96 protein-coding genes and 3 tRNA genes (1 of these 99 running past the window's edge) are annotated in these 115,343 nt (G+C 61.5%); 40 read left to right on the top strand and 59 right to left on the bottom strand.

Going from position 1 to position 115,343, the window contains the following annotated elements; all coding sequences use genetic code 11:
* The 6 genes from JMV54_RS02800 to JMV54_RS02775 all read left to right on the top strand — a co-directional run.
* Nucleotides 1–358: the 3' portion of an MBL fold metallo-hydrolase gene (locus JMV54_RS02800; protein WP_201517385.1), read on the top strand. It extends 311 nt beyond the left edge of the window; only the last 358 of its 669 coding nucleotides appear in the window; its start codon lies off the left edge, out of view; the stop codon is at nt 356–358.
* Between the two features lie 113 nt (nt 359–471).
* Nucleotides 472–2,136 carry a hypothetical protein gene (locus JMV54_RS02795; RefSeq protein WP_201517384.1) on the top strand — a complete coding sequence of 555 codons (1,665 nt, stop codon included), beginning with the start codon at nt 472–474 and terminating at the stop codon, nt 2,134–2,136.
* Between the two features lie 109 nt (nt 2,137–2,245).
* Nucleotides 2,246–3,466: a hypothetical protein gene (locus JMV54_RS02790; RefSeq protein WP_201517383.1), complete on the top strand. Its 1,221-nt coding sequence runs from the start codon at nt 2,246–2,248 to the stop codon at nt 3,464–3,466.
* A gap of 147 nt (nt 3,467–3,613) precedes the next feature.
* The gene (locus JMV54_RS02785; RefSeq protein WP_201517382.1) at nt 3,614–3,925 is read left to right on the top strand and encodes a thiamine-binding protein; all 312 of its coding nucleotides are present in this window, start codon (nt 3,614–3,616) and stop codon (nt 3,923–3,925) included.
* A 473-nt stretch (nt 3,926–4,398) separates the two neighbouring features.
* Nucleotides 4,399–5,235: a DUF4261 domain-containing protein gene (locus JMV54_RS02780; RefSeq protein ID WP_201517381.1), complete on the top strand. Its 837-nt coding sequence runs from the start codon at nt 4,399–4,401 to the stop codon at nt 5,233–5,235.
* A gap of 10 nt (nt 5,236–5,245) precedes the next feature.
* Nucleotides 5,246–5,821, top strand: a complete 576-nt coding sequence (locus JMV54_RS02775; protein WP_201517380.1) for a hypothetical protein — start codon at nt 5,246–5,248, stop codon at nt 5,819–5,821.
* Between the two features lie 84 nt (nt 5,822–5,905).
* Here JMV54_RS02775 and JMV54_RS02770 read toward each other — a convergent pair whose 3' ends face one another.
* The 4 genes from JMV54_RS02770 to gltX form a co-directional block, all read right to left on the bottom strand.
* The gene (locus tag JMV54_RS02770; RefSeq protein WP_201517379.1) at nt 5,906–6,904 is read right to left on the bottom strand and encodes a DUF4272 domain-containing protein; all 999 of its coding nucleotides are present in this window, start codon (nt 6,902–6,904) and stop codon (nt 5,906–5,908) included.
* Nucleotides 6,905–7,117: 213 nt separating this feature from the next.
* Nucleotides 7,118–7,189: transfer RNA gene (locus tag JMV54_RS02765), tRNA-Gln, on the bottom strand.
* Nucleotides 7,190–7,358: 169 nt separating this feature from the next.
* Entirely contained in the window at nt 7,359–8,303 is a 945-nt protein-coding gene (locus JMV54_RS02760; protein ID WP_201517378.1) for an NAD(P)/FAD-dependent oxidoreductase, read from the bottom strand.
* 50 nt (nt 8,304–8,353) lie between these two features.
* Nucleotides 8,354–9,865, bottom strand: coding sequence for a glutamate--tRNA ligase (gene gltX / locus JMV54_RS02755; protein ID WP_201517377.1), 1,512 nt, complete (start codon nt 9,863–9,865; stop codon nt 8,354–8,356).
* A 163-nt stretch (nt 9,866–10,028) separates the two neighbouring features.
* Here gltX and JMV54_RS02750 point away from each other — a divergent pair, with 163 nt between their 5' ends.
* Entirely contained in the window at nt 10,029–10,979 is a 951-nt protein-coding gene (locus JMV54_RS02750; protein WP_230972782.1) for an ion transporter, read from the top strand.
* Here the strand turns inward: JMV54_RS02750 and JMV54_RS02745 are convergent.
* Together JMV54_RS02745 and JMV54_RS02740 are read right to left on the bottom strand one after the other, a co-directional pair.
* Nucleotides 10,976–11,752: a fumarylacetoacetate hydrolase family protein gene (locus tag JMV54_RS02745; RefSeq protein WP_201517376.1), complete on the bottom strand. Its 777-nt coding sequence runs from the start codon at nt 11,750–11,752 to the stop codon at nt 10,976–10,978. The genes JMV54_RS02750 and JMV54_RS02745 overlap by 4 nt on opposite strands.
* A gap of 137 nt (nt 11,753–11,889) precedes the next feature.
* Nucleotides 11,890–13,452: an APC family permease gene (locus JMV54_RS02740; RefSeq protein ID WP_201517375.1), complete on the bottom strand. Its 1,563-nt coding sequence runs from the start codon at nt 13,450–13,452 to the stop codon at nt 11,890–11,892.
* A gap of 210 nt (nt 13,453–13,662) precedes the next feature.
* Here JMV54_RS02740 and JMV54_RS02735 point away from each other — a divergent pair, with 210 nt between their 5' ends.
* A complete protein-coding gene (locus JMV54_RS02735; protein ID WP_201517374.1) occupies nt 13,663–14,319 on the top strand; it encodes a TetR/AcrR family transcriptional regulator in 657 nt (218 codons plus the stop codon).
* A 92-nt stretch (nt 14,320–14,411) separates the two neighbouring features.
* On the opposite strand, the gene gabT is transcribed toward JMV54_RS02735, so the two are convergent.
* A complete protein-coding gene (gene gabT / locus JMV54_RS02730; protein WP_201517373.1) occupies nt 14,412–15,737 on the bottom strand; it encodes a 4-aminobutyrate--2-oxoglutarate transaminase in 1,326 nt (441 codons plus the stop codon).
* Between the two features lie 330 nt (nt 15,738–16,067).
* Here gabT and JMV54_RS02725 point away from each other — a divergent pair, with 330 nt between their 5' ends.
* From JMV54_RS02725 to JMV54_RS02705, 5 genes are all read left to right on the top strand, one after another.
* Entirely contained in the window at nt 16,068–16,370 is a 303-nt protein-coding gene (locus JMV54_RS02725; RefSeq protein WP_201517372.1) for a hypothetical protein, read from the top strand.
* Nucleotides 16,367–18,025, top strand: coding sequence for a hypothetical protein (locus tag JMV54_RS02720; protein WP_201517371.1), 1,659 nt, complete (start codon nt 16,367–16,369; stop codon nt 18,023–18,025). Before JMV54_RS02725 ends, JMV54_RS02720 begins: the two co-directional genes overlap by 4 nt.
* Before the next feature lie 59 nt (nt 18,026–18,084).
* A complete protein-coding gene (locus JMV54_RS02715) occupies nt 18,085–18,627 on the top strand; it encodes a hypothetical protein (protein ID WP_201517370.1) in 543 nt (180 codons plus the stop codon).
* 375 nt (nt 18,628–19,002) lie between these two features.
* The gene (locus JMV54_RS02710) at nt 19,003–19,545 is read left to right on the top strand and encodes a hypothetical protein (protein ID WP_201517369.1); all 543 of its coding nucleotides are present in this window, start codon (nt 19,003–19,005) and stop codon (nt 19,543–19,545) included.
* Between the two features lie 79 nt (nt 19,546–19,624).
* The gene (locus JMV54_RS02705; RefSeq protein WP_201517368.1) at nt 19,625–21,064 is read left to right on the top strand and encodes a PucR family transcriptional regulator; all 1,440 of its coding nucleotides are present in this window, start codon (nt 19,625–19,627) and stop codon (nt 21,062–21,064) included.
* Between the two features lie 7 nt (nt 21,065–21,071).
* On the opposite strand, the gene JMV54_RS02700 is transcribed toward JMV54_RS02705, so the two are convergent.
* From JMV54_RS02700 to JMV54_RS02685, 4 genes are all read right to left on the bottom strand, one after another.
* Nucleotides 21,072–21,491, bottom strand: a complete 420-nt coding sequence (locus JMV54_RS02700) for a hypothetical protein (protein ID WP_201517367.1) — start codon at nt 21,489–21,491, stop codon at nt 21,072–21,074.
* Between the two features lie 27 nt (nt 21,492–21,518).
* Nucleotides 21,519–22,607 (bottom strand): branched-chain amino acid aminotransferase, encoded by a 1,089-nt coding sequence (locus tag JMV54_RS02695; RefSeq protein ID WP_201517366.1) that lies wholly within the window; start codon nt 22,605–22,607, stop codon nt 21,519–21,521.
* A gap of 45 nt (nt 22,608–22,652) precedes the next feature.
* The gene (locus JMV54_RS02690) at nt 22,653–23,708 is read right to left on the bottom strand and encodes a 3-isopropylmalate dehydrogenase (RefSeq protein WP_201517365.1); all 1,056 of its coding nucleotides are present in this window, start codon (nt 23,706–23,708) and stop codon (nt 22,653–22,655) included.
* 93 nt (nt 23,709–23,801) lie between these two features.
* Nucleotides 23,802–25,610 carry an ABC transporter ATP-binding protein gene (locus JMV54_RS02685; protein WP_201517364.1) on the bottom strand — a complete coding sequence of 603 codons (1,809 nt, stop codon included), beginning with the start codon at nt 25,608–25,610 and terminating at the stop codon, nt 23,802–23,804.
* Between the two features lie 156 nt (nt 25,611–25,766).
* Here JMV54_RS02685 and JMV54_RS02680 point away from each other — a divergent pair, with 156 nt between their 5' ends.
* Nucleotides 25,767–27,476 carry an amidase gene (locus JMV54_RS02680; RefSeq protein WP_201517471.1) on the top strand — a complete coding sequence of 570 codons (1,710 nt, stop codon included), beginning with the start codon at nt 25,767–25,769 and terminating at the stop codon, nt 27,474–27,476.
* 383 nt (nt 27,477–27,859) lie between these two features.
* On the opposite strand, the gene ilvC is transcribed toward JMV54_RS02680, so the two are convergent.
* From ilvC to JMV54_RS02630, 10 genes are all read right to left on the bottom strand, one after another.
* Nucleotides 27,860–28,885, bottom strand: a complete 1,026-nt coding sequence (ilvC, locus tag JMV54_RS02675; protein ID WP_201517363.1) for a ketol-acid reductoisomerase — start codon at nt 28,883–28,885, stop codon at nt 27,860–27,862.
* Between the two features lie 51 nt (nt 28,886–28,936).
* Complete coding sequence (ilvN, locus tag JMV54_RS02670) at nt 28,937–29,446, bottom strand: acetolactate synthase small subunit (protein WP_201517362.1); 510 nt, start codon at nt 29,444–29,446, stop codon at nt 28,937–28,939.
* 5 nt (nt 29,447–29,451) lie between these two features.
* Entirely contained in the window at nt 29,452–31,227 is a 1,776-nt protein-coding gene (locus tag JMV54_RS02665) for an acetolactate synthase large subunit (RefSeq protein WP_201517361.1), read from the bottom strand.
* A 93-nt stretch (nt 31,228–31,320) separates the two neighbouring features.
* The gene (ilvD, locus tag JMV54_RS02660) at nt 31,321–33,024 is read right to left on the bottom strand and encodes a dihydroxy-acid dehydratase (RefSeq protein WP_201517360.1); all 1,704 of its coding nucleotides are present in this window, start codon (nt 33,022–33,024) and stop codon (nt 31,321–31,323) included.
* A 35-nt stretch (nt 33,025–33,059) separates the two neighbouring features.
* On the bottom strand, nt 33,060–33,488 hold the full coding sequence (gene mnhG / locus JMV54_RS02655) for a monovalent cation/H(+) antiporter subunit G (RefSeq protein ID WP_201517359.1): 429 nt from the start codon (nt 33,486–33,488) through the stop codon (nt 33,060–33,062).
* Entirely contained in the window at nt 33,485–33,769 is a 285-nt protein-coding gene (locus tag JMV54_RS02650; protein WP_201517358.1) for an MrpF/PhaF family protein, read from the bottom strand. The genes mnhG and JMV54_RS02650 overlap by 4 nt, the downstream gene beginning before the upstream one ends.
* Nucleotides 33,766–34,431, bottom strand: coding sequence for a Na+/H+ antiporter subunit E (locus JMV54_RS02645; RefSeq protein WP_201517357.1), 666 nt, complete (start codon nt 34,429–34,431; stop codon nt 33,766–33,768). The genes JMV54_RS02650 and JMV54_RS02645 overlap by 4 nt, the downstream gene beginning before the upstream one ends.
* Nucleotides 34,428–36,026 carry a Na+/H+ antiporter subunit D gene (locus JMV54_RS02640; RefSeq protein ID WP_201517356.1) on the bottom strand — a complete coding sequence of 533 codons (1,599 nt, stop codon included), beginning with the start codon at nt 36,024–36,026 and terminating at the stop codon, nt 34,428–34,430. Before JMV54_RS02640 ends, JMV54_RS02645 begins: the two co-directional genes overlap by 4 nt.
* Nucleotides 36,023–36,517, bottom strand: coding sequence for a Na(+)/H(+) antiporter subunit C (locus tag JMV54_RS02635; protein ID WP_201517355.1), 495 nt, complete (start codon nt 36,515–36,517; stop codon nt 36,023–36,025). Before JMV54_RS02635 ends, JMV54_RS02640 begins: the two co-directional genes overlap by 4 nt.
* Nucleotides 36,514–39,513, bottom strand: coding sequence for a Na+/H+ antiporter subunit A (locus tag JMV54_RS02630; protein WP_201517354.1), 3,000 nt, complete (start codon nt 39,511–39,513; stop codon nt 36,514–36,516). Before JMV54_RS02630 ends, JMV54_RS02635 begins: the two co-directional genes overlap by 4 nt.
* Before the next feature lie 124 nt (nt 39,514–39,637).
* On the opposite strand from JMV54_RS02630, the gene JMV54_RS02625 reads away from it, so the two are divergent.
* On the top strand, nt 39,638–40,603 hold the full coding sequence (locus JMV54_RS02625; protein ID WP_201517353.1) for a magnesium transporter CorA family protein: 966 nt from the start codon (nt 39,638–39,640) through the stop codon (nt 40,601–40,603).
* A gap of 81 nt (nt 40,604–40,684) precedes the next feature.
* Nucleotides 40,685–41,479, top strand: a complete 795-nt coding sequence (locus JMV54_RS02620) for a sugar phosphate isomerase/epimerase family protein (RefSeq protein WP_201517352.1) — start codon at nt 40,685–40,687, stop codon at nt 41,477–41,479.
* On the opposite strand, the gene JMV54_RS02615 is transcribed toward JMV54_RS02620, so the two are convergent.
* The 4 genes from JMV54_RS02615 to JMV54_RS02600 form a co-directional block, all read right to left on the bottom strand.
* Nucleotides 41,476–42,711: an MFS transporter gene (locus JMV54_RS02615; protein ID WP_201517351.1), complete on the bottom strand. Its 1,236-nt coding sequence runs from the start codon at nt 42,709–42,711 to the stop codon at nt 41,476–41,478. The genes JMV54_RS02620 and JMV54_RS02615 overlap by 4 nt on opposite strands.
* A gap of 430 nt (nt 42,712–43,141) precedes the next feature.
* Complete coding sequence (locus JMV54_RS02610; RefSeq protein WP_201517350.1) at nt 43,142–45,436, bottom strand: YhgE/Pip domain-containing protein; 2,295 nt, start codon at nt 45,434–45,436, stop codon at nt 43,142–43,144.
* A complete protein-coding gene (locus JMV54_RS02605) occupies nt 45,436–48,345 on the bottom strand; it encodes an MMPL family transporter (protein WP_201517349.1) in 2,910 nt (969 codons plus the stop codon). Before JMV54_RS02605 ends, JMV54_RS02610 begins: the two co-directional genes overlap by 1 nt.
* Nucleotides 48,345–48,935, bottom strand: coding sequence for a TetR/AcrR family transcriptional regulator (locus JMV54_RS02600; protein WP_201517348.1), 591 nt, complete (start codon nt 48,933–48,935; stop codon nt 48,345–48,347). Before JMV54_RS02600 ends, JMV54_RS02605 begins: the two co-directional genes overlap by 1 nt.
* Nucleotides 48,936–49,164: 229 nt before the next feature.
* Here JMV54_RS02600 and JMV54_RS02595 point away from each other — a divergent pair, with 229 nt between their 5' ends.
* Complete coding sequence (locus JMV54_RS02595; protein WP_201517347.1) at nt 49,165–49,374, top strand: hypothetical protein; 210 nt, start codon at nt 49,165–49,167, stop codon at nt 49,372–49,374.
* 109 nt (nt 49,375–49,483) lie between these two features.
* A complete protein-coding gene (locus JMV54_RS02590) occupies nt 49,484–50,233 on the top strand; it encodes a hypothetical protein (protein ID WP_201517346.1) in 750 nt (249 codons plus the stop codon).
* Nucleotides 50,234–50,301: 68 nt separating this feature from the next.
* Here the strand turns inward: JMV54_RS02590 and JMV54_RS02585 are convergent, their stop codons facing one another.
* Genes JMV54_RS02585 through JMV54_RS02575 form a run of 3 tightly spaced genes read right to left on the bottom strand, consistent with a single transcriptional unit; the run spans nt 50,302 to nt 53,183 of the window.
* Complete coding sequence (locus JMV54_RS02585) at nt 50,302–50,937, bottom strand: vitamin K epoxide reductase family protein (protein WP_201517345.1); 636 nt, start codon at nt 50,935–50,937, stop codon at nt 50,302–50,304.
* Nucleotides 50,934–51,839: a DsbA family protein gene (locus tag JMV54_RS02580; RefSeq protein WP_201517344.1), complete on the bottom strand. Its 906-nt coding sequence runs from the start codon at nt 51,837–51,839 to the stop codon at nt 50,934–50,936. Before JMV54_RS02580 ends, JMV54_RS02585 begins: the two co-directional genes overlap by 4 nt.
* 42 nt (nt 51,840–51,881) lie before the next feature.
* Nucleotides 51,882–53,183: an FAD-binding protein gene (locus JMV54_RS02575; protein WP_201517343.1), complete on the bottom strand. Its 1,302-nt coding sequence runs from the start codon at nt 53,181–53,183 to the stop codon at nt 51,882–51,884.
* Nucleotides 53,184–53,308: 125 nt separating this feature from the next.
* Here JMV54_RS02575 and JMV54_RS02570 point away from each other — a divergent pair.
* Nucleotides 53,309–53,381, top strand: a tRNA-Lys gene (locus JMV54_RS02570).
* Between the two features lie 136 nt (nt 53,382–53,517).
* Nucleotides 53,518–53,991 (top strand): thioredoxin-dependent thiol peroxidase, encoded by a 474-nt coding sequence (bcp, locus tag JMV54_RS02565; protein WP_201517342.1) that lies wholly within the window; start codon nt 53,518–53,520, stop codon nt 53,989–53,991.
* Nucleotides 53,992–54,005: 14 nt separating this feature from the next.
* Here the strand turns inward: bcp and JMV54_RS02560 are convergent, their stop codons facing one another.
* Nucleotides 54,006–54,440: a hypothetical protein gene (locus tag JMV54_RS02560; protein ID WP_201517341.1), complete on the bottom strand. Its 435-nt coding sequence runs from the start codon at nt 54,438–54,440 to the stop codon at nt 54,006–54,008.
* Between the two features lie 185 nt (nt 54,441–54,625).
* On the opposite strand from JMV54_RS02560, the gene JMV54_RS02555 reads away from it, so the two are divergent.
* Nucleotides 54,626–54,874, top strand: coding sequence for a WhiB family transcriptional regulator (locus tag JMV54_RS02555; protein WP_201517340.1), 249 nt, complete (start codon nt 54,626–54,628; stop codon nt 54,872–54,874).
* A gap of 120 nt (nt 54,875–54,994) precedes the next feature.
* Here JMV54_RS02555 and JMV54_RS02550 read toward each other — a convergent pair whose 3' ends face one another.
* The 3 genes from JMV54_RS02550 to JMV54_RS02540 are packed head-to-tail and all read right to left on the bottom strand — an operon-like array spanning nt 54,995 to nt 58,633.
* On the bottom strand, nt 54,995–56,560 hold the full coding sequence (locus JMV54_RS02550; protein ID WP_201517339.1) for a sensor histidine kinase: 1,566 nt from the start codon (nt 56,558–56,560) through the stop codon (nt 54,995–54,997).
* 10 nt (nt 56,561–56,570) lie between these two features.
* The gene (locus JMV54_RS02545) at nt 56,571–57,986 is read right to left on the bottom strand and encodes a CpaE/TadZ family protein (RefSeq protein ID WP_201517338.1); all 1,416 of its coding nucleotides are present in this window, start codon (nt 57,984–57,986) and stop codon (nt 56,571–56,573) included.
* A 2-nt stretch (nt 57,987–57,988) separates the two neighbouring features.
* Complete coding sequence (locus tag JMV54_RS02540) at nt 57,989–58,633, bottom strand: hypothetical protein (RefSeq protein ID WP_201517337.1); 645 nt, start codon at nt 58,631–58,633, stop codon at nt 57,989–57,991.
* 142 nt (nt 58,634–58,775) lie between these two features.
* Between JMV54_RS02540 and JMV54_RS02535 the strand changes: the two genes are divergently transcribed.
* Nucleotides 58,776–59,048: a helix-turn-helix domain-containing protein gene (locus tag JMV54_RS02535; RefSeq protein ID WP_201517336.1), complete on the top strand. Its 273-nt coding sequence runs from the start codon at nt 58,776–58,778 to the stop codon at nt 59,046–59,048.
* Between the two features lie 5 nt (nt 59,049–59,053).
* On the opposite strand, the gene JMV54_RS02530 is transcribed toward JMV54_RS02535, so the two are convergent.
* The gene (locus tag JMV54_RS02530; protein WP_201517335.1) at nt 59,054–59,650 is read right to left on the bottom strand and encodes a hypothetical protein; all 597 of its coding nucleotides are present in this window, start codon (nt 59,648–59,650) and stop codon (nt 59,054–59,056) included.
* A 143-nt stretch (nt 59,651–59,793) separates the two neighbouring features.
* Between JMV54_RS02530 and JMV54_RS02525 the strand changes: the two genes are divergently transcribed.
* Nucleotides 59,794–60,291 carry an Rv3235 family protein gene (locus tag JMV54_RS02525; RefSeq protein WP_201517334.1) on the top strand — a complete coding sequence of 166 codons (498 nt, stop codon included), beginning with the start codon at nt 59,794–59,796 and terminating at the stop codon, nt 60,289–60,291.
* Nucleotides 60,292–60,346: 55 nt separating this feature from the next.
* Here JMV54_RS02525 and JMV54_RS02520 read toward each other — a convergent pair whose 3' ends face one another.
* From JMV54_RS02520 to mtrA, 7 genes are all read right to left on the bottom strand, one after another.
* Nucleotides 60,347–61,036, bottom strand: coding sequence for a tyrosine-protein phosphatase (locus tag JMV54_RS02520; RefSeq protein WP_201517333.1), 690 nt, complete (start codon nt 61,034–61,036; stop codon nt 60,347–60,349).
* Nucleotides 61,037–61,038: 2 nt separating this feature from the next.
* A complete protein-coding gene (gene secA, locus JMV54_RS02515) occupies nt 61,039–63,993 on the bottom strand; it encodes a preprotein translocase subunit SecA (RefSeq protein WP_201517332.1) in 2,955 nt (984 codons plus the stop codon).
* A gap of 170 nt (nt 63,994–64,163) precedes the next feature.
* Nucleotides 64,164–64,877, bottom strand: a complete 714-nt coding sequence (gene hpf / locus JMV54_RS02510) for a ribosome hibernation-promoting factor, HPF/YfiA family (protein WP_338085372.1) — start codon at nt 64,875–64,877, stop codon at nt 64,164–64,166.
* Nucleotides 64,878–64,977: 100 nt separating this feature from the next.
* On the bottom strand, nt 64,978–65,649 hold the full coding sequence (locus JMV54_RS02505) for a ComF family protein (RefSeq protein ID WP_201517331.1): 672 nt from the start codon (nt 65,647–65,649) through the stop codon (nt 64,978–64,980).
* A 4-nt stretch (nt 65,650–65,653) separates the two neighbouring features.
* Nucleotides 65,654–67,342 carry an LpqB family beta-propeller domain-containing protein gene (locus JMV54_RS02500; protein ID WP_201517330.1) on the bottom strand — a complete coding sequence of 563 codons (1,689 nt, stop codon included), beginning with the start codon at nt 67,340–67,342 and terminating at the stop codon, nt 65,654–65,656.
* Entirely contained in the window at nt 67,339–69,033 is a 1,695-nt protein-coding gene (gene mtrB / locus JMV54_RS02495; RefSeq protein ID WP_201517469.1) for an MtrAB system histidine kinase MtrB, read from the bottom strand. Before mtrB ends, JMV54_RS02500 begins: the two co-directional genes overlap by 4 nt.
* A gap of 128 nt (nt 69,034–69,161) precedes the next feature.
* Nucleotides 69,162–69,845: an MtrAB system response regulator MtrA gene (mtrA, locus tag JMV54_RS02490; RefSeq protein ID WP_201517329.1), complete on the bottom strand. Its 684-nt coding sequence runs from the start codon at nt 69,843–69,845 to the stop codon at nt 69,162–69,164.
* A gap of 128 nt (nt 69,846–69,973) precedes the next feature.
* Here mtrA and JMV54_RS02485 point away from each other — a divergent pair, with 128 nt between their 5' ends.
* Genes JMV54_RS02485 through JMV54_RS02465 form a run of 5 tightly spaced genes read left to right on the top strand, consistent with a single transcriptional unit; the run spans nt 69,974 to nt 75,812 of the window.
* A complete protein-coding gene (locus JMV54_RS02485) occupies nt 69,974–71,557 on the top strand; it encodes a DUF7847 domain-containing protein (protein WP_201517328.1) in 1,584 nt (527 codons plus the stop codon).
* Between the two features lie 26 nt (nt 71,558–71,583).
* A complete protein-coding gene (locus JMV54_RS02480) occupies nt 71,584–72,231 on the top strand; it encodes a DUF4129 domain-containing protein (RefSeq protein ID WP_201517327.1) in 648 nt (215 codons plus the stop codon).
* A complete protein-coding gene (locus JMV54_RS02475; RefSeq protein ID WP_201517326.1) occupies nt 72,228–73,574 on the top strand; it encodes a DUF4350 domain-containing protein in 1,347 nt (448 codons plus the stop codon). The genes JMV54_RS02480 and JMV54_RS02475 overlap by 4 nt, the downstream gene beginning before the upstream one ends.
* A complete protein-coding gene (locus tag JMV54_RS02470) occupies nt 73,555–74,508 on the top strand; it encodes an AAA family ATPase (protein WP_201517325.1) in 954 nt (317 codons plus the stop codon). Before JMV54_RS02475 ends, JMV54_RS02470 begins: the two co-directional genes overlap by 20 nt.
* Nucleotides 74,508–75,812: a DUF58 domain-containing protein gene (locus tag JMV54_RS02465; protein ID WP_201517324.1), complete on the top strand. Its 1,305-nt coding sequence runs from the start codon at nt 74,508–74,510 to the stop codon at nt 75,810–75,812. Before JMV54_RS02470 ends, JMV54_RS02465 begins: the two co-directional genes overlap by 1 nt.
* A gap of 210 nt (nt 75,813–76,022) precedes the next feature.
* Here the strand turns inward: JMV54_RS02465 and JMV54_RS02460 are convergent, their stop codons facing one another.
* The gene (locus JMV54_RS02460; protein ID WP_201517323.1) at nt 76,023–76,889 is read right to left on the bottom strand and encodes an RDD family protein; all 867 of its coding nucleotides are present in this window, start codon (nt 76,887–76,889) and stop codon (nt 76,023–76,025) included.
* Between the two features lie 16 nt (nt 76,890–76,905).
* Here JMV54_RS02460 and JMV54_RS02455 point away from each other — a divergent pair, with 16 nt between their 5' ends.
* On the top strand, nt 76,906–77,901 hold the full coding sequence (locus JMV54_RS02455) for a stage II sporulation protein M (RefSeq protein ID WP_201517322.1): 996 nt from the start codon (nt 76,906–76,908) through the stop codon (nt 77,899–77,901).
* Nucleotides 77,902–78,038: 137 nt separating this feature from the next.
* On the opposite strand, the gene JMV54_RS02450 is transcribed toward JMV54_RS02455, so the two are convergent.
* Nucleotides 78,039–79,514, bottom strand: a complete 1,476-nt coding sequence (locus JMV54_RS02450; RefSeq protein WP_201517321.1) for an NAD-dependent succinate-semialdehyde dehydrogenase — start codon at nt 79,512–79,514, stop codon at nt 78,039–78,041.
* A 308-nt stretch (nt 79,515–79,822) separates the two neighbouring features.
* Here JMV54_RS02450 and JMV54_RS02445 point away from each other — a divergent pair, with 308 nt between their 5' ends.
* On the top strand, nt 79,823–82,054 hold the full coding sequence (locus JMV54_RS02445; RefSeq protein WP_201517320.1) for an Orn/Lys/Arg family decarboxylase: 2,232 nt from the start codon (nt 79,823–79,825) through the stop codon (nt 82,052–82,054).
* Nucleotides 82,055–82,195: 141 nt separating this feature from the next.
* On the opposite strand, the gene JMV54_RS02440 is transcribed toward JMV54_RS02445, so the two are convergent.
* From JMV54_RS02440 to JMV54_RS02390, 11 genes are all read right to left on the bottom strand, one after another.
* The gene (locus JMV54_RS02440) at nt 82,196–83,380 is read right to left on the bottom strand and encodes an MFS transporter (protein WP_201517319.1); all 1,185 of its coding nucleotides are present in this window, start codon (nt 83,378–83,380) and stop codon (nt 82,196–82,198) included.
* Nucleotides 83,381–83,731: 351 nt separating this feature from the next.
* The gene (gene lhgO / locus JMV54_RS02435) at nt 83,732–84,913 is read right to left on the bottom strand and encodes an L-2-hydroxyglutarate oxidase (protein ID WP_201517318.1); all 1,182 of its coding nucleotides are present in this window, start codon (nt 84,911–84,913) and stop codon (nt 83,732–83,734) included.
* A 36-nt stretch (nt 84,914–84,949) separates the two neighbouring features.
* Entirely contained in the window at nt 84,950–85,654 is a 705-nt protein-coding gene (locus tag JMV54_RS02430; protein WP_201517317.1) for an ABC transporter ATP-binding protein, read from the bottom strand.
* 2 nt (nt 85,655–85,656) lie between these two features.
* The gene (locus JMV54_RS02425; protein WP_201517316.1) at nt 85,657–86,433 is read right to left on the bottom strand and encodes an ABC transporter ATP-binding protein; all 777 of its coding nucleotides are present in this window, start codon (nt 86,431–86,433) and stop codon (nt 85,657–85,659) included.
* Nucleotides 86,433–87,440 carry a branched-chain amino acid ABC transporter permease gene (locus JMV54_RS02420; RefSeq protein ID WP_201517315.1) on the bottom strand — a complete coding sequence of 336 codons (1,008 nt, stop codon included), beginning with the start codon at nt 87,438–87,440 and terminating at the stop codon, nt 86,433–86,435. The genes JMV54_RS02425 and JMV54_RS02420 overlap by 1 nt, the downstream gene beginning before the upstream one ends.
* Nucleotides 87,441–88,328 (bottom strand): branched-chain amino acid ABC transporter permease, encoded by an 888-nt coding sequence (locus JMV54_RS02415; protein WP_201517314.1) that lies wholly within the window; start codon nt 88,326–88,328, stop codon nt 87,441–87,443.
* 12 nt (nt 88,329–88,340) lie between these two features.
* Nucleotides 88,341–89,609: an ABC transporter substrate-binding protein gene (locus JMV54_RS02410; RefSeq protein ID WP_201517313.1), complete on the bottom strand. Its 1,269-nt coding sequence runs from the start codon at nt 89,607–89,609 to the stop codon at nt 88,341–88,343.
* A gap of 39 nt (nt 89,610–89,648) precedes the next feature.
* Nucleotides 89,649–90,401 carry an SDR family oxidoreductase gene (locus JMV54_RS02405; protein ID WP_201517312.1) on the bottom strand — a complete coding sequence of 251 codons (753 nt, stop codon included), beginning with the start codon at nt 90,399–90,401 and terminating at the stop codon, nt 89,649–89,651.
* Nucleotides 90,402–90,415: 14 nt separating this feature from the next.
* On the bottom strand, nt 90,416–91,864 hold the full coding sequence (locus JMV54_RS02400; RefSeq protein ID WP_201517311.1) for an aldehyde dehydrogenase family protein: 1,449 nt from the start codon (nt 91,862–91,864) through the stop codon (nt 90,416–90,418).
* A gap of 26 nt (nt 91,865–91,890) precedes the next feature.
* Nucleotides 91,891–93,087 (bottom strand): iron-containing alcohol dehydrogenase, encoded by a 1,197-nt coding sequence (locus tag JMV54_RS02395; protein WP_201517310.1) that lies wholly within the window; start codon nt 93,085–93,087, stop codon nt 91,891–91,893.
* 112 nt (nt 93,088–93,199) lie between these two features.
* Complete coding sequence (locus JMV54_RS02390) at nt 93,200–93,904, bottom strand: GntR family transcriptional regulator (protein ID WP_201517309.1); 705 nt, start codon at nt 93,902–93,904, stop codon at nt 93,200–93,202.
* A 117-nt stretch (nt 93,905–94,021) separates the two neighbouring features.
* Here JMV54_RS02390 and JMV54_RS02385 point away from each other — a divergent pair, with 117 nt between their 5' ends.
* The 7 genes from JMV54_RS02385 to hpaD all read left to right on the top strand — a co-directional run bounded on the left by JMV54_RS02385 (nt 94,022) and on the right by hpaD (nt 101,294).
* Nucleotides 94,022–94,795, top strand: a complete 774-nt coding sequence (locus JMV54_RS02385; RefSeq protein ID WP_338085371.1) for an SDR family NAD(P)-dependent oxidoreductase — start codon at nt 94,022–94,024, stop codon at nt 94,793–94,795.
* Nucleotides 94,796–94,813: 18 nt separating this feature from the next.
* Nucleotides 94,814–95,557 carry an SDR family NAD(P)-dependent oxidoreductase gene (locus JMV54_RS02380; protein ID WP_201517308.1) on the top strand — a complete coding sequence of 248 codons (744 nt, stop codon included), beginning with the start codon at nt 94,814–94,816 and terminating at the stop codon, nt 95,555–95,557.
* A 27-nt stretch (nt 95,558–95,584) separates the two neighbouring features.
* Nucleotides 95,585–96,280, top strand: coding sequence for a Pr6Pr family membrane protein (locus tag JMV54_RS02375; RefSeq protein WP_201517307.1), 696 nt, complete (start codon nt 95,585–95,587; stop codon nt 96,278–96,280).
* A 155-nt stretch (nt 96,281–96,435) separates the two neighbouring features.
* Entirely contained in the window at nt 96,436–97,926 is a 1,491-nt protein-coding gene (locus JMV54_RS02370; protein WP_201517306.1) for a fumarylacetoacetate hydrolase family protein, read from the top strand.
* A complete protein-coding gene (locus JMV54_RS02365) occupies nt 97,923–98,600 on the top strand; it encodes a GntR family transcriptional regulator (protein ID WP_201517305.1) in 678 nt (225 codons plus the stop codon). The genes JMV54_RS02370 and JMV54_RS02365 overlap by 4 nt, the downstream gene beginning before the upstream one ends.
* A 29-nt stretch (nt 98,601–98,629) precedes the next feature.
* Nucleotides 98,630–100,123, top strand: a complete 1,494-nt coding sequence (gene hpaE / locus JMV54_RS02360) for a 5-carboxymethyl-2-hydroxymuconate semialdehyde dehydrogenase (RefSeq protein WP_201517304.1) — start codon at nt 98,630–98,632, stop codon at nt 100,121–100,123.
* A gap of 94 nt (nt 100,124–100,217) precedes the next feature.
* On the top strand, nt 100,218–101,294 hold the full coding sequence (gene hpaD, locus JMV54_RS02355) for a 3,4-dihydroxyphenylacetate 2,3-dioxygenase (protein WP_230972780.1): 1,077 nt from the start codon (nt 100,218–100,220) through the stop codon (nt 101,292–101,294).
* Nucleotides 101,295–101,730: 436 nt separating this feature from the next.
* On the opposite strand, the gene JMV54_RS02350 is transcribed toward hpaD, so the two are convergent.
* Nucleotides 101,731–103,068 (bottom strand): D-alanyl-D-alanine carboxypeptidase/D-alanyl-D-alanine-endopeptidase, encoded by a 1,338-nt coding sequence (locus tag JMV54_RS02350; protein WP_201517302.1) that lies wholly within the window; start codon nt 103,066–103,068, stop codon nt 101,731–101,733.
* A 535-nt stretch (nt 103,069–103,603) separates the two neighbouring features.
* Between JMV54_RS02350 and JMV54_RS02345 the strand changes: the two genes are divergently transcribed.
* The 3 genes from JMV54_RS02345 to JMV54_RS02335 all read left to right on the top strand — a co-directional run bounded on the left by JMV54_RS02345 (nt 103,604) and on the right by JMV54_RS02335 (nt 108,067).
* Nucleotides 103,604–105,094 (top strand): aldehyde dehydrogenase, encoded by a 1,491-nt coding sequence (locus JMV54_RS02345; protein WP_201517301.1) that lies wholly within the window; start codon nt 103,604–103,606, stop codon nt 105,092–105,094.
* Nucleotides 105,095–105,174: 80 nt separating this feature from the next.
* The gene (locus JMV54_RS02340) at nt 105,175–106,605 is read left to right on the top strand and encodes an aspartate aminotransferase family protein (RefSeq protein WP_201517300.1); all 1,431 of its coding nucleotides are present in this window, start codon (nt 105,175–105,177) and stop codon (nt 106,603–106,605) included.
* Nucleotides 106,606–106,678: 73 nt separating this feature from the next.
* A complete protein-coding gene (locus tag JMV54_RS02335; RefSeq protein WP_201517299.1) occupies nt 106,679–108,067 on the top strand; it encodes a purine-cytosine permease family protein in 1,389 nt (462 codons plus the stop codon).
* Between the two features lie 236 nt (nt 108,068–108,303).
* Here the strand turns inward: JMV54_RS02335 and JMV54_RS02330 are convergent.
* From JMV54_RS02330 to topA, 5 genes are all read right to left on the bottom strand, one after another.
* Nucleotides 108,304–108,376 (bottom strand) — tRNA-Thr (locus JMV54_RS02330).
* Between the two features lie 528 nt (nt 108,377–108,904).
* A complete protein-coding gene (locus JMV54_RS02325) occupies nt 108,905–110,503 on the bottom strand; it encodes an alpha/beta hydrolase (RefSeq protein ID WP_201517298.1) in 1,599 nt (532 codons plus the stop codon).
* A gap of 40 nt (nt 110,504–110,543) precedes the next feature.
* The gene (locus JMV54_RS02320) at nt 110,544–111,749 is read right to left on the bottom strand and encodes a DNA polymerase III subunit delta' (RefSeq protein ID WP_201517297.1); all 1,206 of its coding nucleotides are present in this window, start codon (nt 111,747–111,749) and stop codon (nt 110,544–110,546) included.
* A complete protein-coding gene (gene tmk, locus JMV54_RS02315) occupies nt 111,749–112,396 on the bottom strand; it encodes a dTMP kinase (protein WP_201517296.1) in 648 nt (215 codons plus the stop codon). The genes JMV54_RS02320 and tmk overlap by 1 nt, the downstream gene beginning before the upstream one ends.
* Before the next feature lie 3 nt (nt 112,397–112,399).
* Nucleotides 112,400–115,162 (bottom strand): type I DNA topoisomerase, encoded by a 2,763-nt coding sequence (gene topA, locus JMV54_RS02310; protein ID WP_201517295.1) that lies wholly within the window; start codon nt 115,160–115,162, stop codon nt 112,400–112,402.
* Nucleotides 115,163–115,343: the final 181 nt, after the last annotated feature.

Raw genomic sequence — 115,343 nt, 5'->3', positions numbered from 1 at the left:
CACCGTTTTCGGTGGCACGCACGCCGAAAATCACTCCAGCATCCCCCGCATCGACAACATTGGTGTGGTGGTCAATGGCGCCTTTGCCTACGCCGGCGATGCTTACGACCCCATCCCCGCCGGTTTTGATATCCAGCTGCTTGCGGTGCCCGCCTACGGCCCCTGGATGCGCATGGCCGACTCGATCGATTATCTGCTGTCGGTGCGACCCCAAGCGGCATTCGCGGTGCACGAAATGCTGCTGTCGAGGCCCGGAAAAGAGCTTGCCAACGCTCGCTTCCAGGCGGCAGCAGAGTCATACGGAGGCACCTACCACGCGCTGGCACCGGGCGACTCAGTCAGCATCAGCCGCAATTAGTGAGCGCATCCCGCACAAATATTTTTGCATCGGGAACTTTCCGCACCATGGCGCGCTCCAATCAGTGATTTCGAGAAAACCACCGAAACTTCCTCCCGAAAGGAATCCCGCTCATGTCGCAGCACAGCTCGCCCGCACCAATGGACAGCTCGCCGGTTGATTCAGACCAGCTCGATGGCAATGAAGCAACGAACACCAACCCGACCGGCACCGACGCAGCCAACACCGAAGGCGGCTTCGACGAATACGGCCTGAAAGAAATCGACACCGACGCCGACGGCATCAACGACTCGTACGCGGTCGATATGACCGGAAACAATCAGGCGGATGCAATCATCACCGACGCCGACGGCGACGGTAACTACGAAACCGTACTGGTCGACACCGACGGCGACGGCAAATTTGACTCGGCTGCCTACGACGTCGACGGTGACGGCGTATATGACGAGTTCGGTTATGACTCGAACGGCGACGGCAACTACGACCAGCGCTTCAGCGCCGACGGCACCCCGATCACCGATGGCGCCACCGACTCGGAGCAGGCCCAGCCCATCGATCCCACCGGTGGCATTGGCGACACCGGTAGCGTTGACGACGCCGGCAGCACCGACGACAGCGGTAACGCTGACGGCACCGGCAGCACTGGCGACAGCGGTCGTGCACCCAACGATGCTGGTGCCGGTGGCTTCGACGAATACGGGATGCAGGAAGTCGACCTTGACGGCGACGGCATCAACGAAACGACCCTCTACGACTGGGACGGCGACGGCAAGGCCAACGCGCAGTTCATCGACACCGACGGCGACGGCCAGCAGGACTATCTCATTGCCGACTCTGACGGTGACGGGGTTGCCGACACGTTCGCGAAGGACGTCGATGGCGACGGCATCCCCGACGACTACGCTTTCGACTTCGATGGCGATGGCGCTATCGACTCGACCTATAGCGACAGCGGTGACGGCACCACCCAGGAGCCGGTGGGCACCGAACCACAGCCCGGCGCCGGTGCAAACCTCTTGCCCGAACTCGGCGACGAGACCCCCGAAGCGGTCACCGCCGAAGACCTTGCCCCGGAGGCAGGTAACTACTCGTCCTCGAATGCGGTGGATGTGGACGGTGACGGCACCGTTGATGCCACCCACTACGACATCGACGGCGACGGTGTCGCCGACCAGACGCATATCGACCAGAACAATGACGGCGTCATTGACGAAATCGCTGTCGACACCGACGGCGACGGCATCAACGATGCGCGTGTGCTCGACACCAATGGCGACGGCGTGATGGACCGCGTCGAGGCCGACACCGACGGCGACGGCGTGATCGATGTGGTCGGTTTTGACAGCGACGGTGACGGCCGGATCGACACGATCGAAGCCGACACCACTGGCGATGGCCGCTTTGACACTCGCGTGTCAGACACCACCGGCGACGGCGTGTTTGACACCCAGCTCAGCGACACCGACGGCGACGGCATCATGGATGAGACGACCGAGTACGGTAGCGGCCTCAGCAGCCCCACGGTGGGTAACCAGTTTGATCTCGACGGCGACGGCGTCAACGAATCAACCTATGTCGACCTCGACGGCGACGGCGAGCTCGATGCGCTCGGCTCCGACTTTGATGGCGACGGTGTGGCAGAGGTCGTCTACATCGACACCGACGGCGACGGCAGCTACGACACCGTGATGGTTGACACCGACGGCGACGGCACCCTCGACTCGACCATGGTCGATGCCGACGGTGACGGCCAGTTCGACGGCACCGAAGCGTACTAATAAAAAAAATTTGTGATCGGATGCGCGGAGTCAGGAACTTTATTCCTACTCCGCGCATCTCACTTATGACCAAGCGATCTACTGAAGACCAAGGCGAAAGGTAAGAACAATGACCAACGAACAGTCGAACCTCCCCACCACTGGCGAAGGCATCACCCCCGTCGACCTCGACGGCGACGGCATCACGGAAGCCGCCGAAGTTGACACCAATGGCGACGGCATCAGCGACGCGATGGTGATTGACACCGACGGTGACGGCCACATTGACCTCGCCACCCTCGACAGCGACGGTGACGGCCACCAGGAGACCACGCTCCTCGACACCGACAACGATGGCCAGCCCGATCTCGCACTGGTTGACAGCGACGGCGACGGCTTTGCCGATGCATCCACCACTGACCTCTCGAGCCTCGAAGGCGGCAGCGCCGCAGACGAGTACGGCAGCGAGCCGAACGACAACTACGGCGTTCCCGCACCAAACGCCACCCCCGAACCCGATGCAACCGGCGGCACCGATACTCCGAGCGACACCACTGATTCAACTGACACCGGTTCGACTGACACCGGCTCGACCGACACCGGCTCGACCGACACCACTGAGCCGACCGACCCCACCGGTGGCTACGGCAACACCGACAACTACGGCACCGACCCGGTGAACAACGACGGAACCACCACGCACGAGGCCACGATCGACGCCGATGGCGACGGCATCAACGACTCGGCCATGGTCGACATGGATGGCGACGGTGTCGCAGAAACCCTGATCACCGACACCGATGGCAACGGCGTTGCCGATGTTTACACTGTCGACACCGACGGCGACGGCCGGGTTGACACCGAGTACTACGACACCAACGAAGACGGTGTGATCGACACCAGCGGCTACGACAGCAACGGTGAGAGCACCACCGAACCCACTGACGACTACGGCACCTCGGAGCAGGATGGCGCCCAGGGCATCCCCGGCCCCGGTTCCGACTACGGCAACGACTCTGGCAGCGAATTTGGCGGCGACTACGGCGCCGACGCTACCGAACCGACCGACAACTACGGCACCACCGATGACTACGGCACCGAACCGGTGGGCGACAGCGGCACCGAGTCGTACTCGGGCTACTCGGAAGACACGTTCGACTCGGACGGCGACGGCGTCGCCGACTCGGCACACTTCGACCTCGACGGCGACGGCGTTGTCGACGCCGCTGGTGTCGACGTCGATGGCGACGGATACGTCGACGAGATGTACGTTGACACCGACGGCGACGGCGTATACGACGAGACCCACGTCGACACCGACGGCGACGGCGTACTCGACTCCATCGTGTAACGCAGACGAACTGTATCCGAACGGGGTGCCCGTACCAAAAGGTGCGGGCACCCCGTTTGTCTTGTGTGGCGTTGTGTGTTTTCCATGGCTCAGTACCGTGGAACGTAAACTGAGCGCATTGCATCCCCAACGGCCAGGAGGATTTCCATGCTCGCAGCATTTTCGGTTGCCCCAAGCGGCACAGGACGAGCTGACGGTTCGGTATCGGATGCGGTGGCTGCGGCAGTCGAGGTAGTGCGCGCATCCGGTGTTGCCCACCGCACCGACGCGATGTTCACAACGCTCGAAGGCGAGTGGGACGAGGTTTTTGCGGTGATCAAGGCAGCGACCGAGGCGGTGGCGCCATTCGGCTCGCGCATCTCGCTCATCATCAAGGCCGATATCCGCCCCGGCTACGAGAACGAGCTCGACAACAAGATGGCCCGGCTCGAACGCGCCATCGAGGAGCGCCAGCAGTAGCCGCGCGCCACGCGCTTCACTTGTCGGCGCTCGGCGCGCGCTTCACGCCCATCACGACGCCCGCACCCGAGCCCTTCACGCCACCCGCACCCCGCGCGCGAGCGGCGCATCCCGCCCACACCAGCGCGCACCCTGCCCCCACCAGCGCGCTTTTCACGACGCCCCGAGCTCGTTTTGTGTGGGTTCGCGTCAAATGTATGTGGCAGAACACACACATTTGACGCGAATGCACACACGAGGCGGTAAGCGCGGCACGGTGAGCGCGGCGCGGACACGAGGCGGTGAGCGCCGCACCGCTGCTCACCCCTAACGAACTGTTCGCCTTCTTGATGTATGTAGTTGGATACGTCTGCATCCATGTAAGCGAAACCCTCTACCGCACCAACCAAAACGATCACCACCTCGTGGCAGCCGCGCCTCGTTGAGCGCGACAGCACGGCGCTGCAACTCGCAATATAAAAGGCAGGACCCCGATGTTTGGACTCTTTGGCAAGGGCAAGAAACCCGCAGGCAGCAGCCGCACCGAACCGCACTATGAGATGAGCGATAGTCCGGTCGTTGGTTATGTACTCCTCGACTCGGTCATCAATCCCGATCAGGTGATCGAGGCACTAAACCGAAATCTCGCGCCGGATGACGTGCTCGAGTGGGATGAGCGCGAAAATGAAGACGACACGGTGTCGTTCACTTTGAACGGGCTGTGGTGCGCCGTCGAAATTATGGAGAACCCGATCCCGGATCGTGAGGCACAAAACCTGCTGCATCCCCTCTTCGGTGCTGGCGCCGAAGAAGCAATCGAGAACTACCGGGCCTTCTTGCTGGTGGCCGGGATGCCGCTTCTGTCGCAGGGACGTGATAGTGAGCGACTGAACCACTTCGATGTGGTTGCGCACCATGTCACCGCGGTGCGGGCAATGCTGCAGCGCGATGAGGCGGTCGGATACTACTCGGGCGAGGTGGCGACCACCTACAGCAAGGAATGCTTCCTCGGAATCACCGACCCCGACAGTCCGCTGCTGGCCGGGTTCATGGCTCCGGTGTGGTTGTCTCCGCGCGAAGATGGCCGCTGGGACGCCTATTCGATGGGGCTCATGAACTGGGGTATCCCCGAAATCCAGGTGGTTGGTTCATCGCGCGAACCCAATGAGCTGTTCTCCTTCTTGATGGACTTTGTCGATTACCAGCTCAAGGGCAATCGCGTCACCGCCGGCGAAACCATTGGTCGCAGCGAGGATGAGAAGATCAAGACCTCGTGGCAGCCATTCCTCAACGACGAAGAGCTCACCGCGCTGCAGCTCGAGATGCAATAGGCGAACGTAGATGTTCGACCGATTCCGGAAGCCGCGCCCCGTTGAGCTGCATATTCGTTTGACTGCCCGGCTCCAGCCGGTTCACCGACATGAGCTTGAGGATGCCCTCGTCGAGTTTTGTCGCGAGCAGGGCTGGGGCGTGGATGTGGTTGGCGGCGGCACCGTATTCAACAAGCAAGCCGGTGAAGTCGAGGCCGCCGATATCGAGCTGCAGGTCGAAAGCGCGCATCTGGTGCCGGAGGTTCTCGAGGTGTTGGGTGCGATGCTCGCACCCAAAGGTTCAACCTGGAGTCTCGGCGACGAGGACGATCCAAAGCCGTTCGGCACCATGGAGGGACTGGCCCTCTATCTCAACGACACCGACCTGCCCGAAGAGGTGTATGCATCCACCAGTGCTGGGGAGGTTTACGACGAGTGCACGCGTCTCATCCAGGGCATCGGCCGGATTAATTCCCACCTGGAACTCCCTGAGGAGACTGCGCTTTACATGTACGGCCAGAGCTTTGAGCAGATGCGCGAGCGCATCCAGCCGTTCCTGGACAGCTACCCGCTGTGCGAGCGCTGCCGCGTCGTGCAGATCGCGTAGCCGCATTTGCTTGGCCGGCGGCAGGTGCTCGGTGTTCGCAGGCGGCTCGGAGTTAGTTGGCGGCGGCTCGGTGTTAGTTGGCGGCTAGGTGTCGAGCGAAACCTGGTCGTAGGGTGCATCCTGCAGCAGCAGCCAGGCGAGTGCCCGCTGCCGCTCGATAAGCACTGACTTCTGCATGCCGTCAAACTCGAACCGGTCTCCCGGCTGCCCCTGACGGTACTGCTGGTCAACGGCATACCAGCGGCATGAGTAGGTGATTTCCCACGCATCGCACAGCTCGCCCAGCTCGCGAAGCTGGGGCTGATTGGTGGCCACGGCAGTCTCCAACGCGTCCTTGAGTGCGGACACATCGGCGGGCTGCAGCTCATACGGATCCATCGGCACGAGCCCGAGTGTCCAGGCGAGCGTGTGGGCGGCCACGAATCCCCACGAGTGATTGAGCGCCTTCGATCGCAAACCGTCCGACCATTTGCCGCCGCCGCGAGCTTCGGCAAGCAGCTGTTCGAGGAACTCCGCCTCGGTTTCGGTGACCTCCCCGCTGCCCTGCAGATCGACCACATCATCCAGATCAATGTCGTCGCCGCGGTAAATTTCTTCGCTCAGACCAGCGATTACCGCGAGCACCACCGCACGGTTCAGCACCTCGGCCGGGTCGGCCGGGGTGAGCTCGACCTCGGAGCGTACGGGCGGGAGGTGACCGGGGACGATCACGCCGCGTTCGGCGAGCTGACTGCGAACCTGGTCGCGGCGGTGCAGGGATGCACCGGTGCGAGGGACCACGCCGCCTGCGTCCGGGTCGAGGAGGTCGCGACCCTGCGCATCCCGAACGCTGCCGTCTGGCAGCACAAAAATGGCGTTGGCCTGGGATCCCCAATCGGCGAACTCGCGCAGGTCGGCAGCGGAATAGTTGTCGGGCCGTTCAAAGCGGTACTCGATTTTGACGGCGCGGATGTGCTGGATGAGGGCGTACAGCTGCGGCGTCATCCCGCCGAAGGCCTCCCAGCCGCGCTCGGCCACGTAATTTTCCAGACCGCTGAGGTTCAGGATGAAGGCGTGCGCGTCGCGGCAACGCGGCGCACGCACCCGCGCATTTCACGGCGCCCCGAGCAGGTTGTGTGTGGGTTCGCGTCAAATGTATGTGGCAGAACACCCACATTTGACGCGAACCCACACACGAGGCGCGGACGCGGGCGCGCGCGGCGCGGATGCGGTGAGCGCGTCAGCGCGGACGCGGTGCGCGGCAACACGTCCGCGGGAAAACAAGAAACTTCCGACCGAAGGGCCGGAAGTCATTTGCTGGGGTACCTGGACTCGAACCAAGAACAACTGAACCAGAATCAGCCGTGTTGCCAATTACACCATACCCCAAGGGCTGTCACCCTCTCGGGCGCACCAGACGAGCTTAGCCCACGAGAGCCATATATGGCAACTTGTGGCGCAGACAAATCACCAGCAGCCACCACTCGGCACAAATAACCGCCACCACATGCGCCAGGCAGCCCGTGCCGACCGCGCCGGAAGTTGCGTCTACCGCCCGCTAAAACCCGATCGCATCCCGATGCGCGGCAATCGCGGTGCGCGCACCCTTGCCCGCCGAAATAATCAGCACTTCGGGCCCGGGTGCGGTGAGCTCTCCGGTGGCATAGAGGTTGGGCACGGCCGTGCGACCAAAATTATCGGCCGCCACGAACCCGTCCTCAGTCAGCGGCGGACGCAGCTCTTCATCAAGAAAACCGAGGTTCGCCACAAACCCGTTCAGCACAAAGGCCGCATCCACCGGTGTGATCTCACCGTCAACCGTGCGAATCCCGGTGAGATCAGCCCGCTCGCCCACCACATCCTCAATTTCACGACGGTCAACGATCACCCCGCGCTCGCGCAAGAGCTGCGCATCCGCCTCACTCACCTGCTGTTCGGATGCGAACAGCACCACATGCGAACCGATGCGCGCAAGCTGACCGGCGCGATAGGCAAGCGTTTTCGCCTCCGGCACACCAAACACCGCGATGCGCGCGCCCTTACGGTTCCAGGCATCGCACACCACGCACGAGTGAATGTGGGTGCCGTAATAGGCGCGCAGCGACGGCAATTGCGGATGCACCTCGCGCAGGCCGGTTGCCAGGATGACTCGCTCGGCCCACACGTGACGGTTCGGGGTGCCGCGCACACCGGATGCGACAATCTCAAAACCATCACCGCTCCGGCTCACCCGGGTGACAATTGCAAACTGAATCTCGGCGGTTTCGTACTCCTCCACCGATGCGCGTCCGGCAGCCCGCAGCTCGTTCGGCGGGATATTGTCACGTGACAAAAAGCCGTGCGCTTCGAGCGTTGCCGAGTGGCGCGGTCGGTTGCTATCGAGCACCAGCACCCGGCGCAGCTGCCGCGCAAGCAATAGCGCTGCCTGCAGCCCCGCGGGACCGCCACCAATTATGACGACTTCGTAGCGGTCGTCGGCGGCGAACTCGGTTGCGTCGGTCACGTCAGACTCCTATCGGTGACATAGCGGGATGCTGCAGGCAGCGCGACAAATTAGCCGAGCTGCTCCGTGAGCTTGGTGAGGCGGGCGAGCGTGGCCTCACGGCCGAGCAGCTCCATCGACTCAAACAGCGGCGGCGAAATCCGGCGACCCGAGATCGCCACGCGTGCCGGGCCGAATGCAAGCCGCGGTTTCAACCCCAGCTCGTCAATCAGCTTGGCCCGCATTGCTGCCTCGATCGCCTCAGTGTTCCAATCGGCCAACTGCTCGAGCGCCTCGCTGGTGGCGCGCAGTGCGTCAGCAGCGCCGTCCTTCAGCGTCTTGAGCGCATCCTCGCGGTATTCGAGGTCTTCGGTCGTCTCAAACAGGAAGGCAATCAGCTCGGGGGCTTCGCCCAGCAGCTGCATCCGCTCTTGCACGAGCGGCGCGACCGCGAGCACCGTGGCGCGCTGGTCTTCGGTAATCGGATCGCTCACCACACCGCTTGCAACCAGGTACGGCTCAAGGCGCTGCGCGAAATCGGCAAGTTCGAGGCGACGCACGTGCTCACCATTAATCGCCTCGGCCTTCTTGAGGTCAAAACGTGCCGGGTTCGGGTTGACGTCGTGCACATCGAAGGCCGCGCACATCTCGTCCATCGTGAACACATCGCGGTCGGGCGCGATCGACCAGCCCAGCAGCGCCAGATAGTTGAGCAGGCCCTCGGGCACGAAGCCACGGTCGCGGTGGTGGAAAAGGTTCGATTCGGGGTCGCGCTTTGAAAGTTTTTTGTTCCCCTCGCCCATCACGTACGGCAGGTGGCCGAAGCGCGGGATGAATTCGGCAACGCCAACCTGATAGAGCGCGTGATAGAGCGCGATCTGTCGCGGAGTCGACGAGAGCAGGTCTTCACCGCGCAGCACGTGGGTGATGCCCATGAGCGCATCGTCGACGGGGTTTACGAGAGTGTAGAGCGGCTTACCATTGGGCCGCACGACCACGAAGTCGGGGAACGAACCGGCCTTAAAGGTGATTTCACCACGCACCAGGTCGTCAAACGACAGATCGGTGTCGGGTACGCGCAGCCGCAGACTCGGCTGCCGCCCCTCGGCCCGATAGGCGGCCCGCTGCTCTTCGGTGAGGTCACGCTCAAAGTTGTCGTAGCCCTGCCGGGGGTCGCGACCGTTCGCAATATTGCGGGCTTCAATTTCTTCGGCCGTTGCGAACGACTCGTAGAGGTAGCCGGCTTCCTTCAGCTTTTCGATGACCTCGGCATAGATTTCGCCGCGCTGCGACTGCCGGTAGGGGCCGTGCTCACCGGCAGCATCGATGCCTTCATCCCAGTCGAGCCCCAGCCAGCGAAGCGCCTCGAGAATCATCTCGTAGCTTTCTTCCGAGTCGCGTTCGGCATCGGTGTCTTCGATGCGGAACACGAGCGTTCCGCCGGTGTGCTTGGCGTAGGCCCAGTTGAACAGGGCGGTGCGGATCAGCCCGACGTGCGGGGTGCCGGTCGGGGATGGGCAGAAACGAACACGAATATCTGCGCCGGCGGCCTCGGTCACGGGCGCGAGTGAAACTGCAGTCATGATGACTCCAGTCTAGGCCTCGGCAGATTGGGAAAGGGGGCGTGCACCCCGGTCAGCTCCGGTTGAACTCGCCCGTGCATCCGTTCAGACGCAACTTTTGTCGGATCCCAAATCATTAACTGGGTGCTACTAACGGTTTCCTAACGCTTCTTAAACTGCCGGTGTGAACCAACAGTCACCCAGTATCGACCCCAGCCCGACAGCCGATTCATTCCCTGACAGTGTTCAAGGATGGCGCCGCAAGATCGGCGAATTTGTGTTGTCTTCGACCGTCCAGACAGTCGTTCTGGTGCTCATCATCGTTAACGCGGTCGTACTCGGGTTGCAGACCTCGCCGGCTGCGATCGCCCAGTTCGGCACTGTGCTGCACATCATTGATGTGTTCTGCCTCAGCGTGTTTGTGGTGGAAATCGTCTTAAAAATTACCGCGCTCGACCGGCGGTTCTTCCTCGACGGCTGGAATATTTTCGATCTCTTAGTGGTTGCTATCTCGCTGGTACCTGCAGTAGGCCCGCTATCGGTGCTGCGTTCGCTGCGCGTTTTGCGAGTGTTGCGCCTAGCCAACCGTATGCCGCAGCTGCGCCGCATCGCCACCGCCATCATCCGCGCGATTCCCGGCATCGGCGCCATTGCCGGGCTCATGGGGCTCGTTTTTTATGTCGCGGCCGTCATGGCTACCGCGCTGTTCGCCGAACGTTTCCCCGAATGGTTCGGTTCGGTTTTTCAATCGCTCTATTCGCTCTTTCAGATCATGACGCTCGAGAGCTGGTCGATGGGGATTGTCCGTCCGGTTATGGAGGTGTACCCCGAGGCCTGGATGTTCTTTGTACCCTTCATCCTGGTGTCGGCATTCGTGATGCTCAACCTGTTCGTCGCGGTCATTATCGACACCATGTCGAATCTTGGCGCCACCACCGAGGGCACAGTTTCTGACCCCGAGCCGGTGCAGGCAGGCGAACGACCGGTGAGCGGATCGGCGTTCACGGTGGGCCACGAACTCGCGGTGATGCGCGAAGAGCTCGCGGAGATTCGGCAACTCCTATTGGCAACGCAAACGGGCGAGGCACCGCTGACGCAGCGCCCCGCCCGTGAAGATGCGGATGACAACAGCTAGTGAGCTGCCGACGTAACCGGGTTGCGTAGCGCCCCGATACCCTCAATCGCACAAACCACTTCATCACCGTCAACCAGCGGGCCAACGCCCGCCGGGGTACCGGTGAGCAGCACGTCTCCGGGTAGCAGCGTGAATACGCTCGAGGCGAACTCAACCAGGGTCGCCACCGTGCGTTCCATCTGGTTGAGATTACCGAGCTGACGGGTCTCGCCGTTCACCTTGCATCCGACCACCGCTTCCTCGGTGTTGAGCTCGGTTTCGATGTATGGGCCGAGGGGGCAAAAAGTGTCAAAGCCCTTGGCCCGACCCCACTGCCCGTCTGTGCGCTGCAGATCACGAGCCGTGACATCATTCGCGATCGTGTAACCGAAAATCACCTGGTGTGCGTCGGCGGCGGGCACATTGCGCGCAACCTGGCCGATCACCACTGCCAGCTCGACCTCGTGCTCCACCTGCTGCGACTGCGGCGGCAGCACGATCGGATAGTCGGGGCCGATAATTGCCGTGTTCGGTTTCAAAAACATCATCGGCTCGGCCGGAACTTCACTGTCGTGTTCGCGAGCGTGTTCGGCATAGTTGCGCCCGAATGCCACCACTTTTGAGCGGGGAATCACCGGGGCAAGTAGCCGCACATCTTTCAGCGCGACCCGATTGTCACTCGGGTCAATCGTGCCAAGAATCGGGTCGCCGTGCAGTTCGACCAGTTCATCGGCCGTTTCGTCGAGGATGCCGTAGGCAAGTTTTCCCTGGTGTTCGTAGCGCGCGATTTTCATGCGCCGAGTCTAACCGCATCCGCCTGCCGGTCGCTCCCAGAACGTGATCCACGCTCCCCGATCGTGATTCGGGATACAAAAGGGGCCGCAATGCAGCGCATCCGGCCCCGTCCCAGCGGTATTGGTATTGGGCTCGCCTACTCGCCGAGCACCTCCACACCAACCTGCTTGTCATACTCGTGTTCTGAAACCGGCAGGGTCTCGCCCTTGAAATATGACGGGCTGACAAAGCGCATGATCACCATCAGCACCACGCCCAGCACCATCACGGTCACGCCGAGAATGAACACCAGACCGAGGCCGCCGATCGACGATCCCGAGCCGTAGTCGGGATCCATCGATTCAACGATCGTCTGCACGAACATCCACACGAGCGTGAGGCCACCCAGCAGCGGCAGCAGCAGGCGCATGAAGAAGTTGCGGACGCTCTTAAACCAGCTCTTGCGGAAGTACCACACCGCAGCCAGGCCGGTCGCGCCGTAGTAGAAACAAACCATCATGCCAAGCGCGGTGATCGTGTCCCACAGCGCGTTTTCACTCACCAGACGCATCACCACGTAAAACACGAGCGAGGCACCGGCGGCCCAGAAGGTGGCGGTGGAGGGCGACTTGTAGCGTTCATCCACGTGCGCAAAACCCTTGGGCAGCGCCTCGTAGTGCCCCATCGCCAACAGGGTGCGAGCCGGCGAAACCATGGTCGACTGCAGCGACGCGAGCGACGAAGTCAGGATAGCGATCGACATCAGGATGGCGAACGGACCCATGATGTGCGGGGCGAGCACCGCAAAAATCGACTCTTGGTTTTCGGGGTTACCGGCACCGAGTTCACCGGTACCGATACCTGCCCACATGAGGGTACCGACGGTGATGAGCAGATAGAGGGCGATGATCGTGACGATGGTCACGACTGACGCGCGAGCCGGCGTGCGAGCGGGGTCTTTTGCCTCTTCGTTCATGGTGATGACGGTGTCCCAACCCCAGAACATGAAGATCGACAGCGATACACCGGCAACCGCAATCGACAGGCTCTCGATCTGCAGCGGGTTGAACCAGGAGAGGTCAGGCTGCGTGTAGTCGTAGGCGTTGCCGTTCGTCGCCGAAACAATCGCTGCCACCGAGAACCAGATCAGGGCGAGCAGCTGGAAAACGACCAGCCCCCACTGCACTTTTTGCGTGGCCTCAACACCGCGGTAGCCGATATACGTTGCCGCGGCAACAAATACCGTGGTGACGAGGATGTTCACCAGCAGGTTCTCCTGCGGGATGCCGGCCAGCGCATCGTTCTGGAAGATTTGCCCCAGCAGGATGAAAAAGAAGTCGGTGGCAACTGCGGCGAGGTTCGACAGCACCAGCACCGTGGCCGCGATCAGCCCCCATCCGCTCATCCAGCCGATCCAGGGCCCGAACGCGCGCGAGGCCCAGGTGAACGAGGTGCCCGAGTCGGGAACCGCACGGTTGAGCTCGCGGTAGCCGAACAGCACCATGAGCATCGGCACGAAACCGATCAGCAGAATTGCCGGCGTTTGCAGCCCGGCAACCGACACCGTCGGCCCGAGCCCCGAGGTGAGGGTGTAGGCGGGAGCGACCACCGAGACGCCGATAACCGCGCCACCAATTACACCAACCTTGCCAGCACTGAGGCCCTTCGATTGCACCGTACCGGTGGGAGTGATGGTGCGGTAGTTACTCGTGTCAGGCACGTGCCTGTACCCCTTTCAGCACAGATGGATGCTGGCGGGCAGAGTCGCGGGCCAGCCACGACAGTTGGCGATCGCTCTGAAAAGGCGTGAATCTGCTGCGAATACGCGCTGTCAGAATCATCGTAGCGAAGATGGACCATTTTTGCTGTGGCTCGAGCGCCATCACTATGTCGCGCTTGGCCTTAAGCTTGAGTGGCAAGGAGGCAACACATGGTTGGTAACCGACGTCCCGCTGGGCGGCCGCGCACGCGCATTCTCAATCGCGAGGTAATCACGGATGCGGCACGACGCATCATTACGAGTGACGGCGTGCCAGCGCTCACCATGACCCGACTCGCACAGCGACTGTCGGTCACCCCGTCAGCCCTCTACAACCACGCAACCTCGAAACAGGAAATTCTGCGCTGGATTGTCGACTCGATCATGGGCGAGGTGGATGCTTCGGCATTCGACAGCGAACCCTGGCGCGAGGCAACCCGAGCCTGGGCCGCAAGCTATCGCGATGTAATGGTCGCTCATGCCGAGCTGATCTCGTCGGTGGCAACTATTGAAGTCACCGATTCACCGCGCACCGTAGCCATGTATGAGCAGGTCGTGAGTGGCCTGCACCGCGCGGGCTTCCCGTTTGAGGCCTGCCTGCCGTTCATTGCCGCGCTCGAGTCGTTTATCTACGGGGCTGCGTTCAATGAGCTCGCACCGGCCGATATTTTTGACCCCGGGGATGAGGGGGATGTGGCCCCCAACTTTGTTGCGGCGGTGGAGGCGTCGCAGCGTGGTCGAAACCTCCGCGATATCAACGACGAACTGTTCGACATCGGTTTTAACGCCATCGTCGAGTCGACTGCCAAACGTCTCGGTGTCGACTAGAGCCGCCACGGCTGAAAGCAACTGAAACGAACGGCGGGGTGAACCGCTACCCGAGGGTAGCCGGCTCACCCCGCCGTTATGTTTGCTAGCGCTTAGGAGTGCTTGCGCAGCAGCTCAACGAGCACGCCGAGCGCATCTTCGAGCAGCTCGTCGGTGATGACCAGCGGCGGGAGGAAGCGGATGACGTTGCCGTAGGTACCGCAGGTGAGGAACATGACACCCTGCTTGAGCGCCTCATCGACAACGGTCTTCACCAGGTCGGCGTTCGGGGTCTTGCACTCGCCCTTCACGAGTTCGATTGCCATCATGGCGCCACGGCCACGAACTTCACCGACGGTGTCGAGTTCGGCAACCAGCGGCTCGAGAACCTCACGGATCTTGGCTTCGATGCGCTGCGCGCTCTCGGCCATGTTCTCGTCTGCGTAGGCCTGGAGTGTGGCGAGCGCGGCAGCGTTCGCGATCGGGTTACCCGAGTAGGTACCGCCGATGCCGCCGGGCTGCGGTGCATCCATGATCTCGGCACGACCGATAACGGCCGACAGCGGCATACCACCGGCAATACCCTTGGCGCTGGTAACCAGGTCGGGCTCGATGCCCTCCCACTCCGAGCAGAACCACTTACCGGTACGGCACATACCAGCCTGCACCTCGTCCGAAACGAACACGATGCCGTTTTCGTTGGCGAACTTCACGAGTGCGGGCAGGAAGCCCTCGGCGGGAACGAGGAAGCCACCCTCGCCCTGCAGCGGCTCGATGATGATGGCGGCAACGTTCTTGGCACCGATCTGCTTTTCGATGGCGCTGATGGTGCGAGCGGCAGCCTCTTCACCGGTGAGACCGTCACGGTAGGGGTAGCTGGCCGGCATGCGGTAGACCTCGGGGGCAAACGGGCCGAAGCCGTCCTTGTAGGGGGCGGCCTTGGCAGTCATTGCCATGGTGAGGTTGGTGCGGCCGTGGAAGGCGTGGTCGAACACGACGATCGCATCGCGACCGGTGTACTTGCGGGCAATCTTCACGGCGTTTTCGAGCGCCTCAGCACCCGAGTTGAACAGCGCGGCCTTCTTGGGGAAGCTGCCGGGGGTGAGCTCGGTGAGCTTCTGGCAGAGGTCGATGTAGCTCTCGTAGGGAGCGGTGTTGATCTGGAAGTGCGAACCGGCGTCGGCAGCTTCCTTGATGGCGGCAACAACCTTGGGGTTCGAGTTACCAACCGAGGTCACACCGATACCCGAACCGAAATCAACGAACTGGTTGCCATCGATGTCGCGAAGGATGGCGCCGTCCGCGGCCTCGATGTAGCTCGGCAGCGACGAGCCGATCGAGTTGCTGACGTACTGCTCGCGGCGTGCTGCAATTTCCTTCGACTTGGGGCCGGGCAGCTCGGTAACGATGCTGCGCTTCTGCTCTAGACGGAACTCCATGTCCCTATTCCTTTCGCTACTCTGCGACGTTTGGCACAACTGTACGCCGCAACATTGACAGCATCAGATGGGCAGGCGCACCACCCGCATCGGGTTATTGGTGCAGACGCACCAATAACCCACTCGGCGCCACACCCCATCGTGCTGCACCTGCTTTACATACCGGAAATATGAGCGGCATTCATTCAAGATGAGTTGATGATTAGTCTCGTCACCCTCTAGAAGGATTTGAATCCGGATGGCTTGCTATTACCCCGTCCCTGCAGCCAGGATGTCAGTGAGTTACCCGTATTTGCATCCCGAAGATCCGCTTATTAGCAATGGAGCAGCGTGTCTGAGCTAGTTGTATTCGAAGGTGAATTGGAACGTGCCAGTCGCGACGTCGGCGAAGTCGGGGCCGAGCTGGCCAACCCAAGACTTGATGAGTGCCGCGCTGCCGAAGACCTGGCAATGCCGGGCGGCAGCCAAGCGGACCTTAGTTCCGCAATGGACGAGCTTGAATCGTTCATTCGTGACATGGCCAAATGCTGCGACGAAACCAGCGAGGCTTGCCATCTAGCAGCCAACGACTTCACGAATGCTGACGAAGACTATGCAGCCGTCTTCGATGGCATTCGATTGGGAATGCAATGACAAACTGGGCCCACCTGCGCGAGTGGCGCGATACACCTCTTGAGGACGCATATCGTGAAGCGCAGTATTTGCAGACGAAGCTCGAACTGGCCGGCAACGACATCATTTCTGTGATGCGAGGCGTGTCGAGCGAAGGGCACACTGCCGATGCGCTTCGCGGTTCGCTCTACGTACTTGCGAACGAAACAGATGTCGCCGAGACTGCACTGACTGCGCTGATGCACGCCCTCAACACTGCTGCGGAATCTGTGGAGCAGATCGCCTTAGAAGTGGGAGCAACCGACGCTCGAATTGCTGCCAACTCACTTACAATCGACGACGCCGGCAATGTTGAAATTCAGGAGTGGCTGCGCAAGGCAATTGGTTCTGTTAACGTCTCCACGGATATCCCTGCACAAACTTCGTACCTTGCTGGTATTCAATTAATGTATGGCGAAGCCAAACGAGCACAGGCGTTCGTTCAAGCAACGGTCGATCGCCTACTCCAGGAGGCCCAAGAAACGCGGGATCGTTTGAAATCCAGCCTGGCCGAAGTCGTTTCGATCTGCACCAATAAACGGGTGTCGGCAGAAGCGTCGGGCAGTTCCACGACGACCATTGTCTCACGCCACGATGTAGAGCAGTGGGGTAGCTATGGCCCCGCCGAGGTGCGAGCGATCTGGGATTCACTGAGCGAGGAGCAGCGGCGGCAGATCTTGTCGAGCTTTCCAGACATCATCGGCAACCTCCCGGGCATCCCGTTTGCAGTGCGTAAGGAAGCAAACGATCAAAACCTGCAAGATTTTATCGAGAAGAGCTACTCAGCTCATCCAGATCTGGAAGCTGAGTTGCAGCGAATCCAGGACGAAGCCAAAGCAGAAAGTGGCACCGCATGGAGCCGCCACGGCGTCATTTCCTACACGGAAGAACAAGCACAAGAGATCCGACGGCTTGAAGATATCCGTGAGAAACGAAAAGCTGCCGAGTATTTACTCGAGAGTGGCGGTGCAGTCAAGTTCGACCCTGACAATGACAGCGTCATCGCAGTCAACGGCGACCTCAAAACCACCCCCGACCACGTGATTAGCTACGTGCCCGGAACCTCCACTGACTTCGGTAGCTTCTCGTCGGACATCACCCTGCTTCCTGAAGCAATCGTGGCGCAGCTCCAACGGCTCGATGAAAGCGCAGTGGTTTTCACTATCAAGGACGGCCCCTGGTCGACGTGGGCGGGAGAAGGCGCCAACTCGTCTCCAAACGAAATGCGCGAGCGTGGAGAGCGCGTATATGACCTACAACGGCTCATACAGCTGGAAGATTACGGCGATCAGACTCAGACCTCGGTTATCGGCCACAGCGCTGGGGTTACCAAGTTATCCGCAGCTGAAGCGCTGGGGATGGTCGTCGACGAATCTATCTCATTGGGCGGCTCATACTTGGTCGACGACTGGGTCGGGAACCCGAATACCGATTACGCTCACATCCAATACAAGAATGACTTTATAAATCTCCTTGACCCCTACACGCGTACACCACACAATAGACCGGAGTTTGCAAACATCACCCTCGAACCACATATCATCAACGGTGCGATTAAAGGGCACATTCGCGTTGCGCAAGGGCCCGAAACGAACCAGAACGGAGTCGACGCGATTCTGGAAGAGATCAGCAATTGAGACGAACTAATGACAAGGCTCGCGCTCATCGACCGTTCCGAACCCGGCAGCTACCCAAAGTGCTGACCTCAGCAGTTGCGGTCATGTTGTTAACGGGATGCGGTGGAGGTGCCGAGCCGATTCCGACTGCTGCAGCTACCGAGATGAAGTCTCGATCGCAAGAGATTCAGCAGGTGATCTACGAACTAATGCCGCCGGAGTATTTGAGCGCTAACGATCTCAATTCGCCTTGGAAGGCCACGCCGGCAAGCCCGCTTCTCCCCTGCAAGCCCATCCTGTCTGCCGAGTCCTGGCAATCCGACGACAATTCTTCCGGATACCAGTACCCAGGCTCATTTTCCGCCCGCCTCGACGAAGGCGCCCCCGTCGAAGAAATCGTTGACCAGCTTTACCAGGACGTCATCCACTCCCCCGACCTGGAGTTCGACCCCGACTCGATTCCCGAACACCCCACTAAACGCACCCAGTTTGTGAGCACCGACGGCTACCAAGTCATGATCAGCTACATGCTCCCCAGCGGCTCAAGCCGCTACATCGTTAGCGTCTACGTCTGGAGCCCGTGTTTCATCCCTGAAACGATGCCACCCGGCGGGAAGCTCTAAGCACACCGCCGCATAAGCGGTCGCACCAATGACTAGGCTCGCGCTATGCCCATCGCCATCGTCGATCTTGTGACTCACAGTCGCCTCGTACTGAAGCTGCGCAGCGGCAGCACCCCCCTGCTGCAGCAACCGGTTGCAGTAGGCGGCCGCTACCGAACTTATCGACCCCTCGCAATTTCTCACCGGCGGCGAGCTAGTTGTGCACCACCGGGATGCGGCTTCGCTCGATTCGCAGCACTGTCGCCAGCAGCGGCTGTTTGAGGCTCTGCTCAGCCGCGGCGGGCTCGACGCGATTCTGGAAGAGATCAGCAATTGAGACGAACTAATGACAAGGCTCGCGCTCATCGACCGTTCCGAACCCGGCAGCTACCCAAAGTGCTGACCTCAGCAGTTGCGGTCATGTTGTTAACGGGATGCGGTGGAGGTGCCGAGCCGATTCCGACTGCTGCAGCTACCGAGATGAAGTCACGATCACAAGAGATTCAGCAGGTGATCTACGAACTAATGCCGCCGGAGTATTTGAGCACTAACGATCTCAATTCGCCCTGGCAGGACGCGCCGGCAAGCCCGCTTCTCCCCTGCAAGCCCATCCTGTCTGCCGAGTCCTGGCAATCCGACGACAATTCCTCCGGATACCAATACCCAGGCTCATTTTCCGCCCGCCTCGACGAAGGCGCCCCCGTCGAAGAAATCGTTGACCAGCTTTACCAGGACGTCACCCACTCCCCCAACCTGGAGTTCGACCCCGACAGTATTCCTGAAGACCCTTCGAGTATGACACAGCTGATCACCGCCGACGGCTACCAAGTTCTCATCAGCTACGTTCTCCCAAGCGACAGCACCCGCCATATCATCAGTGTTGATGTCTGGAGCCCGTGTTTCATTCCCGAAACGATGCCACCGGGGCGGAAAATCTAATCACAGCATCAGATGGGCAGGCGCACCACATCCATGGCGCCTGTCGTGCATCCGCACGACACCCAACTAGACTTGGACTATGGCCATCACGATTGCGGATCTCGTCGCCGACCCCCAACTCGGTTTGAAGCTGCGCAGCGGCGGCGGCACACTTCTGCAGCGGCCGGTGGAATGGGCTGCCGCAACCGAGCTCATCGATCCCTCACAGTTCCTCACCGGTGGTGAGCTGGTGTGCACCACCGGGATGCGGCTGCGCTCGATCCGCTCGATCCGCACCTTCCTCGAGGCGGTTCGGCAGGCGGGTTCGTGCGGGGTCGCTTTCGGGGTGGGATTCACCCATGCCGAAATACCCGAGGTGCTGCTCGACGAAGCTCGTCGCCGCGACCTACCGGTGCTCGAAGTCCCAGCCAAGCTCTCATTCACCGCAATCGCCCGCAAAGTTGCCGCAGCACAGGCCACACAAGAGTTCGCCCGACTCGAATCACAGCACCGCCGCCAACAGCGACTGGTTGAAGCACTGCTGGGCGACGGTGGGATTGGCGCAATGCTCGACCGGCTCGGCCACGATACCGGCGCCCACATCGCGCTGAGTTTCAACGGCGAAATCGTTTCGGGCAGCCTCGAAGTGGACGACAACCGCATCACCGGCTGGGAGGCAATGCCCATCGCGGTGGGCTCACGCGCACAAGCCACCCTGCACGTGTCCCTCCCCCACAGCAACCGCGCGCTGCTACTTTCGGCGCGCTCGCTCATCGGCCTCCACCTGGCGCAGGTCACGCGCGATCTGCGCAAACTTCGCGAACGAAACGGCCAGGTGCTCAGCGACCTCATCGAAGGGCGGCTGCCAGACGAACGCGTCACACCCCGACTCGAATCAATCGGCCTCGACCCAGCAACGAGCTACCGGCTCATTGTCGTTGCCGATGATGGCAAACGCCCCAATGCACTCGCATCCCTGCCGCTGCCATCATCGCTCGATGGCCTGGCGGCCGGGATGCATGAAAACAAGCTGGCCGTTGCGGTGCCGGCCATGCATCCCCCACGTAAAGCGGCCGAGGCGCTGCTGGCCGCAACCCGCGCCGCCGGTGTCGGCGCGCGCATCGGCATCGGCGGCCCCTACCCCGCCGCCGCGCCACTGCGATGGAGCTGGTTTGAAGCGATCGATGCCCTCGACCGCAATGCTGACGAGGTGATTTCAACCGCGGGCAGACTGTCGATTGCCTCGCTCATGCTCGCGGCCGCGAAAGCTCCCGTGCTCGAATTTGCGGCCTCGGTGCTCGAACCGCTCGAGCGCGCCGACGCCGAACACGGCTCGCAACTGGTCGAAACCCTTGATGCCGTGCTCAATCACTCGGGCGCGATCAACGAGGTTGCGGCAAAACTCGGCACCCACCGCAATACGGTGCGCTATCGCATTGAGCAGATCTACCGGCTCACGGGCCTCGACCCGCGCAGCACCCCGGATGCGGTGCAGCTCACCCTGGCGCGCACCGCGCGGCGGCTCAACCGCAGCGAGTAGCGGCCGCTTAATCGCGTGAGCGCCTCGGGCGTATGCACAGCATCGCTGTCACCACGGTGACGGTGGCGCCAACCACGAGCACAGTATTGAATTTCACTTGCTGATTTTCGCGGGCCATTTCGCAGCGTGCGAGGAGTTTTTGCTCGGCGGCAATCTCTGCCAGTCGCTGTTCTGCGACCGAAGCAGAAAGATCTCGGTCGCCGCGAGCCTGCCCCAACCCCTCAACCACGGGGTACACATACGAGGCACCACCGAGCGGCGCGCAGACAAGTTCCTCCTCCGCTCCGCCGATACTGGCGCGCGGTTTTTCCTGCGCGACCATTCCAACGAGCATCAACCAAGCGATTGCCACTACCACCAGCGCCGCAATTGACACCATCCGGGCAACGGGGAACCGAGAATTGTCGCCGGGGTTGGCCACTGCCATGTGTTCGCTCCATCTGGTCGGGTTGCGTTAGACGAGTTTCACCAGCCAATTGTTGGTGTCAGGCTCGATACCATTCTGGATGCCGGTGAGCAGCGACCGGATCCGCATCGAGAATGATTCTTCGGTAACCGGAGGGTTGGCGATTGTGAAATCGGGGGCGCGCAGCTCACCGATCGGCGAAATCACCGCTGCGGTACCGATGGCGATCGCTTCGACGACCCGACCCGACTCAACGCCCTCACGCCACTCGATAATCGAAATCTGACGGCGCTCGACCTTGCGGCCAGCTTGCTCGCAAAGTTCGAGCACACTGTCGCGGGTGATCCCCGGCAAGATTGAATCTGATTTGGGGGTGATCACAGTGCCGTCATCAAGCACAAGCACCACGTTCATCCCGCCGAGCTCTTCGAGATAGGTTTCGCTGCACGAATCGAGGAAGAGCACCTGCTCGCATCCCTTGTCGTAGGCGATTCGCTGCGGCAGCATCGAAGCGGCATAGTTCCCGCCACACTTTGCCGAACCGGTGCCGCCGCGGCCGGCGCGCGAATATTCGGTTTCGAGCCAAATGTTCACCGGACGCGTGGGGTCGCTGAAATACGAACCCACCGGGCAGGCAATCACCATAAAGGTCGCCGTTTCGGCGGCGCGCACACCCAGGAAGTCTTCGTTCGCAATCATGAACGGACGCAGATACAGCGACTGCTGCTTGCCATGCGGCGGCACCCAGCGCTCGTCCACCTGCACCAGCTGGCGAATCGCTTCCACAAACAGCTCGGTGGGAAGCTCGGGCAGCGCCAGGCGACGGGCCGAGGCCTGTAGCCGCGCGGCGTTGCGCTCGGGTCGGAAGGTGTGCACCGAACCGTCAGCGTGGCGGTAAGCCTTGAGCCCCTCGAAAATCTCCTGGCCATAGTGGAAGACCGCGTTGGCCGGATTGAGTGTGAGCGGACCGTAGGGCACGATGCGCGGATCCTGCCAGCCTTCGGCGAGGGTCCAGTCGATCATCGCCATGTGATCGGTGAAATAGTTGCCGAAGCCGGGGTTTTCAAACGCCTTGGCAAGGTCGGCATCACTTGTCGGGTTGGGGTTGCGTTCAATGCGGAAGTTCGCGGCGGTCATAATTCAGCTTTCGTAGATGTCGAAAAAATTGTTTGCCGGTGGTGGCTATGCCGTCAATAGCTCGGTGATTGCCGAGCCGATTTCACCGGTGGTGCGAGCTGGGGCATCGATGCGGTTGCGCAGGTCGCGCTCACAGGCCGCCTCAACACGGTCGGCTTCGGCCGTAAAACCGAAGTGCCGCAGCAGCAGCGCCACCGAGAGGATGGCCGCTGTGGGGTCGGCTTTGCCGGTGCCGGCGATATCGGGGGCCGAGCCGTGCACCGGCTCGAACATGCTCGGGAACTTGCCCTCGGGGTTGAGGTTGCCCGATGCAGCGAGGCCGATGCCGCCCGTAACGGCACCGGCGAGGTCGGTGATGATGTCACCAAAAATATTGTCGGTCACCAACACATCGAAGCGTGATGGATTGGTCACGAAAAAGATCGTTGCGGCATCAATGTGCAGGTAGTCGACCGTCACCTCGGGGTATTCGGTGGCCACTTCGTTGACGATGCGGTTCCACATTGCACCCGCGTAGACGAGCACGTTTTTCTTATGCACCAGTGTGAGGCGCTTATTGCGGGTCATCGCGAGCTCGAAAGCGTAGCGAACGGTGCGCTCCACACCGTGCGCGGTGTTGACCGAGAGTTCATTGGCGATCTCGTGTTCGGTGCCCACGCGAACGCTGCCGCCATTACCGACATACAGCCCCTCGGTGCCCTCACGCACCACCACAAAATCAATTTCACCGGGGTTCGCCAGCGGACTCACCGCGCTCGGCCACAGTCGCGAGGGACGCAGATTGATGTAGTGATCAAACGCGAACCGCAGCTTCAAAAGCAGACCGCGCTCGAGGATGCCGCCGGCAAGCTTCGGATCGTTGGGGTCGCCACCCACTGCACCCAGCAGGATCGCGTCGTGGCCGCGCAGTTTTTCGAGCGACTCATCGCTCAGCACCTCGCCGGTGGCGAGGTAGTGCGACGCCCCGAAGGGGTATTCGGTTTCGGTGAGCTGCACCGACTCGGGCAGTACCGCCCGCAGCACCTTGCGGGCCTCACCAATCACCTCGGGGCCGATACCGTCGCCCTCAATAATGGCCAGATCTAGAGACTCGCGTGCCACACCGCATCCTTTCAGCGCTGAAGTTTGTTCTCCCCAGCCTACTCCGCTCCACCGACGCGTTCGTGCCCACGGCGACGGACAGCCGACGCCGCCCTAGCCGCGAATACCGTAGCGCTCGCGCAGCGCCTTCTTTGACCGGGCAGTTCCCTCTTGCTGCAGCGCCAAAAGCTCGGCATAAATACCGCCGGTGGTGGCCAGTTCGGCCGGCGACCCCACCTCATCAATTTCACCGTGCCGCAGGGTAATGATGCGATCAACCGACGAAATAGTCGACAACCGGTGCGCAATAATCAAGCTGGTTCGGCCACGCATCAGCTCATCAATCCCCGCCTGCACCAGCCGCTCCGACTTGGTATCCAACGCCGAGGTGGCCTCATCAAGGATCAGCACCGGCGCATCCTTCAACATGGCCCGCGCCACCGCAATACGCTGCTTCTGGCCACCAGAAAGTTTCAGGCCGCGCTCACCAATAACCGTGTCGAGCCCCTCCGGCGACCGAGCAATAAATGCCCAGGCATTGGCGCGTTTCGCCGCCGCAATAATTTCTGCATCACTCGCATCGGGGCGAGCATAGGCAATGTTTTCACGAATGGTGCCCGAAAACAGCGATGCGTCCTGGAACACCACACCAATTTTTTCGCGGAGTTTTGCCATGTGGAGTTCGGCCGTGTCATGGCCGAAGAGACGAACATGACCATCAGCGACCGGATAAAACCCGAGCAAGACGCTCACGATCGTCGATTTGCCACCGCCCGACTCACTCACCAGCGCAATTCGCTCACCCTCCGCAACCGAAAAACTCAGATTGCGAAGCACCGACTCAGAATCATAAGCAAAATTCACGCGCGAAAACTCGATAGCCGCGCTGCCCGGCTTCGGTGCCAACTCGCCGCCAGCCATCTCTTGGCTAAGCAATTCGCGCGGATCGGGTTCGAGCTCCATCACACTGAAATAGTCACGTGACCCCGCGAGCGCATGCTGGGCCGTGTCGATGATGTAACTCATCATGGTCACCGGTTGTCGCGCCATATTCATCAGCTGAATGAGCAGCACCATCACGCCGAGAGTGAACTGCCCCTGCGCGGTAAGCACAAAAATAATCGCGTAGATACCGAAAAATATGAGGTTCAAGGCAGCGCGACGCAGCGCATCCATGAAATGCCAGTGCCGCGATTGATCGCGAGTAATCGCAACCGTACGCGCAAAACGGGCATGAAAATAGTCACGCTCACGACGCTCCTGCGCAAATGATTTCACCACGGGCATCTGGCTGACTACCTCGGTAAACCGGCCGCGCGCCGCATCCACCTCAGCGTTCTTTTCACCCTCATACACCTGCCAGCGACGCGAAGTCAGCGCGGTAAGCCACACATACACCGGAAAAATAACCAGCAGCAATAGCGCCAACGGCCACGCATAAAACCCTGAAATCACCAGCACCGCGACAGTAGTGATAATCATGGTGAAAAAATTATTGGCGAACGACTTCGCAAAATGAGTCACCTCAGTAATCGTTCGGTCAAGCCGCGAAACGATCGTGCCAGTGAGGTTGTCGTCAAAATAGCGCTGTGGCAGCTGCAGTAGCTTGTCGAAATAGCGGTTCGACAGGATCTGCCGCATCCGCTCACTCATCAGGTCGCCAAACCATCCCCCAACCGAAGTGATGAGCGTGACCGCCAACTCAGCGATCAAGAACGCCACCGCAAACCACATGGTGGCGACGATGCCATCAGCAAACGCGACCCGGCCATTGACGATGTCAACGATGACATCGGTTGCCGCACCGATAATGAACGGCACCGCCAAAGTACCAATCGCGGCCGCCACCGAGCAGACGATGATAATCAGGTACAGCCCACGAAGCTCGTTCGTAAACCGGATGAGACGAAGTACTGATCGCATTTAGGCGACTGTACACCGCGGCCGTATCGGCGCGACGCAATATTTGCGCCACACCGACGCCCCTGCGAAAATGACGAACGTTTAGCCGCTGTGTGCAGCAGCCATCCCGGCAACGCAACACAGCGACCCAACCCGCAGACGAAGGAGTGGCGAGTGGTGGCGAAGTACGACGTCGTCGAGGCCCCGATCGCGCAATTGCGCCATGACCTCGAGACCGGCAAGGTCACGAGTGTCGAACTGGTACGGGCCTATCTAGACCGCATCAATACCTACGACCGTGCCGGCATCCGATTGAACGCGATCGTTGTCGACAATCCCGACGCGCTCGATGAAGCCGCCGCATCCGATGAACGCCGCCGCGCCGGCGAGCTGCTCGGCCCGCTCGACGGCATCCCCTTCACCGCCAAAGACAGCTACGCGGCACGCGGATTGACCGTGGCCGCCGGATCCCCGGCATTTGAGCACCTGGTTGCGGGCCGGGATGCGTTCACAATCGAGCGGCTGCGTGCCGGCGGCGCAATTTTGCTCGGTCTCACCAATATGCCGCCCATGGCCAACGGCGGTATGCAGCGCGGCGTTTACGGCCGCGCCGAAAGCCCCTACAACGCCGACTACCTCACCGCCCCGTTCGGGTCGGGATCATCGAATGGCTCAGGCACCGCAACCGCCGCCAGCTTCGCCGCGTTCGGGCTCGGTGAAGAAACGTGGTCGTCAGGCCGCGGGCCAGCTTCGAACAATGCGCTGTGCACCTACACCCCCTCGTGGGGCGTCATTTCGATTCGCGGCAACTGGCCGCTCGTACCCACCATGGATGTGGTCGCGCCTCACGCCCGCACCATGGCAGACCTGCTCGAGGTGCTCGATGTGATCGTCGCCGACGACCACACCACACGAGGTGATTTTTGGCGCGTGCAGCCGTGGATTGAAATCCCGCCCGTGCACGAACTGCGACCCGAAAGCTACCCGGCGCTCGCCGCATCCGAACCCACCGAAGTGCTGCGCGGCAAACGTTTCGGTGTGCCGCGCATGTACATCAATGCCGACCCGATCGCCGGCACCGGCGACCAGCCGCGGTTCGGTGGCCCCACCGGGCATCCCATTGAAACGCGAGCATCCGTTATCGAGCTGTGGGAGGCCGCACGGCGCGACCTTGAAGCGGCCGGCGCCGAGGTGGTCGAGGTCGACTTCCCGGTGGTGTCGAACTACGAGGGTGACCGGCCTGGCGCACCCACGATTGGGACGCGCGGGCTCATTCCCGAAGGCTATCTCGACCGTGAAATTCTCGAGCTGTCGCTGTGGTCGTGGAACGAATTTTTGCAGACCAATGGCGACCCGAATCTCAACAGCATGACGCAGGTGGATGGCGCGAAGATCTTCCCGCATCCAGAGGGTGCGCTCCCCGACCGCTATGCCGAGCTCGACTTCGATGTGCAGGAATACACCCGCTATGCGCGCGTGAACGGGGTGCCGGAGCTGACCGAAATCCCGTTGATTCCCGAGGGCGTGCGCGGGCTGAACGAAACCCGCCGCATTGACTTCGACGAGTGGCTTGCGGGACTGCGACTCGATGGTGTGGTGCTACCGGCGGTTGCCGATGTGGGGCCGGCCGATATGGATGTGAATGAGGCGTCGGCCGATCTGGGGTGGCGTAACGGCACCTGGGTTGCCAATGGCAATCTTGTGTGGCGGCACCTGGGGATCCCGACTGTGACAGTGCCCATGGGCACGATGCACGATATCGCAATGCCCGTGGGGCTCACTTTCGCGGGCCGCGGTTGGGACGACACTGCGCTGCTGCGCTACGGCGCGGCGTTCGAAGCGCTCCGCCCGCGTCGCACCGAGCCGACCCGCACCCCGCGGTTGTAGGGCTGGCGCTCGCCTGAGCCGGCATTGCGCTGGCCCAAGTTTGCGGAATTTTGTTTCCTGAAATCAAAAAATTGACTGCAAAAAGCGCCTCAAACCCGGATTTGTATGCCCTACTGGCCCGATTTGCAGCCAGGAAACAAAACTCCGCAAGCAACTGCATCCAGGAAACAAAAATCTGCAGGGGGTACAGGGATGCGGCAGGGCCAGCAGAGCCAGCAGGGGATGCAGGGGGACGCAGGGGTACGGCAGGGCCAGCAGGGCTCGCCAGCAGCTGCAGAGATGCAGGGGGCGGCAGGGCTGGTAGGCACGGCAGGGCCAGCCCAGCCGGCAGGGAAAAGCGGGAGGGCCACGCACTACGCGCGGCCCTCCCGGTTAGGCGATCGCTAGCGAGCGACCGAACCGTCCGTGTAGTCGTCATCGGTTGACGACCACGAGAACAGCTTGCGCAGTTCGTGACCGGTCTTCTCGATCGGGTGACCTTCGCCCTCAGCACGCAGCTTCTTGAACTCCGGCGCGCCCGCATCCTGGTCGTCGATGAAGCGCTGCGCAAATGCACCCGACTGGATGTCGGCGAGCACTGCCTTCATGTTTTCCTTCACGCTCGGGTCGATCACGCGCGGGCCCGAAACGTAGTCACCGTACTCGGCGGTGTCGGAGATCGACCAGCGCTGCTTCGAAATACCGCCCTCCCACATGAGGTCGACGATCAGCTTGAGCTCGTGCAGCACCTCGAAGTAAGCGATCTCGGGCTGGTAGCCAGCCTCGACCAGGGTCTCAAAGCCGTACTGCACCAGCTTCGAAGTGCCACCGCAAAGCACAGCCTGCTCACCGAACAGGTCGGTTTCGGTCTCTTCGGTGAAGGTGGTCTTGATGACACCAGCGCGGGTGCCGCCGATGGCCTTGGCGTACGACTTGGCGGTCTCCCAAGCGCTGCCCGATGCATCCTTCTCAACGGCGATGATGTCGGGGATACCGCGCCCGGCAACAAACTCGCGGCGCACGGTGTGGCCGGGAGCCTTCGGCGCCACGAGAATCACGTCGACACCCTCGGGCGCCTGAATGTAGCCGAAGCGGATGTTGAAACCGTGTGCGAAGGCAAGGGTCTTGCCCGGCGCCAGGTTCGGCTCGATGTCAGCCGCGTAGAGCGAACGCTGGGTCTGATCGGGGGCGAGGATCATGATCAGGTCGGCCCAGGCGGCAGCGTCAGCGTTCGACTTCACCTCAAAGCCGTCCTCCTGCGCCTTCTTCACCGACTTCGATCCGTCACGCAAACCAATAACCACCTCGACGCCCGAGTCGCGCAGGTTCATCGCGTGCGCGTGGCCCTGCGAGCCATAGCCGATGACCGCGACCTTCTTGCCCTGGATGATCGAGAGGTCGGCGTCGTTGTCGTAGTAGATCTCTGCCATTTGCTGTGCTCCTTGTAGTGTTCGATGTCTGTTGCGATAGCGAACGGTGGCCTATGCGCGGCCCACTCGTTCGGTGATGGACTTCGGCCCGCGCCCCACTGCGATAAGCCCCGACTGTACGAGTTCACGAATACCGTACGGCTCAAGCATGCGCAGCAGTGCCTGCACCTTACCGCTGTCACCGGTGGTTTCAATGACGAGCGAATCGTGCGTTACGTCCACGACGCGGGCGCGGAAAAGGTTGACCGCTTCAATCACCTCGGATCGTGTCTGCTTATCGACACGCACCTTGACGAGGATGTGCTCGCGTTCGACGGATGAGTCGGGTTCGAGCTCAACGATCTTGATCACGTTGACGAGCTTGTTGAGCTGTTTTGTGACCTGTTCGAGTGGAAAACTATCAACGTCAACAACGACCGTCATCCGCGAGAGGCCGGGCACTTCCGACTGCCCCACTGCGAGCGATGCGATGTTGAATCCGCGACGGGCGAAAAGGCCGGCAACTCGCGTGAGCAGACCGGGCTTGTCTTCCACCAGCAGCGAAAGGATGTGTTTCGGCATGCTTATTACTCCCCCTGGTATGCTGGGCTGGCGTCACGGGCGTACTGGATAAAGCTGTTCGACACGCCCTGCGGCACCATCGGCCAGACCATCGCATCGGCCGATACGACAAAGTCGATGACCACGGTGCGGTCGTTAGTTTCTAGCGCCTGTTTGATGGCGTCGTCGATCTGGTCTTCGTGTTCAACACGCAACCCGAGCGCACCGTAGGCTTCGGCGAGTTTCACGAAGTCGGGTACGCGAATCGACCCGTGCCCGGTGTTGAGTTCGGTGTTCGAGTAGCGGCCGTCGTAGAACAGTGTCTGCCACTGGCGCACCATACCGAGCGACGAGTTGTTGATGACGGCGATTTTGATCGGGATGTTGTTGACCATACAGGTGGCGATCTCCTGGTTGGTCATCTGGAAACATCCGTCGCCGTCGATCGCCCACACCACCCGGTCGGGCTGCGCCACCTTGGCGCCCATGGCGGCCGGAACCGAATATCCCATAGTGCCGGCACCGCCCGAGTTGAGGAATGATCCCGGCCGTTGCAGGGTGAGGAACTGTGCCGACCACATCTGGTGCTGGCCCACGCCCGTGGCGTAGATAGCTTCGGGTCCGGTGAGTTCGCTGATGCGTTCAATAACCTTCTGCGGTGCAATAAGCCCGTCAGTCGTGGGCGTGTAGCCGCGCGGGAACTCGGTGCGCAGGCCGTTGAGATAGTTCCACCACTGTTCGAGGTCGGCTCGTTCGGGGAATCGCTCGGTGCTGTAGGCCCGGTTGAGGTCGTTGAGCACCTCGCGGGCATCCCCCACGATGGGCACGTCGGCGAGGCGAATCTTGGAGATTTCGGCGGGGTCGATATCGACGTGCACGATCTGGGCGTTGGGAGCGAATAGCTCGGCCTTGCCGGTGACGCGGTCGTCGAATCGCGCACCGATTGCGAACACCAGGTCAGCCTCTTGCAGCGCCAGCACCGCCGGAACGGTGCCGTGCATCCCCGGCATACCGAGCATTTGCGGGTGGCCGTCGGGGAAAGCACCGCGGGCCATAAGCGTGGTCACCACGGGCGCGCCGGTGCGCTCGGCGAATTCGATGAGCTCGGCGGATGCGCCGGCGCGAATGATGCCACCACCGGCATAAATCACGGGTTTGGATGCTTGGGCAATTGCTTCGCAGGCGGCCAGGATCTGCTTGCCGTGCGCCTTGGTGATGGGCCGGTAGCCGGGCAGATCAACCTTCGGCGGCCAGTGGAATTCAAACTCGCCCTGCTGCGCATCCTTCGTGATGTCGACCAGCACCGGGCCGGGACGGCCGGTTCCCGCGAGTTCGTAGGCGGCAGCCAGTGCCCCCGGAATTTCTTCGGCCGATTTCACCATGAATGAGTGCTTGGTGATCGGCATGGTGATGCCGACAATGTCGGCCTCCTGGAAGGCGTCGGTACCCATGAGTGTTGAGAACACCTGCCCGGTGATCGCCAGCATCGGCACCGAGTCCATATACGCGTCGGCAAGCGCCGTCACCAGGTTGGTTGCGCCCGGCCCCGAGGTGGCGATGCACACGCCAACCTTGCCCGATGCCGTGGCGTAGCCCTCGGCGGCGTGCCCGGCGCCCTGTTCGTGGCGCACAAGCACGTGGTTGATCGTGCGTGCATCGAGAATCGCGTCGTATGCGGGCAGGATGGCGCCGCCTGGCAGACCGAACACATCCGTCACCCCAAGCAGCTCGAGTGACCGAACAACCGCCTCGGCGCCGGTGATGCGCTCGCCGATACCTGCCTTGTCAGCTTCAGTTGACATGAACTATCTGCATTCCTGATCGTTAGTCGAATATTGCGGATGCACGCACCGGTTAGTGGCTGCCAACGTGTGGTGTCGACAGCACCGGATGCGTTATCCCGTAATCGCGCCCTCTGACGCCGAACGCACGAGCTTGGCAAATTTCGTCAAGACGCCGCGCGTGTATCGCGGAGGAAGCGGTTCCCAGCCCTCTCGCCGGGTGGCAAGCTCGGCCTCATCAACGAGTAGGTCGATGGTGCGAGCTGCAATGTTGACCCGAATCAGATCGCCGTCGCGCACGAATGCGATCGGACCTCCATCCGATGCCTCTGGGGCGACGTGGCCGATGCACAGGCCGGTTGTGCCGCCCGAGAATCGTCCATCGGTCAAGAGTAGTACATCCTTGCCGAGGCCCGCACCCTTGATGGCTGCGGTGATGGCGAGCATCTCGCGCATACCGGGGCCACCCTTGGGGCCCTCATAGCGAATCACGACGACATCGCCGTGTTTGATTTCACCGCGGGTGAGCGCATCCATTGCCTCACGTTCGCGCTCGAACACGCGCGCCGGGCCCTCAAACACCTCGAGGTCAAAACCGGCCGATTTGACGACCGCGCCCTCGGGTGCGAGCGAACCCGACAGCACCGATAGGCCACCGGTTGCGTGAATGGGGTTGTCGAGCGTGTGGATGACCTCACCGTCGAGCGGGTCGGGGTTGAGTTCTTCGAGATTTTCGGCAACGGTTTTGCCGGTGCAGGTGAGCGCATCACCGTGGATGAGCCCCTCGTCGAGCAGTGCCTTCATGACCACCGGGATACCGCCGACGTGATCGATGTCATTCATGACGTATTTGCCGAACGGTTTCATGTCTGCCAGGTGCGGGACGCGGTCGGCGATGCGGTTGAAATCGTCAAGGGTGAGGTCGACTTCGGCCTCACGGGCGATGGCAAGCAGGTGCAGCACCGCGTTGGTTGACCCACCCATGCACATCACCACTGCGATGGCGTTTTCAAACGCCTTCTTGGTGAGGATATCGGCGGTGGTGATCCCCAGACGCAGCTGGTTAACAACCGCTTCACCCGATTTGCGCGCGTAGTAGTCGCGGCGACGGTCGGCCGACGGCGGCGCGGCTGATCCGGGAACCGACAGCCCGAGCGCCTCGGCCACAGCCGCCATGGTGTTGGCGGTGTAAAAACCACCGCAGGCACCCTCACCGGGGCAAATGGCTTCTTCGATCTTCTTGCGATCTTCCTCCGACATGAGTCCGGCCTTGCAGGCTCCGACCGCTTCGAACGCGTCGATGATGGTGACATCGTCTTTGACGGTGCCGTCCGAAAGGCGCACGTGACCGGGCATGATGGTGCCGGCGTAGAGGAACACGCTCGGCAGCTTCAGGCGGGCCGCGGCCATCAGCATACCGGGTAGCGATTTATCGCAGCCGGCCAGCAGCACCGAGCCGTCGAGCCGCTCGGCTTCCATCACCACTTCAACCGAGTCGGCGATCACCTCGCGCGACACGAGCGAAAAGTGCATCCCCTCGTGCCCCATCGAAATCCCGTCCGACACCGACACGGTGCCGAATTGCAGCGGGTAGCCGCCGGCGCTGTGCACGCCCTCTTTAGCGGCCTGAGCAAGGCGGTCGAGCGAAAGGTTGCATGGCGTGATCTCATTCCACGAGCTCGCGACGCCAATCTGCGGCTTGTCCCAGTCGTCATCGCCCATGCCCACGGCACGGAGCATCCCACGCGCGGCCGTGGCTTCAATGCCGTCGGTAACAGCGCGCGACTTCGGTTTCATATCGATCTCGTGTTCGGCCATGAACCCAGTCTAGTCGCGCCAGCCGACACCCTCGCTCACCCGGCGTGATCGCTGTTGTCGGAGTCGGCTTCGCGCGCGGCAAGCGCGGCACGTTCTTCCTCAACGCCGGTGGCTCGCTCAGCACGCTGCACATCGTCGCGCAGTTCATCCAGCGCGAGATCTACACCGTCGTAGTGCCGTGAGCGATACCCGGCGCGAGCTAGCACAATGGATGCGGCGGGTGTGGTCAGCATTTGGAACACGATCACTAGCACCAGTAGCGGCACCAGCTCCCACTTGCCCTGCTGCAGGCCCAGGGCGATCAGCAGGTAGATCAATCCCGATGACTGCGGCTTTGACTGCGAGTGCAGCCGGGTCATGATGTCGTCAAACCGCAGCAAACCGATACCGGCGGTCAGCGACATGGCGGCTCCGGCGATCAGCAGAATGGCCGACAGCACATCCAGCCAAATATTTCCGCTCAATTTTTCCGCCTTCCAGCTCGCGAGGCAAAGCGCGCCACGGCGAGCGTGCCAACCGAGGCGGTCATCGCCAGCCCAACCACCAGCGGCAGCGTGTGCAGGTGGCCATTAATCACCATCTCGGCGATAAGCACGCACATCAGCACTGTGAGCAGTGTGTCGGATGCGGCCATCCGGTCGATAAGTGACGGGCCTCGCACAATGCGGATCACCGACAGGACGGCGGCGGCAGCAAAGCAGCTGCCGACGATCAGCGTCACAATCGTCACTGCCGTGGCGCTCATGATTCTTCCTCCCACTCGGTTTCGTGACGCAGTCGGTCGCGCTCAACCGCGGCTTCAAAAGAGCGCTGACGACGCGATGCCCACAGCGGCGGATACTCGTGCTCGGCCCGCCAGCGGTTGATGTGGTGGAGATCTTCGTGGCTGGCGAAGGCGAGCGCAATCGCATCCTCAATGCGATAGGCGGCCCGTCGCGCCGCAGCAATACCGTCGGGTCCTTCGGCCGCGAACTGGTGCAAATAGATGATGCCGCGGGTACGGTCAACGTCAACGACCACACTGCCGGGCACAAACATATTGATGAGGGCGGCAAGGGTGAGCAGCCAGTCGGAGCGGGCGCGCATCCGATAGGCGATGATTGACGCCTTCGGTTTTGGTTGCGGGCGAACGGTGAGCCATGCCACTTCGAGCGACGAGAGCACCACCCAGCCAATCACTCTGCCGGCGAGCACGATCAACCACAGCGGATGGACGCGCTCGATCAGCTGCACATTCGGCAGCTGGAACATCCCCACCACCAGCACCGAAAACACGATTCCGGTGACGATGCTGATCACATCAAACTGCCGCCAGAGGATCAACCACACGCACAGCAGCACAATCACCAGCGGCGTGAATGTGCGCAGCCGTGAGGTTGGTTTTGTGGCTGCATAATGCGGGGTCATGGTTTGATCCCCTCTTCATTAGTAACCGTTTGGATGTAGGCACCAGAGTCGCGCAGGTTTTCTCCCGCCTGGTCGGCGATTGTGAACAGCGGACCGGCAAAAACGGTGAGTGCCACGGTGACCGCGACCAGTCCCCCGGTGGCGAAGTTCATGAGTTTCGAATTATTGCGCTCGTCCCTGACGATATCCGCGTCGGGTTCTTCTTCGAGCACGATAGTCAGTGGCGATTCGACATCGCCGACTTCGTCGAGCTCGCGCCAGAACCCGAGGTTCCACACGCGGATCAGCGCGTAGAGTGTGAGCAGGCTGGTGATGGCGCCGGCGGCAATACCGACCCACACGAGCCACTGCGGCACCGCCAGTCCGGTGCCCTCGGCGCCGGCAATAAATAGCGCAACCTTGCCAAGGAAACCAGAGAATGGCGGGATGCCGCCGAGGTTGAGCATCGGGATAAAAAACAGCACCGCCACTGTGGGGGCGCGTTTGAGCATCCCGCCAAGGTGCGTGATCGTCGAGGTTCCGGCCACGCGTTCGATCAGACCGGTGACCAAGAACAGCGTCGCCTGCACCAAAATGTGGTGCATGATGTAGTACACCGTCGCCGACCAGCCACTCTCGGTGCCCAGCGCGATACCGAAAATCATGTATCCGATGTGGCTGATGAGCGTGAATGAGAGCATCCGGCGAATACCCGCCTGTGCCACGGCACCAAAAATTCCGACGAGCATCGTGGCAATAGCAACCACCATCAGCAGCACAGAAATATCGTTGGCCGCGAAGATGAGCGATTCGGTGCGCAGGATGGCGTACACACCCACTTTGGTGAGCAAGCCGGCGAATACCGCGGTGACCGGTGCCGGCGCCGATGGGTACGAGTCGGGCAGCCAGAACGACAGCGGGAAAAGCGCCGCCTTAATTGCAAACCCAACCAGCAGCATCAGGTGCAATACCAGTTGCACTTCGCTGGGAAGCGCACCCACTCGGGCTGAGATCGTGGCCATATTGACGGTGCCGGTGGCCGCAAAAATCATGGCGATGGCGATCAAGAACAGCACCGACGACACCAGCGAAACAATGATGTAGGTGACGCCAGCCCGGATGCGCGTCACGGTGCCGCCGAGGGTGATGAGCACGAAGCTCGCCACCAGCAGGATTTCAAAGCCCACGTAGAGGTTGAAGAGGTCACCGGCAATGAACGCGTTGTACACGCCCGCGGCCAGCACCAGGTAGGTGGGATAGAAGATCGAAACGGGGGTTTCTTCTTCGGTGTCTTCGTCGGCGTGGTCGACGTTGCCCTGCCCGATCGAAAAGACCATCACCGCCAGCAGCACGATGCTGGTGATGACGACCATGAGCGCCGAAAGCCGGTCGACGACGAGCGAAATACCGAACGGCGCCGCCCAGCCACCCACCTGCATCACCAGCGGTTGTCCGGTTGCCTGCACCGCCAGCAGCAGTGCGACCGCCACCCCGAGGCTGACCACCATGCTCAGCGAGGCAATCGCGATTTGCATCCGCCGGCGGCGCCCAGCGGTGAGGGTGAGGGCGGCACCGAAGAGCGGGGTCAGCACGAGCAGAGGAACGAGCGCGTTCATTTAAGCTCCTCCTCGTCAAGTGCGATTTCCTGGTCTTCCGGTGTGGGCGATTCTTCGTCTCCCGGTAGATGTTCGGGTTCGAAGTCGGTGTCGCCGGCGTCGTCGAGGTCGAACACCTCGTCGTCGGCTTCCACATCCACCTCGCGCAGCGAGACGTCCTCGTGGTCGTCAGCCACCACGTCGGCACGAGCCAGCGACCACGAGCGGTACAGCAGCGCCAGCATGAAGGCGGTGGTTGCCATCCCGATCACGATGGCGGTCAGGATGAACGCCTGCGGTAGCGGGTCGGTGTAGTCGACGGGCTCGGCACCCTCGGTGGTCAGCGGCGCCAGCCCCGGCTTCCCCGCGGTGAGGAAAAGCAGCAGGTTGGTGGCGTTGGCGAGCAGGATCACCCCGAAAATCATGCGGGTGACGCTGCGCTCGAGCAGCAGGTACACGCCGACGGTGTACATCGCCACCATGGCGATCAGAAGCGCAATATCGAGGCTCATCGTGCACCCCGCTTCCGTTTGCGGGGGCCACCAATGCGCACCATTTGGATGCGGCGGGTGATCGGTTCGTCGACCACGGGTTCGGCTCCGGGTAGTTCGCCCTCGTCGAGCACGGTCGCGCCGAGGTTGGTTGCGGCGAGGTTTTCATCCTCAGCCTGTGCGTCGAGTTCGGAACCGAGCGAGCGCAGGATGTCGAGCACCAGACCGATCACCACGAGGTACACACCGATGTCGAAGAACGTTGACGTAACGAGCACGAAGTGGCCGATTACCGGGATCTGCTGGTCGATCCAGAATGAGGTGAGCGGTGGGTAGCCGAAAAATATCGGCGTGATGACGGTGATCGCCACCGTCACGATGCCGATACCAAGCAGGCGACCGGCGTCAATGCGCACCGTGTAATCGAGCTCTTCCCGGCCACCGGCGAGATAGCGCGCCACCAGTGCGAGGCCCGCTACAACGCCGCCAGCAAAACCACCGCCGGGGTCGTTGTGCCCCGAGAACAGTAGAAATAGCGAGGCGATGAGCAGCGCGTGGAAAATCACCCGCACCACGATCTCGACGACGATCGAGCGCTGGTCGGGGCCGATGGTGTGCCCGGCAAGCAGCCAGCCGGCGCGCTGACGCTCAGCCTCGAGACGACGCTGCTTCGGTGTCAGGCGGGTGCGGGCGAGTTCGCGCTCGCGACGCGACCGGCGCGCATCCAAATAAATGAGGCTCGCGATACCGGTGGCCGCTGCCACCAGCACGAGCAGCTCACCCATCGTGTCCCAACCACGAATATCCACCAGCGTGACGTTTACGAAGTTGTCGCCGTGACCGCCCTTGACGGCGAGCTCTGGCAGCGCCAGCCCGTCGCTCGGGAATGCTCGTGAGCCGAGAGCGATGATGGCGACCAGCCCCATCCCGAGGCCGACCGCTGCGCCGATCGCCCAGCGCACCCAGCCGGGTAGGTTGCTGCCAAGATTTGAGTGGAGGGCGGGAAGCCGGCGCAGCACGAGCACAAACACGACCATCGAGATCGTTTCGATAAGCGCCTGGGTGGTGGCGAGGTCGGGGGCTCCCGAAAGCGCGAAAACGGCCGCCATCGCGTAACCGGTGACGCCCACCAACACCATCGACTGGAACCGTTTTGTTGAGACCGCGGTGGCGAACGAGGCGATCAGGATGATCACCAGCACCACGACGCTCCACCACGGCGTTCGCAGTGTGAGGTCGAGCTCAGCGAAATCAACCCGGGCCGCGCTGATCACGATTGACAGCACCGAGACACCAAAAATCCACGCGAGGTACACCGGCAGCGAACCGCGCTGAATCATCGCGGTGACGCGGGCTGCCCCGCGGTCGACCAGGCGCATCACCAACCAGTAGGTCTTTGAGCCATCAACCCACGCGGGCACGAGCGCCTGGATGCGCGCCACGGTGCCGCGACCCGCGAACATCATCACACCAAACAGCAGCGTGAAGGCCGATACCGCCAGCGCCGGTTTCCAGCCGTGCCACAGCGCCAGGTGGGCAAGGTCCCAGGAGTCGAGCGCTGGAACCGAGTCGGCATACACGGCAATGAGCCGGTCGATCCACTGCACGGCCGCCAGCGGCAGCACCACGGTGGTGGCAACGAGGGTGCCGATCACCACACCGTCAATTGCGGATGCGGGAGCCAACTTAGTTTCGGCAAGTTCGGGGTCGGGTTTGCGTGCAAAAGCACTGTAGAGGAACCGCAGCGTGTAGGCCACGGTAAAGATTGAGCCGATAGCGGTGCCCACCAGCGCCACAAGACCCCAGGTATCCCCGGTGCTGATGGCATCAAAAAACGCACCGAACGCGGCCTCTTTTGCGACGAAACCCCACAGCGGCGGCAGCCCCGCCATCGACGCCGCGGCGATCACCGCAAACGTGGTGAGTACCGGCATGGCGCGGCCGACTCCCGAGAGTTTGCGAGCGTCACGGGTACCGGCACGGTGGTCGATCGTGCCGACCACAAGGAAGAGTGCGGCCTTGAACAGCGCGTGCGCGATCACCATCGCAACCGCCGCGAGCGCCGCATCCCTGGTGCCAAAACCGGCGATGGTCATCATGAAGCCGAGCTGCGAAACCGTGCCGTAGGCGAGTATGAGTTTGAGGTCGAACTGCCGCAGCGAGCGCCAACCGCCCACGAGCATGGTGAACACGCCGATAACGATGAGCGTTTCGCGGAAGCCGCTGATTTCACCGAAGCTCGGCAGCAAGCGCAGCACGAGATAAATACCGGCTTTCACCATTGAGGCGGCGTGCAAATAGGCAGACACCGGTGTGGGTGCGGCCATTGCGCCGGGCAGCCAGAAGTGGAATGGCACGAGTGCCGATTTAGATGCTGCGCCCACCAGCACCAGCACCGCGGCGGTGCGCACGAATGGCGAATCAGGTAGCCCTGCGGCGACGATCTGCTGCAGTGAAGCGGTGCCGGCCGCCCAGTGCACCATCACGACCCCCACCAGCATGGCGAGGCCACCGAAGGTGGTGACCAGCAGCGCCTGCATGGCCGAACCGCGCGCGGCCCGGCGGCCCGTGTAATGGCCGATCAGCAAGAACGACAACACACTCGTGGCTTCCCAGAACACGAACATGAGGTAGATGTTGTCGGCGGTCACCAGCCCCAGCATCACCCCGGCAAAGCCGAGCAGCACCGCAGCGAAGCGGCCGCGCCCCGGTTCATCGGTGCTGAAGTAGCTGGCGCAATAGGCCAGTACGAGCGCCCCGATCACCGTGACGATCATCGCGAATATCCAGCTGAGGGCGTCGATGCGGAAGCTCAAATTGATGTCGAGCTGTGGAATCCACGGCACGTGCTGCTCGTAGACGCCACCTGCAATGACGGTGGGGGCGAGGGTGGCGAGCCAGATTGCAGCGGCTGCTGAAACCACACTGGCGATGATGAAAGCACCGTTGCGGGGGATGTGGCGCAGGGCCGGCATGCTGATGCTTGCAATCAGGAAAATCCCGAGCCAAGCCAGCATGAACACCCCGTTCCTCGTGTTACTCACAACATCCTAACGGTTCGATGCAACCGCATGATTCGGTCGTCAGTTCGCTCTACGCGAATGCACGGTATCCATCCCGTGGGCGACGTACGCTGAGGGCATGGAGCGCTTTCGGGTCTATTCGGATGGTCGCCAACAGACGGTCGATTCGGCCGCAGATTTTTTGGCCAGGATGCGGTCAGACAGCATTGATTTTGGCTGGATTGACCTCACCCTCGACGACACCGAGACGCTGTCGCGTCTGGCCGACGAGCTCGATTTGCATCAGCTTGCCGTCGAGGATGCACTGAACACACACGAGCGCCCAAAAATTTCACGATTTTCTACCCACCTGCTGATGACGCTGTCGGCCGCCAGGCTCGAAGAATCACACGAGGTGCAGCTGGCGCGCTGCACCACGTTTTTGCTGCCAAAACTGGTGGTGACGGTGCACGAAGACGATTTTCCGATGGCCGAAGTGGTCGCCCGGCTCGAGGCCAACGACGATCTGATCAGCTGTGGCACCGGTTATATCGTGTGGGGGCTGCTCGACTGCGTGGTTGACGGCCACGTCGACGTGTTGGCCGAGGTGAGTGACCACACCGATGAGCTCACCGCGCTGATGTTTGACGATGCCCGCGCAACATTTGAGGTGCAAAAAACCGCGTTCGTGCTGCGCCGCTCGGTGCAGCGGATGCAGCATGTCACGCTGCCGCTACGCGAGGTGGTGAATACGCTGTTGCGCAGCGATTCGCGCGTGGCGGTGCGCGGTCTCGAACCCTATTTCAGTGATGTGTACGACCACACCCTGCACTCGGCCGCGTGGGCTGAGGGGCTGCGCGATCAGATCAGCATGATTCTCGAAACGAATGTGGCGTTGCAGGGCAACCAGATGAACGAGGTGATGAAAAAAGTCACCTCGTGGGCCGCGATTATTGCGGTGCCCACCGCGATCACCGGCTACTTCGGGCAGAACGTCGAGTTTCCCGGGTTCGGGTCGGTGGAAACCTGGTGGGTGTCGAACGCGCTGCTGGTGGTCATGGGTGTGGGGCTGTATTGGCTGTTTAAGCGCAGCAACTGGCTGTGAAGCGCAGCAACTGGCTGTGATCGATCGGTGGTTTAGCGCGCGGGCACCAAGCTGTAACCAAGCACCCGTAGGCTGCGCGGGATGATTCAACTTGGCATGAGCACCTCGTGCACTTTCGGCAAACCGCTCGACACCTCGTTCAAAATCGCTAAACGCGCCGGTTTTGACGGGATCGAAATCATGGTGTCGACCGAGGCCGCCACTCGTTCGGCTGCGGCGATTCGTGCGCTGTCACGCAAACACGATCTGCCGGTGCTGGCGATTCACGCTCCCGTGCTGTTTTTTACGCAGTTTGTGTGGGGCACGAACCCCACCATGAAACTCGAACGTTCGGTAGATCTGGCCCGCGAGGTGGGTGCTGATGTGGTGGTTGTGCATCCGCCGTTTCGTTGGCAGACCACCTATGCGCAGAAGTTTCTTGAAATTATTCGCCGGCTCGAACGCGGTTCGGGAGTCGCGCTCGCGGTCGAAAACATGTTTCCGTGGTACGTGGGAGGTAATGGCACCCGCATGTATGCCCCGGGCATCAACCCGATCGAGATGGATTGCGACTCGATCACGATTGATTTTTCGCATGCCGCACTGGCGGGCCAAAACTGTCTTGAGATGACTCGGGATGCAGCCCACCGGCTGCGGCACATCCATCTGTGTGATGGCCAGGCTCCCGGGTCGAGCGGCAAAATTTTTGACGAGCATCTCGCGCCGGGCGAGGGTGGACAACCGGTTGCCGAGGCGCTTCAGTATTTGCGTGACACGCAGTGGTCGGGACATGTGGTTGCTGAGGTGAACACGCGCGGTGCCAAATCGGAAACCGAACGCCTACGCATCCTGCGCCGCACGGTTGAGTTTGCGCGCCGTAACCTGGGGCAGATTTAACCGGCCGTAGCCTCGCCAGGCGTTTCGCTGTCGTCATCGGGTCGCGGCGGCTGCCAGTCACGCGCCATCCAGAGCGGAATCGCAGCGCACAGCACAATAGCCGCCGCGATAACGAGGGTTAACAGGGGTTCGACTGCGGCAACGAGAAAACCTCCGAGCAGGCTGGCAGCTGGCATCACGCCGATGGTAATCACCGTGATTGCAGCGGTTCCACGGCCCAATTGCTCGGGCTCAATTACGAGGGCGGGAATACCAGAGCCCAAAACATTGCCCACAGTAAACCAGAGCGAAAATAAGAAGGCACCCGCTGCCAGTACCCAAAACCCGTAGTCGGGTATGAGGATTGCTGCTGGTGTAATAAGTGCGCTCAGCCCAGCGAGACCAACTGCCAAGAGTTTGCCCCGCACCTCGGTGAAACGAGTACGTAGCGGTGTGACCATGACGGCACCAACAAGCCCGCCAAGAGCTGTGGCGACGCCGATTAGCGGAATGTTTCCTGGCTCCACCCCCACGTAGTCAAGGGCAAAGTAGATCAGTGCGACAGCACTCACCATGGTCGCACTATTGGCAAGTCCGTTTGAGAGCACCACGGCTGAGAGACCCCGTGTCGTCAGCACTCGGCGCACGTTCCAGGCCGATTTGGTGTCGTTCGTGGCACGTTTTCGAGTGGCCTGCCCCGTATGGCGCTTGGGGATGAGCATGCCGAACGTAACTGCGCTGATGAAGTACCCCAGTATCCCGCAGATGAAAACGGCCGGCTGCGACAGCAGCCGCAGCAAACCGCTCACCAGGGCGGGGCTGCCGACTCTTGCGATGGCGCTTGCTGACTCGACTCGTTGCATGGCTTCGGGCACGTGTTTGCGCCCGACAATATCCGGCAAGAGCGCCGCCCGCCCAGTGTTGAAAAGTGCATCACCGAGCCCCAAGAGCGCCATCCCCACTAGGAAGAGTGCTGCCGACATGACGCCGGCGAGCAATCCGATTCCTAGGAATGAAATGATGCAGATTCTTAGTAGGTTTCCGATCAAGAGTGCCCGGCCAGGGCCCATTCGGTCAACGGCTGCCCCGATTTGTTTTGCAAAAAGAAGGAACCACAGAAAAGGCATGGCGTTGAGCAAGCCAAGGAGCTCAGACTGCATGCTCAGCACCGTGACAGCAATCAACGGAGCTAGCGAGCGGACGAGGTCGTCACTCGCCCCCTCACCGAGACTGGCCACAAATATTCGCTTCATCTCTTGGCTGCCTTAAAACCTACGCGCTGAATCCGCCTGCTCGCTAAATGGGCCTGCTCGCTAAATGGGATTGTGGACAGGCTTATATTTCGACCCACCGGATTTCTTGCGATGCCGACCGGTCATGACGGTGCAGTAACCCCCTGACATCGTGTTTCCCCTTTGAAATAAAACCAGTCTTCGAGTGTGCAGCCTACACCCCCCTCCGAATCAGCTGATACGTCGTGCCCTCCGCAGCACAGCCACACATGGCTAACAGTGGGATAAGCGGAGCAGCTGCCCAACCCCCGCGCCCAGATTCCACAACAAATGACCCTGTTAGCGGCAAATGACCCTCCTACGACAGGGTCACTTCGCAGTAAGAGGGTCATTTGCTGGTGGAGGCAGCGACAATAGGTGGAGGCAGCGACAATAGGGCGACGCCCTGCGGCTAGGCCTTCAACCGTGCCGCAATACCATTCTTGGGTTCGGCGACGAGCGCGGTGACTTTTGCTTTTCGACGGCTGCCAATCGCCACCGCCGTGATCGCCAGCGCGGCAAGCGTCACCAGAATCAACCCGGCCGCCGCAGCCACCACCGTTGCCGCATTACCGCCGGCATAGATCGCCTGCAGGCCCGTCGAGGTCTGCCCAACGGGCAAGAACATCGACACCGAGCCAACCCACGGCGCCCGCCACTCAAACGGAATCACGCCGCGCAGCGTCAACAGCTGTAGCAGCAGCACACTCAGCGACACGATCGCCGCATTACGCCGCGCCCAGAACACTGCAAACATCAGGTGGAGCGCCGAGGATGCGAAACCAGCCAGCAGCGCGAATAGCAGCGTTCCGCCGATCGCCTGCGCCGGAACATCCATCACCAGATGCGCCAGCGCGGTAAGTGCCAGCGCCACAATCATCACCGGGGTAAACACCCGGCGGATACCCGCAATGAGGATGCCCATATTTGAAACGCTCGAATCGAGCAGATCATCGGTGAGCATCCGGCGCCGAATCGCGGTCACAAAACCGGCAACCCAAGCACCCACCGGCACCAGCATCGCGGCGAGGATGCCACCAAAACCGGGGTTGTGGGTCACGGTGCTGGTGCTCTGCACCGGCTGCGACACCATCTCGGCAAACCGATCCGTGTCGCTGATCGCGCTGCGCGCCTGGTCGGCACCGTCCTGCAGCGATGACTGCATCTTGCCGGCGCCGTCGTGTAGCTGATCGATACCGTCCTTAATTTGGCCGCTGTTTTCATCCAGTTGCTGAGCACCGTGAGCGAGCTGATCAAGACCGCTCGACAGCTCGCCAGTACCGTCTGCCAGCTGCGAGGTGCCGTCGACCAGCTGCCCGCCGGCGCCCGAAAGCTGCTGACCGCCGCTGCTGAGTCGGTTGGCGCCACCCTGCAACTCACTACCGCCATCGGTGAGCTGGTTACCGCCCGACACCAGCCGGTCACCGTTGCTCGCCAGCTGCGAGCTACCGTCGGCCGCCTGTGTCACTCCGTCCGCGAACTGGTTGAGCCCACCAGACAGCTGTTTCAACTGCGGGCCGGCATCCGATAGCTGCGCGAGAGCCTGGTCGGCTTCGTCGAGGAACTGTCGAACATCCCCCGGGTTGAAGCTGCCCGTTTGCAACTGTGCGATGAGGGTGTCAACCGATACCGTGCATTCGGCCTGCAAATCTGGATCGGTGATGCGCTCGCAGATGCCGTACAGTTCGCTCGCGTCGAGCTCCGAGAGCCGATCGAGCACACCCTCAACCTGCCCCAGCTGCTCACGCACCCGGTCGACACTGCCTGAGATGCCGCCAAGCCGATCGGCCACCGAGTCAATTCGACCGCTGGCATCACGCAGCTGATCGGCACCACCGGCAAGCTGCTGCAGCCCGCCATCGAGTTGCTTCACCCCGTCGACATACTGCTTCACGCCGCCGACATATTCGTCGACCCCGCCCACATACCGGTCGACACCGCCCGCGAGCTGCGAGGCACCGTCAACATACTGTTCAACGCCGTCGACATACTGCCGCGCACCACTGTCAAGATCGCGGGCACCACCGGCGAGCCGACCGGCGCCATCCGCGCTCTGTCCGGCACCATCAGCCAGCTGCGCCGTGCCATCGGCGTACTGGTCAAAACCGTTGCCGAGCTTGCCGGCCCCATCTGCCAGTTTTCCGGCGCCATTGGCTGCCTGCTGCAACCCATCCGCCGACTCGTTCACACCATCGGCAAGCCCAACCGCAATCTGGTTGGTGATGTCCTGACCAAATTCGGCAATCATTCCGTCGAAGATTTGCTGGGTGACCTCGCCGGTGCGGTAGTCGTGCGCCTGACTGGTCACCATCTCGACCTTTGCGGGCTTGGGGTCACCGGTGCTCGCCGAAACAACCGACTCGGAGAAGTCCTTGGGGATGGTCACCACCACATAGGCGCTGCCCTCGTCGAGACGTTGCTGCGCCGTTTCGGGGTTTGCCAGCTGCCAGTCGTACTGACCGGCGTTGTCGGGGTTGGTCAACCAGCTGACCAGCAGCCGGCCGGCCACCACCTGCGTGGTCGAACCGTCCTTATTGATCTGTTCGACCATCTCGTCATTGTTCACAATCAGCGCGGGCACCCGGCCCGACGCCTCAGAAGTGCTGGAAACCGACTGCGCACCCACCAGAACCAGGATGATTGGCAGCAGGATCGCCAGTAGTAGGTTGCGCACACGCGCTGATACAAATTGATTCTTGGTGGCCATTAGCGCAGCTCCTTTCCGATCAGCGCAAGTTCACGCGACTCACGCTGATGCGTTGAACGTGCGAGCGCGGTTTGGGTGGAGTGAAGGTTGAGATGACTGCCGCACACCACAACGGTGACAAGTTGGCCAGAGCGTTGGTTGACGGCGAGCAGGTCGATCGCGCGCACAATATCGGCGATCAATGACTGGGTGGATGCGCTCCCCAACTGGCCGAGATCCACAACGAGCACCTCGGGTTGCTCGGCGAGCGCGATGCTCAGTTGTGCCACCGCTCGTGGCAGCGGTTCGAGTAGTTCAAGGCGGCTGGAGCGGTCGAGCCGGAGCGTTTCGCCCAGCTCGGCGAGCACCTCGTTGGCGCGCTGCAGAGCCGCGTTTGTTGCCGCTGCCGGGGCCTCGGAACGGAACATTCGGGTGGCGAAGGCACCGTGACGGGCAAGTAGCTGTCCGAGGTCAAGGTCACGGCTGCGGTCGTCGAGGTTACCGAGGTCAACACGGGTTACGCGCGAGACGAGTGCGGGCGAGTCGCCGGGCAGTGACCGCCCGAGCACATGCCCCGAACCGCTCCCCTGCTCGAGGCGGCCGGCAATCGTGTCGGCGAGCAGTTTCCGATCGAGCGGGTCGCCACTGGCGAGCAGGATGCCGCCGGCTGGCAGTTCGACATCCAGCGGTTCGGTGCCGCGTTTACCCGCCCGCAATTGCAGCTGATCGAAAGCAATACCTGACGAGTGTTCGGCCGCCCAGCGGGCTGCATCCAGGTGCTCGCGCAGCTGTTCACCCTCAATATCGAGGTTCGGAAGCTTGCGCTCGAGCCACTTGGGAAGCGTCCAGGCGCGATCGCCGAATAGCGTCATCAGTGCCGGAACGAGCGTCATCCGCACCAGGAAGGCGTCGAAGAAGATACCGACAGCCAAGCCGAAGGCGATCACCTTGATCACGCCCGCACCCTCGGGCACGAAGGCCGCGAACACGAAAAACATGATCAGTGCCGCGGCAGTCACCACACGTGCGGCACCGGCGAAGCCCTCTTCAATGGCTTCGCGGGCCGTGTGCCCGTGCACGTACGATTCACGCATCCCCGAAACCAGGAACACTTCGTAGTCCATCGCCAACCCGAACACGATCGCCAAGAGCAGCACCGGTAGGAAGGCGATGATTGGTCCGGGCACGATGCCGAGAATTTCGCCAACCACTCCGTCTTGGAATACCAGCACGGTGAGACCGAACGCGGCGAAGGCCGAGAGCAGGAAACTTACCGCGGCTTTGATCGGCACCAGCAGCGAACGGAACACCATGGTCAACAGCACCACGCTGATGCCAACCACCACGCCGGCGAATGGCAGCAGCGCGCCGTTGAGGCGGTCGGTGATGTCGATCTGCACGGCGGTCATACCGGTCACCGAGCTGACGGCGTTGTAGTTGTCTTCAATCTGCGGTGCCAGGTCGCGCAGTCGCTGCACCGTGTCCATGGTTGCCGGGTCGTCGGGCCCGGTGGTCGGGATGACCTGGATGATGGCCGAGTCGACGGTCGGGTTTGGCAACGCATCCCCCGCCAGCTCAACGCCATCGACAGCGGCAACCTCGTCACGAATCTTTTCGAGGTCGTCGACCAGTGTGTCGTTGTCCATCTGGGTGATGTCGAGCATCACGAGCAGCGGGCCGTTCGTTCCCTCACCGAAGTGCTCGGTCACGATGTCGTAGGCGTCGCGCGCGGTGTTGCCCTCGGCCTCACCCTTACCGCTCGGCAGCGAAGTCTGCATGTGCAGGGCGGGAAGTGCGGCTACGGTGAGCAACCCGATGACGAGCAGCACGAATAGGATCGGTGCGCGCATCACGAGGCGAACCCAGCGTCGACCCATGGTCGGCCGTTTGTTCTGGCCGGTTTCGCGTTTCCACGCTCGCGAGCCCTCGCGGGGGCGCAGCCGCTCACCGGCGATGCCGAGCAGCGCTGGCACCAGCGTGAGTGAGACGAGCATCGCCATAAACACACCGGCCGCCGCGGCAATACCCATCACCGACAGAAAAGGAATGCCGACGATGGTGAGCCCGAACAGTGCCACCATCACGGTTGCACCGGCGAACACCACTGCCGACCCCGAGGTGCCGGTTGCGAGCGCCGCCGACTCGCTGGCTTCCATTCCGGATGCGAGCTGTTTGCGATGGCGAGAGATGATGAATAGGGCGTAGTCGATACCGACGGCGAGACCAATCATCACCGCCAGCATCGGGGTGGCACTCGACACGATGACGAATCGGGTGATGAATAGCAGCACGCCCATGGTCACCCCCACCGAGGTGATCGCGGCGGCCAGCGGCATACCAGCTGCCGCCACCGAACCGAAGGCGACAAACAGCACCAGAGCGGCAAATGCCACGCCCACCAGCTCGGTGGCGGTGAGACCGTACTCGAGGTTTTGGTACAGCATCCCGCCGTATTCGACCTTGAGGCCGTGGTCTTTCAGCTGATCGGCGACCTCCCGCACCTGGTCGGCGGGTTCTTCAAGCTGGTCTTTCGAAACCGATTCGAATTGCACCTGGATGATCGCGGCTTTGCCATCTTCAGACAGCGTGCCGGTGGCGTATTCGCTATAGGGGTCGAGTGCCTGTTCAACTCGCGGCACTTCTTCGATCTGTTTCGCGATGTCGTTGAGCTCGTCGCGATAGTTGTCGATGCTGTCGGATGCGGCCACCACTACCTGCGCGCTCTCGCCGGCAACCTGCGGGAAAACCTGTTCGAGCCGGTCGAGCGCATTCTGCGACTCGGTGCCGGGGATGTCGAAGCTCTCTTCCATCTGGCCGCCGAGCGTCAGACCCAGCGTGAGCGCGGCTGCTAGTAGCACCAGCCACGCCGACAGCACCTGCCAGTGGCGTCGATATGAAAAATGCCCGATTCGGTAAAGAAGCAGAGCCATTACGCCTCCTGGGTCTGGTGGTGGTCGGTGGTTTCGGATGCGGGGCTCACGAGGCTGCGCAGCAGCTGCGCGGCTATATCGGGACTGAGTTCAACACCGGGCGAAACGGGTGGTTTGGAGTGGCTGTGACCGCTGAGCGCCTCAGATACCAGCACGAACGCAATTCCGGTCATGGCGACCGTCACTCGCAGCAGTGCGGTGTCATCACCGGGGGCGTACACCTGGGCGGCGAGTTCGAGCAGTTCTTGGATACCGGTGAGTGAATAATCCTCGGGAAGCGCGTCGTGGTAGAACAGCAGCGCCGCCACGCCATACGGGTTGGCGGCAACCACGTCGACGATTGTTTGCAGCAGATCGTCGAGATTTCCGGTTTCATAGTCGCGAATCACCTGGGCAGCTTGCTCGTCGACCCCCTCACAGGCGGAGGCGAGCAGGCCCTGCTTGCTGCCGAAGTGATAGATGACATTTTGTTTGGTGCACCCGGCACGCCCGGCAATATCTGCCAGTGACGAGCCCAAAAATCCTTTTTCGGCAAACTCCTGGAGCGCAATTTCTCGGATGCGCTCGCGCAGCTCACTACTGTCGCTCAACCAAGTTCCTTCCGTCTTGAGCGCTGCTGTTTCGCGGCAAACGGCGACCGGCCACCGTTTGGCACCGACACCGCTTTACCCCATCCACTTACCGACCGTAAAGGATGACCGACCAAATAGTAGCGGACACCCTTACCGGTCGTAAAGTGAACTTTCAGCAACTTTCAAGCACCCGGCGCACCCGGCGGCCATTCAGCCCGCTGCATCCCCCGCCGATTAAGCTGAGCACATGCGCAAATTTCTGCTGAATGGTGGCATCATCAGCGCCACCCTCGGACTTCTCCCCCTCCTAAAAAAGACCTCAGATGACCGCAGTCGATCGGCAAAAATCGCCGCCTGGCTCGCATGGAGTGCCACGCTCCTCGCCGCGGTAGCCGCGGTACGCGAAGAGGTTGTTGAAGAGCGCGAGCGCGAAGAAGAGTCTCAAGCTGACCTTTAGGTGACCTTGAAAAACACGCCACCACTCCGCGTGGCGGGGTAACGGCGCACCCAATTTCCCCGTAGTCTGCAGACTGAAGTGTCACATTAGGTCGAAGGAGGGGCTCGTCATGTTCGGCTGGTTCCGCAATCTCGCGAATCGTGCGTCGGCGACCGAAGCAACACCGCCGGCCCACAACGAATCCACCACTCCCGCACCCTCGGTGCCCGAAGTTGCGCGCCCACAGCGCGAGACGCTGACACCCACTGCACCAGCCGTAGCCGCAAACGAACCGGCAAATGAACCGGCTAGCGAACCGCAGCAGCTCCCGGCAGTCGATGCACCGACACCCGCCCAAGCTGCGGATGCAGAACAAACTCGCCGCGCCCGCCGCGCCGCACTCACCCAGGGGGATGAACTCACCATCGAGGCGCCGAGCGAACCGGTAGCCGAAGCCCCCAAGGGTACCGAGGCCCCGGCCGAACGACGCGGCATTGTGGCGGCCCCCTCGACCCAGCCGGCCATGCCCATGAGTGCGCACCCCAACTTTGCCGGGCTCGAGCTGGCCCGCTGGACCGACAATGGCCCGCAGCTGCTCGACCCCGAAGCCGCGCTCAGCCCCGAGATTCAACGCGAACTGTTCCACCTGTTCGACGACCTGTTCGGCCCCACCGGCCGCTACCGTCTCGAGTGGCGCACCGACCGCCAGCCGGGTGACGACGCCATGTTCGCTGAAATGCTCACCGTCGACCTCGTGCGTCGCGTACAAAACGCCATCGCCGATACAGCCGAGCTGGAGCGCCCTGAGCCACTCCCTGAGCTCACCGCACGACGCCACCAGCATCCACACGGAGACTCTGAACTGCGGCAGGCAAGCTAGCGACGACAAAACGATGGCCTCGCACTCGATTGAGTGCGAGGCCAAACTCTTGGATGCATCCGGTCGCGCTAATAACGGAAGGCCAGGACGAATGCCTCGCCCATACCCACTCCGATCATCGCAATCACGATGAGATACCAGAGGGCCACAACAACCCAGGCCCACTGCCCCAGCCGTTCACCGAGAGACACTGCCCCCTCACCAAACACGCCATGCCCGAGGTTTGAGATCGTCACGAGCGTCACCAGCGGAATGGTGAATGTCCAGATGATCATGCACCACAGGCAGAGCTTGCCGAGGTCAAAAACCGAAAAAATCTGCAGATAGGTGATCATTGCGGCGGCACCAATCAGCCCGAGCTGCAGCCCGATGAAATACCACCTGGGCAGTTTTGCGCCGGCGAGCAGCACAACACCGGTGGTAATCACCACGGTGAATGACACGAGGCCAACGATCACGTTCGGGAAGCCAAAAATAGCTGCCGCGTTCGAAAGCATCGCCGGACCGCAGGTAATGAACGGGTTGATATCGCAGATGAGCGCCGCATCCTTATCGGTGAGCAGATGCAGGTACTCGAGGTTGAGCATGAAGCTCGCGAGCAGCCCCGCGACACCGCACACCACCAGCACCCAGCCGATTGTGGGGCGTTGCAAGAGCTTTGGCAGTTCGGCCGGCTTGGTTACGGCCGCAGCTTCTCCCGTCATTCGTCCGAGCCCTGCGTCTGGCCCGCTGATGTTTCGGTAGCGGCAGGAGTCTCGGTGGCAGACTCGCCATCCTCGGAGGGCTTCGAAGTCTCGGTCGGTTCAGCCTTCGCCTTCGCTTCTTCTTCGCTCAACCCGTCAAGCAGGTATTGGATCGTGGCGGGTGACGGCAGGTTTTGCAGCAGTTCGCCGTTGAGGCCGATGCTTGGCGTACCGCGCACACCGCTGGAGCGGGCATCACGAGTGCGGTCGAGGATCCACCAGTTGTAGTTCCCCTCTTGGATGGCTTCAATAACCCCCGAGTTGGTCACCCCGAGGCCCTGCAGATGCGTTGCGTAGTCGGCTTCGCTCCACGCAACCTGCGTCTGCGGTGCCACCTCGAACAGGTCGTCCACGAACTGATAGAACTTTGCCGGCTCGGCTTCAGTCGCTGCAGTCATTGCCGAAGCGGCACGCATCCCGTAATCGTCAACGAAGCGGATGAAGTGGTACCGCACCTTGATCTTGCCGTCGCCGATGAGCTGCTGATACGTCGAGTCCATTGCCTTGTGATACTCACGGCAGTGGGGGCATGAAAAATCGAGGTAGTACTCGATGGTGTCGGGAGCTTCCTGCTTACCGACGGTTACGCCGTCATTATTTAGCGCGATCGGCACCTCAACGTCCTTGCCGGCGGTATTTGTCACCTTGACATTGCCCGAGGCCTCGGGAACGTGACGGTTACCGAACCACTGCGGCGCCATGATCGCAAAGCCAACGATGATCGCAACGACGACCAGGGCGCCGACGATCGTCCCCACCTGGGCGATCATCCGCTGGCGACGTTTTTTTGCTTCGGCCTGCTGTCGCAGCGCGTTTGCCTCTTCACGAAGGCGGCGGATTTGGTCGCGGTCATTTTTGGCCATTGCGGGTGAAATTCCGTTCGTTTAAAAATTGTGAGTCGATTATTAGGCGATGAGGCGGGCAGCAACCCGGTTCTGCATTTGCCCGTAGGGGTCAAGGTCGTGGCAAATGTGCAAGAAGTCACTAAACCGTGGCATGACGTGGGCCGCTTCAGCACCGGTAACCGTGTTGAACCGGCCCCAGTTCGGCAGACCGCCGAGCCACAGCAGCAGGTCTTCAACCTCGGCCAGTGCGGCACGGTCTGCCGCCGGCACCGTTACCGCTACGGCGACCATTTCTCGGCGGTAGGCGGCCGAAGCCCAGGCATTGTCCGGAGCAACCAGACTGATGCGCACCCGTGCGGAGCCGAGCCCGCGGTGGCCACGGGCGAATTCTTGCAGCGCCTCAACCACGAACGGCATCCGAGACGGTGCAATATAGAACTCGGTGGTGGCATCATCCAGCACCGCGGGCAGTTCGGTCTGCTCACCGAATCGGTCAAAGCGGTTCGCCGCACGAGTGAGTACCGGAGCGAGGAAGGGCAGGCGGCGAGCCACCGCCTCACGGAACCGGCGGAAACGGCCCGTTTTTCGCTTGGGCTCAGCAGCGGTGAGTTCCGCGCGCTTTTCGGCGGCGACCGCCGGCTGCGTCGATTCGTCGCTGTACCAGCCCACGGTGAGGTGCGCTTCGGCTCCCAGTGGCCGCCAGTCGACACAGTAAAAATCGGTCTTGTTGCGTGCCTCAGCCAGCTCGTACACAAGCTCGTTGATGTTGCGCTTGCGCTGACGCAGCTCGAGACCAACGTAGGGACGCACCTTAACGGTCACGGTCACAGGCACCCCGAGGGCACCGAGTGAAAGCTTTGCCGCCGACCAGAACTGGGCGTCACGGCGTTCGTCGATATTGCGCAGCTGGCCGTCAATCGTAACCAGGCCAATCCCAGCGATCGCACCCGAAAAAATTGGTTCGGCGGGGTTGAGGCCGTGGGCACCGGTGCTGGCGGCACCGGCCAGCGTGAGGCGCCCGTCGGCTGGGGAGCCAACCAGGTCGAGCCCCTGCTTGCGCAGCAGCTCACGGGCGTCGCGCACGGTGGTGCCGCTGTAAAACGTCACCGTATTGGCGGCGGCGTTCGTGTCGACGACGCCGGTGAGCGCCGAAATGTCGAGCGCGAGGTGGGCTTTTTTGGTGGCCGCGGGGAAACCGGCACCGACCACCGCGATGGTCTCGCCCGCATCCCGAGCCGCCAGCACCTCGCCGATCACGGCAGCCAGGTTGGCCGGGCGCACGGTACGAGCACCGGCGATAGCGACGTCACCGCCCCGCTGCTGAACGAGACTTGTATTTGCCGAAACTGTCAAAGACACCACGGGGGCTCCACCTTCCTGCTGTTCGTTCTATTCTGACTGATCCCGCCGAAAACGCGGCACAGAATCGACATTTGCACCGACGCTGTGATGATGCTAATATTCATAGGTCGCTCACGCGACGAACTGCGCCTCTAGCTCAATCGGTAGAGCAACGGACTCTTAATCCGTGGGTTCAGGGTTCGAGTCCCTGGGGGCGCACACGCAAGCCCGAATCAATGCATTCGGGCTTTTTTGTTTTCCCAACCGCCCGCCCAATCATTCAGCAAGCCCGCGAGACAATGGCGACGAGTGTCCGCCACTCCACAACACCGTCGCCAACGATTAAGGAGTCGAAGTGACTGAACCTATCCGCCTTCAGGCCGGAGACACCGCCCCCGCTTTCACCCTCACCGACCAGGACGGCAACACGGTCAGTCTGAGCGATTTCGCCGGCAAGAGGGTCGTGCTCTACACGTACCCCCGTGCGTTCACCCCCGGATGCACCACCGAGGCCTGCGATTTCCGCGATAGCGAGGCGCGCATCACCGCCGCCGGTTATGAAGTGCTCGCACTCTCAGCCGACCCCGTCACCAAACTCGCCGATTTCAAACAGGAATACGAACTCCCGTTCCGGCTGCTGAGCGACCCCGGCCACGAAGTGCAGGCCACCTACGGTGCCTACGGTGAAAAGAAAAACTACGGCAAGACCGTGATCGGGTCGATTCGCTCCACCTTCCTCATCGACGAAGAAGGCAAAATCATCGAGGCGCTCTACAACGTGCGAGCCAAGGGGCACGTCGACCGGGTACTCAAACTGCTCGAAAAATAAACCAACCGGCCGCGTTAGCGCCCCGGCGCATCGTCGGGGCGCAACCAGGCCGTCACCCGCGGGTTAAACACCAGGATCAGGCCGCATAGCGACACCGCTGCCAGCACCCAGCCGACCGCATCCGCCATATCTCCCTGCAACACCACAACCGCAGCCGCCACCTGCAGCACCTGCCACATGAGCGTGAAGCTGCGCGTCCAACTCTGCCGGCGCACGATCCCCACCAGCGCAGCGATCAACGCGGCAACAGCGATCACCGCGATCACCACCAGCCCGATCGATGAGGCCAGCGAATTTGGCGTTTCGGTCATGAGCTCAACCACGAGCAGCCCGGCCACAAACAGCATGAATAGCGCCTCTGCTGCGACCACCAGCCCCAGCAATCGAACCGGAACTGGCGAGTTGACAAATGCCGGAAGATCAGTTTCGGGTTCGTTTCCGGGATGCACTGGCAAAAAATTTCCTTGATCAGAGCGTGGTTGCGTGGCAAGATAATACTTCAGATCAGGGCAGCGACTGCTGAATAACCGCCGAGAGCGCAGCGCGCAGCCACGTTCGCCCCGCAGCAGCGTGACACGTTGTGCACAGCTGCCGCCGAAATTTCGGCGCTTTGGAACCGAGGAGACTTTTCAATATGGATTGGCGCGAGTCTGCTGCCTGCATGAATGCCGACCCCGAACTCTTCTTCCCCGTCGGCAACACCGGCCCAGCACTCGAGCAGATCGACGCCGCGAAGTCGGTGTGCGGACGCTGCCCGGTCACCGAACAGTGCCTGCAATACGCCTTGGAGACCAACCAAGACTCGGGCGTTTGGGGCGGGCTCTCTGAAGACGAACGCCGCGCCCTCAAACGGCGCGCTGCCCGCGCTCGCCGCGCATCCTAAGCAGTTTTGTAATCTGACTCGACCGCAACCGGTTTGCGGGCACGATTGAGCTGCGCCTCGCCTGGCTTGCCACTCCGCGCCGGTCAGGTTTCCCGGGCAGGTTCAGCCCTGCGAGCCAGTTTATTTTTCAGGGAAGGGACCATCGGCTCCCGGCACAACCGCCAGCTGCGCGGTCGTCGCCGAAACACCCCAGCGTCGCGGCACCCGAATCGCCACTGTAGTGCCCCCACCGGGCGTGGGGTTCCAGGCGATTGAGCCGCCCAGTTCACCCTCCACGAGCGTGCGCACAATCTGGGTGCCGAGCCCGTTACCGACGCCGGTTTCAGCCATCCCCTTACCGTTATCGATCACGTCGATCGAAAGCATCTCGTCGGTGCGTTCAACACGAACCACAACCCGACCCTCGGTTGCACCGGCATCGAGACCGTGCTCAACCGCATTGGTGACCAGCTCGGTGAGCGCCAGCGAAAGCGGCGTGGCATATTCACTCGGCACCGCCCCGAACGAGCCCTGCAGCTCGGGGCGAATAGTCTGCCCGCCCTCACCGGCTGCCACCTCGGTAGCGAGCTTCATCACCCGCAGGAACACCTCATCAAAATCAACCGATTGCGAAAATCCGCTCGAAAGGGTGTCGTGCACAACCGCGATCGATGACACTCGACGCATTGCCTGCAGCAGCGACTCACGGGCCTCGTCGCTGCGAACGCGACGCGCCTGGATGCGCAGCAGCGCGGCCACGGTCTGCAGGTTGTTTTTTACCCGGTGGTGAATTTCACGAATCGTCGCGTCTTTGGTGATGAGTTCCTGCTGCTGGTGACGAACATCGGTGGTGTCACGACACAGCACGATTGCACCGAGCCGCTGGCCGTCACGATGCAGGGGAATGGCACGCATCGTCACGGTCACGCCACCCGAGTCGACATCGGTCATCCAGGGCGCGCGACCGGTGACCACCAGCGGCAGCGCTTCATCGACCGAAACATGCCGCTTGTCATCAACCAGCAGCGAGGCTACGTCTGACAGCGCTTCGCCTTCGAGCTCGCCGCCGAATCCGAGCTTGTTCATCGCTGATAGCGCGTTGGCACTGGCGAAGGTGACCACGCCATCGGGGTTGAGTCGAATCAGACCATCGTGGGCGCGGGGCGCACCGCGGCGGGAAAACTCGGGAGCGTCCGGATCGGGAAACTCCCCCGCCTCAATCATGGCGAATAGGTCTTCGGCGCACTCCCGGAAGGTATGTTCTTGCCGGGTGAGGTGACGGCCGCTGAGCAAATTGGTGTGGCGCGTATAGATGGCGATCGGTCGTTCAGAACGCACCCGTTTACCGTCCACGCGACGCGACGAAAACACCGGGGTGACGGTGAGCTGAGTGGGAATCTCGTCAAACCAGTCGGGTTCGGTTGAACGAACCGTGCGGCCCTCTTCAAAGGCGCGGCGCACATCCGGCTCCCACTGCTCACGCATCTGCTGGCCGACAAGGTCGCGATAAAACAGCGTCGGGGCGCTGGACGGACGAACTTGACCGACTGCGGTGAAATTATCGTCACGGGTGTGCACCCACAGCACCAGGTCGGCGGTGGCGAGATCGGCGAGCAGCTGTGAGTCGGCAGACAGCAGCATCAGCCATTCGCGGTCGGCTTCGTCGAGTGCGCCGTGCCGCAGGAGGTGGTTTGACATGCTTGACACGCATGTCAGCTTATTTGACGGTTACTGAAGCTTCGGCGAGGGCCCGGACAGAACGCGCAAAACGTGACCGCGGCGCGGCCTCGAGCACCGAGACACCGGCAGCCAGAGCTCGCGCGATGGCTCGTTCATCATGTGGCAACAGCTGCACCGATTCAATACCCCCGAACCGTCGCAGCGCCTCACGCACCTGGTGGGCGGGTTCTCCTCCCGCGCCACCCTGCCGCACGCGATTGGCCACCGCAACCACCTCGGTGTTCGGCGAAAGGAGCTCGTGCAACTGCAGCCGGGCGCGCAAATAGCGAGAAACACCCACCGGCGATGCGTCAGCAACCGCCATCACAGTGTCGCTGTGCTCGAGCGTTGCAATCGTGGCCGCGTTACGTCGCGGGCCGACAAAATCGCTGGCAAGTTCTTCATCGGTTTCGAGATTAAAACCGACGTCAACCACCACCACATCGGCCATATTCCGGCAGTGTTCGAGGGTGGTCTGGATGCGGTCAGCGCGCAATTCTGGCCAGCGAGCGGGATTATTGAGGCCGCCAAGCACAAAAACCTGAGCTTCCCGCCCGACCCGTGTTGCGAGTCGTGACAGTTCGTTCGCATCCAATGAGCCGGCACCCGCGAGTCGGCAGGCTGCTGCAAGCCCGGGGGTGTTGTCGGTTATCCCCAATAGCGTGCCAATTGCGCCACCATAACTATCGGCGTCAACGAGCATGACTCGCTTACCCTGCTCAGCATGCGCGGCGGCCACATTGATGGCAATTGTTGACCTGCCCGGTGCCCCGTGCGGCCCCCACACCGCGATGACCCGACCTCGCGACGGCCGCGAAACCACTGGTAGAGCATCCCGGTGTTGCGGTGCCGGCTGATTGGTAACAGCTTCCGCGGTGGTGTTCTCGGCTTTTGCAACCGGATGCGCGGGCTCGGCGGCTGCGCCGGCACGCTCGCGCTGACGCAGCTCGCGTCGCGTGCGATGCCGGCCGGGTTTTGAACCGGATGGACTTGAGCCCGGGATCGTTTCAGAGGCGGATGCAGCAAGCTGGCCGTTTTCATCCAGCTGCAGTAGCGGCAGCTCATCCGCCTGGCCTCGCCCACGAGCACCGAGCAACTGCTCGACCCGCTGCCAATCAGCATCCGCATCCACCCGATCAATCACCCCGAGCGAGGTGGCTGTCTGTCGCTCGATCGTCGATGCCGTCACCGCGATTGTGCGCACGCCGCTGCGATCGCAGGCGCCGAGGCTGCGCGCGGTGAGTGTTTCTGATGTGGCCTGCACCACCGCAAGATCGGGGCGGTGCTGCTCGACCGCCGCGATCAACGCATCCGCACCCACCACTCGCTCCACAATTTCGTGGCCCGCGAAGACGATAGCTTCGAGCCACTGCGCCTCGATCTCAAAATCGAGTGCTAATACGATGCGTGCCACGCTTATGACTCCCCCTCGGCACCAAGTTGGGTAGCTGGCTCGCGATGCAGCGGCACCACATGCATCCTCGCCTCAGCGGTTGTGGCCGCCAGCACCTGCTGCAGCTGCGACTTCGGCACCCGCAGCTCGAGTTCCACCGTGTTTGTCCCCACGAGTCGATCTGATTCGAGTCGCCGCACCACGGTGGCATCCGGCACCACCACGCTCGGGTCGGCATATTCACCGGCCCGCTCCCCCGGCGGAGCCACCCACAGCTCAACGCGACTTCCTGCATCCACGCCCGATGGCGGTGAGCTGGTGAGTGTCACCACCACCGACGCGGTCGACTGATCGGCTGCACCCAGCGCACTCAGCGGGATGAGCTCGCCGGCACCCACAGCGCGAGTAATCACGATCGGCTCGCTGGGCAGCCGGTCGGGACCCAGGTAGAGGGGTGTCGTATCGTCCACGCGCACCTCGACCAGCGCCAAGCGCTCTTCGGTGAGCGGCTCACCCGGCGCGAGATTGTCGCTGGCAACATAAACGGTGCGGGTGTGATGCGAGGCCAGTACGATGCCGGCCACCGCCGCCATCGACACCACAACCAACAGGATGCCGATGATGAGTCGAGAGTCGATGCGCCGAGTGAGCGCGGGTTTAGCGGACATAGCGAATCCTTGCAGACAACAGCAGACGGTGTTGAGTGACGGGTCGATGTCACCCGGCAAGTCATCTTGCCGTGTCTGATAAGAACCATGAAAAGTTATCCACAGGGCAGCAAGTGTCGCTGGCAGCGGGAATAATGAAAGCATGACATCAAATGCGGCATCCCGCTTCGCGCGCTTTCTTTCGCTCGCGGATGTCGCCGATGTGCTCAATGTTGATATCAGCGTTGTGCGCGAGCTGGTCGAATCGAACGAGCTGGCGGCAATCCGTATTGGTGAGCACGGCCACTGGCGCGTCGAACCGCGCGCCCTCGACGACTACATCGCCGACCAATACGAGCGGCGCGAACGCGAATCGCGGTTCGCGCAGAGCGAGTTCACCGACATTCCCGAGCTGTTTGCCACGCCCGAGCAGTAGCGCAGTCAGTCGGCGTGGATGCGCACGAGCATGATGTCGTGCAGCGGCACGATCCGGGTTACCCGCACCGAGCGATTGCGGCGCACAGTTTCCGGGTCGTGCACGGCAATATCGAGATGGTCGCGGGCGACCCGGTCGATGGTGCCGGTGATTGCACCGGCCGGGGTTGACAGCTCACACACGGTTCGTCGACGGGCCAGATCGCGCAGGGCGATGTGGCTGCTCAACCGTTCGGTCACGCTCGGGCGGGCCGGCTGCGGTGCGAGCGAACGCTCCACCTGGTCGGGCGTGAGCAGCAGCGCCGCGACCCCGGCGATCGGCACCAAACACGCCCCGTAGCTGCCGCCGATACCTGCCAGTTCAGCACCAAACCAGTCAGCGCCAAACTCAACCGGAACGATATCGACGCGTTCATCCGTGTGCAATTGCAAGCCGATGTGCTCGCCGGGTCTTAGTCCGGCGGCAAGTGCGGCCAGTCGATCACGGACCGTGAGCCGGGCGATGCGGAGGCGCTCATCGTCGATTGCGGCCCGCTGCTCAGCCTCTTCGCGCTCTGCCGCGAACTGGTCGGCGAGGTCTTCAAAAAGGTGGTCCCATTGCACAGAAAAAGTGTGACCCATAACGGTATCGCATCCGCGAGTTATCCACAGTTTCTATTTTTTCGCCCCAAATTTGCTTCCTACGGTGAAAATCTCAGTGAGCTGCGCAACGCCGCCAGTTGATACCCACACGACGGAAGCCAACCATGCCCGCAACCAGTGCCGCGCCCGCATCACCCAACCAGTCAGTAACAGCATCCGCCCCGAGCCCCAACCGCCCTCGACTGACGGCGGTGACACACGATACCGCCAGCGAAACCACTGCCGGTGGCTATGCACTGAGCCGACAGCTCGACGACACCGGGCTTCCCAATCCGGATGCGCTGTTGCGAAATCTCGCCCGCAGCGTTGTCGAAATCATCGCCGGCGTGCGTGAGGTCGAGCAGGTCGCTCGATGGGTGTCGCCGGAGGTGTTTTCGAAGGTGCTGCAGCGTGCCCAGCACGCCAAACGCTCACGCGCACTGCGAGGTTTGGCCGTCCGCCGCCCCACCGTGCGGGCACGCGCATGCCTGTGGCAGTCGCCACGACCGGGCGTCGTAGAGGGCACCGTTGTGGTGGATATCGGGGCACGGGCGCGCGCGGTTGCGATCCGGCTCGAATCGTGGCGAGGCCGCTGGCGCGCCGAACGCATCCACGTGCTTTAGCGGCGCGAGGCGCTGCACTGCACCACAATCGCAATCAGAACCGGGCGATGCCGGTTCATTCGTCAAACAACCACTCGCGCGCGGGCTCAACCGCCACACCGTGCTCGCGCAAAAATGCCGCCGCATCCACCTCGCCATAGAACTGTTCAAGCGCCGCGGCACGCGAAGCGACCCACTCACTGAGCGCGGGTTCGGGACGGAATGACTCATACGGGTGGTTCGACACCCTGTGCCGCTCATTGATGGTGCGTGTGGCAAGCTCATCTGCCGCCAGCAGTGTCGCCGGCGAAGCGCCGAGCGCCCGCAGCAGCAAGCCGGTAACAAGACCAGTGCGGTCACGGCCCGCCGAACAGCACACCACGGTGCCGGGGCCGGCGTTCGCGATACGCGCCACTGCCGCGGCCACCCGGTCACCAAACAGCCGCAAATAGTCACGGTACTGGTTGGTGTGCATCATGTACGGCACCATCAGTTCGCGAAACTCGCTGTCATCAGGGTCTTCAATCGGCATCGACTCGTACCGCACCCCGGCAGCTTCGGCGCCGTTGATCGGTTCGCGCAGCTCACGCGGATCGCGCAGGTCGATTACGCGTCGTGCACCGTCAGCCGCCGCATCCTGCCACCCCTGTGGCAACCATGCCTCTGGCTTACCCGATCGAAACAGCACACCCCGGCGGATAGTTGCGTCACCCACCGGGGTGCCGGCAAGGTCGCGGGCGTTAAACGCGCCCGCCCACTGCCGCATGCCTACTTCTTTTCGCCGAATGCGCCGCGAGCGCCACGCGCCTTCTTGGTCTGCGCCTGCTCGCGAGCGAGATCGGCTGCCGAGCGGCCCTGGGATGCATCGCCCTTGCCGGGGTTGCCCGACTTGCGCTTGGCCTTGCCACGACTCTTAGCCGATTTGCCGGTCGACTTTGTGGCCTGCTTGGTCACTTCGCTCTCGGCATCGTTGCTGGTTGCCGCCGCCGATTGCATGGCCGAAGCCGTGCCCTGCACCATTTCGCGGCGCATCGCGTCCCGGGTGGCCTTTTCATTAACCGCGCCCTTACCGTCAGTGACTCGCACCTGGCCCGATTCGTCGGCGGCCGAGTAGTTCAGCTTCGCCTGCGGTTTCGGCTCGAGTCCCTTCGAGCGCATCACCAGGTGACGGCGAGTGTTGCCGTCGGCGTCTTCAACCTCGTTGACCTGAACATCAAGGTTCATGAGGAAGCCGACCGACTCTTCGCGCACCGCACCGAGCATCTGCTGGTACATCAAAAAGCCCTCACGCTGGTATTCAACCAGCGGGTTCTTCTGCGCCATGGCTCGCAGCCCGATACCGTCCTTGAGCGCATCCATTTCGTAGAGGTGGTCACGCCATTTGCGGTCGACAACCTGCAGCACCACGCGACGCTCGAGCTCGCGCATGACCTCTTCGCCGAGCTCCTCTTCGCGACGCTCATAGGCGATTTTTGCGTCGGCGTGCAGCTCTTCTTCGAGGCGTTCAACGCTGATCTGGTCGAGCCCGCCAGCATCCTCGATAATTTCGTCAACCGTCACCGACATCGGATACAGCTGGGAGAGCTCGGCCTGGAGCGTTTCAGTTTCCCAGTCATCCGGGGCGCCGGCACTGGTGTGCTCGGCAACGATCGCATCGATCGCGCCGGTGATGAATCCGCTCACCTTGTCGCGCAGATCGTCACCCTCGAGGATCGACTGGCGGTCGGAGTAGATGGCCTCGCGCTGCTCGTTCAGCACGATGTCGTACTTGAACACGTTTTTGCGGATCTCGGCATTACGAGCTTCGACGTGGGTCTGTGCCTGTCGAATCGATTTTGTTACCAGGCCCGACTCGATCGCCATCTCGTCGGGAATCGAGCTCGAAGCCATGAGTGCGCGGGCCGCACCAGTGTTGAACAGTCGCATCAGGTCGTCGTTCATCGACAGATAAAAACGTGATTCACCGGGGTCGCCCTGACGTCCCGCGCGACCGCGCAGCTGGTTGTCGATACGGCGCGATTCGTGACGTTCGGTGCCGAGCACATACAGGCCACCGAGTTCGGCAACCTCTTGTGCTTCGGCCTTGACCTCTTCTTCGACTCGGTCGAGCACCGAGGGCCAGGTGGCCTCGTACTCTTCCGAGTTTTCTTCGGGGTCGAGCCCGAGCGCCGCCATCTCGGCAACCGCGATGAACTCGGCGTTACCACCGAGCATGATGTCGGTACCACGACCGGCCATGTTCGTAGCCACAGTGACTGCGCCCTTACGCCCCGCCTGCGCCACAATCGCGGCCTCACGGGCGTGGTTCTTGGCGTTGAGCACCTCGTGCTTCACGCCGCGACGCGCGAGCAATTTCGAGAGATATTCGCTCTTTTCAACCGAGGTGGTACCCACCAGCACCGGCTGGCCAGCATCGTGTCGCTCGACAATGTCTTCAACCACCTGGTCAAACTTGACCACCTCGTTCTTGTAGACGAGGTCGGGCTGGTCGATGCGGATCATCGGCTTGTTGGTGGGAATTGGGATCACACCGACGTGATAGGTCGAGTTGAACTCGGCTGCCTCGGTTTCGGCGGTACCGGTCATACCCGAGAGCTTGTCGTACATGAGGAAGTAGTTCTGCAGCGTGACCGTGGCGAGCGTCTGGTTCTCGGCCTTGATCTGCACGTTTTCTTTTGCCTCGATTGCCTGGTGCAGGCCCTCGTTGTAGCGGCGGCCGGGCAGGATGCGGCCGGTGTGCTCATCAACGATGAGCACCTCGCCGTTCTGCACGACATATTCTTTGTCGCGGCGGAACAGTGCCTTCGCCTTAATGGCGTTGTTCAGGAATGAAATCAGCGGGGTGTTGGCCTGCTCATAGAGGTTGTCGATACCGAGCAGGTCTTCCACCTTGTCGATACCCGGTTCGAGCACACCCACCGTGCGCTTTTTTTCGTCGACCTCGTAGTCGCGGTCTTCTTTGAGTCGACGCGCGATCTTGGCGAACACCGAATACCAGTTGTTGGCCTCGCCTGATGCCGGACCCGAGATGATCAGTGGCGTGCGCGCCTCGTCGATCAAAATCGAGTCGACCTCGTCAACGATCACAAAGTGGTGGCCGCGCTGCACTCGTTCCTCAACCGAGGTGGCCATGTTGTCGCGCAGATAGTCGAAGCCAAACTCGTTGTTGGTGCCGTAGGTGATGTCGGCGGCATACTGCTCGCGGCGCTGTGCCGGCGACTGCCCGGTAACTACGCAGCCGGTGGTCATACCGAGGGCGCGATACACGCGCCCCATCAGCTCCGACTGGTACGAGGCGAGGAAGTCGTTCACGGTGACGACGTGCACGCCCTTACCGGGGATGGCGTTGAGGTAGGCGGCCAGGGTGGCGACGAGGGTCTTTCCCTCACCGGTTTTCATTTCGGCGATATTTCCGCCGTGAAGCGCAGCGCCACCCATGAGCTGCACGTCGTAGTGACGCTGGCCGAGCGTGCGGCCGGCTGCCTCACGCACCGCACCGAACGCCTCGGGCATGAGCGCATCGAGCGCATCTTGTTCGCTCTTACCGGCATCAATATCGGCCTGGTACCGCTCGCGGAAGTCGTCGGTGAGAGCGCGCAGCTCTTCATCGCTGAGATCCAGGTAGAGATCTTCGAGCTTATTTACCTGTTCGGCGATGCGCTCCAGACGCTTGAGCTGACGTCCCTCGCCGAAGCGAAGCATCTTCTCGAAAAAATTGGCCAAAGCCGACTCCTCAAAACGGTCTTGCTGCCACTCTTATTGGCATTTCGAGCCCGCGGGCCCGAAAGAACTTGCTCAATGGTACTCGTCTTGCGTTGCACAAAAGTTGACTGCGAACGCATTTGGCCGCAACTCCCCGGATGCGGAGCTGCGGCCAAGCGCGATATCAATGACTAGACGTCAGTCTGACCGTTCTCGTCGAGCGAGATCACACCGTAGTCCCAACCGCGGCGGCGGTACACCACGGCCGGACGCTGGTTTTTCGCCTCAATGAAGAGGTAGAAGTCGTGACCGAGCAGTTCCATGTGGTCAACCGCTTCTTCAGCGGTCATCTGCTTGGGTGCGAACACCTTCTCGCGGATTACCACGGGGCTGTAGTCATCTGCGGGGTACTGCTCGTCTTCGGCAGCCTCTTCTTGGTTGGATGCCACGCGACCGGCAACAATGTCGAGCACGCCGGTGTCAGCGGGCACAATGTCGAGACCGGCAAAATCTTCGGCCGATGCCTCGGTGAGGCTCTTACCGCGGTGGTCTTTGCGGCGGTCTTTCATGCGGCGAAGACGCTCAACCAGCTTGTCGAGGGCGATATCGAAGGCGGCATATTTGTCGCCACCCTCAGCTTCGGCTCGAACAGTGGGGAAGGGACCAAAGACCGTAATCTCTACCTTGCCCCGGTCAAGCTCATTACCAGCACGGTCGGTGCGTTTGCGAAGTTTCACTTCTACGGCCTGGGCCCGACCCGAAAGCTGCTGCACCTTTGCAGTAATTTTTTCTTCCGCGTAGTCCCGGAAGCGCTGGGGGATTTCGGTGTTACGGCCGGAGATGGTGATGTCCATCGCACCCTCCTCATCTTCGAGCGCGGGGCGCCAGGTCTGTGATTGGAGCATCCCCACGCGGGGTTGAATTGTCCTTCAATTATAGAAGATGGTTACTCGCCGTTTCCTTAGCGGTTGCCTAAACAAAGGCGTTCCGAGTTACGATTCCGGCTCAGCCGTACCGCTTCGCCACCCTCGCTATCGCCGCCACACCCAGCGGCTGACCGCCCGCCGCCCGTAGTGCTCGCACCGCTTCGCGAGCGGTCGCACCGGTGGTCACCAGATCGTCAATTACGATGCAATGCCGGTTTGCCACCGCGGGATGCGCCACCAGCGCCCCGTGCAGGTTTCGTTCACGAGCATCCCGCCCCAGCGTCGACTGGTCCTGCACCCGCCTCGCCGGGCGCAGCGCCCGCACAGTGTTTGCCCGCGGCAATGCCCGCTGTGCCAGCACTTGCAGATGGTCATAGCCGCGCCTGGCGGTGGCCGCACGCGCCGAAGGCACCGGCACCAAAAGCAGCTCGCCCGCACTCGCCAGCGACCACTGCTGATGCACGAGCGCGGCAATCGACTGCCGCAAAAACGGCGCGAGCACCGCCGCAGTGTCTACCCGACCGCGTTCTTTATAGGCATCCACGATGCGCTTCATCCGCTCGTCATAGGCGGCTGAAGTAACCAGCGGCAGCTCCGGCGCCAGCAGCTCGATCACCGGCGCCCCGGTGCCAAGCGCCTCACGGCACTGGGAACAAACATCGCGGTCGGGCTGCCCGCAGCCAGCGCAACGCACCGGGAAAAGCATCCCCAACGCATCCCGCGCGCTGTCTACCCAGCGCTGGCCGAACAATTCCCTACTCCTGCGCGAATAGGAAGCTCACGGTGGCCGCATTCGATCGCCACCCCGTGCCGTGGGATGCGTAGAGCGTGCCATTGCGGTCAATGATGCGCATCCCGGCAAGCGAATTCGAGCCCGCCACCTGCACCGCATCCTGAATGGTGCCGAGCGAAGTGAGCTCGCCGCCAACACGGTAAATACGCACATCGGTTGAGCCGTCGGGAACGTCGACCAGCATGGCGACCGTGTTCCGATCAACCCAGGCAACATCGGCCGCCGCCGCACCGGGCATTTTTAACAGCAGCGGTTCACCGAATCCAACCGGCGTGCCCGCTTCATCCCGCTGAATCGGTGAAATTGCCAACACGACCCGGTCATCGTCCTTGTAAAGGAAGGCCATCCGTACGCCATCGCGCGAGGGCTGGAACGAGATGAAATCATCCCGCACCCCTTCGGGAAGTGCAATCTCTTCAGAATATGTCTCGCCGATTTTGGTGACCCACAACCCCGGCTGCTCGGTCGACTGCGTCCACACATAGTCCCAGTTGTCGAGCGACGGCTCGATCTGGCCGGGTCGGGTGTCGATCAACTGCGGTTCGGTGTCGGCAAAACGCATCGCCAGCGTCGCATCCTTAGTGAGCAGCGCCGCGGTTTGTCGCGAAAGCGACAGCGCACCGCGAATCACCTTCTGATCAACCACCACCGACTCAACGTTTGCCGCGCCCTGGGGTTCACGCAACTCGGTGCCGTAGAGATAACCGACCTGCTGCCCCTGCGCCACCAGCGGTGCCGATTTCACTTCGGTTTCGAGCAACACACGGCCGGGCTGCGGCAGCTGGACATCAAGTTTGGCGCCATTGACACGGATTTCCACCGCTCCCACTTCGAGCACCGGTTTGAGGGTTTGCTCGAGTTGCAGCCGCACCAGGCTCAGCTGATCGGGCGGCATGTGTGAGATTTTATCGCTCAGATTCACGATCGCGGTATTACCGTCGGTGCGCACCGGTTCGAGCAGACGCACCTGGGCAGGAATTGCACTGCGCACCGCCCCACCCTGAGCCAACCACTGGTTCGGACCTTCGAGCAGCAGCTGGGTAGCGCGCGTAGCTTCGTCACGGTTTGTCATAACCCAGCGCAGGTCACCGGTGGTGTAGGTGAATTGGCTATCGAAATATTCGAGGGTCAGCGAGTGGAAAAGGTCAACAAACGCCTGCCGCTGCAGCACGATCGCGTCCGGTGCCTCTTGAATGCGCCACTCACCGTCGATCTGCGCCAGTTTAAATTGCAGGGTCACGCTCTTGGGTTGTACATAGAACGTGTAATTCCCGGCGGCGTCAACCTCACCGTAACTTTGCAGCGTCACCTCAACGAGGTTGGTGGCGAGTGTTTTCATGGATGCTTGGCCGCCGGCAACGATGGTGCGCTGCTCTGGACGCCATTGGTCGGCAGATTCGGAGGCGAGAAATTGGCGTGCCACCGCAAAATTATCCTGCACACCGGTACCAGCATCGAGGAAACCCTGCACGATTTCTTCGCGACTACCGCCGGTCAGCGGCCCGGCCGGGAAATAGCGCACGCCTTGTTCTCGGTCTTGTTCGACATGGCGAGCCAGCTCAACCGACCCCTCCATCGGGATCGACGCGCATCCCGCCAGCGCCACAGTGCCGGCGAGTGCGAGCGCAGCTAGACGCGAAACGCGTTTCATTGCGGATCTCCCTGATGGTCACTTGCGCCGGATGCTGGCGGCTCGCCGGCACTCGGGGTGTGGTTGCTGACTTCGGGCAGGTCGGGGTCGTCGACCGCCCCGATACGACGAACAACATATCCCCAGTAGCTGGGCGCCTGGAATGATTCAGCACCGGCGTCCTCGGGCTCGAGCGGCAGCGGAGACGAAACAATACTGTCGCCCGCCGTTCGCGGCAGCGTGAGTCGGAAATTTGAGCCCATTCCCGGTCTCGACCACACCTGCAGCCATCCGCCGTGCAGCTGCGCATCCTCCTGTGAAATAGCCAGGCCAAGACCTGATCCGCCCATGGTGCGCTTACGCGAGGGGTCGGCTCGCCAGAAGCGTTCAAACACGTGTTCGGCCTGGTTGGGCGCCATACCGAGGCCGTAGTCACGCACCGAGATGGCGACTGCAGTGGCGTTACTGTCGACAGTGATGACGATGGGTCGCCCCTCACTGTGCTCGATGGCATTGGCGATGAGGTTGCGCACCACGCGAGTGATGCGCCGCTCGTCAAACTCGGCCTCGACCAACCGTTCGGGTTCGAGGAAGATGAGTTCCACGCCGTGATCGAGCGCTACCTGGCTCATCGAGCCGATGACATCATCAGCGATCGCACCGAGGCTGTTCGGTTTACGAAGCATTTCGACGGCACCGGCGTCATAGCGGCTAATTTCAAGCAGATCATTGAGCAGCAGTTCAAAGCGGCCGATCTGGTCGTGCAAAAGTTCAGCGGAACGCGCGAACGCCTTGTCGAATTCGTCGCGCCGGGCATACACGATACCGCCGGCGAGGCGAATAGTGGTGAGCGGGGTTCGCAGCTCGTGCGACACATCCGAAACGAACCGCTGCTGCACCTTCGATAGATGTTCGAGCTGCTCAATTTGACGCTGCAGGTTGTCGGCCATCTGGTTGAACGAGCGAGCGAGCACCCCGAGATCGTCTTCACCACGCACCGGTACCCGCTGGCCCAGCTCACCATCCGCAAGTTTGAGACTGGCTCGCGCTGCGGTGCGGATGGGGCGGATCACCGCGCGAGTAATCCCACCGACGATCACCGCCACCAGCAACACCAGGATGACCATCGAAACCACGAGGGTGCGCTGCACAAAATCGAGGGTTTGTTGTGAGCCTTCGAGCGAGTAGACCAGGTAATACTCGAACATACCCACTGTTGGGACGTTGACCCCGGTTCCGACGATCACTCCGGGAATGTCGCCTTCACCCTCACGGCCGGGGAGCGCCACCGATTGATAGTGCAGATTCTCGCTATCTCCGCGCACTGCAGTGCGAAGTTCGTCGGTGATGAGTTCGGCCACTTGCACGTCTGAGGCGATGTTTTGCAGGCCAACTGAGCTGCTGGTTTGGGGCGCCCGATAGAACGCGTATCCGCGCGAGTTTGCGGCCTGTTCGGATGCGGTCTGTAGCGCCTGTTGACGCAGCGAGGTCAACACGGTCTCGTCGCTTTCAGCGCCGGCAGCGAACGCTGCCCGGGCGGCGGTTCCAGCGCGATCGGCTTCACTGACGATCTCGCTCACACGCGAGCTGTAGAGGTCTCGTGCGATAGCGTGTCCCATCACCAGACCGACGACGAGCACGGTCAGCGTGGTCAGCCCCACAGCCACGAGGGTGACCCGATACGGCAGCGAGGTGCGCCAGAGAAAACGCATATTCGCGAGGATCCCGGTGGGACGCAGCCAGCTTCCGGGCAGTGGCTCGCCCCGCAGCGACCGGTTTGACTCTTCGCGAAGCGTACTGGTGTCGAGCTTGACCCGCACCAGTTCCGTGGATGTGCCGGTCACGCGGGTGTGTGTCCCGCCCGGTACCCAACCCCGCGCACCGTGGTGACGATCTTCGGCTGATCCGGGTCGAGCTCAACCTTCGAGCGCAGCCGCTGCACGTGCACGTTCACCAAGCGAGTATCGGATTTGTACTGGTATCCCCACACCTGTTCGAGCAGCTCTTCGCGAGTGAACACCTTCTGTGGTTTCGAAGCGAGGGTCAGCAGCAGGTCAAATTCGAGCGGCGTGAGGTTAATCGGTTCGTCACCGCGCAGCACCTCGTGGGCGGCCACGTTCATGGTGATATCGCCCACCCGGATCAGCTCCGGGCTCTCCGATTGGCTGCCCCGCAGCCGCGTCTTAATTCGAGCTACGAGCTCTTTCGGGTTGAAAGGTTTGACGATGTAGTCGTCCGCACCAACCTCAAGGCCCCGCACGATGTCGGTGGTGTCAGCTTTAGCGGTGAGCATAATGATGGGCACACCCGATTCGGCACGGATGCGCTTGCAGATTTCGATGCCGTCCATCCCCGGCAGCATCACGTCGAGGAGCACCAGGTCGGGGTCGACCTCGCGGAATTTGGCAAGCGCTGCGGCGCCGTCGGCGCAGTAGTCGGGGTCGTATCCTTCCGACTCGAGCACGATGCCGATCATTTCTGCCAGTGGAGTGTCGTCGTCGACCACCAGAATGCGCTCGGCCATGAAACCTCCTATTGAGTCGGCTGCCTGTTCAGTCGGCGGCGCACCACGTCACGCTGCCAATAATCTGCCTCCAATGTTAGCTGTGGAGTTTTCGAGATTGGGGGAAGCTACTGTGCAACCATTGCCGTGTGAACCAATTCGACCAGGGAACGAACTTGCCACCGACCCCACCGCCGCCGCAGTTCAACGCTTATGGCAGTTCTGCGAGCTGGGACACCGGGTCGGCGCAGATGGGGCCTACTGGCTGGGTGGCAGCGCCGGCACCGGGGCTTTTCCCGCTGCGGCCGCTCAATTTTGGTGAGGTTCTCGGCACAACATTTAAGCTGTTGCGCACCAATGCCGCGGTTTCGGTTGGTTCGGGGCTGATCATTAATGCGGTCACCTCGCTGCTGATGATCGCGGGCCCGCTGCTGACGGTGATCTGGGCGGCCGATCGGCTGGCACGAGCAGGCGGTGAAGACGGGCTCGCCATTGCGCTGGGATTTCCGTTCTGGTTGCTGCTTTCGATGGTTCCGGGCTTCATCATCGGCCTGCTCGGTTCAGCACTACTGCAGGTGATCATCGCCCAGGTGGTTGCCGCAGCCGCGGTCAATCGCCCGCTCAGTTTCGGTCAAGCGTGGCGCCGAGCTACAAAGCGGATGTGGGCCATGATCGGCTACATCCTGCTGATGGGGCTCATCCAGCTCGGTATCGTGCTGGTTGCCGGTGGACTTGGCGCGCTACTGGTGTTTTGGTCGTTTTCTTCATCAGCCGGCGGCGATCCGAACGTCGGTGTCATTGTGTCGGTCATCGTCTTGATGTTTGTCATCATCTTGGCGCTGACCGCCGCCCTGTCTTTTTTCCAGATCAAGCTGCTGTTTGGCCCGTCAGCAATCGCGCTTGAAAATCTCGGCCCGGGTGCCGCGTTGAAGCGCAGCTGGCGACTGTCTAATAAATACTTTTGGCGCACACTGGGAACAGTGCTGGTACTCGGGATCATCATTAGCGTGGTCACGCAGGTGATCGGTCTGCTGGGTTCGGTGTTCGTACCACTGTTCACGCAGCTGCTCGTGCCGTTCGGCGATGCTGCCAGCGGCCAAGAGCCGGTGGTCACCGGCCTGGCCATTTTTGCGTCAATCGTTATGGTGGTGTTTTCGACGCTGGTGAGCACGCTGACACTCATTTTGACTAGCGGTAACGCGGTAATTATGTATGCCGATTTGCGGATGCGAAAAGAGGGGCTCAACATCCATCTGCAGCGCACCGCCGAACAGGTCGCCGCCGGAGAGCCGGTTGATCCAGAGCCCTGGACGGCACCGGACCTCGGGCCGGCTCCCGAACCCGCTCAGCCGGCATACACGGGCCCGCAATCGGGCTATCCGGCACCACCATATCCGCAGCCCTACCCTGGCCAGCCATATTCGGGCCAGCCGCACCCTGGTCAGCCGTACCCTGGTCAGTCATACGCTGGCCCGCAGTATCCGAGCCAGACATACCCTGACCCGCAATACCCGAGCCAGTCATACTCTGCCCCGCAATACCCGAGCCAGCAATTTTCGAATCAACCGTATGCGAGCCAGCCAGCTGCCCCGCAGCCCGGCCCCGCTCCGCAGTACGACCAGCCCGTGTCCCCCTACGGTTCACCCCAGCCGTCGGGGAATGCGGATACTGACCGCACCACAGGTACGGATGCGGGTAGCGGCGACACTAGAAACACGGGTCAATCATCTTGATTTTTTTCGCCGTCACCCCACCGCTTATGCCCGACGAGCCCGAGGCTCGCGACTGGGTGCTGCAAGAGCTGAGCAAACAGGAATATCAGCAGGCAAAACCAAACTTCATTGAAGAATTTTTCGCCTGGTTGTGGGAACAGCTCGCAAACCTCGTTATGGACGGCGGCTTCAAAGGCAGCGGCATCAACCCCTGGGCGATTGTGCTGCTGGTGCTCTTGATCGCGCTCATCGCCGGGCTCGTGCTGCTGGGGCGGCCCCGCGCAATCGCTCGACGTGCGGCGAAACCCGGTGCGGTATTCCTCGAGGATGACCCGCGCTCGGCCATCGAGCTCCGGCAAGCGGCCGAGGCAGCCGCATCCCAAAATGACTGGAGCCTCGCAATCGCCGAACGATTCCGTGCCATCTCACGCGCACTGAGCGACCGCACCCTGATCGCCCTGCGCCCCGGCACCACCGCGCAGGGTGTGGCCGCTGCCGCCGTACGCGTGTTTCCTGCTGAGGCGGGCGAGCTCCACCGCGCAGCCGACCGCTTCGACGAGGTGCGCTATCTCGGCGTCGCCGGCACCCGCACGGGCTATGAGGCACTGCGGGCGCTTGATGAGCGGCTCGAATCATCCCGGCCCAAAATCGCCGAGCTTGCCGCAACGAACACCACTCCAGCGGGGGCACCGTGACACCCACCACAGCAACGACATCGCCCCCACCCAGCCAAACCAGCTCGGTCGAGCAGGTCAATCCCGTCGAACCAAATGCCACACTCTCGCCAACACCGCGCCAGTGGTGGCGGAAGTCATCCGCCTGGATCTATATCGGTATTGGGCTCGTAGTACTCACCCTCGTGACGGTGCTGATCCGAGGCGCTCAGGTCAGCAGCGCCGACGGCATCCCCCTCAGCCCCGATTCGCCGCGCCCCAGCGGCACCAAAGCGCTCGTATCGGTGCTGCAAGACCACGGCGTCAGCGTGCAACAAACCGACTCGCTCGACGACACCGAAGACGCCGTCTCACCCCAAACAACACTCGTGGTGTCTGACACCTCGACGCTGCTCGATAGCGACGATTGGGAACGCATCCGGCAGCTCAATGTCGACCATCTCATCGTGCTCTCGCCCAACTACACCGGCCGGCAATGGGTGAAAGATGTGGCACAGGTGGCCGGCGCCCAAGAGTCCGATCCCGAGCAGTCGCTGCCGGCCGGTAGCGACTGTGGAGATCTCGGCAGCCGCGCCCCGCGCATCTCGACCACTTCCGGCAGTGAATATTCACCCACAGGGGATGCCCACGGTTGCTACCGCGGTGAAAATGGCTACGCACTCGTGACCGGCAGCGGCGACGGCGCCGCCACAAAAGTGACCGTGATCGGGCAGCCGCTCGTACTCACCAACGGCAACATCGCCAGCCACGCCAACGCGGCGATGGCCATCAACGTGCTCGGCGAAAACCCCCACCTGGTCTGGTACGTCCCGAGCCTGAAAGACCTTCCCGAACAGACCGCGCGTTCAGCCTATGTGCCGCAGTGGCAGCTACCGGCAATAATCCTGCTAATAATTGCCGGCATCACCGCCTGCCTGGCATACGGTCGCCGTTTTGGCCCGCTGGTCGCCGAACGACTACCGGTCGCGGTGCCCGCTAACGAAACTATCGAGGGACGCGCCCGACTCTACGGCCAGGCAGGCGCCCACATCCACGCACTTGACGCCATCCGAATCGGCACCCTCGACCGCATTGCCGACCTCGCCGGAATCGGCCGCAACACCAGTGCCGAAGCCGTCGCCGACGCCTGCGCCGCGCTTGCCCATGTTCCCCGCGACCATGCGCACGCTGTGCTGATCACCCGCATCCCCGAAAACGCCGGCGAGATGGTCGATCTCGCCAATGCCTGCGCCGAGCTCGAACGTCGTGTGCGCGCCGCCGTGGGCCGTGAATCCAAGCATCGCGGCAATACTGCTTCCGAAACCCCCACCACTTTTGCCCCACTTCGAGAGCGAAGGAACCCAGATGACCGATTCAATTCGTAATCAACTCGCGCAGGTACGCGCCGAAGTCGGTAAGGCCGTCGTCGGCCAGGACGAAGCCGTGGATGGCCTGCTGGTGGCACTACTCGCCGGCGGGCACGTGCTCCTCGAAGGTGTGCCCGGCACCGCCAAAACCCTGCTGGTGCGAACCCTCAGCCAGGCGCTCAGCCTCGACACCAAGCGAGTGCAGTTCACCCCCGACCTGATGCCCGGGGATGTCACCGGCTCGCTCGTGTACGACAACCGCACCGGCGAATTCGAGTTTCGTGAAGGGCCGGTATTTACCAACCTGCTGCTCGCCGACGAAATCAACCGCACCCCGCCCAAAACCCAGTCGTCACTGCTCGAGGCGATGGAAGAGCGGCAGGTGTCGGCCGACGGTGTCACCCGACCACTGCCCGAACCATTCATGGTTGCCGCCACCATGAACCCGATCGAATTTGAGGGCACCTATTCGCTTCCAGAGGCGCAGCTTGACCGCTTCCTCATGAAGCTCGTGCTCGATCTGCCCCCGCGCGACGCCGAGTTTGAGGTGCTGCGCCGTCACGCCGCCGGTTTTTCGCCGCGCGATCTCAACACCGCCGGAGTGCGGGCCGTGATTGGCCGCGACGAAATTTTGCAGGCGCAGCGGGCCTCGCAGCAGGTGCAGGCCAGCCCCGAAATCCTCGCCTATATGGTCGATCTCGCCCGCGCCACTCGACAATCACCGTCGGTGCGAATGGGCGTATCACCGCGTGGTGCCACCATGCTGCTGCGCGCGGCGAAGGCCCTCGCCTATCTGCACGGCTACCCGGCGGTGACGCCCGACCACATCCAGCACCTGGTGCAGCCGGTGTGGCGACACCGCGTCGCGCTCGAGCCCGAGGCCGAGCTCGAGGGAGTCTCGGCTGACTCGGTGCTCGCGTCGATCATGCAGCAGGTGCGGGTGCCGGTCTAGTGGCAATCAGTCCTCTCTACGCGGCGCTACTGCTCGTTGGCATCATCCCGCTGGTGATATTCGGGGATGCACCGAGCAGCGCTTTTGGCACCCTCGGCGCGGTGCTCGGTTGCTGGCTGCTGCTCGGCATCATCGACCTGAGCTTGGCAGCACCGGCACGAAAAGTGCGCATTGAACGCGAACTTCCCGGCCGAGTGCGGCTCGGCGAACCGGTTGAGTCGCGCGTGCTGATCACCAATCTGGGGCGCGGGATGCACGCCCAGTTCCGTGATCTGTGGGAACCGTCGGCCGGGGCGGGCAGGATGCGTGATCGTGTCGTCATCCCTGCCGGCGAGCGTCGAGCGCTCACGCACACGCTGCATCCGTGGCGTCGCGGCGACCGCACCACCGCGGGCGTGGTGATCCGGTCATGGGGACCCCTGCATCTGCTGGCGCGACAGGCCACCATCAGTGCACCGGGCCGGGTAAGGGTGCTGCCGCCATTCAATTCGCGCCGGCACCTGCCGTCGCGGGTGATGCGGCTGCGCGAACTTGACGGCGCCACCACCCTGCAGGTGCGCGGCCAGGGCACCGAATTCGACTCGCTGCGCGACTATGTGCGCGGCGACGATGTGCGGTCGATCGACTGGCGTGCAACCGCCCGTAAACAAGACCTCGTGGTGCGCACCTGGCGACCCGAACGCGACCGGCAGGTCATTATTGTCATCGACACCGGACGCGCGGCGGCCGCCCGCATCGGCGACGAAACCCGCCTCGACACCGCAATCGAAGCATCCCTGCTGCTGGCCGCGCTGGCCAGCCAAGCCGGCGACCGGGTGTCGCTGATCGCCTACGACCGCCGGGTGCGGGCACGGGTGCACGATGCCAGCGGTGCCACACTGCTATCAAAAATGGTTGAGTCGATGGCGACCGTCGAACCCGAGCTCATCGAAACCGCGTGGAACGATATTCCCCGGCTGGTGCGCGAATTCACCACGCAGCGGGCACTCGTGGTGCTGCTCACCACTGCCGAGCACGCCGCCGCATCGCGGCCGCTGCTCGAAATGCTGCCCGACATCACCCGAAAGCACCTCGTGGTGGTCGCTTCGGCAAGCGACCCGAGCGTGGCAGAACTGGTGACCACGTTGGGCGATCGTGAACAGGTGCTGCGGGCCGCGGCTGCCGAACGGGCAACTCTGGATGCACGGCGAGTTGAGCGGGCAATTACCCAGTCGGGCGCGGTGCCAATTTCAGCACCGCCACTGGATCTGCCACCCCTACTGGCGGATAAGTACCTCGAACTGAAGAAGGCCGGGCGGCTGTAGGAAAACAGGAGCCCCGGGTGCGTGTCAAAACAGAGGCATCACCGGGGCGTTCATAGAGAGACTACCACCAGACTATGAACCGTCAAGCACCTGGTCCCGCGGGCGAGCTCTTGCGGCATTTGCCGGTTCGCCCGCACGGTCGACACTGTGCTGGTCTGCTCGAAAACCGCTAACCGCGGTTTTCACTGTGCCGGTCTTGTGCCGAACCGCCTAACGATTCGGGAGCTGATACGGCAGCTGTTCGAGGGTCGGGGTGAGGCGGGCGATGCGGCGGGCGCGGGCTTCAAGAGCGCGCCGCTCACGCTCGCGGCGCACCACCGTGATGGCCACCAGGAACACCTCGGCCCCCACATCTGGCACCGGATGCACGTAGGGTTTCGCCTGACGCGCCAAATCAGCCGCCAGCGCGCTGCGAGCTGCGGGAGTGAGTTTGTCGGCCTGCAAAAAGAAATCACGGATGCGTCGCACAACCCGGTCGGGAAGCCGCGAAACATCCGCAATCGCGGCCCAATTTTCGAGCCCCGGTGGCAGCATCAACACCAGCGGTTGCGGACGCGGCAACCGCTCCAGCTGCGCGTAGGTGCCGGCGAGTAAATCGCCCACCCGCTGACCGCGCGGCGACAGCACGCCCGTCAGCGCCGCAACCGAACCGAAGGTCATAAAAATCTCGACCAATCCCGTCAGCCCGCGCACAAACGCATGCCGGAAGTTGATCGAGCCGCCATCCAGGCGCACCACCCGAATCCCCACCGCGAGCTTCCCCAGTGAGCGGCCGTGCGACAGCGTTTCGATCGTGACCGGCACCACCAGCCCCCAAAACACGGCCCAAATAATCATGAACACCGGAATCCAGGCGTCTTCAATCATGACGCCGGTGTCGTGTATCCAAGCAACCAGAATCATCCCCAGCAGCCAGAGGCTGAGCAAATAACCCAGCGCGATGAGCGCCACATCGATGATCGATCCCAGCGCCCGCAACAAGAATCCAGCGGGCGGCACCGCCAGCGCAACGCCCTCACCGACGATGATCTCGTCTGAATCGGTCGGCAAACCGACAGCGTCCGCTCGTGTAGTCATGGAAAGATTGCACCACATGGACATGGACATTTACGCCGAAGCCCGGCAGGCAGAGTGGCAGCGCTTGCGACAGCTCGCGAATAAACGCGAGCTCACTGGCGTTGAAGCCGACGAACTCATCGCCCGCTACCAGTCGGGTGCCAGCGATATTTCGGCCATGCGCACCACCTATGGCGAATCGGCCCAAACCGCCACGCTTTCGGTCTTCATGTCACAAGCCCGGATGCGGTTTACGCGCATCCGCCGCAACCCTCTGCTGACGCTGCAGGAATTTTTTGTCGAACAGCTACCCGCATCCCTCTACCGGGTGCGCTGGTGGACGCTCGCGGCGGCACTATTCACCGTGCTGGTTGCGATGGGATCATTCTTCTGGCATCAAATGAACCCCGAACTGCTGCAGTTTTATGGCACTGAGGCTGGCCTGCAGCAATACGCCGAAGACGACTTCATCAACTACTACTCGGAATACAGCGAAACCGCGTTCGCGGCACGAGTGTTTACCAATAATGCTTGGATTGCCGCGCTGTGTATCGCGTTCGGTTTTACCGGCATCTTTCCGATCGTGATGCTGGTGCAGAACGCTGTCGCGCTGGGCACCTCGGCCGCAGTGCTGGCGCACTTTGGCCACCTCGACGCTTTTTTCCTGTGGATTGCACCACACGGGCTGCTCGAGTTGACCATGATCTTCGTCGCCGCCGGCACCGGCTTTGCCCTGTTTTGGTCGCTCATCGTGCCGGGGCCGCAGCCTCGCCTGGTGAGCGCGGGCATCGCTGGACGCACGCTGGTCATCGCCGCGGTCGGCACCACGATCTTCCTGTTCATCTCGGGGCTGATCGAAGGTTTCGTAACCCGCCAAGACTGGCCGTGGGCCGTGAAAATCGGCATCGGCGCGGTGGCGCTGCTGAGCTATTTGGCCTACGCGTATGTGCTCGGCTATCGGGCGGCACGTGCGGGTCACGACGGTGATCTTGACGCAATGGATGCGGGACACCGGCTGGTATATACGAACTAGCGCGACCCCGCCGGGTTACCCGACCAGCCAGCTGATTCGCCGGGCCAGCCGGCCCACCGGGCTCGTTATTGAAACGCAAACCGCCCGCGGCCGGCAACTCGAGGTTTGCCTAGCCGCGGGCGGTGCACGCTAGCGAACTACTGGTCTGCGAACGGGTCGGGAACCGCCGTGTACTTCGTGTTGAGGTATTCCTCGATACCTTCGAACGAGCCTTCCTTACCGAGACCCGAAGCCTTCACACCACCGAACGGTGCGGCGGCGTTCGAGAGCACACCGACGTTCAGGCCCATCATGCCTGCCTCGATGCGGTCCATCATGCGCTGACCGCGCGAGAAGTTTTCGGTGTAGACATACGACATGAGGCCGTATTCCGAACCGTTGGCGAGCTCGACGGCTTCATCCTCGGTGTCGAACTGCACGATCGGCAGCACCGGGCCGAAAATCTCTTCGCGGCACACGTCCGCATCCGGCGAAACATTGTTGAGCACCGTGGCCTCGTAGAAGAAGCCTGCGCCCTCACCGCGCTTCGCACCGGTGACAACCTCGGCGCCGCGAGCAACCGCATCCTGCACGAGCGAGTCGACCTTGTCGACCGCCTTCTGCTCGACGAGGGGACCGATCACCACACCGTCTTCGGTGCCGCGGCCCATCTTGTAGGCGGTAACCTTCTCACCGACACGCTTCGCGAACTCGTCAGCAATCGACGAGTGCACGTAAATGCGGTTAGCGGCGGTGCATGCCTGGCCGATGTTGCGGAATTTCGCGGCGAGCACACCCTCAACTGCCTTGTCGAGGTCGGCGTCTTCAAACACCACGAACGGTGCGTTACCGCCGAGCTCCATCGACGAGCGCAGCACGTTGTCGGCAGCCTTCTTGAGCAGGCCAACACCCACCGGCGTTGAACCGGTGAACGAAACCTTGCGCAGGCGCGGGTCTTCCATGATCTGGTTCGACACACCGGCGGTGTCGCGCGAGGTGATGACGTTGACCACACCGGCGGGAACGCCGACCTCTTCGAGCACCTTCACGAACAGCAGCGTGGTCAGCGGGGTGAGCGATGCGGGCTTCACCACGCAGGTGTTACCGGCCGCGAGCGCCGGAGCGATCTTGCGGGTGGCCATCGCCAGCGGGAAGTTCCACGGGGTGATGAGGAAGCAGGGGCCAACCGGGTGCTTCGAAACGATCATGCGGGCGTTGCCCTCGGGGGTCGAGCCGTAGCGACCGAGCACGCGCGGTGCCTGCTCTGAGAACCAGCGCACATATTCGGCGCCGTAGGTGACCTCACCCTGCGATTCGTTGAGCGGTTTACCCATTTCGAGAGTCATCAGCAGCGCAAATTCGTCGCGCATCTCGTTGATCTTGTCGAATGCCGCGCGCAGCAGGTCGGAGCGGTGACGCGGAGTGGTGCGTGCCCACTCGTCCTTCACCGCGACCGCAGCGTCGAGAGCTGCCTTTGCCTGAGCGGGGGTGGCGTTTGCAACCTTGACCAATTCTTCGCCGGTGGCCGGGTCGTAGACGCTGAACGGTTCGTTCTCACCGTCAACCCATTCGCCGTTGATGTACAGCTGCGTGGGGAGTTTGGCGAGCAGTTCTGCTTCGGTGGGGTAGCTCATCTGTGCCTCTCTAAAGTTCCAAATGATGCGGATCCGCGTTTACGCTCGCCACACGGTGGTCGACGCTGACGGATGCACTGAATCGAAACTACACCGGCAACCAGAACGTCGCCTTAGTGCCGGCGCACTCGGGCACCACAATAGGGTTGTGCACGCGCACGCATCCGCACCCGAAATGACACCCGGCACCTCAAAATCGGATGCGAATGACGTTCACATTTCACGCTAGGCTGCTGGAGCACAGCAAAGTGGCTGTGCATCCACCCGCCGGTAGCCCATACGGTTACCGCCCACCGCGAAGGCAAGACATGACCATCGACTTCCCCATCGCGATCGTCACCAATTCGGTACAGCCCGCCCCCGAAACCTGGGCGGCGCTCGACGCGCTCGAAACCGCCCTGCGTGATTCGGGCACCACCGTTGAACACATCCACACGGTTGACGACGCCAACGCATTCGGCCGCCTCACCACCGACAACTCGGCTGTCGTGTACGTGGTAGATCCACGCGCTATGACCAGCGAGGATGACCGGCACATGGATGCGCTGCGCGAATTTGTCGCGGTGGTGCGAGGACAGAACGAACGCATCCCGATGTACCTGTATGGCGAACAGCTCACCGCTCGCCGCATCCCCGTCGAGGTGCTCAGTGAAATCGAAGGTGTCGTCAACGCGCACGAAGACACGCCCGCGTTCGCGGCGCGCACCATCCAGCGCGAAGCCGCCAACTACCTGCGCGAACTTGCGCCGCCGTTTTTCAAGTCGCTCATTCACTATTCAAACGACGGCGCCTACTCGTGGCACTCCCCCGGCCACTCGGGCGGCACCGCCTTTTTGAAGTCGCCGGTGGGCACGCTCTTCCACGGGTTTTTTGGCGAAAACATGCTGCGCACCGATGTGTCGAGCTCGGTGAAAGAACTCGGTCAGCTGCTCGACCACTCGGGGCCGATCGCCGAATCAGAACAGCGCGCCAGCGAAACCTTCCGCGCCGACCACCTGTTTTTTGTGACTAACGGCACCTCGACCTCAAACAAGGTCGTGTGGAACTCGTGCGTGAACCGCGGCGATGTGGTGCTGGTTGACCGCAACTGCCACAAGTCGATCCTGCACAGCCTGATGCTGACCGGCGCCGTGCCGATCTATCTGCGCCCGACCCGCAACCGGGCCGGCATTATCGGCCCGATCCCGCGCAGCGAGTTCGATCCCGAAGCGATCCGCGAACGCATCCGCAACCATCCGCTGGTTGAAAACCCCGACGCAACGCCCAAGATCTTGTCGCTGACGCAGTCGACCTATGACGGCATCCTCTACAACGCCAGCGAAATTAAGCGCACCCTCGACGGGCATGTCGAGGCGCTGCACTTCGATGAGGCCTGGGTGCCCCACGCCGCATTCCACGAGCTGTACCGCGATATGCACGCCGTCGACAACACTGCCGAGCGCACCGAATCGTCGCTCGTGTATGCCACACAGTCGACCCACAAACTGCTCGCCGGGCTTTCGCAGGCCTCGCAGGTGCTGGTGCAAGACTCGGCCACCCGCCAGCTCGACCGCGAGATTTTCAACGAGTCGTATCTCATCCACACCTCCACCTCGCCGCAGTACGCGATCATTGCCAGCTGCGATGTTTCGGCCGAGATGATGCGCGGGGTTGGTGGCCGGGCGCTGGTGGGCGAAGCCATCACCGAAGCGCTCGAGTTCCGCCGCGCCATCACCCGCATCGGCGCCGAGCGCGAACCCGGCGACTGGTGGTTCGAGGTGTGGGGCCCCGAAACCTCGCAGGGTGCCGACCAGCTCGATCGCAGCGACTGGCTGCTACGGCCGCAGGATGCCTGGCACGGCTTTGGTGACTCGGTGGATAACGAGTTCACGATGCTCGACCCGCTGAAGGTGACGCTCACCACGCCCGGCCTGAACCTTGACGGTTCGTTTGGCGAGATTGGGATTCCGGGGCCGGTACTGGCGAAATACCTCGCCGAGCACGGCATCGTGGTTGAGAAGATCGGGCTGTACAGCCTGTTTGTGCTGTTCACGATCGGTGTGACCAAGGGGCGTTGGAACACGCTGATTGCCGAGCTGCACCGGTTCAAGCGCGCCTTTGACGAGAACGCGCCGCTTGAGCGGGTAATGCCGCGATTCTGCGCCGAAGAGCCAAGCTATCGCGGGCGCGGGCTGGCGGATCTGTGCCAGGCGATGCACGAACGCTACCGCGAGACCGACTTCGCGAACCTATCGACCGATATTTATCTCGACGACCCCGAGATGGCGATGCTGCCCGCAGATGCGTGGACCGCGATGACCTCGGGGAAGGTGGAGCATGTGCCTCTGGCCGAGCTGGCGGGCCGCATCACCGCGGTGCTGTTGACGCCCTACCCGCCGGGGATTCCGCTGGTGGTGCCTGGCGAGCGGGTGACCCAGCGGATGGTCGACTACCTGGTGGTCGAGTCGGCGATTGCCGATGAATTCCCCGGTTTTGCGGGAGACACGCACGGCCTGGCGCGCGATGGTGTGCCGTCGGTGGCGTGTATCCGCGAAGACTAGGGTTTTCGGCTCGGCGCCGTCGCGAACTGTGGGGTTGTTCGCGACGGCGCCGATTTTTTGCTGCCCGGCGTGAGGAACGCGGAAAATTTCGGTGCTTCGACGGCGCCTGGCGCATCCTGGCGCCGAAATCTTCCGCTGAACTCACTGGCCGGTGTCGACATCGGCGTCGTTCTCACCGTTGGTACCTTTCCCTGCCTGCCGAATGCGGCGTTGTAATCCGCCCACGGTGATCAACAGGTAGAGAACAGCTGAAATTGATACACCCCAGCCGAGCCCAAAGGTTTGCCCCACCCAGGTGACGACCGGTGCCACCAGTGCTACGACCAGCGAGTGGGTCATCGACAGAATCGATACCGCCGTTGCCCGCACGCCATCCGGCACGCCCTGGTGAAAAAGCCCGGCAACCAGCACCTGCAGCATGCCCTGTAACGCAACATGAACGACGAACGATGCCCAGATCAGTACCGGACCGTCCGAGAGTGCAAACGCTACGGTTGCGGCGACGTTGATGATGGCAACGACCGCAAGGTGTGCGACGCGGATCTTCAGAATGCGCAACAGCATCGGTCCGACAAGGTTGGCAATGTTGAGCCCGAGGTAGCCGATGGCGAGGAACGCGAGCGAGACCTCATTGAACTTCACTTGCCACAGGTAGAATGGCGCGACTGCGGCGGCGTTGGTGACGACTACGAGCCAGGCATGGGGCGCACGAACGGTCCCGAGCGCCTGGCGCGCGAACTTGGGCCAGGGCAGTTGGTGGTGGTCGGTGATTTTGTCGCGAAAAAACGCGATCACGATGCCTGCGGCGACAAAGAACACGATGGCGGCCAACCAGATTCCCTGTGGCCAGACCGCGAAAATGAGCACTCCGGTGAGGCCCCCGACAATGCCAGCCGCAGCGGACACATAGGTGATCTTGCCGTATGCCTTCGCAATCACGTCGGGGTCACGGCTTGGAAGCGAGTTGACGATGATTGCGTTCGAGGTGCCCGTCATTGCAGCTGTGGCTACACCCGCAATGATTTGTGCGAGCACGAGGGATGATTCGTTGAGGTTCGCGAAGAACAGTGCGAAGGCGGCGATGCGCAGTGCATTTCCGATTTGCAGGGCGCGTTTGTTTGAGTATCGATCGAAGAGCACCGCGAAGGGAAGCTCCGCAGCGGTGAGCGCGATATTGAAAGCTGCCGCCATCAAGCCGATAAATGCGAGCGAATAGCCGAGTGTCTGGAAATAAACGACGTCGACCGCCGCAAAGCACGCAATACCAGCCGAGCTGAGAGCGATGAACGCGAATGCGTTGCGCATTGACAGAACCTCGGCAGCCATGAGGAATTAGTGTACGGATTTCGTGAGAACGAAGTGAATTCGACAATGCAGCAGCCGACTTACCGCTATGGCTTCAGTCACGCATGAACGTGCAAGAGCTACAAAGTCAGGACGAGCCAGTTCAGTCCGGTTACAGCACCGAACTCGGCCTTCACGTACTCGCGCAGAACCCCGTAGCCCAATCCGCCCGCACCTCGATCGCTACATGGCAGCGACCTCGTGCACCTTCGCGACCGTCGATGTGCGACCCTCGCGTGATCTGCCTCACGACGTCCGATGAAAGCGTGCTGCGCGTGATGTATGCCGGTGGTTGGGATGGGCGTGAGACGGTTCTTATGTTCCGGGGGCTGACTAAAACAGCTGGTCGACAATGTGCTCGGCAATCGCGAGCGACGACGTCGCCGCGGGGGACGGCGCATTTCGCACAAATACCGCATTATCGATTCGCTCGATCGCAAAATCGTCGAGTAGCGAACCATCTCGATTCATCGCCTGCGCACGAATCCCGCGGCCGCCCCACTTCATGTCGGACGCTTCGATTTCCGGCATGAACTCCTGCGCACCTTCAACAAACGACCGTTTGCTCGCGGTGGCAATCTGCTCCCGCGCGGCACGCATGTTCTGGCTGGCGAACCGCCAGAACGCCGCCGACGTCGAGGTCTGCCACAGATCGCCAATGTTGAGACTCCATCGGGTGTATCCCTCGCGTGCAAACGAGAGAAAGGCGTTCGGCCCGACGGTCACTCGCCCATCAATCATCCTTGTGAGATGCACGCCAAGGAACGGATAGGCAGGATCAGGAACGGGATACAGCAGCCCGTTGACAAGGTGTGTCTTGTCGGCAGCCAACTCGAAATAGTCACCGTAGAACGGAACAATTGCGGGATAGGGGTCGGCACCGGATTTTTTGGCGATGCGATCGGATTGCAGCCCGCCGCAGACGATGACGTAGTCAAACGCACCGCCGCCTCGCTCGGATTCAACAACGTGCTGGCGGCCGCGCTTTGTCACACGAGTGACCCTGTCTCCGAAACGAAGCTCGCCACCCCCGAGGACGACATCATCGAGCAGACTTCGTGTGACGCCCGGATAGTCGACTATCGCTGTGCTTGGTGAGTGCACCGCCGCAATTCCCACACTATTGGGTTCGATCTCACGGATGCGCTCGGCATCGACAACTTCAATTCCCGGCACGCCATTTGCTCGAGCACGTTCAGCAATGTGATTCAGCCGCTCAAGCTGGTCGGCGCGGTGCGCAACAACCAGCTTGCCGCAGGCCTCATACGCCACACCACGTCTCTCACAGTATTCGTGCAGAAGTTCGACGCCTCGACGAGTGAGCCGCGCTTTCAAACTTCCTGGCTCGTAATACAGCCCAGCATGCACGACGCCGCTATTGTGCCCGGTTTGATGTGCTGCCGCACTTTGCTCTTTTTCAAAAACCGTTACCGAGTGCCCACGTTCAGTGAGTAATGCTGCGGTAGCTGCACCAATAATACCGGCGCCCACTACCGCCACAGATGAATTTTTCATACCGCTTTCAACCTCACTTCCGGTAACGCCAGCACCCTAGCCGCCGAAATACGATTCCCTCACCAAGTCACTCGACAGCAGTTCTGAGGCAGTTCCTGACATTCGCGTGATCCCGCCCTCGATGATGGTGCCGTGGTCGGAGATCTCGAGCGCGTTTTGCACGTGCTGCTCAACGATGAGCACTGACATATTCTCAGTCGCAATGTCACGGACGAGCTGGAACATCTGCTCGACCACCACTGGCGCCAAGCCAAGTGACATCTCGTCAATCATCAGCACTTTCGGTGCAGCCATAAGCCCACGCCCAACCGCAACCATCTGCTGTTCACCACCCGAAAGCAGTCCAGCTTCTTGTTTCCGCCGCTCTTTCAGGCGCGGGAAGTGCTCATAGATGCCGTCCAGGCGCTCCTTGGTCTTTCGGTCTTTTCGACTGACATATCCACCAAGCAACAGGTTGTCTTCTACCGAAAGCGAGCCGAAAAGCTTACGGCCCTCCGGGACCTGAACAATTCCACGTTCCACGCGCTCAGACGGATGAAGGTGGGTGATATCTTCGCCGTCGAACGTGATCGAGCCACTAGCAGCCTTGAGAATGCCGCTAATCACGCGCAGGGTAGTCGTCTTCCCAGCCGCGTTCGGACCGAGCAGCGCAGTAATGCCGCTGTCAGGGAGCGTCAGTGATACATCCTCGAGAGCCTGTGCATCACCGTAGTAGGCGGATACATTCTTGATCTCCAGCATGGTTACTGCTCCCCCTTCGCCTCGTTCATGATCTTGATGGCAGTCGTATCAGCGCTGTGTTTTGTACCGAGGTAGGCCTCAATGACCTTGGGATCACTGATGACATCATGCGGAAGACCGCTCGTCAGTAGTTGTCCGTGATCGAGGACGATCATCCGGTCGGACACTTCGGTCACAGCCGCCACGATGTGTTCAATCATCAGGATTGCCACGCCACGCTCACGCACCCGGTTAACGAATGGCAGCACTTCAACGACCTCGCGGCTATTGAGGCCAGCCAGCACCTCATCGAGCAGCAGCAGCTTCGGATCGGTGGCAAGCGCACGAGCCACCTCGGTGCGCTTGCGTTGCGCGAGCGTGAGCGACTCGGTGGGCACGTTCGCGAGCTCTGGAATACCGAGTTCTTCGAGCAGCTCTAGGGCTCGGGTTTTGCATTCCCGAACGTTCGAGTTGTTCACCAGCAACGGCACCATGACGTTCTCGGCAACCGTCATGCCAGCAAACGGGCGCACAACCTGGAACGTACGGCCGATCCCCATTCGCGCGCGGGTAGCCAGGTCGGCCTTCGTGATGTCGCGTCCGTCGAAAGTGATGCTGCCGGTATCCGAAATGAATAGTCCCGAAAGGAGATTAAAGAAGGTGGTTTTACCAGCTCCATTGGGACCGATAATTCCGACAATCTCGTTGGGTTTCACGTCGAGCGAAACACCTCCGACTGCCTGTACACCACCGAAACGCTTCGATACGTCCCGAACCTCGAGCAGATTTTCGTTAGTCACTACTCTTCACCGCCTTTCGCAGCGGAAGTCTCTGCCGCATCGGAGCTGATTTTGCTTGTTTGCTTTCTCGAGAACAGCTGGTTCCAGCCATCGACAAGACCGCCCGGTAGCAGACGAACAATCACGATGAGCACCAGACCGTAAATCATGAAGTTCACGCCCTGGGCTCCCGAGAAGGCCGTGTGCAGCCATTCGCCAAGGGGGGTCATGAGCACGGCGCCGATGATCGGACCCACAACAGTGCCCATACCGCCGATGATGCCATTAAGCGCTGGCTGCACCGAGTAGAGCATCATCGAAAACTGCGTCTCCGGTTCGATCACGAAGTAGTAGATGGCTGAGAACGCACCAAACGCGCCGGTGATGGCCGCTGAGATCACCATGATCGAGATCTTGAGCCCATTCGTACGGACACCGAGTGCTCGAAGCGCCTGCTCATCCGTCTTGAGGGCACGCAGATGGTAGCCAACCTTCGACCCGTAGAGCCAAACCGAGAAGGCCACCACGATGATCACGAACGCCAGCACAATGTAGTAGTAGGGTTCCCGGTTCTCAAACGAGATGTAGGCAAAGCCCTGATCCGACGGCGTTGTGAGCCCCGACGAACCATTAGTCACTGGAACCGCCCAAATCGCGAGCAATCGCAGTACCTCGACGAATGCGAGTGACGAGAGTGTGAAGAACGGCCCCCGAAGTCGCAGCAGCGGCACCACCAACAGCAGCGCAGTAAGCGCGGATGTCACCATCGACAACAGAATGCCGACCCATGGGTTAACCCCAAACTTGATGAACAGGATGGCCGTCGTGTAGGCGCCAACACCGAAGAATGCGGCGTGACCCAACGATAGCGTCCCGCCAATCGCCATGAGGTTCCAAGCAACCGTGATACCGATGTAGATAAAGGTGACAATTGCAACGTGCTGGACGTACTGGTCCTTGACGACAAGCGGCAAGACGAGCGCCACTAGAGCGGCTATACCAAGCCCAAGAATGCTTCGTTTCGACATTTACTTCAGCCCCACTTCTGCGTTACGGGCCGAGCCACCAAAAATGCCGGCGGGCCGCACGATGAGCACGATGATGAAGACCACGAACACCGCAACCTGCTGCAGCGCGGGGTCGATGAACGTACCTGTCAGGGTCTCGATGATGCCCAGGGTGAGACCACCGAGCAGTGCGCCAGTCATGTTGCCGAGACCGCCAATGACTACCACCACGAACGCCATCAGCGTGTAGTGGGCACCAACCATCGGGTATGCAGCCTGGAACGGGATGATGAGCACACCAGCGATGCCGGTCATAGCCGCGCCGAGCCCCATTGCGAGCAGGTAGAACCTACGCACCGGGATACCGATCATTCGCGCGGTATCGCGATCTTCCGAAACCGCGGCAAGCACTCGTCCGACCATGGTGCGGTTCATGATGTAGAAGATTCCGATCACCAGCAACACGGCTACAGCAAACGCGAGCAGTCGACCGTAGGTTGCTGTGATACCGCCGATTGTGATCGTCTGGTCAGCCCACCCAACGGTGACGGTTCGGAACTGTCCGCCGTAAAGGAAGAGCATCAGGTTCTGTAGAAAAACCGAGAGTCCCAGAGTTACAAAGATCTTCATATTCGCCGAGGAGTCCTGCATCGGTTCCAGGATGACCTTCTGCAGCACAACACCCGACAAGAACATGAGTGGCGTGACGATGAAGAGCGACACATAGGGATTCACTGACCACGATGTCCACAGGAACCAGGTCATGTACATCGCAATCATGACCAGTTCACCATGGGCAAAGTTCGTGATCTTCACCACACCGAAAATGATGTTGAGACCAGTTGCGATAAGCGCATAAACGCCACCGAGCAACAGGCCGCTCATAACTGCCTGAATTATTGCTTCCATGAGTATCCGCTCCTACCGACTAAAGGGTGTGATCAGTTCAGCGTCACGAACCGCGTACTTTGCCGGATAGACAGTTTCGAGTTTTCCGTCGCGCCACTGCATAACGTTGTGGTCTGAACGAGTGTTCTGCCCGTCGTCACCGATTTGGAGACCCCAACCGCACACTGACTGCCCCGCAGCGAAGTCAGCTTGACGCATTGCCTGGGCGAATGCGTCAGGGTCATCGATGCCGCCGATCGATTCGAGCACGTCGAATACCAGGCTGGCGCCTGTGAAGTTAACCTGCGGATACCCTGAGTCGGGATCGACACCATACTTCTCGCGGTATCGTTCCAAGAACTCTGGCAGTCCTGGTGCCTGCTCGGTGTTCATCCGGGGCTGCGGGAAGTCTGCGTCAAGCACACCGTCTGCTGCACTTCCGAGAGCGTTCGAAAACTCCTGCATCGAGTAGCCGCCACCGCCACCTACCCAGGCGGGAACTTTCACTCCGGCGTCCCGCATTGACCGGCCGAGCAATACGGCATCAGCAGCGTAGGAGATGGCAAAGACAGCATCGGGCTTTGCGGCCTTAATACGGGCCACAGTTGACGACACGTCAGTTTGTTTGGCCGAATACGCCTCGGTGGCAAAGATCTTCATGCCAAGTGGCTCGGCCGCCTTCTTGGCGGCTGTCGCGAGCGACTGCCCGTAGTTCGAGTCTTCATGAACCACCATGACTTTGAGCTCGCTCGGCGACTTACCAAGTTGGGGAGCCACAAAGTCCTTCATGATTTCCAAGGCTTTGATCGCCATCTTGTTCGAATCTGGATTGATTCGGAAAACCCGCTCATACCCACGGCTAACAATCGCAGGCGAAACACCACCCAGCTCGACATAGGCATAGCCAGTGCGTGCAAACACCTCCGAAGCAGCCAGACTCAGTGATGATCCATAAGTGCCCAGCGAGATCTTGATGTTCTTGCTGAATACCAGTCGGCGTGACTCAGAAGCTGCCATACGCACATCGGGAACATCGGCAAATACAATTTCTAGTTTCTTGCCGGCGATACCACCCGCTTCATTACGCATCTGTGCGGCGAGTTCAACGCCTCGCCAAGATGACTGCCCGAGCAGAGCATTCGGGCCAGTAATCGGAAGCATGCAGCCAATACGCAGCACGTCATCCGTGGTTCCGGGAGACGAGCACCCAACCAGGCTTGTTCCGACCGCTGCTGCCGCTGCCAGCCCTCCGCCGACACGCAACAAGCCCCGACGTGAAAGCTGTTGTTGAAAAATAGACATGGCCAACTCCGTGATTCTTGGTTGCCAATTTGGTAGGGGTCAGGCGGCTGTCCAGCCGCCGTCGACTGTGATCAATTGCCCAGTAATGTAGGAAGCAGCATCCGATGCGAGGAATACCGCTGGGCCGGCGAGTTCTTTTGGATCACCGAACCGCTCCATCGGGATACGGCGAAGCATATTGGCATACGTCTCCGGATCAGAGAATACCGACTCGGTTAGATTCGTACGGAAATATCCTGGGGCAATCCCATTCACCCGAATCCCGCGGCCAGCCCATTCGGTGCTCAGGCTTCGGATCACTCCATAGATAGCCGATTTTGACGCCGTGTACGCGGTAATTCCGCGAATCGATAGTGTGCTTGTAAGCGAACCGATAAAAATATGGCTCCCTGAACAACCCGCCTGTAGTTGCCTGCGCCCAAGTTCTTGACTGAGACGGAAGGGGGCAGTCAGGTTCGTACGAAGAACGTTATCCCATTCTTCTGCCGGAAACTCTTCTGCTGCGGCCCGGTGCTGAATACCGGCTGCGTGAACGACACAATCAATGCCACCGCCGAGCAACTCCTCAGCTTCTGTAAGGATCTGTGCCGGGTCACCGTTGGCATCAGCCACGAGCGGAAGCGCCGAAATCTCGGACGCAGCTGCGTGCACTTGCTCTGCAGTCCGTGACATGATCGCCACCGCCGCACCCGCTTCACGCATGCCGCGAGCCATTCCGAGCCCAAGGCCTCGGCTACCTCCGGTCACAAGCACTCGTTTGCCGGATAGTGAAAGTAGATCGACAACACTCATTGCATACACCTCACCTAATGGCTTCTCAGCGCGACTGTCTTGCAGCGCGTATAGAACTCGAGTGCCTGTCGGCCCTGTTCTTTGTACCCCGAACCCGAATCTCCGAAACCGCCGAACGGGTGATGAACATCCCACCCGGTTGTGGGGTGGTTGATTGAAACCTGTCCAGCATTTGCGCGCCGAGCAAATTCGAATGCGTTTGCTAGTGACCGTGTGAAAATCGCGGCGGCAAGTCCGTAGCTCGTATCATTAACGGCTGCCACACCCTCTTCAAAAGATGCAACCTTTGCCATCCCGATTATCGGACCAAATACTTCCTCGTTCCAGATGTCCTGCTTGGTTGAGACCTCCAACAAGGCAGGAGCGACGAGGAAAGCACGGTCTTGTTGACCGTCGGTTAGCGGCGCTGCTGCGATTACTCGCGCTCCCTGTGCAACGGCCCGATCCCGATGTTCCAGAATTGATTCGCGTGCGCGCGAATCAACAACCGGTCCCACTGTCACTCCAGGTGCTGTTGCTGGACCGGCCTGTTGAGATTGAAAGACCTTGACGAGTCGGTCTTGCAACTCATCTGCGATTGCTTCATGTACAACAATTCGACTCGTCGCGGTACACCGCTGCCCCACTTGACCGAGCCCCCCGGCTACGACAGCCGATTCCACTAGGTCGAGATCAGCATCGTCCATGACCAGCAGGGTGTTTTTCCCACCCATCTCGGTCTGGACCCGGATGTTTTTGCCGGCGAGTTGCTTTTGGATCGACATTCCGGTTTCGGTCGAACCGGTAAAAGACACGCCAGCGATAGCCGGGTGGTCAATGAGGTCGTGCACCACTGCATCTCCGCGGCCAGTGACCACGGTCAAGACACCATCCGGCAGCCCGGCTTCTCGCAAGAGCTCGGCCAGCTTCATGACACAAAGTGGCGTCGCGGAAGCCGGCTTGATAATGACAGCATTGCCGGAGATCAGCGCCGGCCCCAGCTTCCGACAGGGGGTGAGCAGCGGGTCATTCCACGGTGTGATAAGCGCCACCACCCCGAGCGGTTCACGAACTCGGGAAGTCACCGTATTTGGCCGGCCATCAAACATGATTCCGCCGAATTCATCGCGGCCCATGCCGCCGTAATACTCGAGAAACTGTGCGGATTTTTCAACTTCACCGGCCGCATCTGCAGGTAGCTTTCCGAGCTCACTGGTGATGATCTCTGCGAGTTCAGAAGCATGTTCTCGAACCAATTGCGCGGCGTGCAGCAGGATGCGTCCGCGCTCAATACCGTCTGTTTCTCGCCACTGAGCTGCTCCTGACTCAGCCGCAGCAAACACAGCTGGTAGATCCTCAGCGGTCAGAGCGGGGACTTTCGCAATCACCTCACCATTCGACGGGTTCAGCACCTCAATCTGACCACCCTCGGACGCACCTCGCTGTTGCGCACCAATGTGAAGCTGCAGTTCACCGTATTTCATATCAATACCCCTCTCCGATTCCGCCACTATGCGGTCGCGCTGAACGCGAGGTTCAGGTCACCGGTTTCAACCGCTGAGAACAAAATTTGCAGTCGTTCTGCATCCATCCCCTCTGGGTTCGTGGGGCGGGGATACTGCGCTGCGCAGTATGCCGCGAGTTCATCCGAACGCGATGGATCGATACGAGCTTCGGCGTATGTCGTGGGCAGCCCGATTCGACGTGCTAGGTCTTGAACTTCCTGGGCTGCTTCGCGAAGCGAGTCGGACTTACCTGCTGTCAGAGCAAGTGCAATTCGTTCAGCCAGCCGCGAATCAATGTTTTGGTTGAAGGCGATGCAATATGGGAGTGCAAGCGCGCAGGAAACCCCGTGCGGCATCGGTGTCGCGTGGGCGAAGCTATACGCCATTGAGTGGCCCAGAACCACACCGGCATTGAGCGACTGGCCGCCCAGGTGAGCGCCCCAGAGTGTGTATGCCAATGCCTCTTTATCGCCTGCGACAGCTCGTTCGAGGTTTCCAATGAGCAGTTCCATCGCATGGAATGAGGCATGCGCCGAAAGCATCGAGGCCTGCGTTGACATCAGAGATTCGACGGCATGTGCAAGCGCATCCATACCGGTAGCCGCAATCACCTTGGGCGGCAAGCTTGCAATTAGCTCTGGATCAAGCACGGCAACGGGAGGCACAAACCCGGAACACACCGAGGATCGCTTGTTACCAGCGACAGTGACCATCGCGATATTTGTCGTTTCGGAACCAGTTCCGCAGGTGGTTGGAATCAGCAGCAGCGGAGCCACCTCAGTTCCAGGTTCAACTGCTCCGACCCAATCCGCCGAGCCGCCTTCGTTGCGAAGCAAGAGTGCGATCAGTTTTGCCGAGTCGAGCACGGAACCACCGCCGACGCCGATGACAGCTGTAACGTCTTGGCTTCGTGCCTCAGCAGCTGCAGCGTCAACGATTTCGTCTACGGGTTCTGCCCCGAACCCACCGCGCTGGACGACTTCAAAACCACTCGATTTGAGCGAATCAGCAATCGGCGAGATCAGACCGGCCGCATCCACCGCATCATCGATCGCCAGGAAAACTTTCCCACCATCGATGTGCAGCTCATTGCGAAGAAGCGGAGCAAGATTTCGCGCACTTCCCGCCCCGCCTGCCACGAGGTGTGGAGCCAAAAAAGTTGACGGTTGGGTGGATGAAGGCCACCAGTTGGTTGACGTCATTGTCAATGCCCCTCTCATTGGGTGCTATTCAGCACCGGTGCGTCATTGCACTAACACGATCCTCGGTAGTTCGTTGACTGCGAGAGTACGGGGCATGGAACAAGATGTCAACTCAATTGGATCCAATTGATTGGTCCTTGAGCAGCTCAAGTTGTGCACCCAGACGCCGAGTGCGGCGAATATGCAGCCTGACAATCTCCCCAAGCGCTTCAGCATCGCAGTTATCGATGTAGTAGCGCATCAGGTGATGATCTGCTCGGGTACAAGCCCAATCGGCGGCGGTGAATTGGCAAGCCACCGTGCCACGAGAAAACTGGGTACGGTTCCAGAGCTGCTCGACACGGTCTCGATAACCGGGGAAGTCCGCACCCGCGAACGTTGCAATATGAAACTCGCGCTCAAGGACCATGAACTCATCGAACCGCTCAGGGTTCTCGGTAACTTCATCCACCTTGTCGCCAAGCTCATGTATACGCTCAATCTGCTCAGCAGTGAGGTTCGGAAGACTCGTTCGCACTACGAGCGGTTCAATCACCTCTCGCAACCGATAGATCGCATCAATCTGCTCCGCATCCATTCTGGTCACCCAAGCGCCAGAGTTCGGGACAATCGTGACCAGCTCTTCGCGCTCGAGTTGCTGTAGCGCCGCCCGCACCGGCATTCGACTTGCCTGGAGACGCTTTGCCAGCATCTCTTGCCCCAGTCGCTCACCCGGGGTAAACGAACCTCGAAGAATGAGTTCTCGCAGCTCATGCACCACACGCGCGGTCTCACTGGCGCCGTTAAACAGCGCACCGGTGACCAACCCATCGTTCATTACTCAACCTCGCTCATGGCTTGTTTTGGATCCAAAACTTACCTATTGTGTCGTGGAAAAGGCAGTGAGGTCGACGTTGACCCCCACTGCTACCCGTTCTACACATTGAGGTGTCAAGTGGGCAGCATAAACACTCCAAAACGCACTGCAGTGATTACCGGAGGCAGCAGCGGGATTGGTCGCACCGTGGCCGAAACCTGGCTTCAATCCGGCCCTTCCGCACAGGCGGTCATCCTTGACCGCAACGTATCCGCGATGGCTGAATTTCCGAAAAGCCTGGCGGAACGGACTCGCTGTATTCAAGTCGATATCACCAGCACCGCTGAAGTCAACGCCGCATTCGCCGACATAGCAGCCACTGAGGGCTCGCTCGCCGCACTGGTTGCTTGCGCTGGTATTTCTCGCCCCGTGGCAACAGCGGAAATGACTGACGACGATTGGATGTCGCTCATCGACGTACACCTCCACGGCACGATGCGGGTATGTCGCGCCGCATACGAGCTGCTACGCAAGGATGAACCAGGCTCGATCGTGACTATTTCATCGATCGCCAGCGCACTCGGTATGCCGAAACGTGCAAGCTACAACACCGCAAAAACCGCTATCGAGGGCTTCACCCGGTCCCTTGCCGTGGAGTGGGCACCCGATGGAATCCGGGCAAACGCAGTCGCTCCCGGGTACGTCACTACCCCATTCACCGACGACCTCACCGCGGCAGGAAAGCTGCAGACCAAGCCCATTACCGATCGCACCCCGCTGGGCCGCTTCGCTTCGCCCCAAGAAATTGCCAAGCCAATCGTTTGGCTGCTCTCCAACGATGCTTCCTACATCACGGGACACACACTTCGCGTTGACGGCGGCCTCTCGATCGACGGCAACTGGTACGAATAGCTCGCAAAGGAACCCAACATGGACCTTCATCTCAAAGATAAAAACATCGTCATCACCGGAGCCGCCGGCGCAATTGGACGTGAACTCGCCCAGCGGCTGCTCGATGAGGGCGCGAATCTTGTGCTCCACGAACTCGATGAATCAAGTCTCGAATCGATTGCTGCCGAAGCTCAAGCCACCGGTAGAACCGTGCTCACCGTGGGCGGAGACGTTCGGCTTCCCGAAACTCAGCGAGCGATTGCGGCTGCCGGAGCGCAACTTGGTGGGGTGGATGGCTTTGCGCCTGCTGCTGGAATCTACGTCGCACATCCATTTGCAGAAATGACCACAGAGCAGTGGCGCACCACGATCTCGATCAATCTCGACGCCGTAGCCACCCTGACTTCGACGCTTCTCCCCCACCTCCGTGACAATGCGTCACTGGTTTATTTTGCTTCGATTGCCGGCGAACGCGGCTCACGAAATCACGCCCACTATGCAGCCACAAAGGGTGCGATCGTCTCGTTCATGCGCACTATCGCCATCGAGCTGGGAGATCGCGGGATTCGGGCGAATGCTGTTGCTCCCGGAATTATCGAATCACCCATGACTAACGATCTTGTTGCTGCATCGGACGGCGAGCTGGAACGCGCAACCCCACTGGGACGACTCGGCCGCCCGGGCGAAGTCGCCGATACTGTCACCTATCTTCTGTCTCAGCGCTCGTCATTCATTAGCGGCGCCCAAATCGATGTGAACGGCGGCTTGTACATGGCGGGCTGATCTAGCACCCGTGCCAGACTGTCTGTCATGCCGTCGCCAACACTTCCCGCAATAAACCGCGCCCCGAAACTCAATAACGCGCTGCATCCCGACCGGTCATGGATCCGGCTGCTACGGCTGGTGATCGGCGGGCTCGCACTCGCCTCGGTGGTGTACAACGCGTGGCGCTCAGCCACGGGTGCATCGGATCACACGCTCATTCAAACGCTCTCGCACTTCACCAATGTGTCGAACGCACTGTTCGGCCTCGTGTGCGTGGTCGGCGCGGTTTCGATGCGCAAGAAGCTGCCGGTGTGGTGGGACGATCTGCGCGGCATGCTCACGTTCATGATGGTGATGACGGGCATCATCTACGCGGTGCTCGTGGCCGAACCCGGCGAGTTCACGCGCTGGGATCTGCCGTGGCACAACATCGTCGCCCACCGGGTCGCGCCCGTCGCGGCACTACTCGGGTGGCTGCTGATTACCGCCACGCGCCGCGCCCGCTGGTGGCGGTCGCTCGTGTGGCTATTGCTGCCGATCGCGTGGCTCGCCTACACCTGGATTCGCGGCGCGATCGCCGGCTGGTACCCCTACAAGTTCCTCGACCCCACTCTCGACGGTGGCTGGGGCCGGGTAATGAGCATGATGGGATACGTCGTCATCGCGTTCCTGGCGGTGTCGCTAGTTCTGCATCTGCTCGGTAATTTGCGCGCCTGGCTGGCGCATCGGGATCACCGATAAGCGAGCAAATAAAGTGGGGCCGAGGAATTTCACCCAACCCTCAAAGCCGGCTGACAATTGGCACCCGGCCCTTGGCGCGCATCCCGGATCGTATATGATTCCGTATATCGCACGGGCAGCGCCGCCCGCTGAGCAGCCAAAGAGGGAGCCTCACCATGCCGATCATCCCCATCCCCGCCGACTTCACAAAGCAGCGCCCCGGCAAAATCATCGCACTGCACCTCAACTACCCCTCACGCATCGCCCAGCGCGGCCGCTCCCCCAAAGCCCCCGGATACTTCCTCAAAGCCGGCACCTCAATCGCCAAAACCGGCGACACCATCGAACGCCCCAAGGGCACCCAGCTGCTCGCATTTGAAGGCGAAATCGCACTCATCATCGGCAAAACCGCCCGCCGCGTCGACCCCGCCGAAGGCTGGAACTGCGTATCCGGCATCACCGCCGCCAACGACTGGGGCCTCTACGACCTCCGCCACGCCGACAAAGGCTCCAACCTCAAAAACAAATCGGGCGACGGCTACACCCCGCTCGGCCCAGCCATCATCCCCGCCGACCGGCTCGACCCGAAAGCACTGCGTGTGCGCACCTGGGTCGATGGCGAACTGCGCCAAGACGACACCACCGCCGAACTCGTATTCCCATTCGGCCAGCTCGTCGCCGACCTCTCCCAGCTCATGACCCTTGAACCCGGCGACGTCATCCTCACCGGCACACCCGCCGGCTCATCAGTCGCCGAACCCGGCCAAACCGTCGAAGTCGAAGTCGACGCACCCACCGTCCCTGGCGCACCCACCACCGGACGGCTCATCACCCGCGTGGTAGAAGGCTCCCACCCGATCCCCGCATTCGGCGCCCAACCCAAGGTCGACGACACCCAGCGCGAAGAAGCCTGGGGCTCGCGCGAAGCAGCCGGGCTCGCACCCGTCATCAAACCCCGCACCGCCATCACCCCCGAGCTGCGCGCCAAAGTCGAAAAAATTGCCGTCGCAACCCTGTGGGCGCAGCTGCGCAAACGCGGCATCATCAACTGCACCATCGATGGCGTCACCTGCAACCACCCCGGCAGCCGCATCCTCGGCTACGCCAAAACCCTGCGCTACGTACCCAACCGCGAAGACCTCTTCAAACAGTACGGCGGCGGCTACAACGCTCAAAAACAAGCCATCGACTCGGTTCAGCCCGACGATGTGGTGGTGATGGAAGCCCGCGGCGAGCGCGGCACCGGAACCCTCGGCGATGTGCTCGGTGCCCGCGCTCAGGTGCTCGGCGCCGCCGGCATCGTCACCGACGGTGGCGTGCGCGACTCAGCCGCGGTCGCCGAACTCGGTATCCCCGTGTACTCATCCGGCAACCACCCCGCGGTACTCGGCCGCCGGCACGTGCCCTGGGAATTCGACGGCACCATCGCCTGCGGCGGCACCACCGTCCAACCCGGCGACATCATCGTCGGCGACGACGACGGGGTCATCGTCATCCCACCAGCGCTATTTGAAGAGGTCGTCAACGACGCCTACGAACAAGAACTCCAAGACGGCTGGGTGTTCGACCAGGTGCAAGCCGGCAACCCCATCGAGGGCCTTTTCCCACCCACCGGCGAATGGAAAACCCGCTACCAGCAGTGGCGCCAAACCCAACAAAACTCATGACCACACTCTCCGCACCCCAAGCATCCAAAACCCAGCTCGCCTACGACTGGCTACGCGAGCGCATCACCACCGGCGAATTCAACCCCGGCCACCGGCTCGTGCTCGGCAAAATCGCCACCGAACTCGGCTGCTCCACCGTGCCCGTACGCGAAGCAATCCGGATGCTTGAAGCCGAGGGCGCAGTCACCTTCACCCACAATGTCGGCGCCCAGGTCGCAATCCCCGACCGCACCATCTACCGCGACACCATGCAAACCCTCAGTGTTGTTGAAGCGTTCGCAACCGCCCAATCGGCACCGCAGCTCACCGCATCCGATCTTGCCGAAGCCCGCGCCATCAACGACCAAATGCGCGCGCTCGCCAACGAACCCGACCTCGACCCCGCCGAATTCACGCGACTCAACCGCAACTTCCACGAAGTGCTTTTCCAGCACTGCAATAACAATCACATCGCGGACCTCGTGCAACGTGGCTGGCACCGCCTCGAAACCATGCGCGAATCATCGTTCGGCTTCGTCCCCGAACGCACCCGTGAATCGGTAACCGAACACGACCAATTGCTCAAACTCATCGAAACCGGTGCACCCGCCGCTGACATCGAAGCCAGTGCCCGCGCCCACCGGCTCAACACCATGGATGCGGTACTCACCCGCATCCAGCCCCACCACGACTAACGAAGCCACGCGACCGTCAGGAGACTCCAATGACCCAGCGCCCCGCCAACGTCCCCACCAACATCAAGCACTACATCAACGGCGAATTCGTCGACTCAGTCTCGGGCGAAACCTTCGAGGTGCTCAACCCGCAAACCAACGAGGCCTACGGCACCGCCGCATCCGGTGATAAAGCCGACATCGACCGTGCCGTCGCCACCGCCACCGAAGCATTCACCAATGGCCCCTGGCCGCGCATGAAAAACCGCGCAAAAGCGCGCGTGCTCAACGCCATCGCCGACGCCGTCGAAGCCCGCGACCAAGAACTCGCCGAAATCGAAACCTGGGACACCGGCCTTCCCATCACCCAAGCCAAGGGCCAGGCCCGCCGCGCCGCCGAAAACTTCCGGTTTTTCGCCGACCTCATCGTCGCCCAGCACGACAACGCCTTCAAAGTGCCCGGCACCCAGATGAACTACGTCAACCGCAAACCCAAGGGCGTCGCCGGGCTCATCACCCCCTGGAACACTCCGTTCATGCTCGAGTCGTGGAAGCTCGCACCCGCAATCGCCTCGGGATGCACCGTGGTGCTGAAACCCGCCGAGTTCACGCCCGCATCCGCGCAGCTGTGGGCCGGAATTTTTGAGGATGCGGGTCTGCCCAAGGGCGTGTTCAACCTCGTCAACGGCTTCGGTGAAACCACCGGCGACGCGCTCGTCAAACACCCGGATGTGCCACTCATTTCGTTCACCGGCGAATCACGCACCGGGCAGATCATCTACGCCAACTGCGCCGCCAACCTCAAGGGCATGTCGATGGAACTCGGCGGCAAATCACCCGCCATCGTCTTCGACGACGCCGACCTCGACGCCGCCATCGACTCGACCCTGTTCGGCGTGTTCTCGCTCAACGGCGAACGCTGCACCGCCGGCAGCCGCATCCTCGTGCAGCGCAGCATCTACGACGACTTCATCGAGCGCTACGCCGAACGCGCCCGCAACGTCAAGGTTGGGGATGCATTCGACCCGGCCACCGAAGTGGGTGCGCTCGTGCATCCCGAACACTACGAAAAAGTCATGTCGTACCTCGAAATCGGTAAGAGTGAAGGCCGCTGTGTTGCCGGCGGCGGCCGCCCCGAAGGCGCACCTGCCGAGGGCAACTGGGTGGCGCCAACCGTGTTCGTCGACGTCGAACCCACCGCCCGTATCTTCCAGGAAGAAATCTTCGGCCCCGTCGTCGCCATCACGCCATTCGACACCGAAGACGAGGCGCTCGAACTGGCCAACAACACCCGCTACGGACTCGCCGCCTATGTGTGGACCGAAAACCTCAAGCGTGGCCACAACTTCGCCCAAAACATCAACGCCGGCATGGTGTGGCTCAACTCGCACAATGTGCGCGATCTGCGTTCACCCTTCGGTGGCGTGAAGGCATCCGGCCTCGGCCAAGAAGGCGGCTACCGCTCGATCGACTTCTACACCGATCAGCAGGCCGTGCACATCACCCTCGGTGACGTGCACACCGCCCGCTTTGGCGCCAACTAACCCACTTGCCCGTGGCGCCCATCTGCGGTGCCCAATAATGCATCCATCTGTGGTGCCCGCTAACCCATCTCATTTGCTCAGAGAAAGTTCAACGATGAACAGCGCTCCTATCCCGATCCCGGCTGCTCCCGCCCCCGATATTCTGCGCTGCGCCTACATGGAACTCGTGGTCACCGACCTCGAAAAATCACGCTGGTTCTACGTGGATGTGCTCGGCCTGGTCGTCACCGAAGAGGACGAAAACAGCATCTACCTGCGCAGCTTTGAGGAATTCATCCACCACAACCTGGTGCTGCGCAAGGGTGACGTCGCTGCCGTTGCCGCGTTTTCGTACCGGGTGCGCTCGCCCGAGGATGTCGACCGGGCGCAGGCCTTCTACGAAGAACTCGGTTGCCGGGTCGAGCGCCGCGCCGAAGGCTTCACGAAGGGTATCGGCGACTCGGTGCGCGTCGAAGACCCGATCGGATTCCCGCTCGAGTTTTTTTACGAAACCGAGCACGTTGAACGCCTGGCTTGGAGCTACGAACTGTGCGGTGCCGGGGCGCTCGTGCGGCTCGACCACTTCAACCAGGTGACCCCGGATGTGCCGCGCGCCACCCGCTATATGGAATCGCTCGGCTTCCGCGTCACCGAAAACATCGTCGACGAAAACGGCACCGAATATGCGGCCTGGATGCGCCGCAAACCCACCGTGCACGACACCGCAATGACCGGCGGCGACGGCCCCCGGATGCACCACGTCGCCTTCGCCACCCACGAAAAACACAACATCATCTACATTTGCGACAAGCTCGGGGCGCTGCGCATTTCCGACATGATCGAGCGCGGGCCGGGACGGCACGGCGTTTCGAACGCGTTCTACCTGTACCTGCGCGACCCCGACGGACACCGCGTCGAAATCTACACACAGGACTACTACACCGGCGACCCCGACAACCCGGTGGTCAGCTGGGATGTGCACGACAACCAGCGCCGCGACTGGTGGGGTAACCCGGTCGTGCCGTCGTGGTACACGGATGCGTCGCTCGTGCTTGATCTCGACGGCAACGTCAAAGAGGTGGTCGCCCGCACCGACGACTCGGAGATGGATCAGACCATCGGCGCCGACGGGTTCTCATACACGCGCAAGGGCGACACCGCGCAGGGCTACAAACTCGGCAACCAGCTGTAGCTGCCGGCGGGGAGGGGGTTGTGCCCTCCCCGCGTCCCGGCGCGCTGGCGCGCTGTGCGCTGGTGCTCTGCATCAGCGCGGCGCTTCCGCCACTGGGCGCTGCATCCCCCTGCAGCCAGAGCCCTGCATCCAGAGCCCTGCATCCTGCATCCCCTGCACCCGCTGCGTCCCCCTGCATCCCCTGTATCCCCCCTGTATCCCCCTGCAGAAATTTGTTTCCTGACTGCATCCCAGAGCTGAAATTTGTTTCCTGACTGCAAAACCCCGGTTTTAGCCCGGTTTTAGGCTGAAAACCCCAGTTTTGCAGCCAATTTTCTGATTTCAGGAAACAAAAATCCGCAGCTCACCGCAGCACACCGCAGCACACCGCAGCACCCCGCAGCACACCGCAGCACACCGCAGCACACTGCAAGACCGGCACACAAAAACAGCAGGGCTACTGACCGGAAAGCTGCAGCCCACATTCCTGCGCGCGAGCCACCACGCTGTCAAGCAGCGGCCGATCTACACCCACCGAAACCGGGGCATTTTCGCCGCCAACAGGACGGGTGACCATCACCACCATCCGCACGCGCCCACCGTCGACGTCAATCCACCCGGCAAGCCCCAGCGACTCGGTAATCTGCCCGGTTTTCGCGTTCACGGCGCCATCAGCAAGTTCGGGAAACCGCCGCTCAAGGGTGCCGGTGCGCTGGCTTTCGGGCAGCCCCGCCAGCAGCGGCGCCAGCTCATCATGCGTGCTGACCACCCGCAGCAGCTCGTCAATCGTTTCAGCGGATGCACGATTGTCGCGCGACAGCCCCGATCCATCGGCGCCAACGAACCCGGTCACATCGACCCCGAGCCACAGCAATGCCTGGCGTTGCGCCTGATTGATCGCATCAAAATCGGTGCCGGTGTCGAGCTTGATCGCCACCTCACGGGCAAGCACCTCAGCAATAACGTTGTCGCTTTCGAGCAGCATCAGATCAACGAGCTCGGCAACCGTGGGAGATTCAACGGCCGCCAGCGGCATAGCACCCGGCGCTGGTTTGAGCGCGGGATCGAACGACGCGCCAGTCTGTGCTGCAAACACAGCGGCAGCATCGGATGCGGGATCTTCGCTGCGCGGCGATTCTTGCGCCGCCGGGTCGGCCCGTCCCCCGTCAACCATCAGCGCCGAGATCGGCGACATATATCCAAGGGTGCGGTCTTCAGGTCCCCAGGATGGATGCCATTGCGGCCCGGTGTAACGGCTCGTATCGATTCCAACGGCGGTGATGCGCTGGTTGCCGAGCTGAGCGGCAAGATCGGCGATGGATGCGGTGGTGCCGGGAAAATAACTGCTGTCACCCGAACGCAGGGTCGGGTCGCCGCCACCGACGAGCACCACTGTTCCGGGTTTCGTGCCCGGCACGACCTGCGTGGTGAGGCGATAGTCGGGGCCGAGCACCTCGTAAGCAGTGGCGGCAGTGACGAGTTTCATGACGGATGCGGTTGGCACCGGTTCGTCGTCATGGAATTCGGCGAGCAGCTGCCCGGTGGCATCATCGGTGAATGTGGCGTGCACCGTGAGATCGCCGGCCGCGTCAATTGCTGGCTGCAGCGAACACTTGCGAAAATCGGCCCGCTGCAGTGATGCGGGTTCCGGCGTCGGTGTAGGGGTAGGGGATGTGATGCTGACGTCTTCGGCGCTGGTGGCCGGGACGATCAGCGTGGATGCGGCGCCGAGCAACAGCCCGGTAATCAGCGCTGCCGCGCCGCCGAGCAAGCGCATCATCCGCGCATCAGCCATCAACGTCCTTTCTCCGAACGCATCCTATCTGCCGCGGTGGCGTTGGCCGTGCGGCCCGGCGCGCCCCTGCACCATTTGCTGCTGTGCCTCTGCACCATCCCGCCGCTTCCCGCCGCTCACCGCATCCCGCCGACCCTGTGCGCGCCTCCCGACACCGCCACCTTCCGCATGTGTGTGCCTTAGCGTCATTTGTATGTGCCAGAACACACACAAATCCCGCTAAGGCACACACAAGGCCGCGACTGAGCGATTACTGATCCGGGCACGGCCTCGACGCCGCAGCCCACCGGGACAACCGCAACAAGATCAATAAGAGTGATGGTGCGGGCCACTTTTTACTATTTTACAGATGATCCCAGGCACTCAATACTGGGTCACACCTCATCAAAAGCGACAGCTCAACGAAGAGCTCCAGTTCGAACATGACCGAAGCCGACCTGAGGTACACCACTGCATCTCACGAGTCGGTCGACCCAAAACACCGCCGACCCGGTGCACAGCTACATCGGCAGCACAACCCTGAAGGAGATGCCACGTGGTGAAGGACTACGAATACTGGAAATCCGCAGCACAATCCATCCGCTTCGACGGGCGGCCCTTCTGGCGCGGCGAGCGTATCAACGCCTCTTCTGGCAAAACAATCAGCACCACCAACCCGGCCACTGGCGAACAGCTGTCACAGCTGCATCACTGCGAACCCAGCGATGTCGACGCTGCGGTCGCCTCAGCTCGACAGGCCTTCAACTCGGGCGAATGGTCGAGGGCCGGTGCCGGATTCCGACGCGAACGGCTTCTTGAGCTTGCGAAGCTGATGGAACAACACGCAGAAGAGCTGGCGCTCGCCGATTCGCTTGATATGGGCAAACCAGTCCGCGAGGCAATCAGTATTGACGCGCCGGGCTCGGCGGCACTGATGCGCTTCTATGCCGAAGCCATCGAAAAACTTGAAGACCGCATCCCGGTTACGCCACCGGGAACAACCGCGCTCGTCACCCGCGAACCGCTCGGCGTCATCGGCATCATCGTTCCCTGGAACTATCCGCTTGAAATCGCCACCTGGAAGATCGCGCCCGCATTGGCCACGGGCAACTCGGTGGTCGTGAAGCCTCCCGTCGAGGCACCACACTCGACGCTGCGTCTTGCCGAACTGGCCGTCGAGGCGGGCATCCCGCCGGGTGTTTTCAATGTCGTCACCGGCCCCGGATCTGTCACCGGCGCCGCGATCGGCCTCCATGAGGACATCGACATGGTCGCCTTTACCGGGTCGACCGAGACTGCCAAGCGGCTGCAAGAGTATGCCGGCCAATCCAATATGAAACGCCTCGCGCTCGAGGCTGGGGGTAAGAGCGCCAACCTGATTTTTGCCGATTGCGAAGATCTCGAACTCGCTGCACAGAAGGCAGCTTTCGGCAGTTTCTACAACCAGGGTGAAGTGTGTTCAGCTAATTCTCGAGTGCTGGTCGAGCGCAGCGTGCTCGACGAGTTCCTTGAGCATTACGTAGCAGCAGCGAAAGCGTACGCGCCCGGCGATCCACTCGATCCGAATACGGGTATCGGGTCGTTGGTTTCGACGCAGCACGCGGATGCGGTTTGGGAAACTATCGAACGTGCCCGAGAAACAGGCAAGGTCGTCTGTGGTGGGTCGCGACCCGAGATCAACGGTTCGCGTGCGTTCATCGAGCCAACGATCATCACCGGCGTTCCCGCCGATCATGAGCTGCACACGCGCGAAATCTTCGGCCCGGTAGCCGTTGTCGATGCGTTCGACGACGAAGAAGAAGCCATCACGCGCGCAAATGAAACCGAGTACGGCCTGGCTGCATCCGTGTGGACCGGGAACCTATCGCGCGCGCACCGAGTGTCTGAGCGTCTCGTGGCCGGCACGGTTTCAGTCAACACAGTTGATGCGCTCGGTTTCACCACCCCCTTTGGCGGGTTTAAGCAGTCGGGGTTCGGCCGCGACCTGTCGATTCACGCGCTTGAAAACTACACCGACTTAAAGACCACATGGATGCAGTGGGGCTGATGTTACGGCTGCGCAGCGCATCCGTTCACTCACGTAGGTTCATATAGAAAGAGAAATAGATCATGGTGCTCCAACAGGAAATGACGACGAACATCGACACCGAGGCCGATCCAGCTGCAACGGCGCAGCTCACGGACGTGGCAAAACGTCACCTAGTGATGAATTTCACGCCTGTCGATAAATATCGGGATGCAGAACTTCCGGTCTTTGTTCGCGGCGAACACATTTCGCTCTTCACCGACACCGGAAAGCGCTATGTGGATGGATTGGCGGGGCTTTTTTGCGTGCAGCTCGGATACTCCCACGGCGCGGAAATCGGCGAAGCCGTACGCGACCAGCTCGCTGAACTCCCCTACCAGACCACCTGGAGTATGGCGCATCCTGCCGCCGCACTGCTCGCACAAAAAATTGCGCAGCTCGCCCCGGGTGATCTGAATCGAGTTTTTTTCGCCTCGGGCGGTGGTGAATCAAATGAGGCGGCGATCAAGCTGGCTCGCCAATACCATGTGACCCGCGGTGAGGGGGCGCGGATAAAGTTCATTGCTCGCCGCGTTGCTTATCACGGCACCAGTTTCGGGGCCATGTCGCTGAACGGTATGACGGATGTGCGCAAAATGTTCGAGCCCCTCATGTACGGGGTGCGCCACACACACAACACCAAGCGTTACCGTCGTCCCCGTAACGAAACTCCGCAACAGACCACCGATTTTCTACTCAACGAACTCGAGTCGTTGATTATTCAGGAAGGTCCGGACACCATTGCCGGAATCTTTATGGAGCCGCTGCAGAATGCCGGTGGTAGCCTCACACCACCAACTGCGGATTATTTCCCCAGGGTGCGTGAGCTGTGTGACAAATACGGCATTTTGTTCATTGCGGATGAGGTGATCACCGGGTTTGGCCGACTCGGTTCCTGGTTCGGTTCAATCCATTACGGTTTCCAGCCCGACATCATCACGTTCGCGAAAGGAATTGCCTCCGCTCACGTACCGCTCGGTGGATTCGTGGCGAGCGACCACATCATCGAGACGGTGCTTGACGGCCCGGTCGGAATGTTTAACCACGCGCTCACCTATAGCGGTCACCCTGCCGCATGTGCTGCAGCATTGAAGAATCTCGAAATCATGGAGCGCCTCGGTGTTGTCGAGCATGTCGTCGACGTCGCGCCGTATTTTGCTGAAGCTCTTGACCGTGTTGCGCAGCGCCACTCGAATATCGTTGGCGATCATCGTGGTGATGGGCTTCACCGATCATTTGAGTTGGCAACAAACCATGACAGCCGGCGTTGGGACAGTGAGAGAGTAAGCGCCGGTGATTTTGTCAACAACCATCTCAACCCTGCACTGGACGAGGTTGGGTTGCTTTGCCGGGTGGCAATCGATGCCGAAGGGAATCCGCTCGTGCAGCTCTCACCGCCCCTCGTGTCCACCCGCGAAGATATTGACGAGATCGCAGGCCTGCTTGATAAGGCATTCACAATCGCAACCAATAGCGCGCAACTCAGCCGCTAGTTAACAACCCAAAACCCCGTAGGCCTCAAAATGAGGTCTCCGAATTGCACGCTGAGCACAAAGGAGTGCACCAATGCGTCGAGAGCCCCCCACAGTCACAACATCATTTCTGCGCTTTGAGCAGCAACATATTTTGCCCATTCCAGAAACCGAGCGAACCGGAAATCCCTGGTCACAAATAGCGATCTGGGTGGGGCTCAATATGATGCCGCTCGCGGTCGTAACCGGTGCGGTCGCGAGCGGCACCTACGGACTCCCGATTGGTTGGAGTATTGTCGCGATTCTCATCGGTAACGTGGTGGGCGCATTTGGTGCCGCGCTGCACGCCTCGCAGGGTCCCAATCTCGGTGTTCCACAAATGTTGCAGGCTCGCGCCCAGTTCGGGTATCTCGGTGCGAGTCTGTTCGCACTCATTGCCTTCATCATGTTTATGGGGTTCTTTGCGAGCATCCTCATCGTCGCTAAAGACTCACTGCTCGCAGTATTCCCCGAACTAAATGGGACAGTAGCGATTCTGCTATTCGCCGCCCTCGGTATCGGACTGTGTGTTTACGGATACGAATTGCTGCGCAAGACGATGGTGTGGCTCTCAATACTGATCGGTGTTGCCGTTGCTGCATCCATGTTTTTGCTGTGGACGAAGCCGGAAATCACCACGGTACGTGCAGATGCAGCCTTCAACATCGAGGGCTTCTTTGCGATGCTCGCCATCGGTGTTGTCTGGCAGCTGGCCTACGCTCCATACGTGTCGGATTACACTCGCTATCTCCCGCGAGAAACCGGGCCAAAGACCGCGTTTTGGACCACCTACATCGGCCTGGTTGGTAGCTCAGTATTCGTGATGATGCTCGGAGTGCTGCTCGGCGCTGCCAACGCGTCAAATCCGTTGGCTGCCCTTGGCGAACACTTGGGCACATTTGGGTTGATAGTGCTCCTTATCTTCGCCGTGAGTTCTGCATTGATCAACGGCGTCGAGCTCTACTCGGCGGTCATGAATGCGTTGACGGTGATGCAATCGAATTTCGGCATCGTCATTTCGAGCCGAGTCCGCATCTGGACTACCGTAATCTCGGGGTCGGTCGCCACGATAATTGCCGTCATTGGACAGGGTGATTTCATGGCGAACTTCGAGAGCTTCCTGACTCTGCTGCTCTACGTTTTGATTCCGTGGTCGGCCATCAACCTCGTTGACTATTTCACCCTGCGGCACGGTGACTACTCGCTGGATGACATGTTCCGCAAGGATGGTGGGCGTTACGGTCGCTGGAATGCGGTGGGTCTTTGGTGCTACGCAATTGGAATTGTGGCGCAGATTCCGTTCATGATTACTCCGCTTTTCACCGGGCCGCTCGCCTCTTTCGCGCAGGGAGTTGACATTGCCTGGCTCACCGGGTTCGTGGTGACAGCGGTCGTGTACTACCTGCTTGCCAGCTCGCAACGGCGTCGTGAGCTCGCTCAGTAGCTGTCCTGCCTCAGGGCGTTGGGGTAGCTGCGCCAGCTGACCGGGTGCGATTACTGCGGGATCAGGATGAGTTCAGCGGAAGATTTTGTGGGCAGGATGCGTGTGGATGCATCCTGGACCGGAAATCTTCCGCTGAACTCACTGTCTCGACGAAATCTGGTAACGATGACAGGCTCAGCAAGCGTTTTCAAACGAGAACTGAAGCGGAGTGCGACAAAAGGCCGTCGACATATCTGAGCCACCTGCGGGAATCGAACCCGCGACCTATTCATTACGAGTGAATCGCTCTGCCGACTGAGCTAAGGTGGCCTGCCGCGCGAGGGCGACCAGCCAAGCTTACCCTACTGCGCCTCGGAGGGCGACTCGTTTCGACCGCAGATCCTCACCCCCGCCAGCCCGTCGCTGCATTCGTGCAGCCCTCCTCCCATCCCTATCTGCACCCAAAGCTGCATCCGTCCGCACCGCCCCGCACCGCATCCGCCCCCTGCACTGCATCCCCTGCAGATCAGCTGCTGCAGATTTTTGTTTCCTGCGATCAGAATTTTGGCTGCAAAAACAGGGTTTTGAACCCAAAACCGGCCCAAAAGCCCGGTTTTGCAGCCAGGAAACAAAATTCAGCTCTGGGATGCAGCCAGGAAACAAAAATCTTCAAGGGCGGGATGCGGCCGGGCAGGGATGCGCGGGCAGGCAAGGCCGGGATGCGGGGCCAATCTGGATGCAGGGAAAGCCGGTCGGGGCTCGGCGACACAACAAGCTCCAGCACAGCAAGACGGGGTGCCCGGACGAAGGCCGAACACCCCGCGGGCACAACCTGGCGCAAAACCAGGCACCTAGCAACTAGCAGTGCTTGGTCTCGCCAGCATCCTCTAGCTCGCCGGTAATCAGATAGTTGTCGACGTAGCTGTTGACGCACTGGTCTTGCTCGTCGTAGGCGATGTGCCCCTCGCCCTCGTATTCGAGCAGCTGCGCCGATTCGAGCTGTTCGGCCACTGCGCGCGCCCACTTCAGCGGGGTCGCCGGGTCATTCGTGGTGGCAACCACCAGCACCGGGTCGGCACCCGCACCAGTCACCGGCTCGAGCTTGTCGACCTTCGTGTCAACCGGCCAGTTTTCACAGGCGAGGTCACCAATTTCCATCTCTTCGGGAGTGCTCGCGCTGGGGAAGATCGACACCTGGTTCAACCGCTGGTTAAACGCCTTGATCTTGCCGGGGTCGGTTTCGCGCGGGTAGTCGAGGCAGTTGATGGCGGTGAACGCCTGGAACATGTTCGAATCGTAGTGACCACTCGGGTCGCGGCCGTAGTACGAGTCGGACAGCAAGAACAGCGTCGACGGGTCGTTCGCGTTGAGGTACTGGTCAAAAGCAATCGTCAAATACTGCCAGGTCGACTGGTCGTACATCGCGGCGATCACAGCCATCTGCAGCACACTCGAGGTGAATACTCGCCCGTCAGCGTTTTTCATGAGCGTCTCGTCGGCATCCTCGGCGATCTGCCGCAGCTCTTTTTCAGCCTCTTCAACCGTGCTTGCCTGGAACGGACACTCGGGCCCTTCGATGCAGTCTTGCAGGTAGGTGCGCACCGAGTCGGCAAATTTTTCTTGCTGGTCGATCACCACTTCAAAGCCGGGCACCGTCGGATCGGTAGCGCCATCGAGCACCACTCGGCCCACCCGCTCGGGGAACTGGTCGATGTATTTGGCGCCAATATCGGTGCCGTATGACAGCCCGAAGTAGAACAGTTTTGGGTCACCAACGAGTGCGCGCAGCAGGTCGAGGTCGTGCACGGTTGAGTTCGTGTCGACATAGCCAAGCAGCTCACCGGTGCCGGCCAGGCAGTCGGCGCCAAAGCGCTGTGATTTCGCCACGGTCCATTCAAGCTGCTGTTCGGGGGTCATCTGCGCGTAGTTGCCGGGCACCCCGTAGAAATAATCGTCCATCCCGGCGTCGTCGCGGCACTGCACCGCGGATGATCGGCCGACACCACGCGGGTCCCAGCCCACGAGGTCGAAGTTTTCGCGCAGGTCAGACGAGAAGAACCCGTATGACTGCGCCACGAAATCAAAACCGCTGGCGCCGGGGCCGCCAGGGTTTGAAAACAGCGAACCCTGCGGGTTGTCGCCGGTTGCGGGCTGGCGAACCAGCGCGAGTTCAACGGGTTCGCCTTTATCGGGGTTGTCCCAGTCCATCGGGGCGAGCGCGGTTGCACATTCGGCATTTTTGTCTGCTCCCGAATCCTCGGGGCACGGACCCCACTCGAGCTCCTGCTCGTAATACTCCTGCAGCTCGGGTGCGAGGTCGGCGTCGATGATTTCGGCCGGATCAACCTGGCCACCGCCGTTTTGCAGCGTCTGGATGAGCGTGCATCCGCTCAGCGAGATCGCGGCCACAGCGGCAGTGGTGGCGGCAAGCAGGCGTTGTGCGCTTCGTCGGTTCACTGGCAGGTCCTCGGTTCTTCGTCAGTCGCGATGTGTTGGATTAGCTTGCGGTTTCGCCCGTGGCTCGGTGTCCAATCACCGCTCCCACGAGCAATTCTTCCAGCGCCAGTGCCGGCGGCACGTTGGCGGCGAGTCGCTGCCGTGCGACAGCCACGGCCTCGATATTAGCGAGGATGTGTGCCGGGCTGCTGGATGCGGCCACACTTTCGATTTCGGGGCGGCGGCGTTCGTTGATCAGTCGCGGGGATGCGCCCAGGGCGGTCACCAGCACATCACGCCACAGCGATGACACATCGGTGAGGATGCGATCAACACCGTCGAGCGTGGCGCGTTTGGCTCGGCGCTTTTGGTGGGTTTCGAGTTCGCGGAAGATGCCCCGCAGCTGGCGCGGGATCGTCGCATCCGGTTCAAGTCCCAGGGCGCGGAAGGTTTCGGCGCGTTCTTTCGCGTCGCGGTCTGCGGCGGCGGCTTTGCCGTCTTCTTCAGCAATCGCCACCCAGTCGGCTGCTTTGCGTGCCGCATCCCCCACACCCGAAAGTGCCAGCACGCCCTGCAGTGCGCGATCTCGTCGCGACCAGGCTTCGGGGGTTGTCACGAGCCGCGAGGCCATGCCGACGTGGCTCTGTGCTTCTTCCGCAGCGCGCAGTGCCCGTTCGGGGGTGCCGCCGTGCCTCGACACCAGCAGCTGCGCCACCTCTTCGGGGCTGGGCGTGGTGAGCGACACCTCGCGCACGCGCGAGCGAATTGTCGGCAAAAGGTCGGCCCTGCTGGGAGCGCACATCACCCACACGGTGGTTGATGTTGGTTCTTCGATGGCCTTCAGCAGGGTGTTCGAGGTGCGTTGGACCATTCGGTCGGCGTCTTCCACCACGATCACTCGGTAGTCGCTCACGGTTGGGGCGAGCCAGGCGCGTTCGACGAGGCTGCGGGCGGTGTCAATATTGATGATGGCGGTTTCGGTCGCCACCGCGGTGAGATCGGGATGCGTGCGGGCAGCCACCTGCCGACAGCTCGGGCAGGTGCCGCAGCCGTTATTGGGACACAGCAGCGCTGCCGCGAACGCGTAGGCGCAATTGGAACGTCCCGATCCCGGTGGGCCGGTGATGAGCCACGAATTGGTGAACCACTCGCGGTGTTCGGCATCGGGATGCGCTGCTGCCACCGCGCGTTTCAGGGTTTCAACGCTGCGGGTTTGGCCGAAGATTTCGGCCCACACTCCCCCACCGGTGCTGCTGGCGCTGGTCATTACTGTGCCCGCGCTGCCAATAGTTTGTCGATGTGGGCGCGAATTTCGTCGGCAACCTGTTCGTGGGGACGGTTTGCATCCACCACGGCGTACCGTTCGGGGTCGGCCTCGGCCTGCTGCAAAAACTGTTCGCGCACGCGGCGATGGTAGTCGCTCGCCTCTCGTTCGAGCCGGTCAAGCCCGTCGCGCACCGTGCGCATCCGCTGCTGTGCAATGTCGGGGTCGAGGTCGAGCAGCACCACCAGATCGGGCAGCAGACCGCGCGTGCCCCACAGTGACAGTTCGCGCACTTCATCCGCGCCCAGGTCACGTCCCGAACCCTGGTAGGCGACGGATGAATCGATATAGCGGTCTTGGATGACGGTCTTGCCGGCCGCAAGCGCTGGGCGCACGACGGTGGCGATGTGGTGGGCGCGGTCGGCCGCGAACAGCAGCGCTTCGGCACGCGGGTCGATATCACCGTCGTAGTGCAGCACGATATTGCGAATCTGCTGCCCCACATCCGTGCCGCCGGGTTCGCGCGTGTGCAGCACTTCGTGCCCGAGTTCGCGGAGATATTCGACGACCCGGATCGCGTGTGTCGATTTGCCGGTGCCGTCGCCGCCTTCAAAGGTGATGAACAGGCCCGTGCTGGTCGTTGCGCTCACTCGCTACTCCTTGGCGCCAGACTTTGCGGTGCTGGCCTTTGCAGTGCTGGCCTTTTTGGTGGTGCTGGTCTTTTTGGCCGTGCTGGTCTTTTTGGCGGCCGTGGTCTTCCGCGCGGTGGTGCGCTTTTTCGCCGGCCCCTTAGCCCGTTTTTCGGCGATCAGCTCGACCGCCCGCTCGAAGGTGAGTGTGGCCGGATCGGTTCCGCGCGGCACCGTCACATTCGTTTCACCATCGGTGATGTAGGGGCCCCAGCGGCCATCTTTCACCTTCACACCCTTACCCGAAACCGGGTCGGGCTTTTCAAAGTCGAGCAGCACCGACTTCGACTGTCGGTTCGCATATTTTGGCTGCGCAAACAGCTCCTGCGCCCCGGCAAGATCGATCGTGAAAATCGACTCCTCGTCTGGCAGCGATCGGGTGTCGGTGCCTTTTTTGAGGTAGGCGCCGTAGCGACCGTTCTGGGCCGTGATTTCATTGCCCGATTCTTCATCCACACCCACCACGCGCGGCAGCGACAGCAGCTGCATGGCCTGCTCGAAGGTGACGGTGTCAGGCGACATCGATTTGAACAGGGATGCGGTGCGCGGCTTGGGTGCGGCCTTGCGGCGCTTGGGTTTTTCGCCCTCGGCGGGAGCTTCAGGTTCGGGAAGTACTTCCGAAACATACGGACCGAAGCGGCCGTCTTTCACGACAATATCGTGACCGGTTTCAGGGTCCTGGCCCAGCACGCGGTCGCCCGCCACCGGTGCATCAATGAGCTCCTGCGCCTTTTCAGCGGTCAGCTCGTCGGGAGCGAGATCTTCGGGCACATTCACGCGACGCGGGTCGGCATCGGGATGCTCAGGGTCGATCACCTCGATATACGGGCCGTATCGGCCGATGCGCAGGGTCGCGGTATCGGTGAGCTTGGTTGAGTTGAGTGCGCGCGCATCAATCTCACCGAGGTTGTCGACCACACCGCGCAGGCCCGGGTGATCTGCCGAACCAAAGTAGAAGTCGTGCAGCCACGCGACGCGGTCTTGGTCGCCGGCGGCAATGTGGTCGAGGTCGGTTTCCATCTGCGCGGTGAAGTCGTACTCGACCAGCTCGTGGAAGTGCTGTTCGAGCAGCCGCACCACCGAGAACGCCGTCCAGCTGGGCACAAGCGCCGTGCCTCGATGCGTGACATAGCCGCGGTCCTGGATGGTGGCGATGATGGATGCATAGGTCGACGGGCGACCGATACCGAGCTCATCGAGCATCTTCACCAGGCTCGCTTCGGTGTAGCGCGGCGGCGGCGTGGTCTCGTGCGGTTTTGCCTCGGCCTCAGCCACGGCAACTGTTTCGCCCTGCTCAAGCGGCGGAAGTTTCGAGTCTTTGCTGGCTCCGCTATCGGCGCGCTGTTCATCCCTACCCTCTTCATAGGCGGCAAGGAACCCGCGGAAGGTGATGACCGTACCCGATGCCTGGTATTCGGTGCTCATCGACGCAAACGTGCCGTCCGCATCCGGCAGCTCGACGGGGGCGCCGTTGAGCACGACCGTGGCGGTGTGGCCCTTGGCATCAGCCATCTGCGAGGCGACGGTGCGCTTCCAGATCAGCTCGTAGAGTTTGCGTTCGCGGTCATCAACGCCGGTGAGTTCACGGGGATGCTTGAACTCAGACCCGGCGGGACGGATCGCCTCGTGCGCCTCCTGCGCGTTTTTTGACTTCGAGCCGTAGTAGCGAGGCTTCTCCGGAACCGAGTCGGCGCCGTACAGTTCGCGAGCCTGCCCGCGGGCGGCATTAATCGCCTGCTGCGAGAGGTTGGGCGAGTCGGTACGCATATAGGTGATATGCCCGTTTTCGTACAGCGACTGCGCCACCGACATGGTTTGCCGCGCCGAAAAACGCAGCTTGCGGGATGCTTCCTGCTGCAGTGTCGAGGTGGTGAACGGGGCGGCGGGTCGGCGGGTGTATGGCTTTGATTCAACCGAGGCGACGCTGATTTCGATGCCGCCGGCGGTGAGCGCATCCGCGAGCGCGGTTGCGGTCGTCTCACCGAGCACGGTTGCATCCGAGGTCAGTTCACCGTGGTCGTTGAAATCGCGGCCGGTGGCTACGCGCTCACCGGCAAGTTTGGTGAGCCGCACCTCGAAAGGCTGTTCTTTGGCGCTGAAAGTGGCTTCAACACCCCAATAGCTTGCCGCCACGAACGCGAGCCGTTCGCGTTCACGCTCCACAATGAGCCGAGTTGCGGCCGATTGCACGCGGCCCGCCGACAGCCCCGAACCGACCTTGCGCCACAGCACGGGCGAAATTTCGTAGCCGTAAAGACGGTCAAGGATGCGGCGCGTTTCTTGTGCATCCACCAGGTGTTCGTCGATGTCGCGAGTCTGGTCTTTCGCGGCCTCAATTGCTTCGCGGGTGATCTCGTGGAACACCATACGCTTGACCGGTACCTTCGGCTTGAGCACTTCGAGCAGGTGCCAGGCGATGGCCTCTCCCTCGCGGTCTTCATCGGTGGCGAGGATGAGTTCGTCGGCGGTTTTGAGGGCGCTGCGCAGCTCGGTAACGGTTTTTTTCTTGTTGTCGGCAACGACGTAGTAGGGCTCGAAACCGTTTTCAACGTCGACCGAGAATTTGCCGAGCGAACCCTTCTTCTGCTCGGCCGGGAGGTTTTTGGGCTCGATCAGGTCGCGGATGTGCCCTACCGAAGCCATGACGACATACTCGTCGCCGAGGTACTTCGAGATGCTTTTCACCTTGGTGGGTGACTCAACGATCACTAGTTTTTTGCCGGTCAAGGTTGAGATTCCTCATTCGCGTTGAAAGACAGTTCAGATTGGCCCGTGTCCGGACAATCTATACCACGGCGCTTTGCTGCGCCCTCTGGAAGCCATGCATCCGCTATCGGCGAACCGCGCAAGGCCGCGCCCCGCATCCACTGCCAGACCCTGCATCCCCGCCGGCCCCGCCTTCCCGGCC

The sequence above is a fragment of the Gulosibacter hominis genome (assembly GCF_904842695.1).
In the GTDB taxonomy this organism is placed as follows: Bacteria; Actinomycetota; Actinomycetes; order Actinomycetales; family Microbacteriaceae; genus Gulosibacter; species Gulosibacter hominis.
Note: the sequence above shows the minus strand (reverse complement) of the source record. Positions and strands in the feature narration are given on the sequence as shown.

What these genes read in the sequence shown, in the direction of transcription:
- JMV54_RS02795 (WP_201517384.1), top strand. Translation starts at nt 472, where the DNA reads ATGTCGCAGCACAGCTCGCCCGCACCAATGGACAGCTCGCCGGTTGAT.
- JMV54_RS02790 (WP_201517383.1), top strand. Translation starts at nt 2,246, where the DNA reads ATGACCAACGAACAGTCGAACCTCCCCACCACTGGCGAAGGCATCACC.
- JMV54_RS02785 (WP_201517382.1), top strand. Translation starts at nt 3,614, where the DNA reads ATGCTCGCAGCATTTTCGGTTGCCCCAAGCGGCACAGGACGAGCTGAC.
- JMV54_RS02780 (WP_201517381.1), top strand. Translation starts at nt 4,399, where the DNA reads ATGTTTGGACTCTTTGGCAAGGGCAAGAAACCCGCAGGCAGCAGCCGC.
- JMV54_RS02775 (WP_201517380.1), top strand. Translation starts at nt 5,246, where the DNA reads ATGTTCGACCGATTCCGGAAGCCGCGCCCCGTTGAGCTGCATATTCGT.
- gltX (WP_201517377.1), bottom strand. Translation starts at nt 9,865, where the DNA reads ATGACTGCAGTTTCACTCGCGCCCGTGACCGAGGCCGCCGGCGCAGAT.
- JMV54_RS02745 (WP_201517376.1), bottom strand. Translation starts at nt 11,752, where the DNA reads ATGAAAATCGCGCGCTACGAACACCAGGGAAAACTTGCCTACGGCATC.
- JMV54_RS02735 (WP_201517374.1), top strand. Translation starts at nt 13,663, where the DNA reads ATGGTTGGTAACCGACGTCCCGCTGGGCGGCCGCGCACGCGCATTCTC.
- gabT (WP_201517373.1), bottom strand. Translation starts at nt 15,737, where the DNA reads ATGGAGTTCCGTCTAGAGCAGAAGCGCAGCATCGTTACCGAGCTGCCC.
- JMV54_RS02720 (WP_201517371.1), top strand. Translation starts at nt 16,367, where the DNA reads ATGACAAACTGGGCCCACCTGCGCGAGTGGCGCGATACACCTCTTGAG.
- JMV54_RS02705 (WP_201517368.1), top strand. Translation starts at nt 19,625, where the DNA reads ATGGCCATCACGATTGCGGATCTCGTCGCCGACCCCCAACTCGGTTTG.
- JMV54_RS02700 (WP_201517367.1), bottom strand. Translation starts at nt 21,491, where the DNA reads ATGGCAGTGGCCAACCCCGGCGACAATTCTCGGTTCCCCGTTGCCCGG.
- JMV54_RS02695 (WP_201517366.1), bottom strand. Translation starts at nt 22,607, where the DNA reads ATGACCGCCGCGAACTTCCGCATTGAACGCAACCCCAACCCGACAAGT.
- JMV54_RS02685 (WP_201517364.1), bottom strand. Translation starts at nt 25,610, where the DNA reads ATGCGATCAGTACTTCGTCTCATCCGGTTTACGAACGAGCTTCGTGGG.
- ilvC (WP_201517363.1), bottom strand. Translation starts at nt 28,885, where the DNA reads ATGGCAGAGATCTACTACGACAACGACGCCGACCTCTCGATCATCCAG.
- ilvN (WP_201517362.1), bottom strand. Translation starts at nt 29,446, where the DNA reads ATGCCGAAACACATCCTTTCGCTGCTGGTGGAAGACAAGCCCGGTCTG.
- JMV54_RS02665 (WP_201517361.1), bottom strand. Translation starts at nt 31,227, where the DNA reads ATGTCAACTGAAGCTGACAAGGCAGGTATCGGCGAGCGCATCACCGGC.
- ilvD (WP_201517360.1), bottom strand. Translation starts at nt 33,024, where the DNA reads ATGGCCGAACACGAGATCGATATGAAACCGAAGTCGCGCGCTGTTACC.
- JMV54_RS02650 (WP_201517358.1), bottom strand. Translation starts at nt 33,769, where the DNA reads ATGAGCGCCACGGCAGTGACGATTGTGACGCTGATCGTCGGCAGCTGC.
- JMV54_RS02645 (WP_201517357.1), bottom strand. Translation starts at nt 34,431, where the DNA reads ATGACCCCGCATTATGCAGCCACAAAACCAACCTCACGGCTGCGCACA.
- JMV54_RS02640 (WP_201517356.1), bottom strand. Translation starts at nt 36,026, where the DNA reads ATGAACGCGCTCGTTCCTCTGCTCGTGCTGACCCCGCTCTTCGGTGCC.
- JMV54_RS02635 (WP_201517355.1), bottom strand. Translation starts at nt 36,517, where the DNA reads ATGAGCCTCGATATTGCGCTTCTGATCGCCATGGTGGCGATGTACACC.
- JMV54_RS02630 (WP_201517354.1), bottom strand. Translation starts at nt 39,513, where the DNA reads ATGCTGGCTTGGCTCGGGATTTTCCTGATTGCAAGCATCAGCATGCCG.
- JMV54_RS02625 (WP_201517353.1), top strand. Translation starts at nt 39,638, where the DNA reads ATGGAGCGCTTTCGGGTCTATTCGGATGGTCGCCAACAGACGGTCGAT.
- JMV54_RS02620 (WP_201517352.1), top strand. Translation starts at nt 40,685, where the DNA reads ATGATTCAACTTGGCATGAGCACCTCGTGCACTTTCGGCAAACCGCTC.
- JMV54_RS02615 (WP_201517351.1), bottom strand. Translation starts at nt 42,711, where the DNA reads ATGAAGCGAATATTTGTGGCCAGTCTCGGTGAGGGGGCGAGTGACGAC.
- JMV54_RS02610 (WP_201517350.1), bottom strand. Translation starts at nt 45,436, where the DNA reads ATGGCCACCAAGAATCAATTTGTATCAGCGCGTGTGCGCAACCTACTA.
- JMV54_RS02605 (WP_201517349.1), bottom strand. Translation starts at nt 48,345, where the DNA reads ATGGCTCTGCTTCTTTACCGAATCGGGCATTTTTCATATCGACGCCAC.
- JMV54_RS02595 (WP_201517347.1), top strand. Translation starts at nt 49,165, where the DNA reads ATGCGCAAATTTCTGCTGAATGGTGGCATCATCAGCGCCACCCTCGGA.
- JMV54_RS02590 (WP_201517346.1), top strand. Translation starts at nt 49,484, where the DNA reads ATGTTCGGCTGGTTCCGCAATCTCGCGAATCGTGCGTCGGCGACCGAA.
- JMV54_RS02585 (WP_201517345.1), bottom strand. Translation starts at nt 50,937, where the DNA reads ATGACGGGAGAAGCTGCGGCCGTAACCAAGCCGGCCGAACTGCCAAAG.
- JMV54_RS02580 (WP_201517344.1), bottom strand. Translation starts at nt 51,839, where the DNA reads ATGGCCAAAAATGACCGCGACCAAATCCGCCGCCTTCGTGAAGAGGCA.
- JMV54_RS02555 (WP_201517340.1), top strand. Translation starts at nt 54,626, where the DNA reads ATGGATTGGCGCGAGTCTGCTGCCTGCATGAATGCCGACCCCGAACTC.
- JMV54_RS02540 (WP_201517337.1), bottom strand. Translation starts at nt 58,633, where the DNA reads ATGTCCGCTAAACCCGCGCTCACTCGGCGCATCGACTCTCGACTCATC.
- JMV54_RS02535 (WP_201517336.1), top strand. Translation starts at nt 58,776, where the DNA reads ATGACATCAAATGCGGCATCCCGCTTCGCGCGCTTTCTTTCGCTCGCG.
- JMV54_RS02525 (WP_201517334.1), top strand. Translation starts at nt 59,794, where the DNA reads ATGCCCGCAACCAGTGCCGCGCCCGCATCACCCAACCAGTCAGTAACA.
- JMV54_RS02520 (WP_201517333.1), bottom strand. Translation starts at nt 61,036, where the DNA reads ATGCGGCAGTGGGCGGGCGCGTTTAACGCCCGCGACCTTGCCGGCACC.
- hpf (WP_338085372.1), bottom strand. Translation starts at nt 64,877, where the DNA reads ATGCTCCAATCACAGACCTGGCGCCCCGCGCTCGAAGATGAGGAGGGT.
- JMV54_RS02500 (WP_201517330.1), bottom strand. Translation starts at nt 67,342, where the DNA reads ATGAAACGCGTTTCGCGTCTAGCTGCGCTCGCACTCGCCGGCACTGTG.
- mtrB (WP_201517469.1), bottom strand. Translation starts at nt 69,033, where the DNA reads ATGCGTTTTCTCTGGCGCACCTCGCTGCCGTATCGGGTCACCCTCGTG.
- mtrA (WP_201517329.1), bottom strand. Translation starts at nt 69,845, where the DNA reads ATGGCCGAGCGCATTCTGGTGGTCGACGACGACACTCCACTGGCAGAA.
- JMV54_RS02480 (WP_201517327.1), top strand. Translation starts at nt 71,584, where the DNA reads ATGCCCGACGAGCCCGAGGCTCGCGACTGGGTGCTGCAAGAGCTGAGC.
- JMV54_RS02470 (WP_201517325.1), top strand. Translation starts at nt 73,555, where the DNA reads ATGACCGATTCAATTCGTAATCAACTCGCGCAGGTACGCGCCGAAGTC.
- JMV54_RS02460 (WP_201517323.1), bottom strand. Translation starts at nt 76,889, where the DNA reads ATGACTACACGAGCGGACGCTGTCGGTTTGCCGACCGATTCAGACGAG.
- JMV54_RS02455 (WP_201517322.1), top strand. Translation starts at nt 76,906, where the DNA reads ATGGACATGGACATTTACGCCGAAGCCCGGCAGGCAGAGTGGCAGCGC.
- JMV54_RS02450 (WP_201517321.1), bottom strand. Translation starts at nt 79,514, where the DNA reads ATGAGCTACCCCACCGAAGCAGAACTGCTCGCCAAACTCCCCACGCAG.
- JMV54_RS02445 (WP_201517320.1), top strand. Translation starts at nt 79,823, where the DNA reads ATGACCATCGACTTCCCCATCGCGATCGTCACCAATTCGGTACAGCCC.
- JMV54_RS02440 (WP_201517319.1), bottom strand. Translation starts at nt 83,380, where the DNA reads ATGGCTGCCGAGGTTCTGTCAATGCGCAACGCATTCGCGTTCATCGCT.
- lhgO (WP_201517318.1), bottom strand. Translation starts at nt 84,913, where the DNA reads ATGAAAAATTCATCTGTGGCGGTAGTGGGCGCCGGTATTATTGGTGCA.
- JMV54_RS02430 (WP_201517317.1), bottom strand. Translation starts at nt 85,654, where the DNA reads ATGCTGGAGATCAAGAATGTATCCGCCTACTACGGTGATGCACAGGCT.
- JMV54_RS02420 (WP_201517315.1), bottom strand. Translation starts at nt 87,440, where the DNA reads ATGTCGAAACGAAGCATTCTTGGGCTTGGTATAGCCGCTCTAGTGGCG.
- JMV54_RS02415 (WP_201517314.1), bottom strand. Translation starts at nt 88,328, where the DNA reads ATGGAAGCAATAATTCAGGCAGTTATGAGCGGCCTGTTGCTCGGTGGC.
- JMV54_RS02410 (WP_201517313.1), bottom strand. Translation starts at nt 89,609, where the DNA reads ATGTCTATTTTTCAACAACAGCTTTCACGTCGGGGCTTGTTGCGTGTC.
- JMV54_RS02405 (WP_201517312.1), bottom strand. Translation starts at nt 90,401, where the DNA reads ATGAGTGTTGTCGATCTACTTTCACTATCCGGCAAACGAGTGCTTGTG.
- JMV54_RS02400 (WP_201517311.1), bottom strand. Translation starts at nt 91,864, where the DNA reads ATGAAATACGGTGAACTGCAGCTTCACATTGGTGCGCAACAGCGAGGT.
- JMV54_RS02395 (WP_201517310.1), bottom strand. Translation starts at nt 93,087, where the DNA reads ATGACGTCAACCAACTGGTGGCCTTCATCCACCCAACCGTCAACTTTT.
- JMV54_RS02390 (WP_201517309.1), bottom strand. Translation starts at nt 93,904, where the DNA reads ATGAACGATGGGTTGGTCACCGGTGCGCTGTTTAACGGCGCCAGTGAG.
- JMV54_RS02380 (WP_201517308.1), top strand. Translation starts at nt 94,814, where the DNA reads ATGGACCTTCATCTCAAAGATAAAAACATCGTCATCACCGGAGCCGCC.
- JMV54_RS02375 (WP_201517307.1), top strand. Translation starts at nt 95,585, where the DNA reads ATGCCGTCGCCAACACTTCCCGCAATAAACCGCGCCCCGAAACTCAAT.
- JMV54_RS02370 (WP_201517306.1), top strand. Translation starts at nt 96,436, where the DNA reads ATGCCGATCATCCCCATCCCCGCCGACTTCACAAAGCAGCGCCCCGGC.
- JMV54_RS02365 (WP_201517305.1), top strand. Translation starts at nt 97,923, where the DNA reads ATGACCACACTCTCCGCACCCCAAGCATCCAAAACCCAGCTCGCCTAC.
- hpaE (WP_201517304.1), top strand. Translation starts at nt 98,630, where the DNA reads ATGACCCAGCGCCCCGCCAACGTCCCCACCAACATCAAGCACTACATC.
- hpaD (WP_230972780.1), top strand. Translation starts at nt 100,218, where the DNA reads ATGAACAGCGCTCCTATCCCGATCCCGGCTGCTCCCGCCCCCGATATT.
- JMV54_RS02350 (WP_201517302.1), bottom strand. Translation starts at nt 103,068, where the DNA reads ATGGCTGATGCGCGGATGATGCGCTTGCTCGGCGGCGCGGCAGCGCTG.
- JMV54_RS02340 (WP_201517300.1), top strand. Translation starts at nt 105,175, where the DNA reads ATGACGACGAACATCGACACCGAGGCCGATCCAGCTGCAACGGCGCAG.
- JMV54_RS02335 (WP_201517299.1), top strand. Translation starts at nt 106,679, where the DNA reads ATGCGTCGAGAGCCCCCCACAGTCACAACATCATTTCTGCGCTTTGAG.
- JMV54_RS02320 (WP_201517297.1), bottom strand. Translation starts at nt 111,749, where the DNA reads ATGACCAGCGCCAGCAGCACCGGTGGGGGAGTGTGGGCCGAAATCTTC.